The sequence below is a fragment of the Pseudogemmobacter bohemicus genome (assembly GCF_003290025.1).
Classification (GTDB): domain Bacteria; phylum Pseudomonadota; class Alphaproteobacteria; order Rhodobacterales; family Rhodobacteraceae; genus Pseudogemmobacter; species Pseudogemmobacter bohemicus.
On record NZ_QNHG01000002.1, the window covers coordinates 1,026,566 to 1,123,560 of the forward strand.

Annotated in this window: 80 protein-coding genes; 29 read left to right on the forward strand and 51 right to left on the reverse strand. The window is 63.7% G+C overall.

The window, feature by feature from the left end; all coding sequences use genetic code 11:
• The 5 genes from DRF71_RS12815 to cysQ form a co-directional block, all read right to left on the reverse strand.
• On the reverse strand, positions 1 to 846 hold an 846-nt coding region (locus tag DRF71_RS12815; RefSeq protein WP_232831486.1), incomplete at its 3' end, for a beta-1,6-N-acetylglucosaminyltransferase.
• Complete coding sequence (locus tag DRF71_RS12820) at positions 843 to 1,853, reverse strand: glycosyltransferase family 2 protein (RefSeq protein ID WP_112310893.1); 1,011 nt, start codon at positions 1,851 to 1,853, stop codon at positions 843 to 845. The genes DRF71_RS12820 and DRF71_RS12815, both read right to left, overlap by 4 nt.
• A 229-nt stretch (positions 1,854 to 2,082) precedes the next feature.
• Positions 2,083 to 3,138 (reverse strand): glycosyltransferase family 2 protein, encoded by a 1,056-nt coding sequence (locus DRF71_RS12825; RefSeq protein ID WP_112311306.1) that lies wholly within the window; start codon positions 3,136 to 3,138, stop codon positions 2,083 to 2,085.
• A gap of 31 nt (positions 3,139 to 3,169) precedes the next feature.
• The gene (galU, locus tag DRF71_RS12830) at positions 3,170 to 4,069 is read right to left on the reverse strand and encodes a UTP--glucose-1-phosphate uridylyltransferase GalU (protein ID WP_112311307.1); all 900 of its coding nucleotides are present in this window, start codon (positions 4,067 to 4,069) and stop codon (positions 3,170 to 3,172) included.
• 203 nt (positions 4,070 to 4,272) lie between these two features.
• Entirely contained in the window at positions 4,273 to 5,076 is an 804-nt protein-coding gene (gene cysQ, locus DRF71_RS12835; RefSeq protein ID WP_112310894.1) for a 3'(2'),5'-bisphosphate nucleotidase CysQ, read from the reverse strand.
• A 239-nt stretch (positions 5,077 to 5,315) separates the two neighbouring features.
• On the opposite strand from cysQ, the gene DRF71_RS12840 reads away from it, so the two are divergent.
• From DRF71_RS12840 to radC, 5 genes are all read left to right on the forward strand, one after another.
• Positions 5,316 to 6,140 carry an ABC transporter permease gene (locus DRF71_RS12840; RefSeq protein WP_112310895.1) on the forward strand — a complete coding sequence of 275 codons (825 nt, stop codon included), beginning with the start codon at positions 5,316 to 5,318 and terminating at the stop codon, positions 6,138 to 6,140.
• Positions 6,137 to 6,751: a COG3650 family protein gene (locus DRF71_RS12845; RefSeq protein ID WP_157971064.1), complete on the forward strand. Its 615-nt coding sequence runs from the start codon at positions 6,137 to 6,139 to the stop codon at positions 6,749 to 6,751. Before DRF71_RS12840 ends, DRF71_RS12845 begins: the two co-directional genes overlap by 4 nt.
• A 252-nt stretch (positions 6,752 to 7,003) precedes the next feature.
• The gene (gene dnaK / locus DRF71_RS12850) at positions 7,004 to 8,914 is read left to right on the forward strand and encodes a molecular chaperone DnaK (protein WP_112310897.1); all 1,911 of its coding nucleotides are present in this window, start codon (positions 7,004 to 7,006) and stop codon (positions 8,912 to 8,914) included.
• A 69-nt stretch (positions 8,915 to 8,983) separates the two neighbouring features.
• Positions 8,984 to 10,135 (forward strand): molecular chaperone DnaJ, encoded by a 1,152-nt coding sequence (dnaJ, locus tag DRF71_RS12855; protein WP_112310898.1) that lies wholly within the window; start codon positions 8,984 to 8,986, stop codon positions 10,133 to 10,135.
• Between the two features lie 140 nt (positions 10,136 to 10,275).
• Complete coding sequence (radC, locus tag DRF71_RS12860) at positions 10,276 to 11,052, forward strand: RadC family protein (RefSeq protein WP_112310899.1); 777 nt, start codon at positions 10,276 to 10,278, stop codon at positions 11,050 to 11,052.
• Positions 11,053 to 11,446: 394 nt separating this feature from the next.
• On the opposite strand, the gene DRF71_RS12865 is transcribed toward radC, so the two are convergent.
• The 3 genes from DRF71_RS12865 to secA all read right to left on the reverse strand — a co-directional run bounded on the left by DRF71_RS12865 (position 11,447) and on the right by secA (position 16,321).
• Complete coding sequence (locus tag DRF71_RS12865) at positions 11,447 to 12,979, reverse strand: phosphate ABC transporter substrate-binding/OmpA family protein (protein ID WP_112310900.1); 1,533 nt, start codon at positions 12,977 to 12,979, stop codon at positions 11,447 to 11,449.
• Positions 12,980 to 13,082: 103 nt separating this feature from the next.
• Complete coding sequence (locus DRF71_RS12870; protein WP_157971065.1) at positions 13,083 to 13,463, reverse strand: hypothetical protein; 381 nt, start codon at positions 13,461 to 13,463, stop codon at positions 13,083 to 13,085.
• Between the two features lie 146 nt (positions 13,464 to 13,609).
• Entirely contained in the window at positions 13,610 to 16,321 is a 2,712-nt protein-coding gene (gene secA / locus DRF71_RS12875; RefSeq protein WP_112310902.1) for a preprotein translocase subunit SecA, read from the reverse strand.
• Positions 16,322 to 16,505: 184 nt separating this feature from the next.
• Between secA and DRF71_RS12880 the strand changes: the two genes are divergently transcribed.
• The 4 genes from DRF71_RS12880 to DRF71_RS28080 all read left to right on the forward strand — a co-directional run bounded on the left by DRF71_RS12880 (position 16,506) and on the right by DRF71_RS28080 (position 19,499).
• Positions 16,506 to 17,351: a peptidylprolyl isomerase gene (locus DRF71_RS12880; protein WP_112310903.1), complete on the forward strand. Its 846-nt coding sequence runs from the start codon at positions 16,506 to 16,508 to the stop codon at positions 17,349 to 17,351.
• A gap of 15 nt (positions 17,352 to 17,366) precedes the next feature.
• Positions 17,367 to 18,758, forward strand: coding sequence for a bifunctional glutamate N-acetyltransferase/amino-acid acetyltransferase ArgJ (argJ, locus tag DRF71_RS12885; RefSeq protein WP_112310904.1), 1,392 nt, complete (start codon positions 17,367 to 17,369; stop codon positions 18,756 to 18,758).
• A 70-nt stretch (positions 18,759 to 18,828) separates the two neighbouring features.
• Positions 18,829 to 19,227, forward strand: coding sequence for a (deoxy)nucleoside triphosphate pyrophosphohydrolase (locus DRF71_RS12890; protein ID WP_112310905.1), 399 nt, complete (start codon positions 18,829 to 18,831; stop codon positions 19,225 to 19,227).
• Between the two features lie 122 nt (positions 19,228 to 19,349).
• Entirely contained in the window at positions 19,350 to 19,499 is a 150-nt protein-coding gene (locus DRF71_RS28080) for a hypothetical protein (protein WP_198672191.1), read from the forward strand.
• 104 nt (positions 19,500 to 19,603) lie between these two features.
• Here the strand turns inward: DRF71_RS28080 and glyA are convergent, their stop codons facing one another.
• A complete protein-coding gene (glyA, locus tag DRF71_RS12895) occupies positions 19,604 to 20,899 on the reverse strand; it encodes a serine hydroxymethyltransferase (protein WP_112310906.1) in 1,296 nt (431 codons plus the stop codon).
• Positions 20,900 to 21,156: 257 nt separating this feature from the next.
• On the opposite strand from glyA, the gene DRF71_RS12900 reads away from it, so the two are divergent.
• The gene (locus tag DRF71_RS12900; RefSeq protein WP_112310907.1) at positions 21,157 to 21,921 is read left to right on the forward strand and encodes an NAD kinase; all 765 of its coding nucleotides are present in this window, start codon (positions 21,157 to 21,159) and stop codon (positions 21,919 to 21,921) included.
• 21 nt (positions 21,922 to 21,942) lie between these two features.
• Here the strand turns inward: DRF71_RS12900 and DRF71_RS12905 are convergent, their stop codons facing one another.
• The 12 genes from DRF71_RS12905 to tolQ form a co-directional block, all read right to left on the reverse strand.
• Complete coding sequence (locus DRF71_RS12905; RefSeq protein ID WP_112310908.1) at positions 21,943 to 23,388, reverse strand: sigma-54-dependent transcriptional regulator; 1,446 nt, start codon at positions 23,386 to 23,388, stop codon at positions 21,943 to 21,945.
• 265 nt (positions 23,389 to 23,653) lie between these two features.
• The gene (locus DRF71_RS12910) at positions 23,654 to 25,543 is read right to left on the reverse strand and encodes a propionyl-CoA synthetase (protein WP_112310909.1); all 1,890 of its coding nucleotides are present in this window, start codon (positions 25,541 to 25,543) and stop codon (positions 23,654 to 23,656) included.
• A 245-nt stretch (positions 25,544 to 25,788) separates the two neighbouring features.
• Complete coding sequence (locus DRF71_RS12915) at positions 25,789 to 28,080, reverse strand: NADP-dependent malic enzyme (protein ID WP_112310910.1); 2,292 nt, start codon at positions 28,078 to 28,080, stop codon at positions 25,789 to 25,791.
• A gap of 160 nt (positions 28,081 to 28,240) precedes the next feature.
• Positions 28,241 to 30,145 (reverse strand): ATP-dependent zinc metalloprotease FtsH, encoded by a 1,905-nt coding sequence (ftsH, locus tag DRF71_RS12920; protein ID WP_112310911.1) that lies wholly within the window; start codon positions 30,143 to 30,145, stop codon positions 28,241 to 28,243.
• An 84-nt stretch (positions 30,146 to 30,229) separates the two neighbouring features.
• Positions 30,230 to 31,534, reverse strand: coding sequence for a tRNA lysidine(34) synthetase TilS (gene tilS / locus DRF71_RS12925; protein ID WP_112310912.1), 1,305 nt, complete (start codon positions 31,532 to 31,534; stop codon positions 30,230 to 30,232).
• Positions 31,525 to 32,373: a tol-pal system protein YbgF gene (gene ybgF, locus DRF71_RS12930; RefSeq protein ID WP_112310913.1), complete on the reverse strand. Its 849-nt coding sequence runs from the start codon at positions 32,371 to 32,373 to the stop codon at positions 31,525 to 31,527. Before ybgF ends, tilS begins: the two co-directional genes overlap by 10 nt.
• A 1-nt stretch (position 32,374) precedes the next feature.
• Positions 32,375 to 32,908: a peptidoglycan-associated lipoprotein Pal gene (pal, locus tag DRF71_RS12935; protein WP_112310914.1), complete on the reverse strand. Its 534-nt coding sequence runs from the start codon at positions 32,906 to 32,908 to the stop codon at positions 32,375 to 32,377.
• A gap of 131 nt (positions 32,909 to 33,039) precedes the next feature.
• Positions 33,040 to 34,374 carry a Tol-Pal system beta propeller repeat protein TolB gene (tolB, locus tag DRF71_RS12940; RefSeq protein ID WP_112310915.1) on the reverse strand — a complete coding sequence of 445 codons (1,335 nt, stop codon included), beginning with the start codon at positions 34,372 to 34,374 and terminating at the stop codon, positions 33,040 to 33,042.
• 115 nt (positions 34,375 to 34,489) lie between these two features.
• Positions 34,490 to 34,993 (reverse strand): hypothetical protein, encoded by a 504-nt coding sequence (locus DRF71_RS12945; protein ID WP_112310916.1) that lies wholly within the window; start codon positions 34,991 to 34,993, stop codon positions 34,490 to 34,492.
• Positions 34,993 to 36,237, reverse strand: a complete 1,245-nt coding sequence (locus tag DRF71_RS27425) for a cell envelope biogenesis protein TolA (RefSeq protein ID WP_157971066.1) — start codon at positions 36,235 to 36,237, stop codon at positions 34,993 to 34,995. The genes DRF71_RS12945 and DRF71_RS27425 overlap by 1 nt, the downstream gene beginning before the upstream one ends.
• A 13-nt stretch (positions 36,238 to 36,250) precedes the next feature.
• The gene (locus DRF71_RS12965) at positions 36,251 to 36,736 is read right to left on the reverse strand and encodes an ExbD/TolR family protein (RefSeq protein WP_112310920.1); all 486 of its coding nucleotides are present in this window, start codon (positions 36,734 to 36,736) and stop codon (positions 36,251 to 36,253) included.
• Between the two features lie 3 nt (positions 36,737 to 36,739).
• A complete protein-coding gene (gene tolQ / locus DRF71_RS12970; RefSeq protein ID WP_112310921.1) occupies positions 36,740 to 37,432 on the reverse strand; it encodes a protein TolQ in 693 nt (230 codons plus the stop codon).
• A 490-nt stretch (positions 37,433 to 37,922) separates the two neighbouring features.
• Here tolQ and DRF71_RS12975 point away from each other — a divergent pair, with 490 nt between their 5' ends.
• On the forward strand, positions 37,923 to 38,366 hold the full coding sequence (locus tag DRF71_RS12975; protein WP_232831487.1) for a YbgC/FadM family acyl-CoA thioesterase: 444 nt from the start codon (positions 37,923 to 37,925) through the stop codon (positions 38,364 to 38,366).
• A 166-nt stretch (positions 38,367 to 38,532) separates the two neighbouring features.
• On the opposite strand, the gene DRF71_RS12980 is transcribed toward DRF71_RS12975, so the two are convergent.
• On the reverse strand, positions 38,533 to 39,171 hold the full coding sequence (locus tag DRF71_RS12980) for a hypothetical protein (protein ID WP_112310922.1): 639 nt from the start codon (positions 39,169 to 39,171) through the stop codon (positions 38,533 to 38,535).
• 136 nt (positions 39,172 to 39,307) lie between these two features.
• On the opposite strand from DRF71_RS12980, the gene DRF71_RS12985 reads away from it, so the two are divergent.
• The 4 genes from DRF71_RS12985 (at position 39,308) to DRF71_RS13000 (ending at position 43,977) form a co-directional block, all read left to right on the forward strand.
• Positions 39,308 to 40,120: a TIGR00282 family metallophosphoesterase gene (locus tag DRF71_RS12985; RefSeq protein WP_112310923.1), complete on the forward strand. Its 813-nt coding sequence runs from the start codon at positions 39,308 to 39,310 to the stop codon at positions 40,118 to 40,120.
• A 139-nt stretch (positions 40,121 to 40,259) separates the two neighbouring features.
• Entirely contained in the window at positions 40,260 to 42,038 is a 1,779-nt protein-coding gene (locus tag DRF71_RS12990; protein ID WP_112310924.1) for an SLC13 family permease, read from the forward strand.
• A gap of 130 nt (positions 42,039 to 42,168) precedes the next feature.
• A complete protein-coding gene (locus DRF71_RS12995; protein ID WP_112310925.1) occupies positions 42,169 to 42,909 on the forward strand; it encodes a YebC/PmpR family DNA-binding transcriptional regulator in 741 nt (246 codons plus the stop codon).
• 162 nt (positions 42,910 to 43,071) lie between these two features.
• Positions 43,072 to 43,977 (forward strand): lysophospholipid acyltransferase family protein, encoded by a 906-nt coding sequence (locus DRF71_RS13000; protein ID WP_112310926.1) that lies wholly within the window; start codon positions 43,072 to 43,074, stop codon positions 43,975 to 43,977.
• Here DRF71_RS13000 and DRF71_RS13005 read toward each other — a convergent pair.
• A complete protein-coding gene (locus tag DRF71_RS13005) occupies positions 43,967 to 44,941 on the reverse strand; it encodes a LysR family transcriptional regulator ArgP (protein ID WP_112310927.1) in 975 nt (324 codons plus the stop codon). The genes DRF71_RS13000 and DRF71_RS13005 overlap by 11 nt on opposite strands.
• Positions 44,942 to 45,034: 93 nt before the next feature.
• Between DRF71_RS13005 and DRF71_RS13010 the strand changes: the two genes are divergently transcribed.
• From DRF71_RS13010 to DRF71_RS13020, 3 genes are all read left to right on the forward strand, one after another.
• Positions 45,035 to 45,637, forward strand: coding sequence for a LysE/ArgO family amino acid transporter (locus DRF71_RS13010; protein ID WP_112310928.1), 603 nt, complete (start codon positions 45,035 to 45,037; stop codon positions 45,635 to 45,637).
• A 21-nt stretch (positions 45,638 to 45,658) separates the two neighbouring features.
• Positions 45,659 to 46,573 carry a DMT family transporter gene (locus tag DRF71_RS13015; protein ID WP_232831488.1) on the forward strand — a complete coding sequence of 305 codons (915 nt, stop codon included), beginning with the start codon at positions 45,659 to 45,661 and terminating at the stop codon, positions 46,571 to 46,573.
• A gap of 172 nt (positions 46,574 to 46,745) precedes the next feature.
• The gene (locus DRF71_RS13020; RefSeq protein WP_112311310.1) at positions 46,746 to 47,795 is read left to right on the forward strand and encodes a DUF2793 domain-containing protein; all 1,050 of its coding nucleotides are present in this window, start codon (positions 46,746 to 46,748) and stop codon (positions 47,793 to 47,795) included.
• Here DRF71_RS13020 and DRF71_RS13025 read toward each other — a convergent pair.
• The gene (locus DRF71_RS13025; protein WP_157971067.1) at positions 47,792 to 48,739 is read right to left on the reverse strand and encodes a glycosyltransferase; all 948 of its coding nucleotides are present in this window, start codon (positions 48,737 to 48,739) and stop codon (positions 47,792 to 47,794) included. The two genes, DRF71_RS13020 and DRF71_RS13025, sit on opposite strands and share 4 nt — an antisense overlap.
• Positions 48,740 to 49,028: 289 nt before the next feature.
• Between DRF71_RS13025 and DRF71_RS13030 the strand changes: the two genes are divergently transcribed.
• Complete coding sequence (locus tag DRF71_RS13030; RefSeq protein WP_112310929.1) at positions 49,029 to 52,346, forward strand: calcium-binding protein; 3,318 nt, start codon at positions 49,029 to 49,031, stop codon at positions 52,344 to 52,346.
• Between the two features lie 31 nt (positions 52,347 to 52,377).
• Here DRF71_RS13030 and DRF71_RS13035 read toward each other — a convergent pair whose 3' ends face one another.
• Positions 52,378 to 53,037: an ABC transporter ATP-binding protein gene (locus DRF71_RS13035; RefSeq protein WP_112310930.1), complete on the reverse strand. Its 660-nt coding sequence runs from the start codon at positions 53,035 to 53,037 to the stop codon at positions 52,378 to 52,380.
• Positions 53,038 to 53,058: 21 nt separating this feature from the next.
• Positions 53,059 to 54,231, reverse strand: a complete 1,173-nt coding sequence (locus DRF71_RS27430; RefSeq protein ID WP_157971068.1) for a capsule biosynthesis protein — start codon at positions 54,229 to 54,231, stop codon at positions 53,059 to 53,061.
• Positions 54,232 to 54,446: 215 nt separating this feature from the next.
• Here DRF71_RS27430 and DRF71_RS27435 point away from each other — a divergent pair, with 215 nt between their 5' ends.
• Entirely contained in the window at positions 54,447 to 54,848 is a 402-nt protein-coding gene (locus DRF71_RS27435; RefSeq protein ID WP_157971069.1) for a hypothetical protein, read from the forward strand.
• A 773-nt stretch (positions 54,849 to 55,621) separates the two neighbouring features.
• Complete coding sequence (locus DRF71_RS13045; protein WP_112310931.1) at positions 55,622 to 56,443, forward strand: ABC transporter permease; 822 nt, start codon at positions 55,622 to 55,624, stop codon at positions 56,441 to 56,443.
• Between the two features lie 29 nt (positions 56,444 to 56,472).
• On the opposite strand, the gene DRF71_RS13050 is transcribed toward DRF71_RS13045, so the two are convergent.
• From DRF71_RS13050 to DRF71_RS13070, 5 genes are all read right to left on the reverse strand, one after another.
• Positions 56,473 to 61,425, reverse strand: coding sequence for a glycosyltransferase (locus DRF71_RS13050; RefSeq protein WP_112310932.1), 4,953 nt, complete (start codon positions 61,423 to 61,425; stop codon positions 56,473 to 56,475).
• A 38-nt stretch (positions 61,426 to 61,463) separates the two neighbouring features.
• Positions 61,464 to 62,729: an HAD-IIIA family hydrolase gene (locus tag DRF71_RS13055; RefSeq protein ID WP_198672192.1), complete on the reverse strand. Its 1,266-nt coding sequence runs from the start codon at positions 62,727 to 62,729 to the stop codon at positions 61,464 to 61,466.
• Positions 62,726 to 63,322 (reverse strand): D-sedoheptulose 7-phosphate isomerase, encoded by a 597-nt coding sequence (gene gmhA / locus DRF71_RS13060; protein WP_112310934.1) that lies wholly within the window; start codon positions 63,320 to 63,322, stop codon positions 62,726 to 62,728. Before gmhA ends, DRF71_RS13055 begins: the two co-directional genes overlap by 4 nt.
• On the reverse strand, positions 63,307 to 64,338 hold the full coding sequence (locus DRF71_RS13065; protein WP_198672193.1) for a GHMP family kinase ATP-binding protein: 1,032 nt from the start codon (positions 64,336 to 64,338) through the stop codon (positions 63,307 to 63,309). Before DRF71_RS13065 ends, gmhA begins: the two co-directional genes overlap by 16 nt.
• A gap of 72 nt (positions 64,339 to 64,410) precedes the next feature.
• Complete coding sequence (locus DRF71_RS13070; protein ID WP_112310935.1) at positions 64,411 to 65,145, reverse strand: class I SAM-dependent methyltransferase; 735 nt, start codon at positions 65,143 to 65,145, stop codon at positions 64,411 to 64,413.
• Positions 65,146 to 65,408: 263 nt separating this feature from the next.
• Between DRF71_RS13070 and DRF71_RS13075 the strand changes: the two genes are divergently transcribed.
• A complete protein-coding gene (locus DRF71_RS13075; protein ID WP_112310936.1) occupies positions 65,409 to 66,158 on the forward strand; it encodes a TylF/MycF/NovP-related O-methyltransferase in 750 nt (249 codons plus the stop codon).
• 82 nt (positions 66,159 to 66,240) lie between these two features.
• The gene (locus DRF71_RS13080; protein WP_112310937.1) at positions 66,241 to 67,248 is read left to right on the forward strand and encodes an SAM-dependent methyltransferase; all 1,008 of its coding nucleotides are present in this window, start codon (positions 66,241 to 66,243) and stop codon (positions 67,246 to 67,248) included.
• Positions 67,249 to 67,278: 30 nt separating this feature from the next.
• Here DRF71_RS13080 and DRF71_RS13085 read toward each other — a convergent pair whose 3' ends face one another.
• A complete protein-coding gene (locus tag DRF71_RS13085) occupies positions 67,279 to 68,043 on the reverse strand; it encodes a TylF/MycF family methyltransferase (protein ID WP_112310938.1) in 765 nt (254 codons plus the stop codon).
• A 197-nt stretch (positions 68,044 to 68,240) separates the two neighbouring features.
• Between DRF71_RS13085 and DRF71_RS13090 the strand changes: the two genes are divergently transcribed.
• Complete coding sequence (locus tag DRF71_RS13090) at positions 68,241 to 69,560, forward strand: hypothetical protein (protein WP_157971070.1); 1,320 nt, start codon at positions 68,241 to 68,243, stop codon at positions 69,558 to 69,560.
• A gap of 6 nt (positions 69,561 to 69,566) precedes the next feature.
• Here DRF71_RS13090 and DRF71_RS13095 read toward each other — a convergent pair whose 3' ends face one another.
• From DRF71_RS13095 to DRF71_RS13150, 12 genes are all read right to left on the reverse strand, one after another.
• Positions 69,567 to 70,484 (reverse strand): glycosyltransferase, encoded by a 918-nt coding sequence (locus DRF71_RS13095; RefSeq protein WP_112310940.1) that lies wholly within the window; start codon positions 70,482 to 70,484, stop codon positions 69,567 to 69,569.
• 57 nt (positions 70,485 to 70,541) lie between these two features.
• A complete protein-coding gene (locus tag DRF71_RS29050; protein WP_198672194.1) occupies positions 70,542 to 73,241 on the reverse strand; it encodes a M10 family metallopeptidase C-terminal domain-containing protein in 2,700 nt (899 codons plus the stop codon).
• Between the two features lie 26 nt (positions 73,242 to 73,267).
• Entirely contained in the window at positions 73,268 to 73,873 is a 606-nt protein-coding gene (locus tag DRF71_RS13105) for a hypothetical protein (RefSeq protein ID WP_157971071.1), read from the reverse strand.
• A 52-nt stretch (positions 73,874 to 73,925) separates the two neighbouring features.
• Positions 73,926 to 74,399, reverse strand: coding sequence for a hypothetical protein (locus tag DRF71_RS13110; protein ID WP_157971072.1), 474 nt, complete (start codon positions 74,397 to 74,399; stop codon positions 73,926 to 73,928).
• A gap of 212 nt (positions 74,400 to 74,611) precedes the next feature.
• Positions 74,612 to 75,679 (reverse strand): endonuclease/exonuclease/phosphatase family protein, encoded by a 1,068-nt coding sequence (locus tag DRF71_RS13115; protein WP_112310944.1) that lies wholly within the window; start codon positions 75,677 to 75,679, stop codon positions 74,612 to 74,614.
• A gap of 5 nt (positions 75,680 to 75,684) precedes the next feature.
• Positions 75,685 to 76,398: a TerB family tellurite resistance protein gene (locus DRF71_RS13120; protein ID WP_112310945.1), complete on the reverse strand. Its 714-nt coding sequence runs from the start codon at positions 76,396 to 76,398 to the stop codon at positions 75,685 to 75,687.
• Positions 76,399 to 76,484: 86 nt separating this feature from the next.
• Positions 76,485 to 77,006 (reverse strand): GNAT family N-acetyltransferase, encoded by a 522-nt coding sequence (locus DRF71_RS13125; protein ID WP_232831489.1) that lies wholly within the window; start codon positions 77,004 to 77,006, stop codon positions 76,485 to 76,487.
• 21 nt (positions 77,007 to 77,027) lie between these two features.
• Positions 77,028 to 78,596: a Ppx/GppA family phosphatase gene (locus DRF71_RS13130; RefSeq protein WP_112310946.1), complete on the reverse strand. Its 1,569-nt coding sequence runs from the start codon at positions 78,594 to 78,596 to the stop codon at positions 77,028 to 77,030.
• 74 nt (positions 78,597 to 78,670) lie between these two features.
• Positions 78,671 to 80,893: an RNA degradosome polyphosphate kinase gene (locus tag DRF71_RS13135; RefSeq protein ID WP_112310947.1), complete on the reverse strand. Its 2,223-nt coding sequence runs from the start codon at positions 80,891 to 80,893 to the stop codon at positions 78,671 to 78,673.
• 80 nt (positions 80,894 to 80,973) lie between these two features.
• The gene (locus tag DRF71_RS13140) at positions 80,974 to 81,666 is read right to left on the reverse strand and encodes a P-loop NTPase family protein (RefSeq protein ID WP_112310948.1); all 693 of its coding nucleotides are present in this window, start codon (positions 81,664 to 81,666) and stop codon (positions 80,974 to 80,976) included.
• Positions 81,663 to 82,796 carry an AI-2E family transporter gene (locus tag DRF71_RS13145; RefSeq protein ID WP_112310949.1) on the reverse strand — a complete coding sequence of 378 codons (1,134 nt, stop codon included), beginning with the start codon at positions 82,794 to 82,796 and terminating at the stop codon, positions 81,663 to 81,665. Before DRF71_RS13145 ends, DRF71_RS13140 begins: the two co-directional genes overlap by 4 nt.
• Positions 82,797 to 82,877: 81 nt before the next feature.
• The gene (locus DRF71_RS13150; RefSeq protein WP_112310950.1) at positions 82,878 to 84,203 is read right to left on the reverse strand and encodes a pentapeptide repeat-containing protein; all 1,326 of its coding nucleotides are present in this window, start codon (positions 84,201 to 84,203) and stop codon (positions 82,878 to 82,880) included.
• 134 nt (positions 84,204 to 84,337) lie between these two features.
• Between DRF71_RS13150 and proS the strand changes: the two genes are divergently transcribed.
• The 5 genes from proS to DRF71_RS13175 all read left to right on the forward strand — a co-directional run bounded on the left by proS (position 84,338) and on the right by DRF71_RS13175 (position 90,248).
• Positions 84,338 to 85,678, forward strand: coding sequence for a proline--tRNA ligase (gene proS, locus DRF71_RS13155; RefSeq protein ID WP_112310951.1), 1,341 nt, complete (start codon positions 84,338 to 84,340; stop codon positions 85,676 to 85,678).
• A 61-nt stretch (positions 85,679 to 85,739) separates the two neighbouring features.
• Positions 85,740 to 87,014, forward strand: a complete 1,275-nt coding sequence (locus DRF71_RS13160; protein ID WP_112310952.1) for a glycosyltransferase — start codon at positions 85,740 to 85,742, stop codon at positions 87,012 to 87,014.
• A 99-nt stretch (positions 87,015 to 87,113) separates the two neighbouring features.
• Positions 87,114 to 88,400: a lipoprotein-releasing ABC transporter permease subunit gene (locus DRF71_RS13165; RefSeq protein WP_112311314.1), complete on the forward strand. Its 1,287-nt coding sequence runs from the start codon at positions 87,114 to 87,116 to the stop codon at positions 88,398 to 88,400.
• Positions 88,393 to 89,067, forward strand: a complete 675-nt coding sequence (locus tag DRF71_RS13170; RefSeq protein ID WP_112310953.1) for an ABC transporter ATP-binding protein — start codon at positions 88,393 to 88,395, stop codon at positions 89,065 to 89,067. The genes DRF71_RS13165 and DRF71_RS13170 overlap by 8 nt, the downstream gene beginning before the upstream one ends.
• Positions 89,068 to 89,279: 212 nt before the next feature.
• The gene (locus tag DRF71_RS13175) at positions 89,280 to 90,248 is read left to right on the forward strand and encodes a lysylphosphatidylglycerol synthase domain-containing protein (protein WP_198672195.1); all 969 of its coding nucleotides are present in this window, start codon (positions 89,280 to 89,282) and stop codon (positions 90,246 to 90,248) included.
• Positions 90,249 to 90,265: 17 nt separating this feature from the next.
• Here DRF71_RS13175 and DRF71_RS13180 read toward each other — a convergent pair whose 3' ends face one another.
• From DRF71_RS13180 to DRF71_RS13210, 7 genes are all read right to left on the reverse strand, one after another.
• Positions 90,266 to 91,243 (reverse strand): CobW family GTP-binding protein, encoded by a 978-nt coding sequence (locus tag DRF71_RS13180; protein ID WP_232831490.1) that lies wholly within the window; start codon positions 91,241 to 91,243, stop codon positions 90,266 to 90,268.
• Positions 91,244 to 91,454: 211 nt separating this feature from the next.
• On the reverse strand, positions 91,455 to 91,748 hold the full coding sequence (locus tag DRF71_RS13185; RefSeq protein WP_112310956.1) for a hypothetical protein: 294 nt from the start codon (positions 91,746 to 91,748) through the stop codon (positions 91,455 to 91,457).
• 13 nt (positions 91,749 to 91,761) lie between these two features.
• Positions 91,762 to 92,664 (reverse strand): polysaccharide deacetylase family protein, encoded by a 903-nt coding sequence (locus DRF71_RS13190; protein WP_112310957.1) that lies wholly within the window; start codon positions 92,662 to 92,664, stop codon positions 91,762 to 91,764.
• A gap of 26 nt (positions 92,665 to 92,690) precedes the next feature.
• Positions 92,691 to 93,806 (reverse strand): ABC transporter ATP-binding protein, encoded by a 1,116-nt coding sequence (locus DRF71_RS13195; RefSeq protein WP_112310958.1) that lies wholly within the window; start codon positions 93,804 to 93,806, stop codon positions 92,691 to 92,693.
• 2 nt (positions 93,807 to 93,808) lie between these two features.
• A complete protein-coding gene (locus DRF71_RS13200; RefSeq protein WP_112310959.1) occupies positions 93,809 to 94,645 on the reverse strand; it encodes an ABC transporter permease in 837 nt (278 codons plus the stop codon).
• A gap of 6 nt (positions 94,646 to 94,651) precedes the next feature.
• Positions 94,652 to 95,524, reverse strand: a complete 873-nt coding sequence (locus tag DRF71_RS13205; RefSeq protein WP_112310960.1) for an ABC transporter permease — start codon at positions 95,522 to 95,524, stop codon at positions 94,652 to 94,654.
• 62 nt (positions 95,525 to 95,586) lie between these two features.
• Positions 95,587 to 96,876 carry an ABC transporter substrate-binding protein gene (locus DRF71_RS13210; protein ID WP_112310961.1) on the reverse strand — a complete coding sequence of 430 codons (1,290 nt, stop codon included), beginning with the start codon at positions 96,874 to 96,876 and terminating at the stop codon, positions 95,587 to 95,589.
• Between the last annotated feature and the right edge of the window lie 119 nt (positions 96,877 to 96,995).

A 96,995-nucleotide genomic window follows, 5' to 3' on the forward strand; every position in this document is an offset into this window, starting at 1 on the left:
AGGGTAAAGCCGGTTCGCCTGTGGCCAGATCTTGCGCGCGATAAAGCAATCCGAGCGGCGCAAAAGCTGCAGGTGATCGTCGTAGAAGATATGCGGCTTGCCCTGGAAATCGAATTTCGACAGCGTCAGCGAGCGGCTTTCCACGCTTGACGAAAACAGCCGCACCAGCGACTGGAAATAGCTTTCATCGGGGATCCAGACGCGGCGGAAATAGCTGTCATAGGCGGCGCGGTCGGGGCTTTCCAGGATCGCCGAAAGCGTCTGGCGGGTCAGGCACCACCATTGGCTGCCCAGATGCGGCACAAGGCTCAGGGGCATCTTGCGCCGCACTTTCAGCCGGCGCTGGATCTCGACATAGATGTCGAAAAGCCAGCGGTTCTTGCGCCAGGAAAACGGGAAGCGCAGCGTGAAGCGTTCGGCATTCAGCCCGCCCACCGTCCAGCCGACATCCGCCGTGGTGACGCTTTCGATGAAATCGGTGCGCGGGCGGGCGTCGAGATAGTCGCGCAATTCCTCGACCGGGCGCAGCGGCAGGCAGGACCCCGAGACCAGACAGACATGGCGCACATCGGGGAAGTCTTTCAGCATCAGCTCGCTGGCTTCCTGGGTGGCGGCGACGATGCCCCAGGTGCCCCATTCGCAGATATGGCGCGGCGAAAAGCGGATATTTCCCAGATCCTTCAGTGCATCGCGCAGGAATTCGAATTTGGCATCCGGGGTCGAGCGGTCAACATGGATCACCACCGGGCAGCCGCGTTCCGCCCAGTAGCGTGCCACCTGCGCCGCGCGGTGCAGCGCGGTATGGCACAGCATGACGAAGCCCAGGCTGCCCTGCTCGGAACTCATGCCCAGTTCCCCTTGGACATGAGGCCCAGAATCTCCAGCTGACGCCAGTTGATGTATTTCTCGCTCCATTTGCACCAGAAATCGGGCTGCTCCTTCAGCCCCTCCAGATAGGCCTTGTATTCACGACTGTCGGCGTAATGTTCGCCCCGCGCCATTTCTTCCTGCGCCTTGACGGCAAATGTATCCAGGAACTTGGCATGAAGAAGGCAGCCGGAGGCTTTTTCGCCGCCCCATTCGTCAAAGGCAAGGTTCAGCCCGCGCGGCAGCAGCATATGGGTCGAGCTGATATAGGCATAGCTTTTGTGCCAGCGCACCAGCGGCACCTTGTTCAGCGCCGGCGCCGCGCGCGGGTTCGAGGCAAAGAAGGTCCGTGCGCGCGGACCGCCCTGGATCCAGAGATTGCCGTAACCCCAGTTGCGGCTGATCGTGTAATTGCCGGAATCGAACCATTCCGCGATCTCGAACGGGTTCTGACCCTCGCGGTAAGGCTGATCCTGCACCGGGCCTTTGGGATACATATCCAGCAGCATTGCCGAAAACGCCCTGATCCCGCTGGTATCCAGCCAGTCGGTCAGCGCGCGCAGCGGCCGGGTCTCGCAAAACGGGTAGATCAGGAATTCATCGACATCGACCGTCAGGCACCAATGGCCATGGCCGTAACGGCGCTGGAGTGCGGTAAGCCAGTCCATGCCGAAACGGCTGTTCTTATAGCTGGCTTTCGTGGTCCAGAGCGAGACATCCGGCTGGCTTTCCAGATATTCGCGGCTGCCATCATCGCTGTCATTGTCCACGAACAGGAAATGACCAATGCCGAGATCGCGGTAGTAATGCAGGAACCAGGGCAGGCGGATGCGCTCATTCCTGAGCGTGCAGAAAAGCAGCACCGAGCCGCTGCGGATGGCGTCGGTCCGCAGTGCTACAGGGCGCAGCTCGCGGCTGCGCAGATAGGACAGGGCCAGCAACCGCTTGCGTCGCAGCCGCAGCCGATAGGATCCGGTCAGGCTCATCCTCGCCCCCCTTTACAGGGGCCGGGGCTGCCCTGCCGCAACCGGCGCGGGGCCTGCCCGCATCCGGCGGGCAGGCGGCCTGAGCTGACTTTTACACGAACCGGCACAATACCCCTTCTTTTCCCCTCTGGCATTGTTTCCATTATGGAAATCACCATGCTGATTGCTAGAGAAATGCCTTCAGAAAGTAAATATTTTGCCAGGGTGAAAGTTGCCGCCGCTGCGCGTCTCATATCCATCCACCCCGCGACAGGAGGCCAAGCGCCTCCAGCTGCCGCCAGCCGGTATAGCGGCGCGATTGCGGGGTTTTCAGCTTTGGCGCAGCGATCAGACCGTCATAATAGGCGCCAAACCGGGCGGGGTCGGCGAAATGCTGGCGGCGTTCCTTTTCCTCGCCGGATTTCGCAATGATTTCAGGCAGGAACTTGGTGTGGAGCAGCACGCCCGAGGTCAGCTCGCCGCCGGTTTCGTCGAAAACATGGTTCAGCCGCGCCGGCAAAAGGGAATGGGTCGAGTTCATCCAGGCATAGCGCCAGGACCATTTCACCAGCGGGATCTTGTTCAGCGTCGGCGCGCGGCGGGGATCATCGGGAAAGAAGGCGCGGGCGCGCGGGCCGCCCTGGATCCAGAGATTGCGCAAAGGCTGTTGCACCTGCAGGCTGTAATTGCCGGAATCGAACCATTCCAGCAGCGCAAGCGGGTCGGTGCCAGGGATATAGGCGCGCTCTCCCAGCCGGTCTTCCGGGTAGAGATCCAGCATCATTGCCGGCATCGAGCTGCGGCCCTGACCCTCCAGCCAGGAGATCAGCGCCGGCAGTGGCCGGGTCTCGTGCCAGGGATAGACCAGCAGCTCATCTGCATCGAGCACAAGGCACCAATGGCCATGCCCGTGCCGCATCAGCACCCAGTTGATCCAGTCCAGCCCGAAACGCGATTTGCGATAGGAACCGGCGGTGGACCAGAGCGAGACATCCGGCTGGTCGCGCAACAGCGCCTCGCTGCCATCGTCGCTGGCATTGTCCACGATCAGGAAATGATCTACCCCCAGCCGACGGTGATGCGCCAGAAACCAGGGCAGGCGCGCCGCCTCGTTCCGGACCACCATCGCGCAGAGGATGGCGCCCTTGCGGATCGCGCCGGTGCGGTCGGTCAGCCGGGACAGCTCGCGCCGTTTTCGCAGCGCCCGCGCCAGCAGGATGCGGCGGCGGTTGCGCAGCCGCCAGGCCTGCAAGAGGCCCTGGCGGCTGTCTTCAGCGGCCGGCAACTCACCGATCGCATAAGGCATCCTGCGGGAGCCCTGGCCCGCCGCCATACGCTTACTCAGCCGCCCGCAGCTGCGCCATCATATCGCGAAGATAGGCCGAGAACTCGTCGCGCAGATCGGGGCGCGACAGGCCAAAGGCCACGGTCGCCTGCAGGAAGCCCGCTTTCGAGCCGCAGTCATAGCGCATGCCGCGGAAGCGGAAGCCGAACACGCCCGACCCGTCGGGGCCGGTTTCCTCGGCAATGGCATCGGTCAGCTGGATCTCGCCGCCGGCACCCTGTTTCAGGCGGTTGAGGTTGTTCAGCACTTTCGGCGACAGGATATAGCGCCCGATCACCGCAAGGTTCGACGGCGCTTCATCGGCTTTGGGCTTTTCGACCATGCCTTTGGCGCGCACAATGGCGCCCATATCCTCGCCGATATCCAGAACACCGTAGGAAGAGGCCTTTTCCGGCGCGACTTCCATCGCGGCGACCATATTGCCGCCGGTTTCCTCATAGGCCTCGACCATCTGCGCAAGGCAGGGCTTTTCAGCCGCGATCACGTCATCGGGCAGGAGCACCGCGAAAGGTTCGTCGCCGATCAGCTTGCGGGCGCACCAGACCGCATGGCCCAGACCCAGCGGGCGGTTTTGCCGCAGATAGGCGATGGCGCCGGAATCCATATTGGTGGATTTCAGGATCTCCAGCAGCTGCTCCTTGCCGGATTTCTTCAGCGCGTTTTCCAGCTCGGGTGCGGTGTCGAAATAATCCTCCAGCGCAGATTTGCCGCGCGAGGTGACGAAGATGAAGTCCTTGATGCCGGCCGAGCGGGCCTCGTCAATCGCATATTGGATGAGCGGGCGGTCCACCAGGGTCATAATCTCTTTCGGGATCGACTTGGTGGCCGGCAGGAAACGCGTACCGAGGCCAGCAACAGGGAAGACGGCCTTAGTGACTTTTTTGGGCTTCATGATCGCACTCGTGTTTTTCCGGTGCAGCATTTGCACCTTGATTTGACGTCTTCCCAGAACAATTTGTCCTGATTTTGGCGCCAAAATGTTTCTAGACGAGTTTCCGCTAAAATGCAGGGGGAAATTCGTCGCGCCAACACCAATCGGCCCTTACCAGCGTGGCGAGGGACGGGTCGGTTCCGGCACGGCGTCGGATAGCGGGGTCAGCCGGTCGTTTTCAGCACGACGCCGGGGGCGCGGGCGATGAAAAACGGGTTGTCCCAGCCGGATTTGCCATAGGTCAGGGGCGCGAGGCTGTCAAAATGCAGCACCTCGCCGCCGGCGCCGCGCAGCACCGCATCGCCGGCGGCAGTGTCCCATTCCATAGTGCGGCCAAGGCGCGGATAGAGATCGGCCTCGCCGGTGGCGACAAGGCAGAATTTCAGGCTCGATCCGGCGCTTTTCGAATCCCTGACCTGGTAGAGGCTGATGTAAGCATCGGTCGCCGCATCGCGATGCGATTTCGAGGCCACGACCATCAGCGCAGCGTTATCCGGCGCGGCATTGACGTTGAGCGGCGTCAGCGCGCCGGGCGCGTTTTTGTCAAAGGGGCCGGTCTCCTCAACCGCACTGCCATCGGCCAGAGTGTAGAAAAGCCGTTCTTTCGCGGGGGCATAGACCACACCGCGCAGGGGGACACCGTTTTCCACATAAGCTATATTGACGGTGAAATCGCCCCGGCGCTGCACGAATTCCTTGGTGCCATCCAGCGGGTCGACGATCAGGAAGGTGGAAGCGGTCAGCGCATGGCTTGCGGCCTGTTCCTCGGTGATCAGCACCAGATCCGGGAAGGCGGCGCGCAACCCTGCCGAGATCAGCGCATCTGCGGCCTCATCGGCCTCGGTTACCGGGCTCGAATCACCCTTGGCCTTCACCTCGAAATCGGGGCCGTTATAGACCTCCATGATCCGGTCCCCGGCCTCCAGCGCGAGTCGGCGGATAATGGTGACGAGGCGGTCGAAGTCCATGAAATGCTCCGGTCTGGTCTGATTGGGCGCGAAAAGGGCAGAGTTGCCACAGGGTTTGCGGCCCTTTATCCTCGCGCGGAAAGGGATCGGCAAGCAATCGCTGCCAGAATTCCCGGGATTGCCCCGGATTCGGCACTTTTCCAGGAGAGTGTCAGCGGGACAGTCGGCCGGCCGCAGAGCGCTCATGCGGTTCGGGGTTGAGGCGCGGCGCGGCGACCAGAGGCAGCAAGGACATCACTATGTTCCGACCAGAGGCGAAACGGATCTCGCATATGCGAACCGGTTTCGAACTTATCGAGGTTATCTACCACGCCACCGTGCGCCAGTTGCGCGGCTCGCATTCCAATGCGGTGGTGGCGCTGGTGATGAATGTGCTCCAGGCGGTGCTGGTGCTGGTGCTGTTCGTGGTGATGTTCGATCTGTTGGGGATGCGGCGGCTCGCGCTGCGGGGCGATTTCATCCTTTATGTGATGTCGGGCGTGTTCATGTTCCTGACCCATGTGAAGGCGCTTGGCGCGGTGGCGGGGGCGGACAGCCCGGCCTCGGCGATGATGATGCATGCGCCGATGAACCCGATCATCGCGGTGGTCTCGGCGGCGCTGGCGGCGCTTTATAAACAGACCTTTGCGGCGGGGATCATCCTCTTCGTCTATCATGCGGTGATGCAGCCGATCACCATTTACGACCCGGTCGGCACGCTGGGGATGTTCATCCTGTCCTGGGCTTCGGGCGCGGCAATCGGGCTGATCTTCTATGCGGCCAGGCCCTGGCAGCCGGATTTCGTCGGCATCCTCTCGACCGTCTATCAGCGCGCCAATATGATCGCTTCGGGCAAGATGTTCGTCGCCAACCAGGCCTCGTCCTGGCTGCGAAGCAAATTCGACTGGAACCCTCTTTACCATACGATCGACCAGGCGCGGGGCGATATTTTCCTGAATTATCAGCCGCGTTACACCAATATCGAATATCCGGTCTGGGCGGTGATGATCTGCCTGATGATCGGGCTGATGGGCCAGTTCTTTACCCGCAAATATGCTTCGGCAAGCTGGGGGAAGCGGCGGTGATCCGGCTGCTTTTCTGTATTCTGGCGCTGGCCTCGCTGCCCCTTGGCCCGGGCCTGCGGGCCGAGACATTGCCCTCCGCCTGGCGGGTCGAGGGCGTTTCTGCCGGTGATGTGCTGAATATCCGCGCCGGACCGACGGCCTCATCCGGGATCCTCGGCACCATCCCGCGCGATTCCTCGCGCGTTGAGGTGCTGATGCTGAGCGAGGACGGCAAATGGGGCCTTGTCGGCTTTCCCGAAGGCAATGGCTGGGTCGCGATGCGCTATCTGGCGCCGGTGCCGCCGCCCCCTGCCGGAGAGATGCCGCGCCCGATGCGCTGCCTTGGGACCGAGCCCTTCTGGTCGCTGAGCCGCGAGGCGCAGGGCGGCACCTGGTCGGTGCCCGAAGAACCGGGCCAGAAGATCGCTTTCCTGCAGGCCTATGCGGCCCCGGGCGGCTATTATGCCCAGGCCGAGGACCGGGATGGAAGAATGCTGCATCTGATCGTCACGCGCGAAGTCTGCACCGATGGCATGTCCGACCGGATTTACGGCTTTTCGGCCCGGCTTTTCGCGCAGCACCGCGACGGAAACCGGCTTTATTCCGGCTGCTGCACGCTGGACGGGCGTTGAGGACGGGCGCTGAAAATATGCCCGCCCCGGCCGTCCCCCACCGGGTCTTCGCAGATTGCGTGCAGATCGGGCACAGGATCGTGAAAAATCGCCGGAGTCTCAGCCGCTCTCCCGTTGCAGGCGGAATAGCCCCTGCCTATATACGCCCCATCAAAGGGTGGTTCTCCACCCGGTCCATTCCATAACCCCGCTTCTGTGCCGAAGTTTCCGGGCAGGGTGACGGGGAGATCGCCTGAAGAAAGGGATACAAATATGGCCAAAGTCATCGGTATCGACCTCGGCACGACCAACTCCTGCGTCGCCATCATGGATGGCTCGCAACCGCGCGTCATCGAAAATTCTGAGGGCGCCCGCACCACCCCCTCGATCGTCGGCTTCACCGAAACCGAGCGTCTGGTCGGCCAGGCCGCCAAGCGCCAGGCTGTGACCAATGCCTCGAACACCGTTTTCGCGGTAAAGCGCCTGATCGGCCGCCGCATCGGCGATGCGGAAGTCGAGAAAGACAAAAAGCTGGTCTCCTATGATATTGTCGACAGCGGCAATGGCGATGCCTGGGTCGAAGTGCGCGGCGAGAAATATTCGCCCTCGCAAATCTCCGCCTTCATCCTGCAAAAAATGAAGGAAACCGCAGAATCCTATCTGGGTGAAACCGTCACCCAGGCCGTGATCACGGTTCCCGCCTATTTCAACGACGCTCAGCGTCAGGCCACCAAAGACGCCGGCAAGATTGCGGGCCTTGAGGTGCTGCGCATCATCAACGAGCCGACCGCTGCGGCGCTGGCTTATGGTCTCGACAAGAAAGAGACCAAGACCATTGCGGTCTATGATCTTGGCGGCGGTACTTTCGACATCACCATTCTCGAAATCGACGATGGCCTGTTCGAAGTGAAATCGACCAATGGCGACACCTTCCTTGGTGGCGAAGATTTCGACATGCGCATCGTCCAGTATCTGGCCGATGAGTTCAAGAAAGAGCATGGCGTCGATCTGACCCTCGACAAGATGGCGCTGCAGCGTCTGAAAGAGGCGGCTGAGAAGGCCAAGATCGAGCTGAGCTCTTCGAGCCAGACCGAGATCAACCAGCCCTTCATCTCGATGGACAAGAATACCGGCCAACCGCTCCACCTCGTTGTGAAGCTGACCCGTGCGAAACTGGAAAGCCTGGTTGGCGACCTGATCGTCAAGTCGATGAAGCCCTGTGCGGCCGCGCTGAAAGATGCCGGCCTGTCGAAGGACGACATCGACGAGGTGGTTCTGGTCGGCGGTATGACCCGGATGCCGCGCGTGATCGAAGAGGTCACCAAGTTCTTCGGCAAAGAGCCCCATAAAGGCGTGAACCCGGACGAAGTCGTTGCCATGGGCGCAGCCGTCCAGGCTGGTGTGCTGCAAGGCGACGTCAAGGATGTGGTTCTGCTCGACGTGACGCCCCTGTCACTGGGGATCGAGACGCTCGGCGGTGTCTTCACCCGCCTGATCGACCGCAACACCACGATCCCGACCAAGAAATCGCAGGTATTCTCTACCGCCGAGGACAACCAGTCGGCCGTGACGATCCGCGTCTTCCAGGGCGAACGTGAAATGGCGGCGGACAACAAGATCCTCGGCCAGTTCAACCTGGAACAGATCCCTCCCGCGCCGCGCGGCGTGCCGCAGATCGAGGTGACCTTCGACATCGATGCCAACGGCATCGTGTCGGTTTCCGCGAAAGACAAGGGCACCAACCGCGAGCATAAGATCACCATCCAGGCCTCGGGCGGTCTCTCGGATGAGGATATCGAGAAAATGGTCCGCGACGCCGAAGCCAATGCCGATGCCGACAAGGCACGGCGTGAGCTGGTAGAGGCCCGCAACCAGGGTGAAAGCCTGCTCGACTCGACGAAAAAGTCGCTGAAAGAGCATGGCGAAAAGGTCGATCCGTCGACGGTTGAGGCGATTGAATTCGCGATGGTCCCGCTGGAAGAGGCGCTGAAAGGCGAGGATGCCGGCAAGATCAAATCGGGGATCCAGAACCTGACCGAAGCCGCGATGCGTCTTGGCGAGGCGATCTACAAAGCCCAGGCCGGTGAGGCCGAAGGCGATGATGAAGATGCCGCGCGTCCGGTCGATGATGACACCATCGTCGATGCCGACTTCGAGGATCTGGGCGACAACAAGCGGAAGTAATTCCGATTTGACCGGAAAAAGGGGCGGTCCGATGGGCCGCCCTTCGCCGGTCAGGAGAGGGCTTTTGCTATGGCAAAACGCGACTACTACGAGGTTCTCGGTGTATCCCGCGGCGCCAGCGCCGATGAGCTGAAGAAGGCCTATCGCCAGAAGGCGAAAGAGCTGCACCCCGACCGCAACTCCGACAATCCCGATGCCGAGGCCCAGTTCAAAGAGGTGAACGAGGCCTATGATGTGCTGAAGGATGCCGAGAAAAAGGCGGCCTATGACCGTTTCGGCCATGCGGCTTTCGAGGGTGGCATGGGCGGCGGCGGCCAGCGCGGCGGCTTCAACCAGCAGGGCGATTTCGCGAGCGCCTTCTCGGACGTGTTCGAGGATCTGTTCGGCGATTTCATGGGCGGGCGCGGTCAGGGGGGCGGTGGCCGGCAGCGGGCTCAGCGTGGCTCTGACCTGCGTTATAACCTGCGGGTGACGCTGGAGGAGGCCTGGAAGGGTGTCCACAAGACCATCTCGGTGCCGGGTTCGGTACAATGCGATATCTGCCACGGGTCGGGCGCCGAAGGGGGCGCCGAGCCTCAGACCTGTCCCACCTGTTCGGGCATGGGTAAGGTGCGGGCACAGCAGGGGTTTTTCACGGTCGAGCGCACCTGTCCGACCTGTTCTGGCACCGGCCAGATCATCAAGAACCCCTGCAAGAACTGCCACGGCGCAGGCCGGATCGAGAAAGACCGCCAGCTTTCGGTGAATATCCCGGCAGGCGTCGAGACCGGCACCCGCATCCGGCTGGCCGGTGAGGGCGAGGCAGGGCTGCGTGGCGGCCCTTCGGGCGATCTCTACATCTTTATCGAGGTGAAAGAGCACGCGCTCTTCCAGCGTGACAATGTGCATCTCTTCTTCCCGGTGCCGATTTCCATGGCCCGTGCGGCCCTGGGCGGCGAGGTCGAGGTGCCGACCATCGACGGCGGCCGGAGCCGTGTGAAGGTCCCGGCCGGGGCGCAATCTGGTAAACAGATGCGACTGCGCGGCAAGGGCATGCCGGCGCTGCGCGGCGGCGGTGTCGGGGATATGGTGATCGAGCTGCGGGTCGAAACGCCGGTCAACCTGACCTCGCGGCAGAAGGAATTGCTGACTGAATTCGAGAAGCTCTCGGAAGAGAATAATCCGGAAGGGTCAAATTTCTTCTCGAAAGTCAAAGGCTTCTGGGATGGGATGAAGGGCTGATCCAGTCTTCTCGGGCAATGATACAGGCCAGTTCCGCAGGCGGGACCGGCCTTTTTGCTGCAATGCTGCGACCTGGGGATATTTCTGTGTTTAACTGTGTTGTTAAGTCTTTCTAAACCAGAGGCCCGCAATCTGATGCCATGGCACAGCATCATTCCTTCGCAGAATCACCCATGCCGCCCTTCCTCCCCTTCGGGGATGAGGCCCTTGCAACACCTGTGAAAACCGCGCCGGGCGGGCGGCTTCCCAGCTATATCCAGGATCACCGGCGAAGGCTGCGGACCCGTTTTCTTGAAGGCGGTGCGGCGGCGATGCCGGATTATGAATTGCTGGAGCTGCTTTTGTTCCGCGCGATCCCCCGCCAGGATGTGAAACCGCTGGCGCGGCTGCTGATCGAGACGTTCGGTGATTTCAACCGGGTGGTGACGGCGCCACTGGTGCGGCTGATGCAGGTGAAGGGGGTTGGCGAGGCGGTGGCGCTGGAGTTGCATATCGTCGGCGCGGCGGCGCAAAGGATGATGCGGGCGCGGGTGATCAACCAGCCGGTGCTCTCGTCCTGGGATGCGCTGCTTGATTATTGCCATACCGTGATGGCACATCGCGAGACCGAGCAGTTCCGCATCCTGTTCCTCGACCGCAAAAATGTGCTGATCGCTGATGAAGAACAGGCGCGCGGCACCGTTGATCATGTACCGGTCTATCCGCGCGAAGTGGTGAAGCGCGCGCTGGAACTGAACGCATCGGCGTTGATCCTGGTGCACAACCATCCTTCCGGCGACCCGACCCCGTCCGACTCCGATATCGCCATGACGTTGCAGGTGCTGGATGCCTGCCGCGCGCTGAACATCGTGCTTCACGACCACCTGGTCATCGGTAAAGGGAGGGAAATGAGCTTCCGCTCGCTCGGCTATCTGTAAACTCGTGCTGACGGGGCAGGTGCAGTTGGCGCTTGAACGTCCAGTTCTTATGGGGTGGATCTGCAGAGCAAAGGCAACGGCGCGCGTGAGTGGGCGCGGAAGCGGAGAATTGATACAGCAGACTCTGAAGCCGGGTGTGCGACCAGCGGCGCGGGCGCAGGAGCAAGAGCCGTACGCGCATTGTTGGGGTTGGTCGCGATCAGAATCGCAGTCTTGGCCGGTGCTGCAGTCACTGTGGCGATGCGACCGCAGCGCATGGTTTACCCTTTGGCGTGGTGGCAGATTGCGCTGTCTGCCGAATCATCCAGGCGATGGAACGCAGGGCGGCGGCCCTCGGTCCCCGCCCGATATTTCAGACCTGTCTGTAACCGCCACCTCTTCCTGAAGCGGGTGGTTATAGCGGCTCCGGCGTGAAATTCGGCACGATCCACAATTCGACCCGACGGTTCAGCCGGCGACCGATCACCGTCTCGTCGCAGGCCATTGGCAGGGCCTCGCCGAAGCCCTCGGTGATCGGGATCTGATCGGCGCGCAGATCCGGCGCCAGATCGGCCAGGTCCTGCGCCACCCGCTCGGCGCGTTCGGCCGACAGCGCCTTATTGGCGCTGGCCTCGCCCTTGCCATCCGAGAAACCGGCAAGGATCAGCGTCTTGGAGGGGAAGCTTTCCGAGGCAATCATCCGCGCCAGCTGGGCCAGGTTCTCCTGGCTGGTCGCGTCCAGAATGGAGGTGTTTTCTTCAAAGCGGAAGGTCAGCGACAGGCGGTCGGCGCCGTTCATCACCTCGGCCAGCCGCTTCAGATCGCTCAGCGTCACATCATCGCCGGCGCCCAGGATGGCATTGATCAGGCGCAACCCGTCCTGGGTCATCGGCGCGGATTCGACCGATCGGTCGATAAAGCCGGCGGCCGCCACCACATGGCCTGCGCGGGGCGTGGCGGTGAATTCCAGAAATTCGCGCGCGAAAACGGGAATACGCCGGGGCGCCGGGATCAGGAATTGCGGCAAAGCCAGCGGGTAATCCTCGGCCTTGACCGCAATCGGCAACGGCAGCAGCGGAAATCCGCAGCTGTCGACCAGCGGCGCGGGCACGGCGGGCTCCATCTCGGCGCGACCAGTGATCGCCAGCGCCCAGGGGTCCTTTGCCACGGCCTCGGCAAGGCTTTGCATATCGGGATGCAGCACCTCGGCCCGGATCGGGGCGCCCAGCCGTTCGGACAGCGCGCGGGTCATATCGGTATCGGCGGCCAGCGCATGCAGCACGATGGGCATATCCGGCCCGCCAAGATCGCGCCAGTTCTTCAGCTGACCGGAGAGAACCCCGGCCAGCTTCACCGTCGAGATCTGCGGCGTCGGATTGCCCGGCGCCATCACCGGCACCAGCGCATCCAGCGCGATGGGCCTGGCGCCGGAGGCGCGGGAGGGCGAGGCGGACAATTCCATCTCGGCGGCGCCACCGGCCAGCGCAGCCTGGGCCTGATCGGGGGGCAGCGGCGTGAAGGAGACATCGGCCAGCACCGTGTCATCCTGTGCCTTGTAGATCTGCGCCGCCCAGGAGGCACCCTCCTGCGGCGTCACCTCGCGAAAGGCGAGACCGCGTACGGCGGCAAAGCTGCGAAAGAGGTTCGGCAGCAGCCGCGCCCCGGCATCGGGGGCGCCAACCACGCGGATATCGGCATGGGGCGTGGTCAGATCGGGGCAGGCCGGTCCTTCGCAGATCACCCCCTGACCGTCGACGGTCAGCAGGCCCCAGGCGGTTTCTATCCGGTAGAATTCGCCATCATAGCCCTGAAGATTGCCCGGCAGTACGATATTTCCCTCACGCGAGATCAGCGTGATATCCTGCGCGCGGGCCGGCAACAGGGCCTGCGGCAGAAACAGGAAAATGAGCACAGCGAGAAAAACCGCTGCGCCTGACCGTGATACCATCTGTCCGCACCGGGATTAATTCACTGCTGCCAGTTTCTGCTGCGTTACCGGATTCTTCAACACCATAATAGCGCGATGCGGCCGCAACCGGTGGGTGGAGGCGTCAGATCACGGGGCGCGTTCCGGTCCGGGGCGACTGGCTCCCCGAGGCCGCACTGGCAAAGGCTGCGGTGGCGGGAACCGGGTTCAGCGCCGACTGGTCATCTGCGGCGCCGCGCGGTGCCGGGATGTCATCGGGTGGGAGGCTGGTTTGCGGCGGATGAAGGATCACGTTTCCATCGGTGCGGGCACGGCTGGCGGGCTGAGGCAGGATCCGCTGCTTGGAGCCAGCCACCACCTGTTCGATACCGCCAAGCGCATCGGTATGGGCCGCTCGTCCAGGCTGGTTCTTTTGCATGTTCTGCACCAGATGGCCCGCGCCCAGAGCCAGCAGGAGAACCACTGTGACGCGTATTATGGTGCGTTTCGTATCCATTATCACCATACCCGGAATCTCCCGTATTGATGCGAACATCGCGTGAGATCGCGGCAATCCCGTGGCGCAGCTGTGGAATGTTTCCCACCAGAGAACCACAGAATCGAAAAGGGGCGGTTAATTCCGCCCCTTTTCTGCCATTATTGTCGCGCTGATCAGGCCAGTCGGCCGTGGCAATGCTTGAACTTCTCGCCTGAACCGCAGGGGCAGACATCGTTGCGGCCAGGATTGCCCCAGGTCGAGGGGTCCGATTCGTCAAAGCCGGCAATCGCGCCGGGCAGAGCCGGCTGCGGCGCGGGCGGGGTGGAGGGTTCGACCTCGATCCCGGCGGCGGCCTGCTGCTGGGCCAGCAGTTGCGCCATCATCGTCTCTTGCTCTTCTTTCGAGAGCGGGCGGATGCGCGACAGCTGCTCGGTCACCTGCTGGCGCAGGCTGCCCAGCATGGTTTCAAACAGCTGGAAGGCCTCGGTTTTATATTCGTTCAGCGGGTCGCGCTGCGCATATTGGCGGAAATGGATGACCGAGCGCAGGTGTTCCAGCCGCAGAAGATGATCGCGCCATTTGGCGTCGATGGCCTGCAAAAGCACCTGTTTCTCGATCTGGACCATGGTGGTCGCGCCGAAAGCCTCGGCTTTTTCAGTCATATAGCGGTCGGAATGCTCGATGATCCGCTCGGCCATGGCAGCCTGGTCGACGCCTTCCTCGGCGGCCCATTTCTCGATGGGCATATCCATGTTCAGCCGCTGACGGCCGGCATCGCGCAGCCCCTCCAGATCCCAGGCGTCGGGATAGGTTTTCGGCGGCATGAAGTCATCGACCATATCGTCGATGACGTGGTGGCGCATATCCTCGGCGATTTCCGAGACATGCTCGGCCCGGAGAATATCCTGGCGCTGGCTGAACACTGCCTTGCGCTGATCATTCATCACATCATCGAAGCGCAAAAGCGACTTCCGCACGTCAAAGTTGCGGCCTTCCACTTTTGCCTGGGCTTTTTCCAGCGACTTATTCACCCAGGGGTGAACAATCGCCTCGCCCTCTTTCATCCCCAAAGTCGAGAGGATCTTGTCCAGGCGCTCGGAGCCGAAGATCCGCATCAGGTCATCTTCCAGCGAGAGGAAGAAGGCGGATTTGCCCGGGTCGCCCTGGCGGCCAGAACGGCCGCGCAGCTGGTTGTCGATGCGGCGCGACTCGTGGCGCTCGGTCGCCAGCACGAAGAGGCCGCCGGCATCCAGCACCTGGGCCTTTTCATCGGCATGTTCCGCCTCGATCCGCGCCCGCAAAGCGGCGGGGTCGGCATCCGGATTGGCGTCCAGCTCTTCGATCACCTTCATCTCGACATTGCCGCCAAGCTGAATATCGGTGCCGCGACCGGCCATATTGGTGGCAATGGTCACAGCGCCCAGGCGGCCGGCATCGGCGACGATCTTCGCCTCCTGCTCATGCTGGCGGGCGTTCAGCACGTTATGCGCGATGCCTTCGGCTTTCAGCATCGCCGCCAGCTCTTCGGATTTCTCGATCGAGGTGGTGCCGACCAGCAGCGGCTGGCCTTTCTCATGCGCCTCGCGGATCGTCTCGACGATGCCCTGGAATTTCTCGCGTGCGGTGCGATACACCTTGTCATGGTCGTCGATCCGCGCCACCGGGCGGTTGGTCGGAACCTCGACCACACCCAGACCGTAGATCTGCATGAATTCCTCGGCCTCGGTCGCAGCGGTGCCGGTCATGCCGGCCAGCTTGTTATAGAGGCGGAAGTAGTTCTGGAACGTCACCGAGGCGAGGGTCACGTTTTCGGGCTGGATCTGCACGCCCTCTTTCGCCTCGATGGCCTGGTGCAGGCCGTCCGAGAGGCGGCGGCCCTTCATCATCCGGCCGGTGAATTCGTCGATCAGCACGATCTCTCCATCGCGGACGATATATTGCTGGTCGCGGTGGAACATCTTATGGGCGCGCAGCGCCTGGTTCATATGGTGAACGATCGAGGTCGATTCCGGCGCGAAGAGGTGCTGGCCTTCCGGCAGCACACCCGCCTCTCGCAAAAGGTCCTCGATATGGTCGTTGCCCGCCTCGGTATAGGTGATGTTGCGGGCCTTTTCGTCCAGCGTGAAATCCTCATCGACCAGATTCGGAATCAGCCGGTCAACCGAGATATAGAGGTCGCTGCGGTCCTGGCTTGGCCCCGAGATGATCAGCGGCGTGCGCGCCTCGTCGATCAGGATCGAGTCAACCTCGTCCACAATCGCGAAATTATGGCCGCGCTGCATCATCTCTTCGATAGAGCCCTTCATATTGTCGCGAAGGTAGTCGAAGCCCAGCTCGTTATTGGTCGCATAGGTGACATCGGCGGCATAGGCGGCACGTTTTTCCTGATCCGGCTGCCAGGGGTAGATCACGCCAGTGGTCAGACCGAGTTTCGCATGCACCTTGCCGATGGTGTCGGCATCGCGTTTCGCGAGATAGTCGTTGACGGTGACGACATGCACGCCCTTGCCGGTCAGGGCATTGAGATAGGCCGGAAAAGCCGCCACCAGCGTCTTGCCCTCGCCGGTGCGCATCTCGGCGATATTGCCCTGATGCAGGAAGATGCCGCCCATCAGCTGCACATCAAAAGCGCGCAGCCCCAGCGAGCGCTTCGCCCCTTCACGACAATTTGCGAAAGCCTCGGGCAGGATGTCGTCGAGGCTCTCGCCGCCTTCCTGCACGCGCTTTTGAAATTCGCGGGTCTTTGCGACAAGGCCCTCATCGCTCAGCGCGGTAAATTCCGGCTCAAGCGCGTTGATTTTGGCGACCATGGACTTTGTAGCCCTGACCTTGCGGTCATTGGCCGAGCCAAAGACCTTTTTCGCGAGCGTTCCCAGACCCAGCATGATCTCTCCGTGCGGTCGTTCCTGCGTGATGTCATCAGGCTGTGACTTGCCCGCCCTTAACGCCTTCCATAGAAAGCCGGAGTAGGTCCTGAAAAGCCCGGTATCACGCGACTGTCGCGATGTAAGGGCTGCAAGGATCATAGTCAACGTTCGCAGGCCCTGCGGCATAACGGGAGAAAGTGATATGGCACTGGAAAAACGCATGGGGGCAGCCGTCTTCTGGCTGGCCACCGCCCTCACGGCCCCGGCATGGGCCGAGGGGGAGACGGCTTCGACCGTGGTTGCCACGGTGAACGGCGCCGAAATCACCCTTGGCCAGATGATTGCGCTGCGCGAAACCCTGCCGCCGCAATATCTGACGCTTGAGGATGAGACGCTGTTCAACGGCATTCTCGACCAGCTGGTCCAGCAGGAGGCGCTGGCGCAATCGGTCACCACGCAGACGGTGCGCGACGCGGCGAATATCGCCAACTCGACCCGCGGCTATCTCTCGGGTGAGGTGTTGGGCAAGGTTGCCAGTGCGGCCGTGACCGATGCGGCGCTGCAAAAGGCCTGGGATGAGCGTTATGCCAATGCCGCGCCTATGAAAGAATACCGCGCGGCCCATATTCTGGTCGAGACCGAGGCCGAGGCGAAAGAGCTGAAGGCCGAACTCGACGCCGGGGCGAATTTCGCCGATCTCGCGAAAGAGGCCTCCAAGGATCCCGGTTCGGGTGCCGAAGGCGGCGAGCTGGGCTGGTTCACCACGGATCGCATGGTAAAGCCCTTTGGCGACGCGGTGGCGGCGGCGACCCCCGGCAAAGTGACCGACCCGGTGAAAAGTGATTTCGGCTGGCACCTGATCCTTGTGCATGAAAGCCGCGAAAAACCGGCGCCGCAGCTTGATGAGGTGCGCGAGGAACTCGCTGCCGAGGTCGAGGAGAGCGCGGTCAAGGCAAAGATCGACGACGTGACCAAAGCGGCCAGGATCGAAAAGCCGGGCGCAGGGCTGGATCCGGCGCTTCTGAAAAACAGCGCTCTGATCGACTGAGCGGCGGGGGGTAACATGGCAAAGACCGACTGGAAAGCCGAGGCGAAGAACCTGAAGAAAAAGGTTCGCAAGCTGAAAGAACGTGTCAGTGACGTGGTCGCGCCGGTGGCGGACCGTGTCACGGATGCGGTCTCGGGCGCACTGAGCGAGGTGGCGGCGGCGGTCCATAAGGCCGCGCATCCGGTCTCGCCGCTGGCCCCGAAAAGCTTCCCGACCCTGCCGGTGATCAAAGGCGCGGAATTCGCCTCGGTCGGGGCCGGGATCAAATATAAGAACCGTAAGGATGTGATGCTGGTGCGTCTGGCGCCGGGCACCGTGATGGCGGGCGCCTTCACGCGCTCGACGACGCGCTCGGGCTGTGTGAGGGATTGCGAGGCCAAACTCGCGCTGAAAGCGGCGCCCGATACGGGCGCCGCGATTATCGTGAATTCCGGCAATTCCAACGCCTTCACCGGCAAGATCGGCGACAAGGCCGTGGCCGAGGTCACCGGCGGCGTGGCGGCGGCACTTGGCATTCCGGCGGGGCGGGTGTTCTCCTCCTCGACCGGCGTGATCGGCGAGCCGCTGCCCGGCGAGAAGATCACCGCCGTGATCGGTGACCTGACCGCCAGCCTGACCGAGGCCGCGATTGAAGGCGCCGCCCAGGCCATTATGACCACCGACACCTTCCCCAAAGGCGCCACCGCGACGATCGAGGGCGATGGCGGCCCGATCCATATTGCCGGCATCGCCAAAGGCTCGGGCATGATCGCGCCGGACATGGCGACGATGCTGGTCTATATCTTCACCGATGCGAAAATCAGCCAGCTGAGCCTGCAAAAACTGGTCTCGCGCCATGTCGATGACAGTTTCAACTCGATCACCGTCGACAGCGATACCTCCACCTCCGACACGCTGCTGGTCGCGGCAACCGGCCAGTCTGCGGCCGCTGCACTGAAAGGCCCGGCGCTGAAGGCTTTCGAGGCCGCTCTGGCCCAGGTGATGCAGGATCTCGCGCTGCAGGTGGTGCGCGACGGCGAGGGCGCGACCAAGCTGATCGAGGTGCGGGTCTCCGGCGCCGCGAATGATGCCGATGCCGCGAAGGTGGCTTTCGCCATCGCCAATTCGCCGCTGGTGAAAACCGCCGTCGCGGGCGAGGACCCGAACTGGGGCCGTATCGTGATGGCGGTTGGCAAATCCGGCGCGGCAGCGGAGCGTGACCGTCTCACCATCCGCTTCGGCGATATCCTGGTGGCGGAAAAAGGCTGGAAATCCCCGACCTACAGCGAAGAGGCCGGCGCCAGCTATATGAAGGGCCAGGAGCTGGTGATTGACGTAGGCCTCGGCATGGGCCGGGCAAAGCGGACCGTCTGGACCTGCGACCTGACCGACCGCTATGTCGCGATCAACGCCGACTATCGCTCCTGATCATTTTTGTCCTAAAATATACCGGGGCCCGGGGGCTGCGCCCCCGGCTCCGGACTTACCCGGGAACCGCATGAAAACTCTGCTCGTCTCCGCCGTGGCTCTGATCGACGCCGATGGCCGCATCCTCCTCGCGCAGCGTCCACCAGGCAAAAGCCTCGCTGGCCTCTGGGAGTTCCCTGGTGGGAAGGTGGAGCCGGGCGAAACCCCCGAAGCCTGCCTGATCCGCGAGCTGAAAGAGGAAATCGGCATCGACACCTGGAAAAGCTGCCTCGCGCCGCTGACCTTCGCCAGCCACAGCTATGATGATTTCCACCTGCTGATGCCGCTTTTCGCATGCCGCAAATGGGAGGGCATCCCCGTGGCGCGCGAGGGCCAGATTCTGGCCTGGGTTGCACCGGACCGGCTGCGCGACTACCCGATGCCCCCGGCCGACCTGCCCCTGATCCCCATCCTGCGCGACTGGCTGTAATTCTGGTGGCGACAGTCGCCATTTTTACGCCATATTTCTTTTCGGGTTCTTAACTTTCCTGTTTCAAAAACGGAGAGATTGACGGAAACTTGATTAAATTCCTGAGGGGGGAGAGAACCAGAATGCTGCGCACAATCTCAATCGGAAGCTGCATTTCTGTGCAGGGTCTGATGGTCAGCCAGAATGCGGATGGTACGGTGGTGATCCGGGTCGATGACCGCACCTATACCGGCCGCCCGGTTCCGCCCAGCCATGCAATTGGCAGCGCCTGAGTTTTTCGATCCTTCGCCCATTCCTTTGCATATGGGCCATCGCATGGGCGGAAATTAAAAGGCGCCGGGCAAGACCCGGCGCTTTCTAATTTTTCAATGACGATTCAGAGCGTTTGGTATAGCGGGAATCGGTCACAGAGTGCCTTGACCTCTGCTTTGACCTTCGCCTCGACGGAGGCGTTTCCGTCCTCGCCATTGGCGGCCAGGCCGTCGACCACCTCGGTGATCCAGCGGGCGATCTGACGGAATTCGGCCTCGCCAAAGCCGCGCGTGGTTCCGGCCGGCGCGCCGAGGCGGATACCGGAGGTCACAAACGGCTTCTCCGGATCGAACGGCACGCCATTCTTGTTGCAGGTGATATGCGCGCGACCCAGAGCCGCCTCGGCCGCCTTGCCGGTCACCTTTTTCGGGCGCAGATCGGCGAGGCAGAGATGGTTGTCGGTGCCGCCCGAGACGATGTCGATGCCGCCCTTCATCAGCTCATCCGCCATCGCGGCCGCATTGGTTTTCACCTGGGCGGCATAGGCCTTGAATTCGGGGCGCAGCGCCTCGCCAAAGGCCACGGCCTTGGCCGCGATCACATGCATCAGCGGGCCGCCCTGCAGGCCGGGGAAGACCGCAGAATTGATTTTCTTAGCGATATCTTCATCATTTGTGAGCACCATCCCCCCACGCGGGCCGCGCAGGCTCTTGTGGGTCGTGGTGGTCACCACATGGGCATGGGGCAGGGGCGAGGCATGCACGCCGCCGGCCACAAGGCCCGCGATATGCGCCATATCAACATGGAGGTAAGCGCCGGCCTCATCAGCAATCGCCCGGAAGGCGGCCCAGTCCCATTCACGGCTATAGGCGGTGCCACCCGCCAGGATCAGCTTCGGCTTATGCTCGAGGGCAAGTTTGCGCACCTCGTCCATATCGAGGCGCTGATCCTGCTGGCGCACCCCGTAAGAGACCACGTTGAACCACTTGCCGGACATATTGACCGGCGAGCCATGGGTCAGGTGGCCGCCCGAATTCAGGTCGAGCCCCATGAAAGTATCGCCCGGCTTCAGCAGCGCAAGGAAGACGGCCTGGTTCATCTGGCTGCCGGAATTCGGCTGCACATTGGCGAATTTGCAGTCGAAAAGCTCTTTGGCGCGCTCGATCGCAAGCGTCTCGGCAATGTCGACAAACTGGCAGCCGCCGTAATAGCGCTTGCCCGGATAGCCCTCGGCATATTTGTTCGTCAGAACCGAGCCCTGAGCCTCCAGCACCGCGAGCGAGACGATGTTCTCGGACGCGATCAGCTCGATCTCATCGCGCTGACGGCTAAGCTCGGACCGGACCGCGCCGAAAAGATCGGGGTCGCGAGAGGAAAGAGATTCGGTGAAAAAGCCGGAATCGCGGGTCTGGGCGGTCATACTCGTCTCCGTTGGGCCATGCGGGATGGTATTTTTGTTGCCGGTTCTTTAGAACACGCGCCCGTCCAGGAAAAGGCCGGAAAGCGACCCGTTGCGCGATGGCGACGAAATCCGCGCTGGCTGTGGCTGCCCCGAAGGCGCCTTCCGGCAGCGGCGGGTCGATGCCCCGGATCGTTCCCCCAACGGATGGCGCAGCGATGCAGGGCTTGAGTTTCCGTCCCGCCGCGGTCAGGGTTGCCGCCTGACGGAGGGGTGGGATGCAGCCAAGGATCAGGTTTATGGCCTCGAAGGCTCCGGCGGCGCAATCGGCGCTGGCGCGGCTGACCGGACGCTATGGTCAGACCGACCTGCGCCGGGCCTCGGTGGTGGTGGCGCTTGGCGGCGATGGTTTCATGCTCCAGACGCTGCATGCACAATCCGGGCGCGACCTGCCGGTCTATGGCATGAATTGCGGCACGATCGGCTTTCTGATGAACGCCTATCTTGACGATGGCCTGCCCGAACGGTTGCAAATGGCCGAGGAGGCGCTGCTGAACCCGCTGTCGATGCGGGCGCAGAATGTGCGGGGCAAGATCACCGACGCGCTGGCGGTGAATGAGGTCTCGCTGCTGCGGCAGGGGCCGCAGGCCGCGCGGCTCCGGGTCTCGATTGACCGGCGCGAGCGCATGGCAGAGCTGGTCTGTGACGGTGCCCTGGTTGCGACGCCGGCGGGGTCGACCGCCTATAACTACTCGGCGCATGGGCCGATCCTGCCCATCGGCGCCGATGTTCTGGCGCTGACGGCAATGTCGGCCTTCCGCCCGCGTCGTTGGCGCGGTGCGCTTTTGCCGAAAACGGCCGAGGTGCGGTTCGATGTGCTGGACCCGGAAAAACGGCCGGTGATGGTCGATGCCGACAGCCGGAATTCGGTTCGCGACGTGATCTCGGTTGTGGTGCGCTCGGATTCCGCGATCAGCTACCGTCTGCTCTTTGACCCGGGACACGGGCTGGAGGAAAGGCTGATCCGCGAACAATTCGTCTGATCTGTCAATGTATTGAGCAGGTCAGCCGAGGTCTGAACGCCAGGCCTCGATCCGGCGATAAAGGGTCGAGACCGAGATATCCAGCTCATGGGCCGCCTTGGGCACCGAGCCGTTATGGCGCGCCAGCGCGGCCTCGATTGCCTGACGCTCAATCTGGGCCAGGGTCCTTCCCGCGAAAGGCGCCGCAACCGAATCCTCCGGTGAAAGACCGGCCCCCGACGGATCGGAAATCGGCAGCATGCCGGCGGCGGGCTTCGCTGCCGGGGAGGGCTGCCCCGGATCATCCCGCAGCATTTCCAGCGGCAACATATCTGGGGTGACCAGCCCGCCCGGCTGCATCACCGCGATATTGCGCACCACATTCAGCAGCTGGCGGACATTCCCCGGCCAGCGCTGGCGCAGGAGGATGCGCTGCGTCTCGGGCGCGAAACCGGCGAAGCTCTTGCCTTCCTCGGCCCCGAAGCGCCGCAGGGCGACATCGGCAATCTCGGCGGCATCACGGCCGCGATCACGCAGCGGCGGCATATGCAGCGGCACTACATGCAGCCGGTAATAGAGATCCTCGCGGAACTGGCCGCGCCGGATGGCCTCCAGCGGGTCCTGGTTGGTGGCGCAAATGATGCGGACATCCACCTTTTGCGGCCGGGTCGCGCCCAGCGGCTGCACCATCGAGGTCTGCAGAAACCGCAGGAGCTTGGTCTGCAGTGCCGGCGCCATTTCGCAGACCTCATCAAGGAACAGCGTGCCGCCATCCGCCGCCATGGCCGCGCCCGGCTTATCGGCAATGGCACCGGTAAAACTGCCTTTCAGATGACCGAATACCTCGGATTCCAGCAGGTTATGCGGGATCGCGCCGCAATTCAGCGCAATGAACGGCCCGCGCGCACGGGAGGACTGTGTGTGCAGCGCGATGGCGGCCAGCTCTTTGCCGGTGCCGCTTTCGCCGGTGATGAAGACGGTGGCGATGGAACCCGCGACCGAGGAAATCACCCGATGCGCCTGCTTCATGGCCTCGGACGAGCCGATGCTGATGGCGGGGTCGCTGCTGGCGGCGGGCTCGGTGCGGCGCCTTGGCGAGGGCGGCAGGCCGGGGTTGCTTTCCTCGGCTGTCTGCACCGCAGCGCGGATCGCCGCAAGAAAACGGTTTTCCTCAAAGGGTTTCAGCAGGAAATCAAACGCCCCGGCGCGCATCGCCGACACCGCGCGGTCAACCGATCCCTGCGCCGACATCACCACGACGCAAAGGTCGGGATTGATCGCCAGCATCTCGGACATCAGCGCCAGCCCGTCACGATCCGGCAGCATGAGGTCAAGCACAACCACACCGGGTTTCACCTGGTGCAACAGCTGAAGCGCCTCTGACCCGGTGCTGGCTGGGTGAACATTCATCCCGGCCGCGGTCAGGACGGAGCGATAAACAAAGAGCAGCGAAGGAGTATCTTCGATCAGCAGAACTGGAATCCGCATCTGACTCACACCGGGACTGTCTGCCGCTCTGGCAGGGAGCACATTAATTCAGCAATTGAAAAGGCTATAGAAATAACCTTCATGGAAAGAAATTTCTTTCTTCCATGAAGGCGCAAGCTGGCACGGCCTGACGCCCAGGTCCAGACCCTGGTGTGCCCCGCAGCAGGTGGACCCGGCGTCATGCTCGAATTTCTGCCTGGTTGCAGGGAAAAGAGCGGCGCCATGCCGGTAAGGGCACAGTGCCGCAGGTCGGGTCAGGCCGGGATCAGCGGGCGAGGCCGATTGATTGCAACGCCTGGGTGATTTCATCGAGGATCGCCGGATCGTCGATCGTCGCGGGCATTTTCCAGTCAGCGCCATCGGCGATCTTCACCATTGTGCCGCGCAGGATCTTGCCCGAGCGGGTCTTCGGCAGGCGGTCGATCACCAAAGCGCGTTTGAAATCAGCGACCGGGCCGATCCGGTCGCGCATCAGTCTGACGCATTCCCTGACCACATCGTCATGCGATTTGGTGCTGCCCTTGTTCAGGCACAGGAAGCCCAGCGGCGACTGGCCTTTCAGCGGGTCCGCCACACCGATCACCGCGCATTCGGCAACATCGGGATGCGAGGCCAGAACCTCCTCCATCGCGCCGGTCGAAAGCCGGTGGCCGGCGACGTTGATCACGTCATCGGTGCGGGCCATGATGTAGAGATAGCCGTCCTCGTCGATATAGCCGGCATCGCCCGTCTCATAAAATCCCGGGAAATGAGAGAGATAGCTCTTGCGGAAACGCTCCTCGGCATTCCACAGCCCGGGCAGGTTGCCGGGCGGCAGCGGCAGCCTGACCGCAATCGCGCCCAGCGTTCCGGGGGCGACCGGATGGCCGCCTTCATCCAGCACCTGAACATCATAGCCCGGCATCGGCACCGAAGGGGAGCCGGGCTTTACCGGCAGGTGTTCGATTCCCATCGGATCGGCAGCAATGGCCCAGCCGGTCTCGGTCTGCCACCAATGGTCGATCACCGGCACATTCAGATGCCGTGCGGCCCAGGCGATGGTATCGGGATCGGCGCGCTCACCGGCGAGGAAGCAGTATTGCAGATGCTTCATGGTGTAGTCTTTGACGAATTCGCCCTGCGGGTCGTCGCGTTTGATCGCGCGCAGCGCTGTCGGCGCGGTGAAGAAGCTCTTCACCTTATTCTCGGCGATCACCCGCCAGAAGGTTCCCGCATCGGGGGTGCCGACGGGTTTGCCCTCGAACACGATGGTGGTGCAGCCTTTGATCAGCGGCGCATAGCAGATATAGCTGTGACCGACGACCCAGCCCACATCCGAGGCGGCCCAGAAGACCTCACCCGGCTCCATGTCGTAGATCGCCTTCATGGTCCAGTTCAGTGCGACGAGATGCCCGCCAGTGGCGCGGATCACGCCTTTCGGAGCGCCGGTGGTGCCGGAAGTGTAGAGAATATAGGCCGGGTGATTGCCCTCGACCGGCACGCATTCGGCCGGCTCGATGCCGTATTGAAAAGTATGCCAGGCCACGTCACGACCTTCGATCAGATTGGCAACCTCTTGTTCGCGCTGAAAAATCACGCAAAATTCGGGTTTGTGGACCGCCTGATCGATGGCCGCATCCAGCAGCGGTTTGTAATGCACGATGCGCGAGGGCTCGATGCCGCAGGAGGCTGCGATGATCGCCTTGGGGGTGCAGTCATTGATCCGCACTGCCAGTTCATTGGCGGCAAAACCGCCAAACACCACCGAATGGATCGCGCCAAGACGGGCGCAGGCCAGCATCGCCTCCAGCGCCTCGGGGATCATCGGCATATAGATTATGACGCGGTCGCCCTTGGTCACACCCTTGGCGCGCAGCGCGCCGGCGAGGCTCGCCACCCGCTTTTGCAGGTCGCGATAGGTGATGCCCTTTTTCAGATGGGTGACCGGGCTGTCATGGATGATCGCCAGCTGATCGCCGCGCCCGGCCTCGACATGGCGGTCGACCGCGTTCCAGCAGGTATTCACCATACCATCGGCGAACCATTCATAGATCGGCGCGCGGTCGGCATTCAGCGCGCGGGAGGGGGGCTGCACCCAGTCGATACCCTGGGCCTGCTCCATCCAGAACCCCTCGGGGTCGGATTTCCATTGCGCGTAAACTTCGCGGTAACCCATCGTCGGCTCTCCTCCTGACTTAAGCGTTTGTTATGCGAGGGTTCGGAAGGGCGCAACTTTGTTACCGGCAACAGCTGTCCCGGAACAGGATTAGTTTGCAGAATTCGCGATATCGGGTTGCAAAATGTTTGCAAATTATGGTTTTCCTGCGAATTTGACGCGAAATCCCCAGGGGTTTGCAAATATTTGCCGCCAGGATGGGTGGGCAGCGGAGAGGTGATTCTCTCGCCGCTGCTGCCTTTGGCTCAGCCGTAATGCGAAACCGGCGTACCAGCGATGGCCGACATGTTGAGAAGACCGCGCGCGGTGATCGCAGATGTCACCACATGCGCCTTATTGCCCATGCCGATCAGGATCGGCCCGACCTCCAGCCCGCCGGCACGCATCTTCAGAATGTTCCGGACCCCCGATGCCGTATCGGCTGAGGCAAAGAGCAGCACATTCGCGGCGCCTTCGAACCGCCCGCCCGGCAGCTGGCGGTCACGCAGCCCCTGGTCGAGGGCGGTATCGACATTCATCTCGCCCTCATAGGCGAAATCGGGCTCGCGCGCGTCCAGCAGTTCCAGCGCCTCGCGCATCACCCGGCCTGAGCGGTTGTCCATATTGCCGAACTGGCTTTGCGAGCAGAAGGCGATTTTCGGCGTGACGCCAAAGCGGCGCAGATGGCGGGCGGCGCCGATCGCGGTCTCCATGATCTGCTGCGCGGTCGGCTCGGCATTGACATGGGTGTCGGCGATGAAAAGTGGGCCGTCTTCGAGGATCATCATCGAAAGCGCGGCCACCGCATGGCGGCCATCTCGGGCGAGCACCTGGCGTATGTAGTTGAGATGCCAGTGATATTGCCCGAAGGTGCCGCAGATCATACTGTCAGCCTCATCGCGGTGCACCATGATTGCGGCGATGGCGGTGGTGTTGGTGCGCATGATGGCGCGGGCAATGTCGGGGCTGACACCGCGCCGCGCCATCAGCTCATGATAGGTGCCCCAATAGTCGCGGTAGCGCGGGTCGTTTTCCGGGTTCACCAGGTGGAAATCGCGACCCGGGCGAATGGCGAGGCCATAGCGTTCACAGCGCGCCTCGATCACCTCGGGGCGGCCGATCAGGATCGGCACATCGGTGGTTTCCTCAAGCATCGCATTCGCCGCGCGCAATACGCGCTCATCCTCGCCTTCGGCAAAGACGATGCGGCGGGTGGCGGTGCGGGCGGCCTCAAACACCGGGCGCATCAGCAATGCCGAGCGGAAGACCGAGCTGTCGAGCTTGCGCTTATAGGCGTCAGGATCGGTCAAAGGGCGCGTTGCCACGCCGGATTCCGTCGCGGCGCAGGCAACGGCCGAGGCGACGACGCCGATCAGGCGCGGGTCAAAGGGTTTCGGGATCAGGTAGTCCGGGCCGAAAGTGAGCTGTTCACCCTGATAGGCGGCGGCCGCTTCGGCAGACGTGGTCTGACGTGCGAGCGCCGCGATTCCCTCGATACAGGCCAGTTCCATCTCGTCATTGATGGTGGTGGCGCCGACATCCAGTGCGCCGCGGAAGATGAAGGGGAAGCAGAGGACGTTATTGACCTGATTGGGGAAATCCGACCGGCCGGTGGCGATGATCGCATCGGGGGCGACGGCGCGGGCCGCCTCGGGGAGGATCTCGGGCGTTGGATTGGCCAGCGCGAAGATCACCGGTTTCGCGGCCATGGTCGCGACCATTTCCGGGGTCAGGACGCCGGGGCCGGAAAGGCCGAGGAACATATCGGCGCCCTTGATCACATCGGCGAGGCTGGCGGGCGTGTTGCCTTGCGCGAAGGCGGCTTTCTGCGGCGTCATCTGCGCCTCGCGGCCCTGGTAGACGAGGCCTTCAAGATCGCAGAGCCAGATATTCTCGCGTTTGACGCCCAGTTTCACCAGCATTTCCAGGCAGGCAATGCCGGCGGCGCCGCCTCCGGTGGAAACCAGCCTGATATCCCCGAATTTCTTGCCGGCGACGATCATCGCATTGGTCGCGGCGGCGCCGACCACGATGGCAGTCCCGTGCTGATCATCATGGAAGACGGGGATATTCATCCGTTCGCGGCAAATTCGTTCAACGATGAAACAATCCGGTGCCTTGATGTCTTCCAGGTTGATGGCGCCGAAGGACGGCTCCAGCGCGCAGACGATTTCGGCAAGCTTCTCAGGGTCGCTTTCGTTCACCTCGATGTCGAAACAGTCGATATTGGCGAATTTCTTGAAGAGGACGGCCTTGCCCTCCATCACCGGTTTCGAGGCCAGTGCGCCGATATTTCCCAGCCCAAGCACGGCGGTGCCGTTGGAAATCACCGCAACCAGGTTGCCGCGCGCGGTATAGCGCGATGCGGTGGCTGGGTCGGCCTTGATCTCAAGGCAGGCTTCGGCCACGCCGGGGGAATAGGCGCGGGAGAGGTCGCGACCCGTCGCCAACGGCTTTGTCGCCCGGATCTCAAGCTTGCCGGGTTTCGGAAATTCGTGATAGTTCAGCGCCGCCTGGCGCGCTGCCTGGGCCGCTTCATCCTGCATCCCGCTCGACATGTCCGTCCTCCCGCCAGAATGGTTCACCCTTAAACGAGTGATATGTCATTTCCAATCACCACTTCGGCACCAGGCCTCCCGCCTTGCGCGAAGGGGATATGCAAAAGCCGGGAGGCGCAGTCAGGCGCTTCCCGGCTGACAGGGTGCCTCGCCGCTGGTTTCAGGTTGGCGAGGGTTCGGCATCCCCGGGTTTCGGCCCGCGCGTGGTGCGGGTTTTCGGGATCGCCAGCACCGAGGGCGCGGCCTCGGCCTCCTGGGCCCCATCATCATCACCGGGTTTCTGGCCAGCCAGCACCTTGCGGATCTCATCGCCGGTCAGGGTCTCATATTCCAGCAGGCCCTGGGCCAGGCGCTCGAACTCTTCCTCATTCTCTTCAAGGATCTGCATGGCGCGGGCATAGCCCTCATCGACGATGGATTTCACCTCATCCTCGATCAGGCGCTTGGTTTCGGCAGAAACCGAAAAGCCGCCGGTATTGCCGTTATAGCCCTCATGTGCCTCGGAATAGTCGATATTTCCGATCTTGTCCGACATGCCCCACCGCATGACCATGGCGCGGGCCACGGCCGATACGTTCTGGATGTCGCCGCTCGCGCCCGAGGAAACGCGGTCTTCGCCCCATTTCTTGATCTCGGCGGCCTTGCCGGCCATGCCCATGGCGATGCGGTCCTTCATCTGGTCTTTATGCCAGGAATTGCGGTCCATCTCGGGCAGGCTCATCACCATGCCAAGCGCACCACCGCGCGGCATGATCGTCGCCTTATAAACCGGGTCGCATTTCGGCAGCTTGATGCCGACAATCGCGTGACCAGCCTCGTGATAGGCCGTCATTTCCTTGTCTTCGGGCGACATGACCATCGAGCGGCGTTCGGGGCCCATCATCACCTTGTCTTTCGCATGCTCGAAATCGGCCATGGTGACGAAACGGCGACCGACGCGGGCTGCGGTCAGCGCGGCCTCGTTGACGAGGTTCGCCAGATCGGCGCCCGAGAAGCCCGGCGAGCCACGCGCGATGGTGCGCAGGTCGACATCGGCGCCCAGCGGGATCTTGCGGGCATGGACGTTGAGGATCTTTTCGCGGCCCTTGATATCGGGGTTCGACACAGTGATCTGGCGATCAAAACGGCCTGGACGCAGCAAAGCGGGGTCCAGAACATCCTTGCGGTTGGTTGCCGCGACGATGATCACGCCCTCATTGGCCTCGAACCCGTCCATCTCGACCAGCAGCTGGTTGAGGGTCTGCTCGCGTTCATCATTGCCGCCCCCCATGCCGACGCCACGGGCGCGGCCAACGGCATCGATCTCGTCGATGAAGACGATACAGGGCGCGTTTTTCTTGGCCTGTTCGAACATGTCACGCACACGCGACGCGCCGACACCGACGAACATCTCAACGAAATCCGAGCCGGAAATTGTGAAGAAGGGCACGCCCGCCTCACCCGCAATGGCGCGGGCGAGCAGCGTCTTACCGGTGCCGGGCGGGCCGACCAGCAGCGCGCCTTTCGGGATCTTGCCGCCGAGGCGCGAGAATTTCTGCGGGTTGCGGAGGAATTCGACGATCTCCTCCAGCTCTTCCTTGGCCTCGTCAATGCCGGCCACATCGTCAAAGGTCACGCGGCCCTGCTTTTCGGTCAGCAGTTTCGCGCGCGACTTGCCAAAGCCCATCGCGCCACCTTTGCCGCCGCCCTGCATCCGGTTCATAAAGAAGATCCAGACGCCGATCAGCAGGATGAAGGGCAGGAAGGTCAGCAGCAGGGATGACAGGAAGCTTTGTTGCTGCGGGCTGCCCTGCACCTCGACCCCTTTGGCGATCAGCTTGTCGGTCACCTTGTCATCGCCCGGGTTGATCGTGCTGAAAGTGCCGCCATCCCTGGTGCGGACGGTGACCCTTTCGCCGTCAAGCGTTACCGAGGTCACCCGACCCTGATCGACCTGGGTGATGAATTCAGACCAGCTCAGCGAGCGGGCGCCCATATTGGACTGGCCGCCGGAAAAGACCTGGAAAAGCGCGAGGACCAGCAAAAGCAGGACCACCCAGAATGCGATGTTGCGCGCGTTGTTCACATGTATCTCCCGAAAGGCAGCCCGGTCGCCCCCATCCGGGGCAGGGCCGTAATCTGACTTAATTTAGCAATCCACGCACAGGGTTCAATGCGATAAGATGAAACTTCCGAAGGATGGGTAAATCGTCGCGCGCCATTCGCCCGCGAAATGGGGAAAAATCGGTGCGGAAATCAGCCGGTCCCCCTGCCAGAGCGCGGGTGAGACCAGGGCGGCGTCGCGCCGGATGCCGGTTTCGCGCCAGTCGTACAATTGTGCAAGGCCTGCGGTGCCCAGTGGTGCAAGGGTCGCGCCAGGCGATTCCGGCCCGGTGATCTGCCAGCGGTGATCCCAGATGGCGCCCGGCCGGTAGGCCTGCGCGCCCGCGACCGCGCGGGGTTCGCGGGTCAGGCGGATGTCGCGCGGGGTGACGCGGATCAGGCAACCGCCAAGCGTGGCGCCGCGCCGGCGCCTGATCTCGCTCAGGCTTTGCGCAACCGAATTGGCCCTTGGCGCGTGGCGATTGCCGGAAATCCAGCGGATAGCGGCGCTGATCAGGCGGCGCTGGACCTCGGTATGGCAGTCGGTGAAGGCCTCACGGCCGAAGAGCAGGGCGCCGGCCTCTTCCTGTCCAAAGCCCCTGAAAGCGGCGGCGGCGGTCTGGCGGGCCAGATCCTGCATCTCGGAGAGGTGGCGGATGGTGCTGTTCAGCGCGTCCGGCGTGATCCCAACCGCGGCCAGCCCGGGCAGCGCCTTGCGGATCCTGACCCTTGTATAGCGGGGGTCGTCATTCGAGGGATCCTCGCGCCAAAGGCAGGCATGGCGTCTCAGATAGTCACGCAGCTCTGTCCGCGAGCAGTCCAGCAAAGGCCGCCAGAAGCTGACGTTATTGTGATCGAAACGGCGGCGCATGCCGGTCAGCCCGTCAAGACCGGCGGCGCGGCTCAGCCCTATCAGGAAGGTCTCCGCCTGATCGTCGGCGGTATGGGCGAGAAAGACATGCGCGATGCCCCTCGCTTTCGCCCAGGCCGCCAGCAAATCAAGCCGCCCCCGCCCGGCCGCCTGCATCAGATTGCCGGCCTCGGGATGGCTGTTCCAGTCGAGTGTCTGATGCGCCAGACCCAGCCCTGCGGCTACGCTGGCAACAAAATCCGCCTCATCAGCGGCTTCTGCGCGCAGGTGGTGGTTGACGGTCGCGGTCTCGACGGTCACGTCCCAATGCGGCGCGACGCGGGCAATCAGATGCAACAGCGCCATGGAATCGCCGCCGCCAGAGACTGCGATGCCGATCTTCGCGGCGGCAGTCTGTGCGACAACCTGGTCGCGGAAGTCAAAGGGCAGACAGGATATGAGCAGGCCGTGATCGGCCTGCTCATAGTGTTCAAGCCAGCGATAGTATGGGCTCAGGGACACCCCAGACCCTGCATGGCGATGGTCGCCTGCGATGCTGCCTGGGTGCCTGCGTAGTTCAGCGGCACCTGTTGCAGGGTGACGCAGGCCTGATCCTTTTCGCCCAGCTGGCCAAAGGACTCGCCGAGTTTCAAAAGCGCATCGGGGGCAATCGGGCCCTCGGGGGCGGAATTATAGGCGGTCAGATAGGCACGGGCGGCCGGCGCGATCTGGCCGGCCTGGCGCAAAGCCTCGCCGCGCAGATAATGCGCCTCGGGGACTAGCGGCCCGCCAGGATAGGATTGGGCATAGGTCTCAAAGAGCGATGCAGCACCATGAAAGTCACCCTGACCGAGCACCCCCTTGGCCCGGTCAAAATCTGCCTGTTCTGCGACGGCAAGCGCTGGTGCGGAGGAGGTGCTGCCCGAACCTGTCCCGGTGGCGGGGGCCGCAGGGGCGGCGGGGATGGCGGCTGCGGTCGAGGCACCGGCGCCGCCGCCGCCAAGAGACGGGGTCGCCCCCATATTCATCGGGTCGCAGGAGGGTTCTGCCTCGCAAAGGCGGAATTCGATATCACCGATCCGGTTGGTGCCATCCTGGATGACCCGGTTCAGTTTCAACTCGATTTCCTCGGTGCGCGAGGTGAGACGCATCAGCTCTGCCTCAAGCGTGTCCATCCTGGCCAGCGCATCGACACCGCCCACCCGCGCCGAAGCGCCGGTGGTGGTGAGTTCGGCCTTGAGCGTGTTGAATTCGGCGGCAAGCTGACCCAGCTCGGCGCGTACATCGGCGAGGCTTTCCGCCGCCGCCGGAGTGGCGAAACCAAGGGCCAGCAGGGGGATGAGAAGCCTCGCCCGCGTCATGTTACGACCCGGCGCCGACCGACAGCACCGTCACGGCGCGGCGGTTCTTGGAATAGCAGGATTCGGTCGAGCAGACCTCGATCGGGCGTTCCTTGCCGTAGGAAATCGTGCGCATCCGCGAGCCGGCAACGCCTTGCGACAGCAGATATTGCTGCACCGAGGCCGCCCGGCGCGCGCCAAGCGCGAGGTTGTATTCGCGGGTGCCCTGCTCGTCGGCATGGCCTTCGATGATGATCGCATAGCCCGGATTCTGGTTCAGCCAGTTGGCCTGGCCATTCAGCACCTGGCGGCCGGTATCCGAGACGGTCGACTGGTCGACAAGGAACAGCACGCGGTCGCCAACCGTCTGGTTGAAATAGGCGATGGAGCGCGGATCACTCGGATCGCCAAGCCCGTTGGTGTCGATATAACCGCTGCCACCCGTGCCGCCGGCCCCGCCGCCGGCTCCGTTACCGGCGCCATAGCGGTCAGGGTTCTGACAGGCGGCAAGGCCGAGCACGGCCACGAAAAGAAGGGCTTTGGGGGTAAAGCTCATCGGTTTTTCCTTATAAGTCAGTTCGCGGGCCGGTTGCGGATCCTGTGCGGATCACTGTTTCGCGGCCCAGGTTAGCAGGTTCCGGGCGGCTGGGGAATCCGGCAGGATTGCCCATACCCGAAAATGGCGATTTACGGCAACAAAGGCGACCAGGCCGGGTCGGAAGCCGGCCCGTCGGTCGGGATTTGTTTCAGGTTCCGACCGGTGATATCGACCGACCACAGCGAGGCCTGACCGCCGCCGCCCTCGGTTTCGCGGGTGAACATGATCACCCGGCCATTCGGCGCCCAGGTCGGGCCTTCATCAAGGAAGGACGAGGTCAGGAGCCGCTCTTCCGAGCCATCGGTGCGCATGACGCCGATATGAAAGCGGCCCTGATACTGTTTGGTAAAGGCGATCAGGTCGCCGCGCGGGCTCCAGACCGGGGTGCCATAGCGCCCCTCTCCGCCCGAGATCCGGCCGCCTTCGCCGCCGGCGGCACCCATGATATAGACCTGGCTGCCGCCGGTGCGGTCGCTCTCGAACACGATCTTGCTGCCATCGGGCGAGAAACAGGGCGCGGTCTCGATCGAGGGCGCATTGGTCAGCTGCTGCGCCTGGCCCGAAGAGAGGCTCATCTTGTAGATGTCGGTATTGCCGCCGCGCTCAAGACTGAACACGACCGAGCCGCCATCGGGCGAGAACCTGGGTGCAAAGGTCATGGTGCCGGGCTGTTCGGCCAGGGTCTGGCGTTTCAGATTGGACAGGTTCAGCAGCGTGATGCGCGGGAAGCCGGTCTCATAGCTGGTGTAAAGCAGCCGGTCGCCATTCGGCGAAAACCGCGGCGCCAGCACGATAGAGGCGCTGTCGGTCAGGTATTGCACATTGGCGCCGTCGTAATCCATCACGGCAAGGCGCTTGAGGCGGGCGTTTTTCGGCCCCGACTCTGCGACATAGACCACGCGGCTGTCGAAATAGCCGCCCTCACCGGTGATCTTGGAATAAACCACATCGGCCACTTTATGGGCCATGCGGCGCCAGCCCGCTTTGGTGCCGGCGAATTGCATCGCGGCGCCGTCGAGTTGCTGGCCGTTCGAGACGTCATAGGCGCGGAATTTGACGGTGATGCGGTCCCCGGCGGCGGAAACCGCACCGACGATCAGCACGCGGGAATTGATCGCGCGCCAGTCTTCGTAACTGATGGCGCCGTCAAAGCCCTGGATGCGGCCGATATAGGCCTCCTGGCCGATGGTACGGAAAAAACCCGTCCCATCGAGGTCGGAGGTTACCACCCGCGACAGATCGCTGGCGAGATTGCCGGCGCCGCCCTCGTCGACAAACATCGGCACCGCAATCGGCATTGGCTCGATCACGCCCTGACCGATCACGATCCGGGGCGGCTGGCCGTCCTGTGCGCGCGCCATTGCAGGGATCATCGCGGCCCCTGCAAGCAGGGTGGTCGCAAAGCTTCTTCTGGTGAAGGTCATCTGCCTCTCGCTCCGATCTCGTCCGGTCTGCTGCCGGTTTTGCGGGTCCTGGTTAAAACATCCGCCGTAAACGTATCACGGGGGAAATGGGTTCCGGTGTCATCTGACATCTGTGTCATTGCGCTGGATCCGCGGCGGGGCGCTCTTCGGGGGCACCGAAAACCAGATCGACAACGGCGCGGTGCGGCTCGCCATCCGCGAGATACCGCAGGGGCACGGTCAGCAAGCCGGCATCAAGCGCCCTCCTCACGCTGCGCTTCGCGAATTTCTGCGTGGCAGTCGCGATATCACCGGGCGGTCCGGAATAGGCTATGACGTCGATTACAGGCTGGTCGATGCTCTGGTTAAAGCAAAGCCGCAGGACCACTCGCGCCCCTGCAGCGCCCTCAGGCCGGTCGTCTGCATCGGTAAGCGAGAGGATGCTTCGGCCAATCCATCTTACCGCAGTTGGGTCGAGGGCGTTTTGCGGCCTGAGATTGGCGCAGGTGAAGGTCTCGACCACTGCATTTATCCGGCGCTCGGTATTGGCAAGGCCAGGGCCTGCGGCCAGCAGGCCGCCAGTCACCAGCGCTGCGCGTAGTATGGTGTGTCCGAGCGGTAAGGCGGCGGTCGCAGCCATCAGCGCAGCCTCATCCCATTGGCGTCAAACACCAGATCGAGCACCTTCCAGGTCTCGTATTTATCCGCCGGCAGCGGAATGCCGCCTTCGGTATAGGCGCGGGTGATGGCCGAGCGCGCATTGCGGAAGGCCACATCAATCGCTTGCTGGCTCGGCCCGGTGGATTCGCCTGCCAGAAGGTTCATGCCGGTCGGCTTACCGGCCTGGTCAAAGGTCACGCGCACGACGATGACAGTCGACATCGCCTCGGTCCCCATGGTGCCGACATTCCATTTCGAACCGATGGCCGAAGAGATATTCCCCATCTCGCTGCCGCTGAGCGGCGGGCCGCTGGCGGCCTGACCCTGGCCACCCGAACCGGCGCTGGCGGCAGCCGCTGCTGCGGCAGCCGCGGCGGCCTCTTCCTCGGCGCGGGCCTGGGCTTCGCGGCGGGCGCGGGCCTCGGCTTCCTGGGTGGCGCGGTCTTCGGCGGCAACCTCGGCAGCGATGCGGGCATCGCGCTCTTCCTGAGTTTCCGCCGCAGGCTCCGGCGTTGGCGCCGGGCGGTTGGGGCGCGGTTTCGGACGCGGCGAGGTCTGCATCCCCAGCGATTCCTCGGGGCGGTCCTGAGCGTTCTCTTCGGTCAGCAGCACATCGCCGGTATCCTGCGGCGCGGTCGCGGTCTGTTCTTCGCGCGGCGGCTCGGGCGTCGGCTCTTCGGCTGGCGTCACCGCTTCCTGCGGGGCGTCAGAAGTGGGCGTGTCCTCGGGAACCGGGGCCGGATTGGGAGCCACGATATTTGCGGGCCGGGGTTTCGGCCTGATCGACGAACTCATCGTCGGAATCGCCTGTTCCTCGGGCGCGAAAACGGCCTCGGGCGGCGCGGGATTTTCGATCACCGGCTCGGGCGTGGGTTCGGGTTCCGGCGTGGGCGGCGGCGGAGTGGGCTCGGGTTCGGGCTGGGGTTCCTGAACCGGTTCCGGTTCAGGCTCGGGGGCCGGTTCCGGTATTGGCGCATCGACCGAGGGTTCGACCGGATCGGGGGCCGAGATGGTTTCCGCCGGGTCGGGCGACGGCTCGGTCGCGTTTGCCGCAGCGGCCTCCATCGCGGCGAACTCTGCCGAGCTCACCGTTGAAACCGTCATCGACATCTGTTCAGGCGGCTTTGACGGCGAGAACAGCCAGTCGCCAAGCATCACCCAGAGGATCAGGCCGGCATGGCCTGCTCCGGAGAGGATGGTGCCTGTTTTGAAGCGCCCTTCCATCTGCTGATCCGCCTTAATTGGTCGCGCCGGCGGCATTGGCGCCGAAGCTTGGACCCTGGCTTTCGGTCACGAGGCCGATATCGTTGAAGCCGCCCGCATTCAGCGCCCCCATGATCTGGGCGACGCGTTCATAGGTCAGATTGCCATCGGCGCGCAGATAGACCTTGTTCGACGTGCGCTCGGCCGCGATGGCCTTGAGGCGGGGGATCAGCTCGTTCGGGTCAACCTCGGTGGTCATAATCATCACCAGACCATCGGCGGTCAGGGTGATCGAAAGCGGCTCTTCCTGCTGATCGGGCATCGCCGAAGCGGCGGTTTCCGGCAGTTTGATCGGCACGCCCACCGTCATCAGGGGCGCGGCCACCATGAAGATGATCAGCAGCACCAGCATGACGTCGACGAAGGGCGTGACGTTGATCTCGCTCATTGCGGCGGAAGATCCGCGACGGCGGCCGCGCCGGCCACCGCCCCCGGATTTTTTTATAACCCCGGCGCCCATGGATCAGGAATCCAGCTGGCGCGACAGGATGGTCGCGAATTCATCGGCGAAGCTTTCCCAGTTGCCCTGGATATGTTCGCTGTCGGCATTCAGTTTGTTGTAGAAGACCACGGCCGGGATAGCGGCGATCAGGCCGATACCGGTCGCCAGCAGCGCCTCGGCAATACCGGGTGCCACAACGGCGAGCGAGGTGTTTTGCGAGATCGCGATTTCCTCGAAGGAGTTTTTGATCCCCCAGATCGTGCCGAACAGCCCGATAAAGGGCGCGGTCGAGCCGGTGGTTGCGAGGAAGGAAAGGCCGGAATTCAGCTTTTCGCTTTCGCGTGCGATGGCGACATCCATGGCGCGGTCGATCCGGGCCTGGGCGCCGGCGATCAGCGCGCCATCCTGTTTATGGCTGCGGCGCCATTCCAGCATGCCGGCGGCGAAGACGCGTTCCGAGGCGCCCTGAGGCTCGGGCCCGATCCGCTCATAAAGCTCGTCCAGCGGCTCGCCCGACCAGAAGGCCTGGTCGAAGGCCTGGGCCTCGGCGCGGGATTTGCGGAAGAGGATATGTTTCTGGATGATGATCGCCCATGACCAGAAGGACATGACGATCAAAATGATCATCACCAGCTTGACCGTGAGGGTCGCACGGGCGAAGAGGGCCAGCAGCGAGAAGTCAATCTCCTGCGCCATCGCGATGGTTTCGTTCATTGCGCCTGCTCGTTCTTAAGGTCGCCGGTCAGTGTTCGCCGGTCGTTAGACCTGATTCTAGCAGTGTTACAAGGGGAATGCCAACACATCTTGGCGAATATGGCGTGAGCGTGGCGGCAGATGCTGCTTTGCGGCGACTCAGTGCTGAGCCGGAGAGGGCAGCGCGCGGGTTTTCGCCGGGATCAGGGTGGCGGCGCTGTGTCGGTGCGGGCGGGTGTCTGGCCCTCACTGGCCATGTGTGTCCTGAAGAGCCTGGTCGACAGCAGGGTGTTGTGTTTTGCCGCCGGGTGGCCGGTTCCTTCGTCACGGATCACGCCGCGCTCTCGTGGACCGGATGCGGGCAGATCGCCCATTGCCTGCCAGGCGCAACAAGGCCAGGTTCACCGGGAATTCAGGTTCACCGAATTCAGCTTCACCGGGAGTTCGGGCAGGGCTTTCGGCATTCCGCCACAGGGCCGGGATCCCGTGACGGCTTTGACGACGATAACTGATGGAGGCGACGCGTCTGATGACGGATCAGGAGCGGTATTTTATCCATAAAATCAGAGTATACTATGCGGATACCGATGCCGGGGGCATCGTCTATCATGCCAGATATCTCGAATTCGCCGAGCGCTGTCGGTCAGAGCTTCTGCGTCACATCTCACATCCTTTGATTTCCGATGGCGGAAATCAGTTTGTGGTGCGGAAGTCTCAGATTGAATGGCGCGCGCCCGCGCGGCTTGATGATCTGCTTGTCTGCAGAACAGGCATTGAGGACATCAGGGGCGCAAGGGTGACGATGCGGCATGAGATGCTGCTGGGGGATAGCGCGGTGACGGTGATGGTGGTGGAGCTGGCCTATGTGACCGCCAGCCATAAACCGGTCAGGCTGCCTGAAGCGCTGATATCCGCGATGCGGCAATTTGCGGTCTGTGACGCTGGCAAGCGCTGATTATCGCGGTTGCGATAAGGGATATGGCGCGCGGCCAGTCCGGGCTCTGAGCCCGGTCACGGCGAAAGAAACAGCACGAAAGCGCTGCCGGCTTTCAATTCCGCGCCTGAGGCCCAGGGCATGGAATTCAGGGCTGCGCCCCAAGACATGGGACCGGGCATTCGCGTTACCCTGCTGCGTCATCGGGGGGCAGCATGCGTGCCATCAGCCGCAGCGCATGGCCGGGATCGGCGGCGACTGCCGGCAGCACCGGATCATAGGCGGCGCGGATCACCAATGCGAGGTCGGGATGCAGGATCACGCCGCCGCTTTCGGTGCGGGCCAGCGGTGAGATCTGGCTGAAGGCACCATCTGCAAAAGACAGCATCGCCTCGGCGCCCTGGGCCAGAGCGAGGTCCTGGGCCGGCATCTGCGCGAGATGGTCATCCATGCGCAGGAACAGGAAGACGGCTTTGATCGCGCCGGCCTCGTCAAAGCGGAAGGTGCGGTAGCGGTTGGCGCCCTGCGCCTCAAGCCGGGTGCAGAGATCGGCGAGGCCGGGGATCATCCGATCGAGTTTCGGCACCTGCGGCAGCTCGGCCCAGTCGCGGAAGAAGAAGACCATCAGATTGGCGCCAAGCTCGGGGTCGGTTTCCGCCATGCGGTGGCCGGCGAGCAGGACAACCGCCTCGATGGCGCCCTTGACGGTGGAGAGCGTCGCGTCATCGGTGCCGAAGATCACCGGCACGATGGGACGGCCCCAGCGGGCGCAAAGGAAGCTGCCATCGGGTCGGGTGAAGAGGGTCTGAATCTGATCTGGCGTCATGGTCACTGGTTAGCGGGTTCTGTGCATGGGCTCAACCTGGCGCATCTGGACGGGCCTGGACGCCTCCGGCGGGAGTATTTAAGTCAAGAGGAAGGGGGCTTGCAGGGAAGGGGGAGGAGGCATAAGCGGGAATGCCATGAAACTGCTTTTTCTTGGCGATGTGATGGGGCGCAGCGGGCGGTCGGCAATTGCGGCTGGCCTTCCGAAGATGCGCGCGGATTGGGGTCTCGATTTTGTCGTGGTCAATGGCGAGAACGCGACCGGCGGCATGGGGCTTTCTGCCGAACATGCGAAGGGGATCCTGGCGGCGGGGGCTGATGTGGTCACGCTGGGGGATCATGCCTTTGACCAGAAGGACATGGCGCAGTTTCTGGAGGTGGAGCCGCGGGTGATCCGGCCGCTGAACTATTCCAGAATCGCACCGGGGCGGGGCGGGCGGATCTTTGACGCTCCGGGCGGGCGCAAGGTGCTTGTGGCGCAGGTTCTGGGCCGGGTCTTTATGAAACAGCCCTTTGATGACCCTTTCTCGGCGATTGATCCGCTGCTGAAGGCGCATCGGCTGGGGGTTGGGGTTCAGGCCTCAATCATTGATATTCATGCCGAGGCAACCTCGGAGAAGATGGGGCTGGGCCATTGGTGCGACGGCCAGGCGAGCCTTGTCGTCGGCACCCATACGCATGTGCCCACCGGAGATGCGCAGATCCTCAAGGGCGGCACCGCCTATCTGTCTGACGCCGGCATGTGCGGCGATTATGATTCGGTGATCGGTATGGAGAAGCTGGAGCCGATGCGCCGTTTCGTCACCGGCATGTCGAAAACCCGGTTCGAGCCGGCGGCGGGCGAGGCGACGCTTTCGGGCGTCTATGTCGAGACCGATGACCGCAGCGGGCTGGCCAGGCGGGTGGTGATGGTGCGTCAGGGCGGCAGGCTGCAGCAATCTGGCCCGTGAGCGCCCCCGCGAAGGTGAGTTTTGCTGCCTGTAGCATGCTGGCAGCAATGCTTTCCGTTAAGACGACCTTGTTTGTAGAATTTTCTTCCCCGGCATGGGCGCGCCGCCTATAAGGCCCTCAGTCCAGCTGAAGGTCATAATGCTCTGGTTTGAAATCTCCGCCGCTGCGCAGCCCTGGGTCGCACTGACCGTTCTTGTCGTGATGTTCGGCCTTTTCGTCTCCGAGATCATCCCGGTCGAGGTGACGGCGATTGCGGCGGCTGCGGTGATGATGGTGCTGGGGTTCCTGCCCCTGGCGGAAGCGCAATCCGTGCTGTCGAACCCGGCGCCCTGGACGATTGCGCTGATGTTTCTGGTGATGGGCGGGCTGGTCAGAACCGGCGCCATCGAGCAGGTGATCCATACCGCCGAGAAATCGGTCGAGGGGCGCCCGCGCGTCACCATCGTCGCGCTGTTTTCCTTTATCGCGGTGGCTTCGGCCTTTATGAACAACACGCCGCTGGTGGCAGTGATGATTCCGGTGGTCATGCAACTGGCGCTGAAAATGGGGGCGGCACCGTCCAAGCTGCTGATCCCGCTGTCTTATATGACAGTGATGGCGGGAATGATGACGCTGATCGGCACCTCGACCAACCTGCTGGTGGATGGGGTGGCGGTAAAGGCCGGGATGCCGCATTTCTCGCTTTTCGAGATCTTCCCGCTCGGTCTCGCGGTCACCATTGCCGGCGCGATCTTTCTGGGCCTCTTCGCCAACCGCCTGCTGCCGGTGCGCCAGTCGATGGGGATGCTGCTGACCGACCGGCGCAAGATGAAATATTTCACCGAAGTGGCGATCCCCGAGGACAGCCCGCTTGTCGGCCAGGCACCGCTGGAGGTTGATCTGTTCCGCAGGAACGGTGTGCGGCTGATCGACGTCTTGCGCGGTGACGCCTCGCTGCGCCGCGACCTCGCGCCGGTGCGACTGGAGCCCGGCGACCGCGTGGTTTTGCGCGCCGAAATGGCCGATCTGATGGAATTCGACCGCCGCCGCGAGGTGCATCTGGTCGACAAGCTCTCCTCGGTGAAGACCGAGACGGTCGAGGTCCTGATCGGCCCCGGCTGCAGGATGGAGGGGCAGCGCCTCGGCGATCTGCGGCTCCGCCGCCGCTACGGCGTCTATGTGCTGGCCGCGCATCGCCGCAACCAGAATATCGGTCGCCAGCTGGATGACCTGATCGTCCGCGTCGGCGATACGCTGCTGCTCGAAGGCGCCATCGAGGATATCCAGCGCCTCGCCGCCGATATGGATCTCGTCGACATCACCCGCCCGCGCGAGAAGCCCTATCGCCGCGCCAAAGCCCCCATCGCCGTCGGCGCGCTGGCCTTCATCGTCCTGCTCTCGGCGCTCAATGTGGCCCCGATCCAGCTCCTCGCCTTCCTCGCCGTTGCGGTGATCCTCGTCACCCGCTGCGTCGACAGCGACGAGGCCTTCAGCTTTGTCGATGGCCGCCTGCTGGCGATGATCTTCGCGATGCTGGCGGTGGGCGAGGGGCTCGACCGCTCCGGCGCCGTCGAGATGATCGTGAATGCCGCCGCCCCCTGGCTCAAGGGCCTCTCACCCTTTTTCCTGATCCTCGCGGTCTATTTCCTCGGTCTCGTGCTGACCGAATTCCTCTCGAACAATGCGGTCGCAGTGATCTACACCCCCGTCGCCATCGAGTTGGCCAACAACCTCGGCTACGACCCGCGCCCGCTGGTGGTCGCGGTGATGTTCTCGGCCACGCTCGCCTTCGCCACCCCGGTCGGCTACCAGACCAATATGATGGTCTACGGCCCCGGCGGCTACCGCTTCTCGGATTACATGCGCGTCGGCCTGCCGCTCAACATCATCCTGATGTTCCTTTGCTCGGCCCTGATCCCCCTCTTCTGGCCGCTCTGACCCGCTTTTATCCCTTCATCTGTCCAAAAATATCCCAGGGGGTCCGGGGGACTGGTCCCCCGGCTCTTGCCGCCCAGGCCCCGCGCGTTGTATGGAGGCCCACCACCGAAATCGAAGGAATGAGGCCCCTATGGCAGGCCATTCGAAATGGGCAAACATCCAGCACCGCAAGGGCAAGCAGGATGGCATCCGCTCCAAAATGTTCTCCAAACTCTCGAAAGAGATCACCGTCGCCGCAAAGATGGGTGACCCGGATCCCGACAAGAACCCGCGTCTGCGTCTCGCCGTGAAAGCCGCCAAAGCGGTCTCGATGCCGAAGGACGTGATCGACCGCGCCATCAAAAAATCCCAGATGGGTGATGCGGCCGATTACACCGAGATCCGCTATGAGGGCTACGGCGCCGGTGGTATCGCCATCATCGTCGAGGCGATGACCGACAATCTCAACCGTACCGCCTCGAATGTGCGCAGCTATTTCACCAAAGCGGGCGGCAATATGGGCCAGACCGGCTCGGTATCGCATGGCTTTGACCGGCTGGGCGAAATCTCTTATCCGATCACCGCCGGCGATGCCGATTCGGTGATGATGGCCGCCATCGAGGCCGGCGCTGATGATGTCGAGTCGGATGAGGAGGGGCACTGGATCTATTGCAAGATCGAAGATCTCCCGGCCGTTTCCGATGCGCTTGAGGCCACGCTGGGCGAGTCGACCGAGGCCAGGCTGGTCTGGCGGCCGCAATCCAGGACCGAGGTTGATCTCGAGACCGCGCAAAAGCTGATGAAACTTGTGGATCTTCTCGAAGAAGATGACGACGTGCAGACCGTCACCCATAATTTCGATGTCCCCGAGGATGTCGCGGCGCAGCTCTGAAACCCGGCTTTACCGAAGAAACACCCCGGCCGTGAGGCCGGGGTTTTTTCTTGCCCTGGCTCTCTGACCGTTCGGTCACGTCACCCTGCTGTGATCTGGCAGTTCTACTCTGCACTGCCAGAGAGGCGCCGTTTCGCGCCGGGTAAAGGACGGGAATCGCGCATGGGTCAGATGATGCATGGGGATGACAGCTTTGCGCCTGCCGGCCTGCCGGAAGGTCCGGTTTTCACCTATTCTCATCCCGATCAAAGCCCCCTGCGCCGCCGGCTGATCCGGGTGGTTGAACGCATCTCGGGTCAGAGCCGTATCGAGCGGCTCTACCGTGACTGGCGCGCCGATCCGGCCAAAGACCGCTCTGCCCCGGTCTTTGCCGAGGCGATGCGGGTCCTTGGCCTGCGCATCGAATATACCGCCGGCGATGAGGGGATGATCCCGAAGACCGGCGGGCTGCTGGTGATCGCGAACCATCCTTTCGGCATCGCCGACGGGCTGGCGATCGGCGATCTGCTCACCCGGGTGCGCCCCGATGTGAAGCTGATGGTCAATGCCGCGCTTTGCCAGGCGCCCGAGGCAAAGGATGTGCTGCTGCCGGTCGATTTCAGCCATGGCCCCGAGGCGCGACGTACCTCTGCCGAGACGCGGCGCGCGGCGACGGAATGGCTTGAGGCGGGGCATGTGCTGGTGATTTTTCCGGCCGGCGGCGTGGCCACCGCGCCAAAGCCGCTGTCGCGCCGGGCTGCCGATCCGGCCTGGCATCCTTTCGTGGCGCGGCTGGCCACGCGCCCGGGCGTCCGGGTGCTGCCGATCTGGTTCCATGGCCAGAATTCCCGCCTCTTCCAGATCGCCAGCCACTATTCCTACCCGCTCCGCGTCGCGCTGATCTTCCGCGAGACCCTGAAGCGCGCGAAGAAACCGCTCCGCATCGCCATTGGCAGCCCGGTCGCGCTTGACCCAGGGCTGAAATCGGCGGCCACGGGCGAATTGCGGCGCCTGACCTATGAGCTTGCCGGCGCGAAAGGGCCAAAACCCGGGGTGGAATTCACCTTCCCGGCAAGAATCAGGTGGTAGGGGCGGGTCCGGAGGCCGGGGGCGGCACCAGAACAGCCGCCGCCGCAAGCCGGATCTCGCGGGTCAGCGGCGCCAGCGCCGGAGCCACTAAACGCGGAAACTGCCAGTAAAGCGTCACATCCAGCGCGCTGTCGGGCCGGATCTCGACCAGCCGGCCGGCATCCAGATGCGGGCGGGCCAGCGCTTCGGGGTTCATCGCCCAGCCGAGACCCAGCAAAGCCGCATCGACAAAGGCCTGGCTTGCACCGATCCGGTGGCAGGGCAGGGTGAGCGGCGCAGAACCCGCGCCCGAATCGAGGCCCGAAACCAAACCCGAATCCAAACCCGAAACCGGCCCCGGATATGATCCTGCAACCCGCTCGGCCCAGTCCTGTTGCAGCCTGTCCTTGCCGGAATAGATCAGCGAGGGCGCCCGGGCGAGTGCCCCGGCAGAAACACCGTCAGGAAACCAGCGCGCCATATAGCCGGGGCTGGCCGTCGCCAGGTAGCGCAGCGCGCCAAGCGCAATCGTGTCACAGCCCTGCAAAGGCCCCGGATGTGCGGTGATCGCCGCCATCACCTCTCCACGCCTGAGCCAGTCCTGGCTGACATCCTGATCGTCGATCACCAGGTCGAACAGAAACCCTTCGCAGGAGGCGAGCGCCGGCAGCACCCAGGTCGCGAGGCTGTCGGCATTGACCGCGATCCGCAAAGGCGCGGGCCCGGTGGCAAGCGCGGGCAGATCCTCGGCCAGCTGCCGCTCAAGCAGGCGGATCTCGTCATAATGGCGGATCAGGCGCAGGCCCTCCGGCGTCGCCTCGCAGGGCTGGCCGCGCCGGATCAGCCGCATCCCCACCCGCTCCTCCAGCGCGCGGATCCGCTGCGAGATGGCGGGAGGCGTGACCGACAGCGCGCTTGCGGCGAGGTCAAAGGCGCCGAGGCGGTGAATGGCGGCAAGGGCGGCAAGCCAGGCGGGGTCGAGCATGAGAATAAGCCACTCTTAATCAGGTGAAGAAAGATTAACTGGATTTATCCCCGACGCAACGGATAGCGAGGCCAGGCAACCTGGAGGGCGAAAATGTTTGAGGCGATAATCGCAGGCTATTTCACCGCGCTGAGCCTGATCCTCGCCATCGGGGCGCAGAATGCTTTCGTGCTGCGCCAGGGGCTGAGGCGCGAGTATGTCGGGCTGGTGGTGGCAATCTGCGCCATCTCGGATGCGGTGCTGATCACGCTGGGGGTGGCGGGCTTTGGCGCCATGAGCCGTGCCGCGCCCTGGCTGGTGCCGGTGATGAAATGGGGCGGTGTCGCATTTTTGCTGTTCTACGGCGCGCTGCGGTTCCGGGCCGCGATGCGGGGCGGCGAGGCGCTGGTCCCCTCGGCCAGCGCGCCGGTCTCGCGCCGCTCGGTGGTGGTGACCTGTCTCTTGCTGACCTGGGCCAATCCTCATGTCTGGCTGGATACGGTGGTGCTGCTCGGCTCGGTTTCGGCGCAGCATGAGGGGCAGCGTCTCGCCTTCGGGATCGCGGCGGCGATGGGGTCTTTCAGCTTTTTCTCGGCGCTTGGCTTTGGCGCGCGCTTTCTGGCGCCGGTTTTCGCAAAGCCCCGCGCCTGGGTGGTGCTGGAGATCGGCGTTGGCCTGGTGATGTGGACCATCGCGGCAACCCTTGCCTTTTCCTGAAATCGGGCGCAGGTCGGACCCATGTGGGAAAGACAGGCCGACCGCCCGGTTGCGGGAATTATCTGGATGCTGGTTTCGGGCATTGCCATGGTTGGCGTGAACGGGGCGGTGAAATATGTCGGCACCTCGCTGCCTGCGACGCAATCGGCCTTTCTGCGCTTTGCGGTGGGGCTGTGTTTCTTCCTGCCGATGGTGGCTCCGGTCCTGCGCGCGGGCTATCCGGCGCGGGTCTGGAAACTGTTCGGGCTGCGCGGCGTGCTGCATGTCGGCGCGGTGATCCTGTGGTTTTACGCCATGGCGCGGATCCCGGTGGCCGAGGTCTCTGCCATCGGCTTTCTTAACCCGGTGATCGTGTTGATCGTGGGCGGGCTTTTGCTGGGCGAGGGGCTGAGCTTTCGCCGCATCCTGGTCGCCGTGGTGGCCTTTGCCGGTGCGATGATCGTCTTGCGGCCGGGCCTGCGCGAGGTGGAGCCGGGCCATTGGGCGCAGCTGGGCGCGGCGTTTCTGTTCGCGGGCGGCTATATCGTGGCGAAACGGCTCAGCGCTTCGGTTCCCGCCAGCGTGATCGTGGCGATGATGACCTGGACTTCGGCGATCGGCCTTTTGCCGCTGGCGCTGATCGACTGGCAGCCGGTGGCGGCCTGGCAGATCGGCGCGCTGGCTCTGGGGGCGGTCTTTGCCACGCTGGGCCATTACGCGATGACGCGCGCCTTTGCCGAGGCGCCGCTGGCGGTGACGCAGCCGGTGAGCTTTTTGCAGATCATCTGGTCGGCGCTGATGGGCGCTGTGCTGTTCCATGAGGGGATCGACCCGTTCGTGATCCTGGGCGGTGCGGTGATCATCGGGGCGATCAGCTTCAACATCCGCGCCGAGGCCAATGCGCGCCGGGTGATCCGTGCCGCCGATGGCGCCGGCACCGGCGGCCCTGCAACCTGACCCCCAACACCTTGCCCTGCCATCTGACCCCAACACCCGAGCCGTTGCGCCAGAGCGCCTCCGGGCGCGCGGCGGGCCAGGAGGCGTTAAACCCCTGACACCTAGCCTTTGCCCCGCGGGTGCGCGACTGCCTCGCGGTTAACTGCGGCTTTGACCCCGCATGGAGGCAAACTTGTCCGATTCCACCGATATTCTTGGCCTGCCGCTGATCCTGCCCGCTCAGGCGCAGAAACATGTGACCCATAACGAGGCCCTGCTGGCGCTGGATGCCGTGGTGCAGCTGGCGGTGCTGGACCGCAACCGCACCGCGCCGCCGGTGACGGCGGTGCCCGGCGACCGGCATCTGGTGGCGGTCAGCGCGACCGGGCTCTGGGTCGGGCAGGAGGGGCGGATTGCGGTGATGACCGGCACCGGCTGGCAGTTCCACGCGCCGGTGCCGGGCTGGCGCGCCTGGGTGCTGGCCGAGCAGCGTGAGGCGGTGTTTGACGGCCTGACCTGGAAGACCCCGGATGAGGGCGAGGGCGGCTTCGCGCGGCTGGGTGTCGGCACCTCGCCCGATGCGGTGAACCGGCTGGCGGTGGCGTCTGAGGCGGTGCTGATGACCCATCAGGGCGCCGGCATGCAGCTGAAGCTGAACAAGGCGGCCGCGGCGCATACCGCAAGCCTGCTGTTCCAGACCGCCTGGTCGGGGCGGGCCGAGATGGGCACTGCCGGCGGCAGCGATTTCTCGGTCAAGGTCAGCGGTGATGGCTCGGCCTGGTTCACCGGGCTGCAGGTGGCGGCGGCAACCGGCGTGGTGGATTTCCCGCAGGGTCTGACCCGCGCCGGCTCGCAGGTCTTTGCGAGGAGCAATATTCTCGGCCCCGTCTCCCAGGCGGCCGGGGTGCCGGCCGGCGCGGTGATCGAGCGCGGCTCGAACGCGAATGGCGAGTATATCCGCTATGCCGATGGCACCCAGATCTGCTGGAGGAACACTCTTTCAGTCGCCAGTGCCTCGACCGCGCTTGGCTCCGGGTTCACCTCGGCGGCGCTGACCTGGACCTATCCGGTGGCCTTCGTGACCGGCTCGACGCCGGTGGTTTCGGGCATGGCGGATGCGGTGGATTGCTGGCTTTCCCACGCAGCGCCGGTGGCGGCTTCGGTGTCGCTCAGGGTGCTGGCGCTGGTGACGAAGGCCGGGACGGTCGGCGTCAGGGCCATGGCCGTCGGGCGCTGGTTCTAAAGCCGCCCGAACACCGCCGCCGCCGCCATGGCCGCATCGCCGATGCGCGAGCTGCGATGGATGCCAAGGCGGCGGAATGCCAGAATGCGCGCCGGGCCATATCCCGGCGCGTCCAGGAACCCGTCCAGTGTGACCCGCGCCGCCTTGGTCAGCATCGCCTCGCGCGCCTTCAGCGCCTGGGCCTGGCCCTGCATCATCCGCCCCCATTCGCCGCTGAGCAGCATGGCGAGCCGCCGTTTTCCCGCTGCGGTGCCCCGCGCGCCCCCAAGCGCATTGCCGTCATGCTGGCGGTAGATCACCACCGGCGTCGGGTCGAGCGCCAGCCCGCCGCCGCAACCGGCGATCAGTTGATAAAGCCACCAGTCATGCCAGCTGACGCCTTCGGGTATGCCCGCGCGGCGCACCAGTGCCAGCGCCGCCGGGTTGAGCATGATCGAATGGCCGGCAAACAGGTTCTGCGCCAGCGAGGGTGCGAAACCCGGTCGCGTCCGCCCCGATTTCGACTGGCTGAGCGTGTTCAGCGCCCCATCGGCCAGCATGCTTTCACCGGCATAGATCACCGGCACCGCAATGTCGGGCTGTGCGCCGCCCATCATGCGTTCGGCGGCGGCAATGCGGCGCAGCCCGCGCGCAAGCTTGCCCTTCAGCCAGACATCATCCTGATCGGCCAGCGCGACGATGCCCTGCGGCAGATCCGGGTGGCACAGCGCCGAGAGGAAATTCGCCGCCGCCCCGCGCCGGGGGCCATCGACCAGGGTGACGGGGTGGGTCTTGCCGAATTCCGCAAGGATCTCGCGGCTGCGGTCGGTCGAGCCGTCATCCGACACAAAGAGCGACCAGGAGGGATGGCTCTGCGCTGCGATGCTGGCGAGCTGCTCGGGCAGATGGGCCTCCCCGTTGCGGGTGGCCATCACGATTGTCACATGCTGATCGTTCTGGCGCATATCCACCCTGCCGGCGGGGCGTGGGCGCGTCTGTTGCCGGCGCGGCCCATCCCATCGGGTCATCCTTCGCCGAAACCGGGGCGGGACGCAATCCGCGACACGGTCCGTGTCAGAGTCCGTGTTAGAGTCTGGGTCAGGGGGCCGGGCGCCGATGCGGCGCAAATCTCCATCACCGATACAGGTTTTCCTAAAACCCTTTACGAATGCCGCTATCCTGCCCGAATGCGGCAAGAAGCCTGAAAGCACGCCTCTGCCATGATCGCAGCCGGGGAATGACGGGTGTGGGTCCATGTTCCGGGTTGATGTACTGGAAACTTTTACCGATGCGCCACTGAATATGGTGTCGGGCATCGGGGATATGCTGCTGACGACAATCGGCGAGCGGCTGATGCTGTATACGACGACGCGGGCCGGGGGCGGGATCCTTGGCTTCGAGATCGGCGCGGGAGGCATGCAGCTGATCAGCCAGAGCGCGCTGGCGGCGCGCTCGCGGCTTTCGGCGCCGCCGACGCTGGATTTCTATCAGCTGGGATCGACCCGACATCTGATCTATTCAGGGATCGAGGAAAGCACGCTGGTTTCATTCCGGCTGAATGCCGATGGCACGCTGCGCAATACATCGCGCCCGGATGGCGGGCCGACGGGGATCATCTCGGCCCAGGTGTTGATGAGCTTCGGCGACCAGACCTGGCTTTATGCCGCAACGGCCGATAGCGGGCTGGTTTCGGTCTATTCGGTCGCTCCGTCCAATGGGGCGATGGCGCTGACCGGCACGCTGCGGCTTGGGCCGGACCTGCCGGGGATCACCCTTTCGACCATGACCGGGTTCAGCATCGGCGCCGCGCAATTTGTGGCGGTGGCGTCGCTGCAGGGCGACCGGATCGACGTTTTGCGGCTGACGGCAACCGGGCAGCCTTTTGTGGCCAGCAGCATCGGCGCGGCCGAGGGGCTGGGCATCAATGACCCCTCGGCGCTGCGCTATGTCGAAATCCACGGCGCATCCTATCTGGTAGTCGCCTCGGGCAGCAGTTCCTCGATCACCCTGCTGGCGCTTTCTGCCAGCGGCGCGATGACGGTTGCCGATCATCTGGTCGATACGCTGGATACCCGGTTTCAGGGTGTTCTGACGCTGGAAGTGATCACCATGAACGGGCGCGGCTTTGTGGTCGCTGGCGGCGGCGATGGCGGGTTGCAGGTGTTCGAGATCCTGCCCGGCGGGCGGTTTGTCACCGCCGCGACCATCCTGCAGCAGCCTGGAATGGTGCTGGACAATATCACCGCGCTCGCGCTGCAGCCCGGCACCGACGGGTTCTGGATCTATGTCGCAGGCGAGGGGACCGGCATCACCCGGCTTTTCGTCGCGACCGGAGTGCTGCCCGCCGCGATCAGCGGCAGCGATGGCGCCGATGCCCTGAGCGGCGGCAGCGGGCATGACCTGATCCAGGGCGGGGCGGGGAATGATACGCTTTATGGCGGTGCAGGCGATGATATCCTGATGGATGGCACCGGCAGCGACCGGCTTTACGGTGGCGCCGGGGCGGATCTTTTCGTGCTCTCGTCGGATGGGGTGGTGGATTACATCCATGACTACCAGCCGGGCATTGACCGCATCGACCTCAGCGCCTGGGGGCGGTTCTACAGCCTTGGCGATCTGACGATCATCCCTACCGCAAATGGGGCGATCATCCGCTATGCCACCGAAGAGCTGGTGGTCTATTCCGCCAATGGCCTGCCTCTGAATGCCTCCGGCTTTGCCTCGGCCGGGATTTTCGATCTCTGGCATGCCGATTACAGTCTCTGGCGTCCGGGCAGCTCGATCCCCGGCACGCTGCGCGCCGATTACCTGCTGGGGACGGCAGGGGATGATGTCTTTCTGGCCAGCGAGGGCCAGGACACGCTGCTGGGCGGTGATGGTTTTGACCGGGTTGATTTCTCGGCGATTTCCGGCGCCGTCAGGGTCGATCTGTTGCTGCAACGCGGGATCGGCGGTGCGGTCACCGGCCAGTTCTACGGCACGATCGAGGCCCTTACCGGCACCGTCAATGGCGACTACCTCGCCGGCTCGAACGTCGCCAATATGCTGGAGGGTGGCGCCGGCAATGACACGCTGCTGGGGCGGGGTGGCGATGACACGCTTTACGGCGGCGATGGCGACGACCTGCTCAGCGGTGGTGCCGGGGCGGATAGTTTTATCGGCGGTCCGGGGTTTGACACGGTTTATTACTGGGATCTGACCAGCGGGTTGCGCATCGACCTCGCCAATCCGATGAACAGCACCGGCGAGGCGCGCGGCGATACCTATGAAGAGATCGAGCTGATCGCGGGCACCCTGGGCCATGACCTGATCCTGGGCGATGGCGGCAATAACGCGCTTGGCGGCATGGCCGGCAATGATACGCTGATGGGCCGCGAAGGCGATGATACGCTGAATGGCGGCGATGGCGATGACATGCTGAATGGCGGGCCGGGGGCGGATTACCTGATCGGCGGCGCCGGTATCGATCTGGTCTATTACTGGGATTCCCCCATCGGGCTGACCATCGACATGCTGCTGCCGCAGGCCGGCACCGGCGATGCCGCCGGAGACCGGTTCAACGGGGTCGAGGCGGTGGCCGGCACCCTGTTCTCCGACCAGATCTCGGGCGATAATTTCGGCAATTCGATCTCGGGCATGGCCGGCAATGACACGCTGTTCGGGCGCGGCGGCAATGACACGCTGAACGGCGGCGATGGCGATGACATGCTGCATGGCGGGCCCGGCGCCGACAGTTTCATCGGCGGCGCCGGCTATGATCTGGTGTTTTACTGGGACTCCCCCGTCGGGCTCAGCATCGACATGGTGCTGTGGATGCTGAGCACCGGTGACGCGGCCGGTGATATCTTTACCGGCATCGAGGGCCTTGCCGGCACGCTGTTCGACGACCGGATCACCGGCAATATGCAGGCCAATTCCCTGATGGGTCTTGGCGGCAATGACACGCTGATCGGGCGCAGCGGCAATGACACGCTGAATGGCGGCGATGGCAATGATACGCTGAGTGGTGGTCTGGGGGCCGATCTGCTGGTCGGCGGCGATGGTATCGACCTCGCCGTCTACTGGAACTCGGCCACGGCGGTGAATGTCGATATGATGAGCCCCGGCGCCAGCACCGGCGAGGCGGCGGGCGATGTCTTCCAGGGCGTCGAGAACCTTGCCGGCAGCCTGTTTTCAGACCGGCTCTGGGGTGACAATCTGAACAACAATATCAATGGCATGTCCGGGAATGACACGATTTATGGCCGGGATGGTGATGACACGCTGCTGGGCGGGGACGGCAATGATTTTCTCTATGGTGGCGCCGGCAATGACATTCTTTACGGCGGTGCCGGGATCGACACCTTCGTCTTCGATGCCGGGCGCGATCTCATCATGGATTTCACTTATGGAGAGGACAGGTTGCAGATCCAGTCCCAGATCGGCGGCACCACCCTGACCGCCACCAGCCTGCGTGCCGCCATGCAGGCCGAGGCCAATGCGGTCAGGATCAGTTTTGCTGGTGGTCATCAGCTGATCGTTTTCGGCATCACCGATCCCGACCTGCTGATGCAATCGGTGCAGCTGATCTGAGCCCCAGCCCCGGAAGATCAGACCCGGAAGATCAGCCCGCGCCCATATTCTGGTTATGGGTGGCAATCGCCTCTTCGATATCCTCGAAATAGCTCAGCACCCCGTCTTCCAGCACGATGGCGGCGTTGCAAAGCTGGCGGATCACCGCGACCGAGTGATTGACCACGATCGAGCCGGAATTGCGCATCCGTTCGAGGAAAAGATCATTGGATTTCTTGCGGAACGAGGCATCCCCCACCGCTGTGACCTCATCCACCAGATAGGTATCGAAAGCGATCCCCATCGAGACACCAAAGGCCAGCCGCGCCACCATCCCCGAGGAATAGGTGCGGATCGGCAGGTTGAAATGCTTGCCCAACTCGGCGAAATCGGCGGTGAAGGCCACCAGCTCGTCGCTGTCCACCCCGTAAAGCCGCGCCACATAGCGGGTATTCTGCGCGCCCGACAGATCGGGGTGGAAACTGCCGGCAAACCCCACCGGCCAGGACACCGATCCGGTGATGCGGATCTCTCCCGAGGTCGGGGACTGTGTGCCGGCGATCATCTTCAGCAGCGTTGATTTCCCGGCCCCGTTCCGGCCCAGCAGCGCAACCGAAGTGCGCGACGGGATCGTCAGGCTGACATTATTCGCCACCGTCTTGCTCACCCCTTCCAGGGTGAATGTCTTGGTCAGGTTGATGAACTGGATCATCGCTTGCCCGCCCGGCCGGCCCTACCTTCGGTCACGCAGCGAGTAGAATACCAGCACCAGCACACCCCAGAGCATGATCAGGAAGACCGCCACCGTCGCCAGTTTCTTTTCCCGCTCGGGGAAGCGCGAGGTCTCGGCCCGGGTCGGCAGCACATGCGCCGCCAGATAGCGGGTTTGCCGGGTTGCCTGAGCGCGGGCGGCCTCATAGGCGGCGCGGGCGGCGGTATGGCTGGCTTCGGCGAATTCGCGGTCCACCGTCAGCCGCTCATATTCCGCCACCACATCGGCCATGCTTTGCTCGTCGCCGCCCAGCGTGCCGATCTTCGAGCGTTCGGCCGCGATCCGGTCGCGGATCACCGTGATGCGGCGGTCAAGCACCTTGACGCGGGGGTCATCCGGCGGCGCGGTGCCGGCCAGCAGGTCGTAGTCAATCAGCGACTGGGCCAGTTCCTGCTCCAGCGCGCTGAGAATGGTCGACTGGCTTTGCAGATCCAGCGTCGGGTCGACGATCTGGTATTTGTTGCGGAAAGCGGTCAGATCCTGGCGCGCAATGATCAGCTTTTCGCGCGTCTCCTCCATCTCCTTGCGGGAAAAGGCGACGGCATCCTCATTGGCGATTTCGTTCAGCTTGTTGATCATCACCCCGGATTTTTCATAAATCGCCTGGGCAATGCGCTGCGCGTCATCGGGGTCGAAGGCCAGAACCCTGACCTCCATCAGCCGGGTCGAGCTGTCGTAATAGACGCTGACCATGTCCTTCCAGTATTCGATAAGGTCCTCAATGCTGCCGGTGGTATCATAGGTATACCAGGGATCGCCCGAGGGTTTCGACCAGATGGAGGCGAGGTCAAGCTCGCCCTGGATCTCGGACACGACCTGCTGGCTGAAGATGTAATTATAGATGATGTCGGTGTCGGGGGTCGATCCGGTGCTGGTAAAGCTGGAGATCCCGGCCAGCAGGCCCAGCGTCGAGGCGCCGTCCTCGCGGTGGACGGAAAAGCCCAGCATCGAGGAATACTGGTCAGCGGCGCGGGCCCAGAGATACCAGGCGGCGACCAGGACCGGCAGCAGCACCAGAATGAAAAATGAGCCGATCAGCGCGATATGGCGTCGGCGCAACCGGCTGCGCGATGCGGTCGGAAGCGCATTGATCACCGGCCCGGCGGGACGGATCGGCTGCGCAGGAGCGACCATCGGCGCCCTGGGCGGCAGGACCGCCGGAGCAGGAGCCACCCGGGCCGGCACCACCGCTCCCGCAGCGGCAGCGGCGGGCGCCGAGGGCAGCGGCCTGACCACGGCAAGCTGGGGCTGGCCCGCTGCGGGCCTGGCTGGTGGTGCGGCAGCAGGGGCAGGGGCTGCCGCTGGGGCGCTGGCCGCAGCCGCCGTATTTGCGGGCCTGGCCGCACCCATTGCGGCGGGTTGCGCAGCGGCCGGCGCAGCCGGGCGAGGCGGGGCTGCCGGAGGCGCTGCCGCCGCAGGAGCTGCCGGGGCAGGGGCCGCCGCAGGAGCCGCATTGGGCTGTGCCGGTGCCACTGCGGCCGCCGGTGCAGCGGGGCGCGGGGGCGAGGCGGGGGCTGCCGCCTGGGGCGGAACCGCTGCCGGGCGTGGCGCAGCGGCTGCAACCGGTGCTGCAACCGGTGCTGCAACCGGTGCTGCGGCTGGTGCAGGCGCGGCAGGTGCGGGGGCCGGTGCGGCAACTGCTGGCGCTGGTGCAGCGGGTCTTGCCGGGGGAACCGGCGCGGCTGCTCCGGGATTATGGGCGGCGGGTGGAACCGCCGGTGCCGCAGGGGCAGGTGCGGGCGGCGCTGTAGCGGGGGTGGTATTGGCCGGCGCCGCTGCCATCGCGGCTGGCGGGGGAACGGCTGCCGGAGGCCTGGCTGCTGCCGGAGGGCTTGCCTGAGGTGCTTGCGGCGCGGCCGCCGGTGGTGGTGGTGGTGGTGCGGCCTGCGGTGCAGCTGGCGTGGCTGCGGGGCCTGCCACCGGTCTGATTTGCGGCGCTGGCACAGCGTTCGTCTGAGGTGCCCTTACCGGCGGCGCGGCGCCGGGATGTATCGAAGGCGCTGCAACCGGAGGGGCTGCCACGCGCGGGGCAGGTATCGCGGGCGGGGCAGGGACCGGATTTGCACCAGGCGCCGCAGGGGGCACCGCCGCAACCGAAGCCGTTGCCGCAGGGGGCTGACCCGTCGCGGCGGCTGGCAGAGCGTTTGCGGGATTATTTGCCGAAGCGGTCGCGGCGCCATTGGCTGCCGGTGTCGAACTTGCCGCCGCTGCGGGTGCGGGAGCGGCGGGAGCCGGTCTGTCGGATGGAGTCAATTTACCCTGACCTGCGCCTGAGTTTGCGGGTGCCTGTCGTGCGACTATAGCCAGGTCGCGGATGGATTACCAGAATATGTGCCCAGGCTCTGCCGCGAATGCGCTTGCCGCCGCCGCTGGCCCGGTGCTATTTTCCGGGAAGACGGCTGCGCCCCGGCCCGGGCTCTGCCCTTTCTCCGCCGGCAGAACCCTTCAGCAGGACAGGCTGGGCACCCTGAGGCCACCTTGGGGCTACCCTGCGGCCAGCCTGCCCGAGACGAGACCAATCCGAATGACGGTGCGCTTTTCCCAGCCCCAGAAACCTGCCTCCCCCACCACAAAGCCGCGCAGCTTTGCCAGTTTCCGCGCCATTGCCGCGCTGATGCTGCGGGAAATGTCGACCACCTATGGCCGCACGCCCGGCGGCTATATCTGGGCGATTCTGGAACCCGTGGCCGGGATCGCGATCCTGACCTTCACATTCTCGTTCCTGTTCCACAGCCCCGCCATCGGCACCAGTTTCGAGCTTTTCTACGCCACCGGCCTCTTGCCCTTCCTGATGGCGACCACGCTGACGAACAAGATCGGCAATTCGCTTTTGTTCTCGAAGCCACTGCTGGCCTATCCGGCGGTGACCTTCGTGGATGCCATTGTCGCGCGGTTTCTGGTGAATTTCGCGACCGAGCTGCTGGTTTTCTACATCGTTATGACCGGGATCATCGTGTTTTACGACACCCGCGCCATGCTCGATATTGCCAAAGTGGCCGAGGCGATTGCGCTGGCGGCGCTGTTTGGCCTGTCGCTTGGCACGCTGAACGCTTTTCTCTTCATGCGCTTCCACCTCTGGCATGTGGCCTGGGCGCTGATTTCGCGGCCTTTGTTTATGATCTCGGGCGTGTTCTTCATCTTCAATTCGCTGCCGCCGATGTTGCGCGACTATCTCTGGTTCAACCCCTATATCCATATCGTCGGCATCATGCGCAGCGGGTTCTACCCGACCTATGACGCGACCTATGCCTCGCCGCTTTATGTCGTGCTGGTCTCGCTGGCGCTTGGGGTCAGCGGGCTGCTTTTGCTGCGCAAGGATGTGAAACGGCTGTTGTTCGAGCGCTGAGCCGGGGCACTGCTGCACCCCGGCCCCGCTCAGCCCAGAACTGCCAGGGTCAGACCCGGGAAGCCCGTCAGGCTGGCATCCGCCTGCCAGCGCGGCCGGAGGCTAAGACCGGCAAGCAGCCCGGCATGGCGGATATGGGCCGGCGCGCGGGCGCCCGCCTCGTCGACCGGCAGACCCGAGAGGCTGTGATGCAACTGCCAGACCTGGTTGCGGATCGCCAGCACCGGCGGCAGGAAGAGGATCACTGCGCCGGCCTCCAGCGCGCCCTGGGCTTTCGCCCGGGTCAGGGCCTCGGCGGTGCCGTGATCGTCGAAAGCGTCCACAAGCAGGCAGGACACACCGGCGAAAAGCTTCGGCGCATGGCCCTCATGCTGGCCAAGCTGGATCATGCGCGGGCCGGGGCCCGGCTGTGCAGTCAGGCTGGTGCCATGCGGCAGCCACAGAAGGCAGTCTGCGACCGTCCCCGCTGCGCCCGAGGCCTGCAGCGCGGCCCGGGCCAGCCCGGCCGGATCGCGCAGCGAGGCCGGCGTGCCGGCGGGCATGTGATGGGCGGGCACGCCGTCCCGGGCATCGGCGCTGGCCGGCAAAAGCGGCAGCTGCGCCAGTTCGGCGGCGTCGAGGATCTCGGCCACGATGCGGTAGCCTGCCGCCCGCGAGGTGGTTTTCGCGACAAAGCGAAGCCCGTTCAGCGCCAGCCGCTGCCAGAGCGCCGCATCGGTGTAAAGCCGCTGCACCGCTGCGGCCATTTCCTCGGGGCTGTCGGCGATCAGCACATTCTCGCCATCGGTCAGCGCCATGCCCTCGGCGCCGACCGAAGTAGTCACCACCGGCAGGCCATGCGCCATTGCCGTAACGATCTTGCCTTTCAGCCCCGCGCCATAGCGCAAAGGCACCAGCATCACCCGCGCCGCGCCCAGCACCGGGTCGAGATCCTCGACAAAGCCCTCGATCTTCAGATTGTCCGAGGCCAGCGCCTTCATCTCGTCGGTCGGGTTGGAGCCGATGGCGCGGAATTTCACCCCCGCCATCTTCGCCCCCATCAGGGGCGCGACATCCTTCGCGTAATGCAGCACGGCGTCGACATTGGGGTAATGGCGGTAGCCGCCGAGGAAGACGATATCCTGCCGTTTCGCGAATGGCTTGCCAGCGCCCCTTGGCTCGTAAACCCAGGGGAAGACCACGACCTTCGCCGCAGGGATCAGCCCGGCCAGCAGTTCTTTCTCGAAATGCGAATGGACGATATTCACATCCGCCGCCTCGATGATCGACAATTCCACCCGTTTGGTGCTTTCCGGGGAAAGCCTGCTCTCGGCTACATTCGGGTTGTCGACATGTTTCGCGCGTTCCTCGCGCAGGAAATGCAGGTCGGAATTGTGGAAGATCACCCTGGCCGAAGGGGCCAGCCGTTGCACCGTCGCCAGATTGTCGCTGGCCGTGTTCACCCGGAACAGCACCACCGCATCATAGGTGTCGCCGGTCTGGGTCAGGTGATCCTCGACCGATTTCGCATAGGGATACAGTACGGATTCAATGCCATGCGCGCCCAGAAGTTCCGAATAATCCGGGATGAAGGTGAAGTTGGAACAGGGGATGAAGCTGATCTTATAGCCCAGATCGCGCAGGCCGAGCATCAGTTCAAGCGCGGTGATGGAACCCGCATCCTTGTCGGTTTCCGGGGTGATCTGGTCGATCACCAGCACGCGACCGATGCGGCCCCGGTCGGCGGCGCGGTCGGGATCGACGCCGTTCGGCCCCTGATGCGGCAGCACATGCGACCAGCGGTGTTTCAGCTTTTCAGCATTGATGACCTGGTAGGCCTTGACACCTTTCGTGGTGTCGGTCCCCGAGGTCACGCCCTCATAATGCACCACGCGCGACAGCGGCTGATACATGACGCTCAGCCCCATCGCCCGCAGACGGAAGGCCATATCGCTGTCTTCGCCATAAGCCGGGGTGAATTCCGGATCAAAGCCGCCGATCGCATGCGCCAGTGCGCGCGGCAGCAGGATCGCGGCGCCCGAACAGTAATCCGCCTGGCGGGCATATTGGAATTTCGGCGCCTCGGGGTCTTGCAGCCGGCCCCAGTTCCAGCCGGAGAAATCATCCCAGATGATGCCGCCCGCCTCTTGCAGCCGCCCGTCCGGATAGATCAGCTGCGAGCCCACCATGCCGGTGCCGGGATGCATCTCGAACGTATCGACCAGCGCCGAAAGCCAGCGCGGCGTCACTTCGGTGTCGTTGTTCAGATAGCAGATATAGGTTTTCGTGGCCTTTGTCAGACCGGCATTGCAGGATCCGATGAAACCGCGGTTTTCCGGGTTGCGGATATAGGTGATGTTGTCCCTCGCCGAGAGCATGATCTCGGTCATATCGGACGAGCAGTCATCGACCACGATCACCTCATAGTCGATATCCTGGGTGTTCAGCCGGATCGAATCGAGGCAGCGCAGGGTATATTCGATCTGGTTATAGACCGGGATGATCACCGAGACCGAGCGTTTCGGCAGATCCACCGGCGCGCCGGTCGAGGCCCGCGCCAGCGCCAGCGTGCGCGGCGAGATCTGGCGCAGCAAGAGCTGCGTCTGCGTCGTCAGCGCCGGCGATTTCGGCGGCACCAGCTGCAATTGCTGGCCGTAGCGGTTGATGATCGACAACCGCAGCCGGTTTTTCATCTTCTTCGGCAAGGGCAGCGCGCGGAACAGCGGGAAGGCCACCCGTTTGAACCGCCGCACCAGCCGGCTTTTCAGCCGCGCATTGTGCAAAGCGCCCTGATATTCGCGGTGCAGCCCGGCGATCTCTCGGTTCAGCCGGTCGATCTCGGCGCCACCTGCGGCGCGGTCCTCGCCGATCAGCTGGTTGAGCCGGGCCTCTTCGGCCGAGAAAGCCTCGCGGTCGAGGCGGCGCTGCATCTCGGTCTCGTCAAGCAGGGCGCTGCGTTCCGACAGCGCCGCCTGGTCCTGGGTCTTGTCCTGAGACAGCGCGGCCATCTGTTCCAGCAGCGCGGCCCTTTCTCCGGCCAGCCGGTCGTGATCCTCTTGCAGCCCGGCAAGGCGGGCGGTGCTGGCCGCATCGGTCTCGATAAATCCGGCGCGCTCGGTGTTCAGCCGGGCGATTTCCGCCTCAAACGCGGCACTGGCTGCGGCCTGCTGCCCGGCTTCGGCCTTCAGCCGGTCGATCTCTTCCCGCAGCGACGCACTGGCTGCAGCCTGATGTTCGACCCCGGTCCCGGCCTCGGTGTTGAGCCGGGCGATTTCCGCCTGGAGCGCGGCAACCGTCGCGGCCTCATCCTCGGCCTGGGCGCGCAGCTGGGCGATCTGGCTGTCGCGGCCCGCCAGCTGGTCGGCGGCTTCCTGTTGCAGACGGGCATACTCCTCGCTGGCCTGCTGCCGTTCCTCGGTCAGCAGCGATTCCAGCATCGCGGCCTCGGACCCGGCCCGGGCAAAGCCTGCCGCCTCGCGCCGGTCGCCCTCTTCCTGCAAACGGGCAAATTCCGCCCCGGCCTTCGCCCTTTCATCGGCGATCAGCGTTTCAAGCCTTGCGATCTCGCCTGACGAGCGGGCCAGAGCCTCGGCCTCGCGCCGCTCGGCCTCTTGCTCCAGCCGCTGGAATTCCGCCGCCGCGCGCTCCCGTTCCGAGCCGATCAGCTGTTCCAGACGCGCCTGTTCAGACCCCGCGACGCGGCGCTCATCCTCCAGCCGGTTTTGCAGGCTGGCCACCACGAGGCGCGAGGCCTCGCGTGCGGAAGTCTCGCGCGTATCGGCCTCTTCGCGCAGCCGGGTGAATTCGGCACCGGCCTGGGCGCGCTCTTCTTCGATCAGCTGGTTCAGCCGGTCGATCTCGGCAGCGGCGCGGCTGCGGTCTTCCAGCAGGGCGGCATTCTGTGCCTCGGCCTGGGATTGCAGCGCCAGCCGCAGCGACCCCGCCTCATGGGCCAGCCCGACCGCCTCGAACATGCGGGCGATGTTGCGCCCGGCGCGGTCCTCGCCCCGGTCGATACTGTCAAGAAGCTGCGCCACTTCCGGCGCCACATCCTTGCCCGGCGCCAGCACACCAAGGCCATTGCCAAAGGGGAAATTGCAGGATGGGCCCAGCCCGCGGATCTCTTCCCACAGCTGCCAGACCCCGAAATCGTCGCTGGTCACGGCAGTGTCGTGGAAAAGCACCACCCCTCTGGACGAGAGCTTGGGCCGCCAGGCGGTGAAATCGGCGCGCACCGCCTCGTAAGTGTGCAGCCCGTCAATATGCAGAAGGTCGATGCTGCCATCGGCAAAGCCCGCCAGCGCCTCGGCAAAGGTCGCGCGCAGCAGCGTGAGCGAGGGCCCGAACTGCGCGGCACGGCGCATCAGATCGGGCAGGATCGCATCGCCGTCATAATGGCCGGCATGGTCGTCGCCGCCCCAGGTGTCGATGCCGATCACCCGGCCGGTCTGGCCCAGATCACGGATCGAGCTGGCCATGGAGAGGAGAGAATCGCCCTTATGCACGCCCAGCTCGACCACGAGGCGCGGCTCCAGCAGCGAGATCAGCGCGCGGGCAAAGGGGAAATGTGCGTGCCAGCTGAGAACTTCGGTCGCATGGTCGCGTCCGGCCCGCATCGCCTCGCCCAGAAGGTGATCGACAAGCCCGGCGGCAACCGGCTGCGTGGTCGCGCGCCGGGCAGGCGCTGCGGTGACGGGTTTTGCAAGGGCGCTGGTCGCCGGTTTTCCGGCGGGCAGCGGTGCGGGTTTGCGCCGTGTGGGGATATGCGGCGCTGTCGCCTGGCTGGCCGCAGCTTTGGCCGTTTTCTGCGTGTCGGCTTTGGTTTTGCCTGGCCCCGTTTTCCCGGCCCCCGTCTTTTCAGCTCTGGCTTTTCCCGGACCGGCACCCAGCGTCGCAGAGGCGGCGGCAAAGGCTGCAACCTTTTCGCTCTGCACCCCGTCGGCCTGCGCTTTCCTGGCCGCTTTGCGGTCGGATTTCTTCCTGGTCTCGGCGGGTTTCGTCATCTGGCTATCGCTTCTGATTGGCGCTTCCGGTTCTCGCCTCAGGGCGAGCCCAGCGGGTGAGCGGTCTTCAACAAATCCTGCAGCACATCATCCAGCCGTCCATCCTGGAAAAGGCCGGACCGGATCCCCGCCGTGCGGGCGGCCTGCAGATCGCTTTCGCGGTCTCCTATCAGGAAGGAGCGGGTGAGGTCGATATCCATGTCCCGGGCCGCGCGCAGGATCATGCCTGGATTGGGCTTGCGGTCGGGATGGTCAGGGTGGCGCAGCGCCCCGATCTGCGCTTCGGGGTGAAAGGGGCAGTGGTAAAAGGCGTCGATCCAGCCGCCGTGACGGCGCAGGGCCGCGTTCAGCGCCTGGTGGAACAGATCCATTTCGGCTTCGCTGTAAAGCCCGCGCCCGATCCCGGCCTGGTTGGTGACAACCACGGTCTGAAAGCCCTGCGCCCGGGCGAGGGCGACGGCCTCGGCGGCGCCGGGGATCAGCTCAAGATCGCTGATGCGATGCGTATAACCGGAATCGCGGTTCAGCACGCCGTCACGGTCAAAGAACACCGCCGGGCGGCGGGTGGCGGCGGGCAGCGCTGTCTGCGCCTCAGCATAGGTTTCGGGCAGGCCGATATCTATGAAGAACCCCTCTTGCGGCACGGCATGCAGCAGACCCGCAGCCGCCAGCGCGGGATAGATCTCCTGCTCGATGGAGCAGGGCAGGGCGGTGATGCGGTCCAGCACTTCGGCCGGCAGCACGGTCAGCCCGGCATTGATCTGGCCCGGACCCGCAACGCCCTTTTCGCGAAAACCGGTCACCAGACCGGCGGCATCGGCCTCGACCCGGCCGAAACGGGCGGTGTCGGGAACGGCGCGGGTGGTCATCACGGCATGGCCCCGGGGCAGGGTCTCGGCCAGGGCGGCGACCTGGACCGGATCGCAGCCAAAGAAACTGTCGCCATTCACCAGGAAGAACCGGGCGTCCAGCTGACCCTTCAGCAAGGTCAGCGCGCCGCCGGTTCCCAGCGGTTCCTCCTCGCGGCTTTCGCGCAGGGTGACGGGGCGTCCGGTCGGTCCATGCCAGCGACCCGAGGTCTCTCCCTCGCGGATGAACCCCTCGAAACTGCCGGCGAGATAGCCGGTCGAGAGGATGATCTCCTCGACCCCCGCGCGGGCGAGCCAGGTCACCAGCGTATCCAGAAACGGCCTGCCGGCGACCGGCAGCAGCGGCTTGGGCGTGGTTTTCGTCAGCACCCCCAGCCTGGTGCCGAGGCCGCCCACGAGCAGCACCGCCTGCCTGACCGCCGGGTTTGCCGTCATGCGAGCTTGCCGAACATCCGCGCCTCGACCAGGGCGCAAAGCAGGTGATAGGTCACCAGATGGCATTCCTGGATGCGCGGCGTCACCGGCGAGGGCGCGATCAGGATATGGTCGCACAGCCCCGCCATTTTGCCGCCGGTGCCGCCGGTCATGCCGACGACGGTGATGCCGCGTTCTTTCGCCGCTTCGATGGCTTTCAGGATGTTCGGCGAATTTCCCGAGGTCGACAGTACCGTCAACACATCGCCCTTCTGGCCAAGCGCTTCGACCTGGCGGGAGAACACGCGCTCATAGCCGTAATCATTGCCGATCGCGGTCATAATCGAGGTATCGGTCGAGAGCGCGATCGCTGCCAGACCCGGACGGTCGAAATGAAAGCGCGACACGAATTCACCCGCGATATGCTGCGCATCGCCGGCGGAACCGCCATTGCCGGCAAACAAGAGCTTGTTCCCTGCCTTGAGCCTGACTGTGTAAAGATCCGCCACCGCCGCCGCCGCCTCGCGGTAGGCGCGGTCCTCATAGAGGGCGGCGATGGTCTGGCGCGAGGCGTGGAATTCGGCCTCGATGAAATCCTCTATCGCACGGTCCATGCCTGGGCCCCCTCACTGGTAAATGTGCAATTGAACACGGTGCCATCATGGGCTTTCAGCGCCCGCAGCACGGTGGGTTTGCGCTCGGGCGGGACCGAGATCATTATGAAGCCGCCGCCACCTGCGCCCGAGATCTTGCCGCCATGCGCGCCGGCAGCCATCGCGGAGTCCAGGACCGCCTCGATCCCGTCATTCGAGATCGTCGAGGCCATGTCGCGCTTGGCGCTCCAGCCCTGGCGCATAACCTCGCCAAAGGCGGGGAAATCGCCCAGAAGCAGCGCCTCTTTCATCTGCCGCGCCTGATCCTTCAGCCGGTGCATCGCCTCGATGGATTTGGTGGCGCCCGATTTCACATTGCGGACCTGTTCGTCGATGATCTGCGCCGAGGCCCGCGAACGGCCCGAGAAATACAGGATCAGCCCCGCCTCCAGCTCGGACACAATCGAGCGGCGCAGGCGCAGCGGGTTGATGATCACCCGGTCATCGCCGTAGAATTCCATCAGGTTGAAGCCGCCAAAGGTGGCCGCATACTGATCCTGCTTGCCGCCGGCAAGGCCAAGGTCCTGGCGCTCGATCACGAAAGCCAGATGGGCGATTTCATATTCCCCCAAAGGCAGCCGCAGGAATTCCGCCATCGCGGTGATTACCGCGACCACCATGGTCGAGGAAGAGCCAAGGCCCGAGCCCGGCGGCACATCGGCATGGGTCTGGATGGTGCAGGCAAAGGGCTGGCCCTTGCAGTAATCCGCCACGATCCGGTTATAGCATTGCGCGATCAGCGCCAGTTCGTGATCGACCGGCAGTACCGGCACCGCCGGATGGGTGAATACGGCCTCGATATCCAGCGCCTCGAACGAGACCTGGCCGTCATCGCGGCTTTGCACCGTGCAATAGGCATGCAGCGAGATGGTGGCATTCAGCACCATGCCGCCGAAATCATCGGAATAGGGCGCCACATCGGTGCCCCCACCGGCCAGCCCCAGCCGCAGCGGCGCTTTCGCGCGGACCTTGATCATCTGTCTCTCCCTCACGATCAGACAGCGGAACGCGCGGCCCGTCACCACGGGACCGGCCGCGCCGGCCTTATGTCAGATTTCGCTGTCGTTGAGGAAGGGCGGATTCGTCGGATTGGCGGCTCTGAGCGTCTTCTGGTCGTCGCGATACTGGTTCAGATGCAATCGCACCTCGGGCAAGGGCTGTGCGGCGTCGCGAATCCGTGCCGCAGCCTCCAGCTCGGCGGGCGCGCGTTTGCGGATCACCACTTCGATGCCGCTTTCACCAACAGGGGTCATGGTCTGGTCATAGCGCGGCAGGGCGTAGCGATAGGTCTCGTCCAGCAGCTCGACCTTTTCGACCGCCGCATCGGGGCCCAGCCTGCACAGCATCTCAAGCATATTGATCGAGCGCGGCGACCAGGAGCGGTCCTTCTTCATGGTGAAGGTGTTCTTGTGGTCGCGGTTGAAGGTCGAGGGGAAAATCCCCTGCTCATAGAGATCTTCCTCGGGCAGGGCGAAAATCACATAGCCGCCGGGTTTGGTCACGCGGACCCAGTTCTGCAACCCTTCCAGCGGATCGTTCAGATGTTCGAGGCAATGGCTGGAGAACACGAAGTCGAAGGTATTGTCCCCGACACCGGCCATGAACTGCGCATCGCCGTCATTCAGGTCCCAGGTCCGTACCGAGGTCATCAGCGGGAAGAACTCGGCATAGAGTGCCAGCGGATCGGGAGCCCCCCCGATATCGACGCCGCTGCCCTTGAAATACTTCCGGACAAACCTCGAATCCGAGAGCCTGCGGGCTACCGACTTGCTGCATTCTTTCATGATCAACCTGGGTCTGGGGACAACAACCCCCGATCCACCTGCCGGCCCGGGGCAGGGGGACCATAGACCAGGCGAATCGCGGACTGCAAGGTGAGTGGTGGCCGGGCAGGGCAATCCATACCGGATTTGCCTGTTTTAGGGCGGAGATCTGCCTGGTGGCCTGTGCCGGGGTAAGGAGTTCCCTGCACCTGTTGCGCGGAGAAGCCCTTTCTATTAACCGATGTGCAAATGGCATATCCCATGTGAATGAAAGGTGCGGCGAGATGATTAAACTCCCGGAGCTGACCGACGCCCCGCGGCGACATAAGGGTCGCGATGTGCGCGCCGCCTATCAGCGGGGTTGGGGTCTCCAGTTCAGCGACCTCGCCGATCAGGTGCGCAAGGATCCGCTTTACCGGGCCGCGATTGCCTCGGGCGGTGATCGTTCGGTGGTCTCGGAACACAACCGGATGAACATTTTCCTGCTGCTGCGCTTTTTCCTGCCGCAACTGGCGCCGGGCCATATCGTCGAATTCGGCGCCTATCGCGGCGGCTCGTCGTTGTTCATGGCCAAGGTCTGCAAGGAAATCATGCCGGAAACAAAGGTTTACGCCTTTGACACCTTCGAGGGCATGCCGGAAACCGACGCCAATCGCGATGCCCATCGCAAGGGCGATTTCGCCGATACCAATTATGACGAGATCCTCAAGCTGCGCGACAAATACGGGCTCCAGGACAATCTGGTGCTGGTGAAGGGCCTCTTCGACGAGACCGCGCCGAAGATCCTGCCGGAAATCGGCCCGATCCGGCTGAACCATATCGACTGCGATATCTATACGGCGGTCAAATACAGCTATAGCTGCTCGATCCCGCATATGGTCGAGGGTGGCTACTGGGTCTATGACGATGCGCTGTACTCCAGCTGCATCGGTGCGATGGAAGCGGTCGAGGAACAGCAGATCCAGGAGGCCGGCCGCTTTGCCGAGCAGGTCTACCCGCATCTGGTCTACCGCAACTGGGACCCGAAAATCTGATACCTTTCTGCTGAACCACGCTATCCTGCCGCCGGGGTGACCGCCCCGGCGGCAGTCTGATTCCCGGAAAAGGATAAGCCAGATGGAAAACGCGGCGGAAAACGCGCAATCCGAGCATCAGCGGCGCATCGGGGAACAGATCGCCCAATATGCCAAAACCGAGAATATGCATGCCCAGCTGCCGGATATGTTCAGCTACTGGCAGACGAAATATTTCGGCCCGCGCTACCGGGCGCTGACCGGCACGAAGAACTTCCTTGAGCTTTACGTCTCGGTCTTTGTCGACCGCATCCGCCGCACCGGCAATAAACGGGTGGCGAGCCTTGGCTCGGGCGATGGCGCGGTTGAGGTGCAGATCGCGGCCCGGATGCGCGAGGAAGGGGTGGAGGATTTCGAATTCCACCTGATCGAATTGTCGCCGATCCAGAATGACCGCGCAAAGGCCAAAGCGGCCGAGCTGGGGCTTGAGGCACATTTCATCCCGGTCGAATGCGATTTCAACACCTGGCGTGCGGGCCAGCCCTTTGCCGCTGTGATGGCGCATCACGCATTGCATCATGTGCTTGATCTGGAACATCTTTTCCAGGCGATCCATGATGGGCTGGAAGACGAGGGTGCCTTTGTCACCTTCGACGTGATCGGCCGCAACGGTCATATGCGCTGGCCCGAGGCCTATAAGCTGATCAACCTGATGTGGCATTTCCTGCCCCCCGAAAAGCGCAGGCATCATCTGCTGAACCGGCTGGACGAGGATTTCTTCAATCACGATTGCTCGACACAGGGCTTTGAGGGGATTCGCGCCCAGGACATCCTGCCCTTGCTGGTCAGGACCTTTGAGTTCGAGGTCTTCTACGCCTTTGGCAACCTGATCGATGTCTTCACCAGTCGAGGCTATGGGCAGAATTTCAGCACCAAAGACCCGCGCGACCTGGCCTTTATCGACTTTGTCGAAGAGCTGAACGAGCTGCTGCTGGAACAGGGCTACCTGAAACCCACGCGCCTTTGCGCCGTGATGGGCAAGCATAAGATCGCCAATCCGCGTTTCTATCGCGGCTGGACGCCGGAACAGATGGTCCGCCAGCCAGACTGAATTCAGTCTGGCTGAGTCAGGTGGACCGAGTCAGGCAGGTGGCGGCAGGGTCTTGCGCCACCACACGCCTGTCCAGTCGACCTGGCTCATCGGGTCGGTGATGCCCCGCGCATGGCGGAAATCCAGCACCGCCTCGCGGCAGGCAGGGATGGCGCCGAAATCGTCGATGATGCAGAACCCGCCGGGACTGAGGCTGTCGTAAAGATTGACCAGCCCGTCCATGGTCGATTCGTACATATCGCCATCCAGCCGCATCAGCGCCAGTTTGCGCCCTTTCAGCCCTGGCAATGTGTCGCGAAACCAGCCCTTATGGAACTCCACCTGGTCGTCCAGCAGGTCGTAAGCCCGGAAATTGGCCTGAACCTGTTCGAGCGGAATCGCCAGCTGCTCATAGGTGTAATGTGTGTCGCCGGAATCGGCGGGGTAGTCGCCTTCATTCGGTGGCGGCAGGCCCTCGAAACTGTCGCAGACAATGACCTTGCGGCCGGTTTCTCCATGCGCTTTCAGGATGCCGCGCATCAGGATACAGGCGCCGCCGCGCCAGACGCCGGTTTCAATGAAATCGCCCGGCACATGGTCGGCCAGGGCGCGCTCGGTCAGGCTGCGCAGATTGGTCAGCCGCGCCATCCCGATCATGCTATGTGCGACCGAGGGCCAGTCCTGCCCCTTTTCGCGCAGGCCCGCGTGATAGGCACCGCCTGACCAGGGGTCCTGGGGATTGTCGCCATAGATCGTATTCGCAATCGCCCGGGTCAACAGATCGGCGTAAAGCGCTGCCGCATCGGCATTGGCCATGAATTCCCGCTCCTGTCTGCGTCCGGTTGTGGCGAATCTAGCAGTGCCACAGGGGCGAGACAACGCGGATCGGCGCCCCATCCGCCCTCGCGCTTGCCGGGGAGGGCGCGGTTTGATAGCGGGGAACGGGTATTCGCCCGGGTGCGGGATAGTGGGTTACGGAGCAGATGCAGGGGCTGGACTATATTATCGGAGGTATGCCGCGCGGTGGGACCACGGCGGTCGGCAATATCTTCAACGCGCCCCGGACCAGCTATTGCTACGCCGCCGAAAGCCACTGGCTGCCTTTGATGAGCGAATTCGCCGGCCGTGCCGCGATGCCGGATTTTTCTGCCCCGATCGTCCGCCGTATACTCGAAGATCAGAACCACAGCGTTTTGTATGAGATGCCGCGCTTCTCGGTCACGCGCGGCGCGCATCCGAGAGCCCTGATCTTCGATGAGGCCGATCTGGGGCCGCTGGCCGATCAGCTGATGGAGGCGCTTGGACAGGGCCAGTCCGGTGAGAAGCTGCATCTGACCGCACTCGCGATCCTGCGGGCGCATATTTTCCGCAAGACCGGGCGGCGCTATCTGGGCGAGAAAACACCCAGCAATATCTTTGCCTTCCGCGATCTCGGCACGCTGGGCGCCAGGGCGGCGATCTCGGTCACGCGGGAGCCTTTCGCGGTGCTGCGTTCGATGCGCAAGCGGGCGGCGGATGCGGGCGATGCCAATAACGGCCCCTTCCGCTGGGATTTCTACCGGCTCCTGGGGATATGGCTGGAATATGCCGGCTGTATGCAGGCGCTGAAGGGGCGGCCAGTCCAGATCCTTTTGCGCTACGAGGATATCCTGCAGGCGCCGGGCCGGGTGACGGCCGATCTCTTCCGCGCCACCGGCGTCTCCTCGGGCTGGCTGGAGCGGCGGCGGGCGCGGATCCGGTTGCGCGAACGCTCTCCCCGCCAGGCCTGGAGCGGGTTTTCCGGGCATGAACGCGCGCTTTTGCTGGCGCTGACCCGTGACCTGCGGCTGGCCCAGGGTTACGGCGATGATTTCTATGCCGCCGACGGCATGCCGCTGGCCCCGGCAGCGCCGCAGTTGCCATCTGACGGGGTGATGCCGGTCTGGGGCGTCAATCCGCGCGCCGAGAGCGAGCCGGTCTGGTGGCTGATGCGCGAGGGCTGCCTTGCGCTGCATTCGACGCCGGATGCGGGCAGTCTCGCGCTGCATTTCTGGTGCAATTTCCCGTTGAGCGTGGTCGGTACGGGCGAGGTGGCGGTGATCTCGCTGACCGATCCGGCCAGTGGCGCGGAAATCGCCCGGGCCGAGGTGGCGGGCGGCTTTGCCGGCTCGGTGCCGGTGATGATCGACCTGACGCGGCTGGCGCCCTTGCTGGAAGGCGGCGGTGGCGCGGTGCGGCTGGTGAATTTCCGCGCGAGCCACGCCTTTCGCGGCTATCTGACCGAGGCGCCCGACCGCCCCGGCGAGGTGCTGAGCCACGACCGGCGCGAGGTCTCTTTCGCGCTGGTGACCTGACGCGGTTCAGATCCGGCCGGTTGCGACCAGCAACCAGAAGGCAGTCTGCGCGATGCGCGACTGGTAGCAGACGCCCGAACGGCGCATCAGCGCGATGCTTTGCGGCCAGGGCGCATCCAGCGCCCGGGCGAAAAGCTCCAGCGCGGCGCGGTTTTCCGGCGTCAGCAGGTCCCGTGCCGCATTCAGCGCCGCAAGGTTCTTCCGCGCGAGATCGGTATAGTCGCGGCCGAGATAGCGCCGCAGCCGGGGCAGCAGCGAGCCGATTCCCCGGTTCGCCCCGACCAGATTGGCGCTGTGCTGGCGGTAAAGAACATTCGGCTCGGGGTCGTAAAGCGCAGCCCCACCGGCGCCGGTCACGATCTGGTAAGCCCACCAGTCATGCAGCGGGAATGCGGGTGCGCCGGCCTCTGCCTCTTGCAAAAGACGGGCGGCGGCGGGGTTGATCAGCATCGTATTGCCACTGAGCACATTCTGGACCAGGGCATTGCGGAAGGTCAGCGGGCGGCGCGGCAAAGGCGACAGGCCGAGCGGCGCGAGCCGGGCATCGACATAACGCATCCGGTTGCCGCAGATCGACGGCCCGTCGCCTGCCGCCGCCAGCATCGCCATACCGCGCGCCAGCCGGTCGGGCAGCCAGACATCATCCTGATCGGCAAAGGCAAGAAATCCGCTTTCCCCTCCCTCGCGCAACAGATGGCGGAAATTCGGGGTGGCGCCGCGCCCCGGCCCCCGGATCAGGCGAACCTGGCCCTCGGGCCGCGTGGCGGCGAAACGCCCGGTGATCACAGCTGTCTGATCGGTGGAGCCGTCATCCGACAGAATCAGCCGCCAGGCCGGGTGGCTCTGCGCGGCGATGCTGTCCAGCTGTGCCTGGAGGTGGGAGGCGCCGTTATAGCTGGCGAGCAGGATCGTGATCTCGCGCAACGGTGGCTCTTTTCAACAGGGGGGGCAGACCGGGGATGCCCGCTCCGCCCGGTCAGATCAGATCACGACAAAATCGGCCGCAGTCAGCGCCGGGGTGTTGTTCAGCGTTGCGAAATGCACCGAAGCTGCCCCGCCAACGCCATCGGCATCATAATAGAGCCGCCCGGTCGTGTTGTCATAGATGATCCGCTGCGCCGCCGTCGCCGCTGCGGTGCCGCCGATCCGCAGCGCGGTGGCTGCAAGCGTGCCGGTTGCGGTCAATGCGGTGAAGACCGCATTTTCCAGCAGGATCGTGTCGTCAACCGCCGAGAAATCCATGATCACATCAACATTGGTCGGGCCAAGGGTGGTGTTGAACACAAAGACATCGGCGCCGACACCACCATAAAGGGTGTCATTGCCAAGCCCGCCATGCAGCGTGTCGACCCCCGCTCCGCCAAGCAGGATGTCATTGCCGCCACGGCCGTTCAGCAGATCATTGCCGTTCAGACCCTCCAGCCGGTTGGCAAGGTTGTCGCCGCCCAGCACGTCATGGTTGTTCGAGCCGATGAGGTTCTCGATCAGAACATAGGTATCGCCGGCCGCGATACCGGTATTGCTGTAGGCCAGCAGCATATCGGCGCGGATACCAAGGATGGTGTCAACGCTATAGGCCACCGTATCGATACCAGCACCGCCATGGAACAGATCGGCTCCGGCACCGCCATACATCGTGTCATTGCCATCGCCGCCGTAAAGCGAGTCATTGCCGGCGCGGGCATTCAGCACATCATTGCCGCCCATGCCGGTCAGGATATTGTTCTGGCCGTCGCCGCCCAGCACGTCATTGCCGATCGAGCCGGTCAGATCCTCGATGCCGCTATAGGTGTCCCCTGCCGCAATCCCGGTATTGGTGCCCGGATTGGTCAGGTCGGCCCGGACCCCCTGAACGGTATCGACGTAATAGCCCGCGACATCGCGCCCGGCACCGCCGAACAGTGCATCCGCTCCGGCGCCGCCCAGCAATGTGTCATTGCCGTCACCGCCATACAGCGTGTCATTGCCGCCCCGCGCATTCAGCAGGTCGTTACCGGCAAGCCCGGAGAGGTGGTTGGCGGCGGCATCGCCCCCAAGCACATCGGCAAAGGTGGTGCCTTCCAGCCCTTCGATACTGACGAAGATATCGCCTGCCGCATGGCCGGTATTGCTGCCCATGGCGGTGAAGTCGACCCGCACACCCGCAGTCGCGCCGAGCGCATAGCTGGCAATGTCGAGCCCGGCGCCGCCATCCAGCGAATCCGCTCCCAGCCCGCCGATCAGCGTGTCATTGCCATTGCCACCGAACAGCGAGTCATTGCCGCCATTGCCGGCCAGCCGGTTGGCGACAGCATTGCCGGTGATGCGATCTGCGCCGCTGCCGCCGGTTGCATTCTCGATCACCGTGCCGCGCGCGATCACCACATTGCCGATGCCTGCGCCGACATTGGAATAGACCAGTTCGACCAGCGAGATGACCTGGTTCTGGCTGAAGACCGAGAAATCCAGCGTGTCATTGCCGGCGGTGTCATAGACGGTGAAAGCAAAGGAGTTATTGGCGTAGATGCTGGGATTGGCGGGCGTGATCCCCCCCCACATGTTCAGCAATTGCTGGAAGGCGCCGCCGAGATTGCCTCCCGGGCCCCAGACCGAGTTGCCGGTCTGATAGCCCGCACTCCCGGCGCCATAAAGGTTCTGGATGGCAATGACATCGGCCGGCATGATGGTGGCCAGATAGCCGAAACCATTCGGGTCGAAGGTATTCTCGTCCTGATTGAAATAGGACATGATCGTCGCCGACCAGCTGTCATTGTCGTAAAGGTTGTGGGTGCCCCAGGTCGCCGCACCATTATAGGGGCCGGCATGGCCCAGACCAAGCGCATGGCCGACCTCGTGGATATAGGTCTGAAGCATATATCCGTTGAGGTTCAGGGTGTCCCAGCTGTCGTTAACGTTGACAAAGGATCTGGTGATCGAGTTGCCCGTGTAATCGGACCAGGCATAGGCTCCGGTTGGATCGGCATCGTTGAAGGTCAGTTGGGCTGCGGTCTGAACGGTCAGCTCATAGGCGCCGGTGCGGTTGGCATAATCCTGGGCCTGCAGATAATAGGTGCCCGTCGTCGTTGCGGTGAAGGTGATATATTCACCGGCGCCGGCATTGCTCGGGTCATCCGCCGTGGTGATCACGGTGCCGGAGCTGTTGAGCAGTCGCAGCACCGGATCAAAGGTGGACGAGCCGGCCCGCGCAAGCGAGAACATATAGGTCTGTCCTGCAACCAGCGTAATCTGGTAAACGTCGTTATCGCCCGCCACCCCGATTGAGCCCTGGACGACGGTGTTGGTGCTGATGGCCGCGGCGGTGGAGGTGGTGCCTCCCACATCCATGCTTTCAGTGAATGCAGCGGGGGTTGCTCCGACATTGACGAAATTGATGCCGGTGGCTGCGGACCAGACCGAAAGCGAATACTCGACAATTGCCGAAGCCCCCGGTGAGAGCATCGCGGTTGAATAGGTGATGGTGCGGCTGGCCCCGAGATCGAAGGCGCGCCAGGAGCCGCCATTGAAGCCCCAGTAGCCATCGGTCAGATAGCCGGCGATCTGGTCGATCGTGTAGGGGGCGGAAGTGCGGTTTTCGTTCATCATCCCGGCCAGGGGCGTGCCGGTCGTGCCTGTGATATGGCTGTCATAGACCGCAAAAGGGTCCGTGTTGGTAAGGGATTGGGTTGCGCAGAGAATACACATCATTGGCTCCGAAAAAATGAAACGCGTCAGCCCGCCAGCGGAATTTCAGCAATAGCACGGTGGTAAAGACTGTTTCTCGATTGTGGCGTAAGTTTGCGATCCATCGCAGAAACCGAGAAATTTTCTGTTTCCAGTTTCCTGCCTTCCGCACCCGTCAGGCCAAGTACCAGGCTGAGATTGTTGTCGGTTGCCAGCAGGATGCGGATCTCAAGCGAGGGGCGTGCATCGGTTGCATCGGTCAGCACGAAGGGCTGACCCGGATGGGCCACCTCAAGGGCGGACAGCATTTCGGAACAGACGATGCGGCCATTATCACCATCCACACGCCCGGCGATTGTGCAGAAGACAGGGATGGTCTGGCTCATCTTCTTCGCTCCGCCGGCTTGCGACCCACCGTCTTGTTTCACGGCCCCGGTCTCGGCTGCAACTGGAAAACCATGAAAAACGAACAGCATTGTGACACAGAAGACGACCCGTGCGGTCACCTGCAGGATGCGGCGCCAGTGATTGTTCCGGCAAGGGAACGGGCTGGCATATGCGGGTTCTGGCGACGACATACGACGACTTCCCTGCCAGCAGGCTGCCGGTGATTGAGACAAACGAATAATTAACTTTTGCCCCGATTCGATCAACAGGGGAATTCTGACCTGTCCTGCGGCCTCCTTCCGGGGCAAGCCGCCCGGATTACAGCTCGATCTCGCCATTCGGCCCGGGGGCCGGCGGCGGGCCGCGCGGCGCGGGTCTTTCAGGCGCGGTCTCGCCGTCTCGCCCGCCCTCGCGGCCTTCCGGCGGCAGCGGCAGCTTGCGCCGGATCAGGATATCGCCATTTTCCAGCATGACCGGCATGTCGTAATTCTTCACATCCTGCATCAGCTTCGCCAGCTCGCTCAGCTGCGGCCCGAGCGCGTCGATATGGGCCTCGATCTCGGGGGCGATCTCACGAAGGGCGCCCTCCAGCTCGGCGATGGAGGGTTCCATCTCATTCATCAGCCCGCGCAGAAGCAGCTTTGCCCCTTCCTCGATCAGCGAGAAGCCCTTTTCGGTCTCTGCCTCCCTTTCGGAGCTATCCGGGGCGGATTGGGCATGGAGCGGGTACAGATGCGGCAGAGGCAGCGGCGCCAGAGCCAGAAGGCACAGCGCCAGCCCGATCTCGGTCAATCCAATCCTGGGCAACCCAATCCCTGTGGACCCGAACCGGCGCCGCCGGATGCTGCGAAACAGAGGGCCGGGGCGCATGAAATCAAAACGCATGGGCTGTCCTTTCCTGCGGGCATCGCAACCGGGGCCGGGGCAGTATCACCCGCCCCGGCCGGGTTTCGCAATTCACAACAGATTGCGGCGGCGGGCCCCCGCCACCTTGCCCCGCCACCTTACACGGCCAGATCGACCGTGACGGGAAAATGATCCGAGGCCTGTAAAAGCGCCTCGCGCAGGTCCGGCAGCGCCATGATGCGCGGGTCCTGGAACGGATGCCAGATCCGCCATTCGGGCAGCGGCGTCATCAGCCCGGGCGAGACCATGACGAAATCCAGCAGCGCCTCGAACCAGCGCTTTTGCGGCGCAAGCCAGAAGCGTGCCGTGGTCGGGCAAAAGCCAAAGCGCGAACAGAGCGCCATATCGGCATTCGGATCGAACAGGCGCTGCGCCGGCTCGCGGTCCTGACCCAGCACGATTTCAACCCCGCTGCGGCCGAAGAGTTTCTCGAACTCATCCAGCCCCGGCCCGTCATTGAAATCGCCCAGCACGATCAGATCCTCGCCGCGCGCCAGATGTTCGGTGACGCGGGCGCGGATCCAGATACATTGCGCCAGTTGCTTGCGGCGGTTCTCGATCGAGATGCGGATGCGCGAGGGCTCGTCAGTGGCGCCATGCGGGTTTTTCGATTTCGCATGGACGCCGATCAGCCGCAGGCTCCGGCCCGAGGGCATGGTCAGCGCCAGCTCAAGCGGCGGTTTGGAAAAGCGGATCGTGTCGGGCGTCTGATCGGTGTCGAGGTCGTAGCGGAAGGTGCCGTCAAAGCGTGGCGCCTCGTCAGCATCCACCGCCGGGCCGCGTTTGCCGGTCGGATCGCCGATCGGGGCATGGCGCACCTGCAACCGGTCGGGATCATAGAGAAAGGCGATTTCCTGTTCGGTTTCCGAAGAAAACCCATGCACCACCCGGCGTGCGCGCAGCCCGTATTTCTGGGCGAACCATTCCAGCGCCCGCACGGTCGAACGGCGGGAGGTGGTGTCCGGCCCCTCGATGATCATAATCCCGTCGGCATCCATCGCGGTGAAGACGATGCCAAGCGCCCCCAGCTGCGCGCCGCGGCTGATGCCGTAGCGGGCCGAGGGGCGATCATCCTCATAGCCATGGCCGAGATCGTCGAACAGCTTGTCGAACCATTCGATATTCCAGGTGGCGATGCGCAGGTTGGGGCGGTCTGATGTGGTCATGGCAGTCAGGCCGCCAGCCGGCCCGAGAGTTCCTCCCAGGCGGCATTGATGGCGATCAGCCGGCGTTCGGCCAGATGCACCGCCTCGGGCGGAACGCCGCGCGCGGTCATCACATCGGGATGGGTGTCGCGCACGAGGCGCTTCCAGGCGGTGCGCGCGACGTCGATACTGGCGCCATAGGGGATTCCCAGGACGTCATGCGGATCGCGCGGCGCCCCTTCGACCAGCCTTGCGCGGACCGCGTTGAAACAGCCGTCATCCAGCCCGAAAATCCCCGCCACATGGCGCAGGAACTCATCCTCGCCGGGGTGGTAGCTGCCATCGGCCAGCGCGATCTGGAACAGGGCCTCCAGCACATCCAGCAGCACATGATGGTCATCGGCGCAAAGCCGGCGACCTTCGGGGTTGAACAGCCGGGCGATCTTGCGGGCATAGGAATCAAAGCCCGCAATATCCTCACGCGCCAGGTTGAAGACGCGGGCGGCATGGGCCTCTTCGCCATCCGGGACGGTGAAGATGCGGCGAAAGGCGGTGACCTCCTCGCGCGAGACCTCGCCATCCGCTTTGGCCATTTTCGCGCCAAGCGCGATCACCGCGATGGTGAAGCCGATGGAGTTCTCGGGGCTGGTGCCGCCGCGCAGCCGGTCGAAGACAACAGAGAGCGGCTCGCCCCGGACAAGGGCGGCGAGGGCCTCGGAGATGCGGGTCCAGATCGACATGGCGAAAGGATATAATGGGAATAGAGGAATGTCCGGTGAGAATATTCTGCTTTCACGACATTCTCATATCGGCCCCTCTTCCCGCGTCACAACTCTTTGGAAAAGAGCAAAAGATCGAGATAGCGGCCGAATTTGAACCCGGCGCCCGGGATCGTGCCCGCAAGCGTGTAGCCAAGCGTTTCGTGAAAGGCCCGCGCCCCGGGATTCTCGCCGGAAACCGCAGCCACCATGATATGGGCACCCGCGCTGCGGGCATGGGATTCCACTGCCTGCATCAGGGCACGACCGACGCCCAGGCCCCGCGCTTCGGGGGCGAGGATTACCGTATGTTCCATCGAACGGGCATAGCCGGCGCCGGCGCGGAACTGGCTGTAGGTGGCGAAACCCAGCAGACCGCCTGCAGGCGCGCGGGCGACAAAGAAACCCTGACCCGCCGCCTGGCGGTCGCGGATCAGGGCTGCGACCTCGGCGGCGCTGCGCGGTTCGGGCGCGAAAGTGATCGCGGTGTCGCGCACCCAGGGCGCCCAGAGCGCGGCGATATCGGCACCGTCCGCGAGTTCTGCCGGCAGAATGCGCGCGGGTTCGGGCACGGTTTCAGGCTCTGGCACGGGCTCTGGCTCTGGCACCGCTCAGGCTTCGCCTGGCTGTGTGACTTTGGCCTTTGCCTTCAGCGCGGTGGTCAGCGAGGCAAAGCGCGCCTGGGCGACCTCGCCGTAAAGGTCCTGGCCGTCTTTGGTCAGCTCCAGCCCGAGAAGGCGCTTTTTCGGCGCCCAGGTCAGATGTCCGGCCTGGGCCGGATCGCCGGCGGCAAACATCGCGCCAAAGCGCAAAGCCTTGCCCAGCACCTCGGCCAGGCGCAGCTCGTCATCATTCAGCAGCCGGAACAGCGGCTCCATCCGGTTGCCCGCGCGGCTGTTCTTATAGCGATGCAGCAAGGCGAGGCCCAGGAAAACCCGGCCCGGATGGTCCAGCCCGCCCAGATTGGCGCGGGTCGCATTGTCGAAACAGGCCTCGGCGCGGTAATCGGGATGCGCGCGCCAGGTGGTGTCGTGCAAAAGGCAGGCGGCCTTGATCAGCCGCATCTGCCCCTCGCTTTCGCCTTTGAACAGCGGCAGCAGGAATTCGAACAGCTTCTTCCCGAGCCCAGGGATGCGGGCCTGGCTGCGTTCGGTCATCCGCGCCGCCTCGATCAGCGGGTCGCGTTCACGCAGGCGTTCGGGCATCTGCTCATAAAGCAGCCCCTCGCGGATACCATAGGCGGAAATGTCGATCTCGCGCGGTTTCAGCACCTTGATCAGCTCGCGCAGCACTTCGCAGGCGATGGGGACCAGTTCCATCCGCTCGGCCGAAGTGCCGGTGCGGGCGCGCAGCACCGCCAGATCCGAGGCGGCGATCCAGTCCAGCGTGTCCAGCAGGCTTTCCGGTGTCATGCGGTATTCATGCAGCACCAGCAGCGGATAGTTCCGCCGCTCCATATCCAGCCGCGCGATCACCCGCCAGGAGCCGCCGACGAGATAGATCCGCTCGCCCTCGGATTTCAGCTGCGATTGCACGTCTTTCAGCACGCGGTCGATATGGGACTGGCGCTTTTTCACGCCACCCTCCAGCTGCAAAAGCCGGAAAGGGCCAAGCCGGGTCGAGACCCGTTTGCCGACCTTGCCATCGCCGATGCGGGCAAGCTCCATCGAATTGCCGCCGATATCGCAGACAAGCCCTTTCGCATCGGGCCAGCCCAGCAGCACGCCCTGGGCCGAAAGCCGCGCCTCTTCCGGCCCGTCCACCACATGGAGTTTCAGCCCGGTCGCGCGCAGAATCTCGGCCTGGAAATCGGGGCCGTCGCTGGCCTCGCGGGTGGCGGCAGTGGCCACCACCGTCAGCGGGCCGATATCCATGCCCCTGGCCAGCAGCGCAAAGCGTTTCAGCGCGGCAAGGGCGCGGACGCGCCCCTCGGGATTCAGATGGCCGGTCGTCACCAGATCCTTGCCCAGGCCGCACATGATCTTTTCATTGTAGAAATAGGCCGGGCTGCGGGCTGCGCCGTCAAACACCACCATCCGGACCGAGTTCGATCCGACATCGACCACCCCCACCCTGGACAGCGCCCGCGCCCCATCGTCCTGGAACAATGGCCGCCCGAAGGGCGCCCATTCTTCCTCATGCTTTGCGGCTGCGGGGGGGGGCTGGGTGTCAGGGCTCATCGCATCTCACGGGTCATCTGGTCTTCTTTTTGCGCCTGGCTGGCGACAGGTCAACCACCATGCTCTGCCGTGTTTCAGCCGGCGGTCGGATTTGCGGCCGGTTTCGCAGCATGGCCGGGCTCTTCGTCACGCGCGGTCAGGATGCGCGGCGCATCCTTGGCCCCGGCGGTGCCCCGGCCCGAAAGTGACGGGTTCTCCATGAAAAAGCGGTGGCAGTTGAAAGGCACACCGTCAGCCGGTGCCAGATCGCGGCGGTAGCGGCCATCGGCGGAAAGCACCCAGCTTTGCGCCTCATCGGCAAGGTTTGCCGCCATGATCTGCGACAGGATCTGGCTTTTCACCGTTGGGTTGATGGCCTCGACCAGGGTTTCGACGCGGCGGGTGAGATTGCGGCCCATCCAGTCAGCGGAAGAAAAGAAGACCCGCGATTTTTGCGACGGCAGGCCGTAGCCACTGCCGAAACAGACGATGCGGGAATGTTCGAGGAAACGCCCGACGATGGATTTGACGCGGATGTTTTCCGACAGTCCCTTTACGCCTGGCCGGAGGCCGCAGATGCCCCGGATCACCAGGTTGATCTTCACGCCCGCCTGCGAGGCGGCATAAAGCGCGTCGATCACATCGGCATCAATCACCGAATTCATCTTGGCCCAGATCTCGCCCGGACGTCCGGCGCGGGCATGCCCGGCCTCGGCCGCGATCAGTTCGATGAGGCGCGGCTTCAGGCTGATCGGCGAGATTGACAGGTTCTCCAGCCCCTGGGGCTGCACATAGCCGGAAAGGTAATTGAACACCTTGGTCGCGTCGCGGCCAAGCGCGGCGTCGCAGGTGAAAAGCGAGAGGTCAGTATAGATCCTGGCGGTGATCGGGTGGTAATTGCCGGTGCCGTAATGGGTATAGGTCACCAGGCTGTCGCCCTCGCGCCGCACCACGGTTGAAATTTTCGCATGGGTTTTCAGGTTCATAAAGCCGTAAACCACATGGGCGCCCGACCGCTCCAGCCGCCGCGACTGGCGGATATTCGCGGCCTCGTCAAAGCGCGCCTTCAGTTCGACCAGCGCGGTGACCGACTTGCCGGCCTCGGCCGCCTCGCAAAGCGCCGAGACGATCGGGCTGTCCCAGGAGGTGCGGTACAGCGTCTGTTTGATCGCCACCACATTGGGGTCGCGCGCCGCCTGTTCCAGAAAGCGGATCACCGTGTCAAAGGTCTCGTAAGGATGATGCAGCAGCATATCCTTTTGCTTGATCGCGGCGAAGATATTGCCCTCATGGTCGCGTACCCGCTCCGGCACACGGGGCGTAAAGGGCGGCCAGAGCAGATCCGGGCGCGAATTCAGCACCAGGGCTTTCAGATCGGCGACGCCGATCATGCCGCGCACCTCGATCACCTCATCCTCGTCGGCGTCGATCTCTTCCATGATCAGTGCCCGCAGTTCCGGCGGCGCCCCGGCGGACATTTTCAGCCGGATCACCTCGCCCCGGCGGCGGCGTTTCAGCGCGGTCTCGAATTCGCGCACGAGGTCTTCGGCCTCTTCCTCGACCTCAAGATCGCTGTCCCTGAGGACCCGGAAGGTGCAGTGTCCGCGATCCGAGAAGCCGGGGAACAGCATGTCGAGATGCAGCAGGAGCAGCTCTTCCAGCGGCAGGAAACGGTCCTGGCCCGGATTGCCCGGCAGCTGGATAAAGCGCGCCACCTGCTGCGGGATCGGCAAAAGCGCGTTCAGCCGGCGGCGGTCAGAGGTGCGTTCCAGCTCCAGCGCCAGCGAGAAGCCGGTGTTCGGGATAAAGGGAAATGGATGCGCCGGGTCGATGGCCAGCGGCGAAAGCACCGGGAAAACATTGGAAAGAAAGTATTCTTCCAGGAATTTCAGATCGCGCACATTCAGTTTCGACCGGGTCAGCAGGATGATCCCGACCTCTTCCATCTCGGCGCGCAGCTTTTTGAACGTGGTCTGCTGCACCTGCATCAGGCGCCGCGCCTCGGCATTGATCAGCTCCAGCTGCTCGGCAGGGGTGCGGCCATCTTCCGAGATCACGCTGTTGCCGGTGCGTTTCAGCGCCCGCAGCCCCGCCACCCGGACGGTGTAGAACTCATCCAGGTTGGTTGCCGAGATCGACAGAAAGCGCAGCCGCTCCAGCAGGGGCACCGCAGGGTTCGCCGCCTCTTCCAGCACGCGCCAGTTGAAGGCGAGCCAGGAGAGCTCGCGGTTGAAGAAGCGTTTCGGCCCCAGGATCTCATCCTCGGGCAGAGAGACGGTCGTGGGGGCTGCGGTTTTGAGAAAATCTGCCTGTGTCATTTCGCGGCTTATATGTCGGCGATTCAGGGAAGGGTTGTGAAGTTTATGTAACTCTTGTGTAACCAAATGGTGTCATCTGGCTATTCCGGCAACGTATCGCCCAGAATTTCGGCGGCAAGTCGCAGACCGGGGGCGCAGCCACGTTCCAGCGCCAGCTCGTCCATCCGTGCCACCAGCGCGCGCGCCGCCCGGATCGAGCGCGGCATGCGGGCAATCGCCCAGGGGATCAGGCTTGGCGGCGGTTGCAGCTGGCGGTCGGCAAAGAGCTTGACCAGAACCCCGTTCAGCAGCGCATCGTCCGGCGCCTCCAGCCGGGTCAGCGCGGCTGCCTGCAGGCGCGACATCAGATCGGGCAGCGCAAGGCCCCAGTCACGCGGCGGCGCCTTGGCGGTGACCAGCAGGCGGCCCGCTGGCAGAAGCATGTTGTGGAGGTGGAACAGCGCGGTCTCTGCCGCGCGGTCTCCGGCGATCCGATCGGCATCCTCGATGGCGACGGCGCCCGTCGCTGCCAGCGCCGGCAGATCCAGCCCTACAATATCAGTGGCAGCAAGATCGGTGGCAGCAAGGCGCGGCGCACCGGTCGCGCTGGCCCAGATCGCCGCGAGATGGCTTTTGCCGGCGCCCTCGGGCCCGACCAGCAGCATCTTGCCGCCCGGCCAGTCGCGCCAGCGATCCATCGCGCAAAGCGCCAGCGCGGTCGAGGGTGTCACGATGTAATCTTCGCGCCCAAGATTCTCGCGCGGCGGCAGATGAAAGGCCAGCTGTCTCTTCACGCCGGGCCTCCGGGCTCCTGGCCTGGCGTTTTCGCTGCCCGTTTGCGGGCCGGTGCCGGGGGCGGGGGCGCGGTATCTGCATGGGCTCCGGTGAAAAGCGGACTGTTCTGGTATTGCGAGACGCCAAAGCGCACCAATACCCCGATCACCGCTGCCACCGGCACCGCGACCAGCATCCCCACAAAGCCGAACAGCGATCCGAAGGCCGACAGCGCCAGCAACAGCCAGACCGGATGCAGCCCGACCGATTGCCCGACCAGCTTGGGCGAGAGGATATTCCCCTCGACGAATTGTCCCACTGCAAAGATCGCCACCACGATCCCGATGGAAAACCACTCGCCCCAGAACTGGAACAGCGCAAGACCGATGGCCAGCACGCCACCAAACAGCGCACCGATATAGGGGATGAAGGTGATCGCCCCGGCAAGGGCCCCGACGATCAGCCCATATTGCAGCCCCGCCATCATCAGCGTGATCGAGTAAAAGGCGCCGAGGATCAGGCAGACCATCACCTGGCCGCGCAGGAACCCCGCCAGCGTCACGTCGATCTCGGAGGCGATTTCGCGCACCGTTGCCGCGTGCTGGCGCGGCAGCAGCGCGTCGATGCGGGCGATCATCCGGTCCCAGTCCAGCAGCAGGTAAAAGGCCACGACCGGCGCCACCAGCAGCACCAGCACGATGGAGACCGCCCCGAATGCGGTCTGGAGCAGCCCGCCGACCACCTTGCCGCCCTGGGCTCTCACGGTGTCACCGATCTCGGCCATGGTCTGGCGCAGGGTCGAGGTGCGGTCGGCAAGCTCGGGGAAGCGATCCACCAGAAAGCCTTGCAGCTTTTTGGAAATCTCGGGCGCGGATTCGATCAGCGCGGTCAGCTGCTGGATCAAAGTCGGGATGATCGACAGCATCAATGTGACAAAAATCAGCCCCGCGACCAGCGCGATCACCGAGGTTGCGGCAACCCGGCTGAACCCCGCGCGCTCCAGCCGGTCGGCGACGGGGTCAAGGAAATAGGCCAAAGCCGCACCAAGAACAAAGGGCAACAGCACATCGCCGAGCAGCCACAGGAGCAAGACCAGAACAAGCCCCGCGATCCCCCAGTATTTCGCCTGCGCCTGGATCGGCAGTGACATGACAGTCCTCTCGCTCGTTACACGAGTGATATTGCCGGGGATTGCTGCGGGCGCAAGGGGAAGGGGAGGAATGGGCGGAGGTCAGTCCTCATGGGGCCAGCCGGTCAGGTTGTGGTAAGCGCGCCAGCGGATCAGGCGCGGACTTCCAGAATCCAACGATATGAAAGGTTCCCAATGCAGGAACGTAAGGTGCTCGTGCGGAACGCGTTCTGGGTGCGGAACGTACATCCCCTCCTTTTTTAGAAGCGCCCCGAGCTTGCCAGCTTCCCATGCCGTCCACAAAGCGGCGCGGAGCATCTTTCCGTCATTGTCCTCGCCCAGACGCGTTGCCGGAGATCCGAAGAATGCCAAAGCCTCTTCCAGCTCGATCACGAGCGAGGGCATTATTGCGCCAGATATCATAACCGCGACGCGGTCCGAAAGGTCAGCGCCCAGGAACCCGTCGGACGCCATTGTCGTGCCATTCAGATTAGTGCCAAGCAGGAGCGCTTCTCCAAGCCATACATTACTGAGCAGGCTGCCAGACATGTTGGTGGCAGTTAGGTTCGCATTGCGCAGATCAGTATCTTCAAATCTGCAGCCCATCATCAGAGCGCCTGCAAAATCTCCCTTGGAAAGCAGCATTCCGTCGAAGTCCACTTCACGCAGGTCGAGGCGATATTTCTGTCTTGCCTCCACCTCAACTTGTGCGGGTTTCCGGCGGCACAGAACATCCGTTGCGATTTGCAAATCCAGCCGAGGCGTTCTGGATTTGAAAGGGGGGTGGGTTGGCTCAAGGTTGGTTGCACGAGAATTTTGCCGAAGATAGGCGCAGATGATCTGCATGACGCGGATATGATCGCGGCCATGATCAAAGCGCATCGAATCTTCGGCGATGCGTTCCAGCGACAGGAGGCCTCCGATCCGGACTTCGATATTCGGCTCGGTTCGCTCAGTGACTTTGTCATCCTCACCGGTGCCGGCCTTCACCGTCTTCTCCGCACCCAGCTGCTCGACTGCTTTGCTGATGCGGTCGGTCATATGGCCCTCTTTCTGGAAAGCGACCGTCCGGTGTTTCAGCCAGGTGCCCCAGATCACCCAGGGCGCGCCCAGCAGGGCCACCACCAGAGCGCCCGCCCCGAGCGGCATTGAGCCGGAAGCTTCCGGGAGGGTCTCTTTCCAGGGCCAGAGCAGATTATAGGCAGCCATAATCGACAGCAAAAGCAGGCCGGTCCAGGCAAAACCCAGGATGAGCCAGCCGGTCAGGGCGGCATTTGACAGATGGTCCCAGGGGGTTTTCTGAACCTTGCGCCCGACCTGGCGGAGGACGGCCAGCGTCAGGAGGCTCAGGGCGAGCAGGCAGGTCAGAAAGACGATCAGCCAGAAATGGCGCGGGGCGATGTGGAGGGTGGTAACGGCGTCGGTCATGCAATCTCCGGCTTCAATCGCGCCACTCTGCGGGAAATCGGCGGGGGTGCAAGGTCTGCGCTCTCTTGCCCGGGCGGGGGCTTGCCGCTAGGAACGGGGGCAAATACCGCCCATATCCCGCCAGTGAGGCCGCCATGCGTCTGTCGCGCTACTTTCTGCCCGTCCTGAAAGATGACCCCAAAGAAGCCCAGATCGTCTCGCATCGCTATATGCTGCGCGCCGGCATGATCAAGCAGCAGGCCGCCGGCATTTATTCCTGGCTGCCGCTGGGCTTCCGGGTTCTGAAACGCATTGAGCAGATCGTGCATGAAGAGCAGATCCGCGCCGGGCATATTCCCCTGCTGATGCCGACGCTGCAACCCGCCGATCTGTGGCGGGAGTCTGGTCGTTACGACGATTACGGCCAGGAGATGCTGCGGATCAAGGACCGGCATGAGCGCGATATGCTTTACGGGCCGACCAATGAAGAGATGATCACCGACATCTTCCGCTCCCATGTGAACAGCTACAAAGACCTGCCGCTGACGCTTTACCACATCCAGTGGAAGTTCCGCGACGAGGTCCGCCCGCGTTTCGGCGTCATGCGGGGCCGCGAATTCTACATGAAGGACGGCTATAATTTCGACGTCGACCGCGACGCCGCTTTGCATGCCTATAACCGCCATATGGTCAGCTATCTGCGCACCTATGAACGGATGGGCCTGACCGCGATCCCGATGCGGGCGGCCTCGGGCCCGATCGGCGGCGACAACACGCATGAATTCCTCGTGCTGGCGCAGACGGGCGAGAGCGAGGTCTTCTATGACGACCGCGTGACCGCGCTGAAACTGGGTCAACGCGAGGTCGATTACGACAATCGCGACGAGGTGTCGGGCGTCTGCAAAGAGTTCACCACGCTTTATGCCCGCACCGACGAGACCCATGATGCGGCTCTGTTCGATCAGATCCCCGAGGAACATCGCAAGGTGGGGCGCGGCATCGAGGTCGGCCAGATCTTCTATTTCGGCACCAAATACTCCGAGGCGATGGGCGCAACCGTCGTGACCAAAGACGGGACGAAAGTGCCGGTCGAAATGGGCTCGCACGGGATCGGCGTCTCGCGCCTCCTGGGCGCGATCATCGAGGCCAGCCATGACGATAAGGGCATCATCTGGCCCGAAGGTGTCACGCCTTTCCCGGTCGGGATCGTGAACCTGAAACAGGGCGATGCGGCGGCGGATGCGGCCTGCGCCAGCCTGGAGAAGGCGCTGCTCGCGAAGGGGCTGGAGCCGCTTTACGATGACCGCGACGAACGCGCGGGCGCCAAATTCGCCACGATGGATATGATTGGCCTGCCCTGGCGGATCACCGTCGGGCCGCGCGGGCTGGCCAATGGCGTGGTCGAACTGACCTCGCGCCGCACGGGCGAGAGCGAAGAGCTGACGCCCGAGGCCGCCGTGGCGCGGATCGAAGAAATCTACGCCCCCCATCGCTGAGGGGAGAGAGGCCCGGGTCACCGCCCGGGCCGTTTCGCATTTGAGGACCGGGGGTAAGATCATGGCTGCGCCTACGCCCGATCCTGCCGCGCTGCCGCTGATCCGGCAGCCCTATCTGCTGTCGGTGCTGATCCCCTTTTACCGCGACAAGCAGGGCGCGGTCTGGCTGGGCCGGCTCTGGGCGCATGACCTGCGGGCGCATCTCGATTATATCGCCGACCTGACCGTGCTGGCGCCGGAGGTACAGATCACCGTGCCCGGGCCGGATATGGTGCGGGTCCCGGTGCCCGCTGGCCGCCGGCTGCGGTTTCGCCCTTTCGGGCGGGCCGAGGGGGGCGCGCTGCGCGCGGTTCTGGCCCTGCCGGGCCTGGTGCTGGCGGCATGGCGCGCGGTGGGAAAGGCCGGGATCGTGCATTCCGGTGTCGCGGGCTGGCCGATACCGCCGGGGCTGGTGATCAACCCGGTGGCGGTGCTGCGCCGCCGTCCGCTGGTGATGGTGACTGAAAGCGCCTTCTGGCGGCTGCCGGACCGGGATCATGCCAGCCGCAAGGCGCGGCTCAGGGCGCGGCTGACCGAGGGTTTCGCGCGCTGGTCGATGCGCCGCGCCCGGCTGGGGGTCTATACCAGCGAGGCTTACCGTGACAGCCTGCCGGTCGGGCCGGGGGGAGAGGCGCTGGTGCTGCCGGCCAGCTGGATTTCCGACGATATGATCCTGATCGAAGATGTCGCCCGGGCCGCCTGGGCCGGGAAGGGCGCTCCGCGTTTTCTGATGGCCTCGCGGCTGGTGGCGGAAAAGGGGATCGGGCTTTTCCTGGCCGCGCTGGAGCGGCTGGAAGCGCAGGGCATCGCGCTGGCCGTCGATGTGATCGGTGAGGGGCCGATGCGCGAGGGGCTTGCGGCTTTCGCGGCGCAGGCCCGGCATGTGCGGCTGGGGCTCGTGCAGCCGGTGGAGTATGGCGCGCCCTTTATGGCGCTGCTCGGGCAGTATCATGCGGTGGTGGTGCCGACGACCGGCGACGAACAGCCGCGCATCCTGTTTGACGCCTTTTCGCAGGCGGTGCCGGTGGTCGCGACCGGAACGACGGGCAATCTGGAAGTGGTGCAGGACGGCGTGAATGGCCGCATCACGGCGCCCGGATCGGCGGAGGATCTGGCGCGGGTGCTGACGGAGGTGGCGGCCGGATCGGGGATGGCGGCACAGATGGGCCTTCATGCGCTGGAAACCGCGCGCGGCTATACCCATGCCATCATGCATCGCAAGCGGGCCGAGGCGCTGGCGCGGATTTTTGGCGCCGGCCCTGCCGATCCCGCCGCCGATCACGAGAGGCTTTCTTGACCTTTCGCGCCCCAGAGGCCACTTTCCGCGTCAAAATTGGGCATTCCAAACACCGGGTGCCCGGCAATAATCATAAAGATTGGCATGAGGACCGCGCAGATGGCCGAGAAAACCGCCCCTTTCGCCGCTTTCGAATGGATGATCGCCTGGCGTTATCTGCGCGCGCGCCGGGCCGAAGGCGGCGTCTCGGTGATGACCTGGATTTCGCTGATCGGCATCACGCTGGCGGTGGCGGCCCTGATCGTGACGCTGGCGGTGCGCGCCGGCTTTCGCGAGGAATTCGTCGATACGATCCTTGGCGTCAATGCGCATGTGACGCTCTGGGCGTCAGACAGCACCGATGCGAGCGGGCAAAAGATCCGCGGTTTCGCTGATTATGACGCGCTGGCCGCCCGTGTGGCCGAAGTGCCGGGGGTGGAACGCGCGGCTCCGCTGATCCGGGGGCAGGTGATGGTCTCGGATGGTGAACGCAGCGTCGGTGCGGATCTTTACGGCATCTCGCCCGAGGAACTGGCAAAGATCCCCCGGATCGGTGTCGGCTCGGATTCCATCGGTGATATTGAGATGTTTCCCAACGGTATCGCGCTCGGCTCGGTGCTGGCGCGCGATCTGGGGGTGATCGTGGGTGACAAGGTGCGGGTCATCACGCTGAACGGCCCCCGAACGCCGATGGGGGTCAGCCCGCGTACCAAAGCCTATGAGGTCGTCTATATCTTCACCGCCGGGCGCTACGATATCGACAAGGTGCGGATGTATATGCCCTTTACCGAGGCGCAGAGCTTTCTGAACCGCGAGGGATATGCCGATGAAATCGAGGTCATCGTGCGCGAGCCGGAAAAGGTGGATGACTACGTTCTGCCGATCCTGAACGCAGCCGGGCCGGCAGCCAATCCCTGGACCTGGCGCGATTCTGCGGGGTCGTTCCTGCGCGCGCTGGATATCGAGGACAATGTGATGTTCCTGATCCTCTCGATCCTCGTGCTGATCGCGTCGCTGAACATCGTTTCGGGGCTGATCATGCTGGTGAAAAACAAGGGGCGCGATATCGGTATCCTGCGGACGATGGGGCTGAGCCAGGGGTCGGTCCTGCGGGTGTTCTTCATCTGTGGCGCGGTCACCGGGGTGATCGGCACCATTGCGGGTCTGGCGCTTGGCTGTCTGGTGGCGCTGAATGTCGATCAGGTCATGGCGGGGATCGCCTGGCTCAATGGCAGCCCGGTCTGGGATGCCTCGGTCCGGGGGATCTATTCGCTGCCGGCAAAGCTGCAGACGGGCGATGTGATCTCGGCGGTGGCGCTGGCGCTTGGCCTGTCCTTTATCGTGACCATTTTCCCGGCGCGCCGCGCCGCCCGTATGAACCCGGTGGAGGCGCTGCGTTATGAGTGAGGCACTGGTTCTGGACGGCGTCACCAAGGGCTATAACCGGGGCAAACCCTCGCAAGTCGAGGTGCTGCGCGGCGTCAGCCTGTCGATTGCCAAAGGCGAGGTGGTGGCGCTGGTGGCGCCCTCGGGTGCGGGGAAATCGACGCTTTTGCATATTGCCGGGTTGCTGGATACGCCGGATGCGGGGCGGGTGGTGATGGGCGGGCGCGAGATGGGCGGGCTTTCCGACCGGATGCGCACCGAGGCGCGGCGGCGCGATGTCGGCTTCATCTACCAGTTCCACCATCTGCTGCCGGAATTCACCGCGCTGGAAAACATCGTGATCCCGCAGCTGGCGAATGGTGTGGCAAAGCGCGAGGCCGGGGCAAAGGCGCGTGATCTGCTTGATCTGGTCGGTGTCGGCACGCGCGCCAGCCACCGGCCGGCGGCCCTGTCAGGGGGCGAGCAGCAGCGCGTCGCCTTTTGTCGGGCGCTGGCCAATGGGCCGGGGCTTTTGCTGGCCGATGAACCGACCGGCAATCTCGATCCGGGCACCTCGGATCAGGTTTTCGGCGCGCTGATGGACCTGGTGCGCTCGACCGGGATGGCGGCGCTGATCGCGACCCATAACCTGGACCTTGCCGCGCGGATGGACCGGACCCTGCGGCTGGATCAGGGCCAGCTGGCCTGAGCCTGCGCCAGCCGGTCAACGGCGGCGCACCCCTGGGGCAGCAAATCCCGGCCCGGACTGCCCGCCTGTGACCCGGAAACAGATTTTCGTGATTTTCTGCGTTTTTCCGGGCAGCCGGAATTGCCCTTGTCATGGAATGGGTTTCCAATGGGGCAGCCTGCCGGCGGGTATTTTGCTGCCGGCGGGGCCAAAAAACAGCAGGACAATGGCACGTGGCAGGAACGACGACAGGCGGCGCGAAGTGGAAGAAGTTCATCTGGCCGGTGATCGGCCTGCTGGCTATCGGGATTTCCTTCTGGTTTCTGGCCCATGAATTGAAAGACATGTCATGGGAGGCGCTCTGGGCCGGGTTCGGGGCGATCAGCAGATGGCACTGGTTCCTGATCGTCCTGTGCACGCTGGCCTGCTATATCAATCTCGCGCTTTACGACGTGATTGCGCTGCAGCATCTGAACAAGAAGGTCAGTTTTCCCTTTGTCGCCGGCTGCGCCCTGACCACTTATTCACTGGCTCATACCATTGGCGCATCAGCTTTTTCCGGCGCGGTGATCCGCTACCGCGCCTATACGACCAAAGGGCTTTCGGGGCCCGAGGTCGGTGTGCTGGTCACCTTCTGCTCGCTCACATTCAGCCTTGCCGTGATGATCGTGCTGGGTTTTGCCTTCCTGCTGACGCCGGATCTCGGCGACCGCGTTTCTGCCTATATATCGCCTTATGTGGTCCGCTGGGCCGCGCTGGTGACACTGGTGATCGTGCTGGTCTATCTGGCCTCATCGGCACTTGGCCTGCCGGATCTGAAAATCCGCAATTTCCGCATTTCCTACCCGCGGTTCTCGATCGCGCTGAAGCAGGTGACCATAGCCCCGGTGGAGCTTTTATTTGCCGCTGGCATCCTCTATTTCGCGCTGCCCGAGGCTAATAACCCTGGATATATGGTTGTGATGGGGGTGTTTGTGGTCGGTTTCTCGCTGGCGCTGTTGTCGCATGCGCCGGGCGGGATCGGGGTTTTTGAGCTGGCGGTGATCACCGGTCTGCCGGAATTCCCGCCCGAGACCGTGTTGGCGGCGCTGCTCGTGTTCCGGTTGTTCTATCTGATGTTGCCGCTGGTGCTGGGCCTTGTGCTGGTGGCGCTGTTCGAATCCAGGCAGCTGAAGGCGAAACGCGGGCAGGGGGAGGCCTGATCCGGTTGCCCGCCACGCTAACCGCCAAAGCGCGCCCAGGACCGCTCCAGCATCTCCGCATCGAAATTGCGCCCGATCAACACAATCACCCCTTCTTCCGGTGCCGGTCCGGCAAGGGTCTCGGGCAGGATTTCGGGCGGCTGCATCACATGACGCACCGATTGCAGCAGCAGGCGCCCTGCCGGCGTGCGCACCACGCCCTTGACCCGCACCACATCGCCGCCCCGGGCGAAGAGCAGCGCGGATAGCCAGGTCGAGAGTGCCACCCATCCCTCCGTCTCCCCTGTTATAAGACGAAACGGCCTGATCGGTGTGGACTCGCGGGCCGGGGCCAGGTCAAAGGGCTGCCCGGGTTCGGGCAGGTCGCAAGGCATCCCGAGCTCTGCGCCGGTGATCCGCGCCGCCGGATTCAGCATCTGCAAACTGGCCAGCAAGCGCGCGGTTTGTTCCGGCGGGGCCGCGGCCGTTTTGGTGATGATGATGCGGTCTGCCGTTTCGGCCTGGGCGCGGGCGAGCGGCTCTTCCATCAGCTGAGACTGTCCGTGCAGCGCATCGGCCAGTACAAGGGTTTCGCTCAGCCGCAATCGGCGCGCGAGGATCGGGTCACCGGCAACCGCCGTGGCAATAGCGCCAGGATCGGCAAGCCCGCTGGTCTCCAGCAAGATGCCCGCGATCTGCCCGAAATCGCGACCACTGGCCTCGTCGCAGATCCCGCGCATGGCCCTGATCAGCGCGGCAGCCCCCTCGCAACAGGCGCAGCCTCCGGCAAGAACCGTCAATCTGGATGCTGCGCCAAGCAGCAGATTGTCCACCGGCGTACCCGCCGCCTCATTGACGATGATATGGTGGTGCGCAAAATGTCCGGCATAGAGATGATGCCGCAGCCAGCTGCTTTTGCCGGCGCCCAAAAAGCCTCCCAATATGGTCAGCGGCAGCCTGCCGTCGCCTTGCGCCCGCGAGGGCGCGGTTTCCGCTGCAGCCGTTTCTTTATGCACCGCTCCGGCGCTTTCGCCGCTGTCGGATGCTGATTCCAGACCTGTACCGCCTGACTGCGTGATGCCTGGTCCCGTCTGGCCTGACGGTGATATCCTTGGGCCGATGGCGCATGATCCGGCACTGACTGCTCCGCCTTCAGCTCTCGCATCGCCAGCTCTCTCGTCGCGTAGTCTGGCGCAGCCTGACCGGGGGCGCCTCTGCGCAACACCTTCAGCCATGGTCCAGCGCGCGCGGCGACAGCGGATCCAGCGGCGTCCCGACCAGCCTGGCGGCGGCAGACCAGAGCCCGTCCAGATCCGCCACCAGTTCCCAGGCCCCACCCGGGGCAAAGAGCTGTAACCCGGGTGTCACGCCGTCATCATGGGCCTTGAGCCCCCAAGGGGCGAGCAGCCGGTTGATTGCCACCAGCCGGATGAACCGCACCCGCACCCTGTCGCCAGGTGTGACAGCTCCGGCATCGGTCCAATGGCCCGGGCGGCTGGGATAGCCACAGGCGGAACACATGATGCGCCCGGTCTCAGATCACGTCCGGGCGTTTGCCGCCTTCAAACGGATAACGCTTGCGGAAATCGTCGGTAATCTGCTCAAATGTCGCCCATTCGACCCCTTCATGGCCGTTGATATATTCGATCAGCCGTTCGAGCATCAAAAGCACCTGCGGCCGCCCCGCGACATCCGGATGGATGGTGAAGGCAAAGACCGCATAATCCATCTCACGATAGACCCAGTCGAACTGGTCACGCCAAAGCTCCTCGATATCGCGCGGGTTCACGAAACCATGCGAATTCGGTGATTTTTTCATAAACATCATTGGCGGCAGATCATCTACATACCAGTTCGCGGCGATATCAACGAGGTCGATCTCTTTCCCGTGTTTCAGCGGGTGCATCCAGTCTTTGGCTTGTTTCGTATAGTCGATGACATTCCATTCATCGCCCACACGCGCATAGAATGGCTGGAAATCCCGGTAGCCCTGGCTGTGATCATAGCTGAAATTGTACTTTTGCAGCAAAGCCGCCGTCGAGTTCGACATTTCCCACCAGGGAGCCACATAGCCGCGCGGCGGGCGGCCAGTCAGCCTGTCGATCAGCTCGATGGATTTGACGAGAACATCCTCCTCTTGTTGCGGAGTCATCGCGATGGGGTTTTCGTGCAGATAGCCATGAGCGCCCACCTCATGGCCTGCATCCACGATCATCCGCATTTCTTTCGGAAAGGTTTCCAGCGAATGGCCGGGGATGAAAAAACTGGTCTGCAGATCGTATTTTTTGAACAAACGCAGCAAGCGGGGGATGCCCACCTCGGTTGCGAATATCCCGCGCTGGATGTCAGACGGGCTGTCGCCGCCGCCATAAGAACCGATCCAGCCCGCGACCGAATCGATATCGGTGCCGAAGGCGCAGTAGATTTTCTTGGCCATGTTAGCCTCCTGTTAACGTGTCGGTGTCAGTCTTCCAGAGGTGTTCCGGCGGAATTGTTTGTGCCTTTCAGATGGTGGCTTGCGGCGGGCTCCCATGTGGCATGGATGGTCTCGCCGACGCTGATCGGGCGGGCGAACCAGGCCTCGTCAGGCATGTAGATGATGAATTCCTCGCGTGTGCCGGTGTCGAGGGCGACTTTGACGAAAGTGCCCTGGTACTCGGTATTGATGACCTTGCCGGTCAGCCCGTTGCGGGCGGGGGCCTCGGGCAGGATATGAATGCGGTCGCGGCGGACCGAGAAACGAATCTCTGCGCCCGGCGTGACACCGGGCGCGGATGGCAGGTCATGGCGGTGCCCGTCTGCGGTGGTGACGGTCGCGGCATCGCCCGAGATGCTTTCTACTTTGCCCGCCAGCACATTCTGGCCGCCCATGAAGCGGGCGACATAGGGGCTGTGCGGGTGGTTATAGATCTCACGCGGGCTGGCAGCCTGTTCGATCAGCCCGTGATCCATCACCACGACCTGATCGGCCAGCGCGATGGCCTCGGGCTGGGTATGGGTGACGTGGATAAAGGTGATGCCAAGTTCGTTTTGCAGCCGTTTCAGCTCTACCCGCATCCGGAGCCGCAGGAATTCGTCCAGCGCGGAAAGCGGCTCATCCAGCAGGAGGACTTTGGGATTGGTGATCAGAGCACGCGCCAGCGCTACCCGCTGCTGCTGGCCGCCGGAAAGCTCGGATGGCAGGCGGTCGGCGAGGTGGCTTAACTGCACGCGATCAAGCATCTCGCGGGCTTTGGCGCGGCGCGGCTCCGTGGCCTCGCCCTTCACACGCAGCGAAAACGCCACATTGTCGGTCAGGGAAAGGTGAGGAAACAGCGCATAGTTCTGGAACATCAGCGCCGTGCCACGGCTGCCGGTTCTGGAATGGGTCACGTCCTGGCCACCGATGGCAATCCGCCCCGAGGAGGGCGCTTCATGCCCGGCAATCATCCTGAGCAGCGTGGTCTTGCCACAGCCCGAGGGGCCGATCATGCAGCAATAAGACCCGCCCTCGATCACCAGGTCGACATTATTCACTGCCTTCACCGGACCATAAAGCTTGGTGACACCACTGATATCAATACGGCTGGCGTCAGACATGGTCAGGCTCCTCGCTTTGCACGGGCACGGCGTTTCTGGATCAGGGCGATGCAGGCGAAAGCCGCCGCGATGACCGCGAAGCTGATCACCGAGGTTACGGTGCCGATCGCATAAAGCGCGGGTGTCGTCACATTGGTTGTCATATTGGAAATCTCGATAGGCAGGGTGTTCTTGCCGCCAACAGTCAGGAGCGAGCGCGGCATTTCATCGTAAGACAGGGTGAAGCCAAACAGCGCCACCGCGATCAGGCCCGGGAAGAGGATCGGCACGGTAACGTAGCGCAGAGTCTGCGAGGGGGTGGCGCCGGCGTCGCGGGCGGCCTCTTCCCAGGATGAATCAAACCGGTTCAGCACGGCGAACATGATCAAAAGGCCGAAGGGCAGCGTCCAGCTCAGATGCGCGCCGAGGCCCGAGAGCCACCAGTTCAGCCGGAAGCCAAGCAGCTGGAACAGCTGCGAAATTCCGAGGCCGAGCAGGATCCCCGGCACCACGAGGCTGGTGATTGCCAGATAGAACAGCGGCCCCGCACCGATAAACCGCTTGCGGAAGGCGAGGCCCGCGAACAGACAGACCACCGCAGTGATCAACAGCGACATGGCGCCGAGTATCATCGAGCGGCGGAAGGCGCCGCCGAGATCGCCGTAGCGGGTCGATGTCCACAAATCGCCGAACCAATGGGTCGAGACTCCACGCAGCGGGAAGGTCAGCCCGCCCGTTGGCCCCTGGAAGCTGAGGATGAAAATCACCAGCATCGGGCCGTACAGGAAGATCACGAACAGCGCGAAGAAACCCGCCAGCAGGTAGAAACCGAGGCCGCGTCTATGGGTTGCCTGTGCCATGACCCCTCACTTCGCCAGTTCGGAACGGATATCGACAATCCGAAGGATCGCCGAGACCATCAGGAGAACCACGACGATCAGCAGCACCGCCATGGCCGCGGCTTCGGGGTAGAAAAGCTGGTCGATCTGGTTCTTCATCGCCGAGACGACCGAGGCGCTTTGCCCACCGCTCATCACCCGTACGACAAAGAAATCGCCCATCACCAGCGTCACGACGAAGATCGCGCCAAGCGCGATGCCGGTGCGCGACAAGGGGACGATCACCGTCCAGAGGATCTGCCAGCCGGAGGCGCCGGCATCTCGGGCGGCCTCTATCAGGTTCGGGTTGATCTTGGCCATCGAATTGAAGATCGGCACGATCATAAACAGCGTGAAGAGATGGATATAGGTCAGCACCACTGCGAAATCGGAATAAAGCAGGATATCAAGTGGTTGGTCGATCACTCCGGCCGAGATCAGTGCCTGGTTGAAGACGCCTTCGCGGCCCAGAAACGGGATCCAGGACACCATACGGATGACATTCGAGGTCCAGAACGGGATCGTGCACAGCAGGAACAACCCGATCTGCCATTTCAGGTTCCGCACATGGAAGACGAGGAAATAGGAACAGGTAAACCCGATCAAGAGCGTCGCGATCAGCGTCAGCCCGGCATATTTCAGCGTGTTCAGAAACAGGGTCAGCGTCACCGGCGATGTCAGCACCTGCTGGTAATTCGCCCAGGTGAATTCGGGGTAGATCGAGATTCCGTCCGATTGCCAGAAGCTCAGAAGCAGCACGGTGATCAGCGGAATGCCCACCATGGCCAGCATGATCAGCGCCAGCGGCGCGACCTGGAGATAGGGCGTCAGCGGCGAAGACCGCCCGGAAGAACGCGACATCGGTTACCCTCGTGAGGAACCCGGCGGGGTCAGAACCCCGCCGGAAGAAATCAGGCCCAAAATCAGGCCGAAACGAATTCGTTCCAGCGCTGTACCATGTAGCGCTCTTCGTCCATCACGGTGTTCCAGCAGGCGACATTGCCCATGCGCGATTCAAACGAACCGCCATCGCGCACCGCGCCGGCCTTGTCCATCACCGCGCCGTAAGGGTCGAGGATGTCTTCGGTCGCGGCTTTGCCCTCATACCAGTAGCCCCATTCATTGGCGGTGAGCTGTTCTTTCGCCGTCGTCGGCACCGAGGAATAGTAACCCTGTCGCGCAATGAACGCGCCCTGCCAGCCCGAGAGATACCAGTTCAGATATTCATAGGCCGCTTCCAGCTTGATGCCTTCCAGGTGGCTCATCAGCCCCATGCCAAGGCCCCAGCCGCGATAGCCCTCTTTCAGCCCCTGATAGACGCAAGGAGTGCCGCGCGATTTCACCGCCGTAACAGCGGGAGACCACATCGACTGGATCACCACTTCGCCGCCGGCCATCAGGTTCACCGACTCATCGAAGGTCGACCAGAAGGCGCGGAACTGACCGGCTTTCTTCAGCTCGATCAAGCGGTTGATCGTGGTGTCGATCTCTTCCTTCGTCATATTGCCCTTGTCGCCATAGGTCAGCTCGCCCAGAGCTTCCATCGCCATGGCGGCATCCATGATCCCGATCTGGGGGATGTTCACCAGCGCGGTCTTGCCCTTGAATTCCGGGTTGAAGAGCTCGCCCCAGCTTTCCACCGGGCGGCCGATCAGGTCGGGGCGGATGCCGACGGTATCGGCGTTGTAGATCGTGGGCATGGTGGTCGCGAAATCGGTCGGGCTGGCCGAGAATGCGGTATCGCCCGGGCCGCCGGTATACATCACCTTGACCGGCGTGGTGCCCTGCATTGACTGGGGCGAGCCGTCGAAATTCTTGCCATCCTTCATCACCGGGGTGATGTCGCCCCATTTGGCGATCTTTGCCACCTCAACCGGCTGCAGCTGACCCGAGCGCCAGACCTTCTGCATCGCCCAGAATTCGAGATCGGCGATGTCGATGGTCTCGGGCTGGTTCACCACCTTGGCCATCAGCGCGGTGCTGTCGGCGGTTTGCGGCACGATCTTGAAGCCGAGATCGACCGAGGCCTTTTCGCAGATATCGGCGATCACCGAATAGGACGGCCCCACCTGGTTCAGCGTGACATCCTTGATCGTCTGCGCCCAGATCATCGGCGCGCCGATGATCCCCGACCCCACCGCCGCGCCGGCGCCGGCTGCGGAGGCCTTGATAAAGCCCCGGCGGCTGAGGCCGGTCTTCTTGCTGTCCGTCATGGTCAATCTCCCTGTTGCTGGAGGTGGCCTGCCGGCTCTTGGGGCCGGTCGGGCGCTGATGAGAACTATCCGGAGCGGATGTCATTCTGACAAGCACGCTAGCAAAGTGTTCTTAGCCC

Coding starts and splice junctions, on each gene's coding strand:
- DRF71_RS12820 (WP_112310893.1), bottom strand. CDS start 1,853: ATGAGCCTGACCGGATCCTATCGGCTGCGGCTGCGACGCAAGCGGTTG.
- DRF71_RS12825 (WP_112311306.1), bottom strand. CDS start 3,138: ATGCCTTATGCGATCGGTGAGTTGCCGGCCGCTGAAGACAGCCGCCAG.
- galU (WP_112311307.1), bottom strand. CDS start 4,069: ATGAAGCCCAAAAAAGTCACTAAGGCCGTCTTCCCTGTTGCTGGCCTC.
- cysQ (WP_112310894.1), bottom strand. CDS start 5,076: ATGGACTTCGACCGCCTCGTCACCATTATCCGCCGACTCGCGCTGGAG.
- DRF71_RS12840 (WP_112310895.1), top strand. CDS start 5,316: ATGTTCCGACCAGAGGCGAAACGGATCTCGCATATGCGAACCGGTTTC.
- dnaK (WP_112310897.1), top strand. CDS start 7,004: ATGGCCAAAGTCATCGGTATCGACCTCGGCACGACCAACTCCTGCGTC.
- dnaJ (WP_112310898.1), top strand. CDS start 8,984: ATGGCAAAACGCGACTACTACGAGGTTCTCGGTGTATCCCGCGGCGCC.
- radC (WP_112310899.1), top strand. CDS start 10,276: ATGGCACAGCATCATTCCTTCGCAGAATCACCCATGCCGCCCTTCCTC.
- DRF71_RS12865 (WP_112310900.1), bottom strand. CDS start 12,979: ATGGTATCACGGTCAGGCGCAGCGGTTTTTCTCGCTGTGCTCATTTTC.
- DRF71_RS12870 (WP_157971065.1), bottom strand. CDS start 13,463: ATGGTGATAATGGATACGAAACGCACCATAATACGCGTCACAGTGGTT.
- secA (WP_112310902.1), bottom strand. CDS start 16,321: ATGCTGGGTCTGGGAACGCTCGCGAAAAAGGTCTTTGGCTCGGCCAAT.
- DRF71_RS12880 (WP_112310903.1), top strand. CDS start 16,506: ATGGCACTGGAAAAACGCATGGGGGCAGCCGTCTTCTGGCTGGCCACC.
- argJ (WP_112310904.1), top strand. CDS start 17,367: ATGGCAAAGACCGACTGGAAAGCCGAGGCGAAGAACCTGAAGAAAAAG.
- DRF71_RS12890 (WP_112310905.1), top strand. CDS start 18,829: ATGAAAACTCTGCTCGTCTCCGCCGTGGCTCTGATCGACGCCGATGGC.
- DRF71_RS28080 (WP_198672191.1), top strand. CDS start 19,350: ATGCTGCGCACAATCTCAATCGGAAGCTGCATTTCTGTGCAGGGTCTG.
- glyA (WP_112310906.1), bottom strand. CDS start 20,899: ATGACCGCCCAGACCCGCGATTCCGGCTTTTTCACCGAATCTCTTTCC.
- DRF71_RS12900 (WP_112310907.1), top strand. CDS start 21,157: ATGCAGCCAAGGATCAGGTTTATGGCCTCGAAGGCTCCGGCGGCGCAA.
- DRF71_RS12905 (WP_112310908.1), bottom strand. CDS start 23,388: ATGCGGATTCCAGTTCTGCTGATCGAAGATACTCCTTCGCTGCTCTTT.
- DRF71_RS12910 (WP_112310909.1), bottom strand. CDS start 25,543: ATGGGTTACCGCGAAGTTTACGCGCAATGGAAATCCGACCCCGAGGGG.
- DRF71_RS12915 (WP_112310910.1), bottom strand. CDS start 28,080: ATGTCGAGCGGGATGCAGGATGAAGCGGCCCAGGCAGCGCGCCAGGCG.
- ybgF (WP_112310913.1), bottom strand. CDS start 32,373: ATGACGCGGGCGAGGCTTCTCATCCCCCTGCTGGCCCTTGGTTTCGCC.
- pal (WP_112310914.1), bottom strand. CDS start 32,908: ATGAGCTTTACCCCCAAAGCCCTTCTTTTCGTGGCCGTGCTCGGCCTT.
- tolB (WP_112310915.1), bottom strand. CDS start 34,374: ATGACCTTCACCAGAAGAAGCTTTGCGACCACCCTGCTTGCAGGGGCC.
- DRF71_RS12945 (WP_112310916.1), bottom strand. CDS start 34,993: ATGGCTGCGACCGCCGCCTTACCGCTCGGACACACCATACTACGCGCA.
- DRF71_RS27425 (WP_157971066.1), bottom strand. CDS start 36,237: ATGGAAGGGCGCTTCAAAACAGGCACCATCCTCTCCGGAGCAGGCCAT.
- DRF71_RS12965 (WP_112310920.1), bottom strand. CDS start 36,736: ATGGGCGCCGGGGTTATAAAAAAATCCGGGGGCGGTGGCCGGCGCGGC.
- tolQ (WP_112310921.1), bottom strand. CDS start 37,432: ATGAACGAAACCATCGCGATGGCGCAGGAGATTGACTTCTCGCTGCTG.
- DRF71_RS12975 (WP_232831487.1), top strand. CDS start 37,923: ATGGAGGCGACGCGTCTGATGACGGATCAGGAGCGGTATTTTATCCAT.
- DRF71_RS12980 (WP_112310922.1), bottom strand. CDS start 39,171: ATGACGCCAGATCAGATTCAGACCCTCTTCACCCGACCCGATGGCAGC.
- DRF71_RS12985 (WP_112310923.1), top strand. CDS start 39,308: ATGAAACTGCTTTTTCTTGGCGATGTGATGGGGCGCAGCGGGCGGTCG.
- DRF71_RS12990 (WP_112310924.1), top strand. CDS start 40,260: ATGCTCTGGTTTGAAATCTCCGCCGCTGCGCAGCCCTGGGTCGCACTG.
- DRF71_RS12995 (WP_112310925.1), top strand. CDS start 42,169: ATGGCAGGCCATTCGAAATGGGCAAACATCCAGCACCGCAAGGGCAAG.
- DRF71_RS13000 (WP_112310926.1), top strand. CDS start 43,072: ATGGGTCAGATGATGCATGGGGATGACAGCTTTGCGCCTGCCGGCCTG.
- DRF71_RS13005 (WP_112310927.1), bottom strand. CDS start 44,941: ATGCTCGACCCCGCCTGGCTTGCCGCCCTTGCCGCCATTCACCGCCTC.
- DRF71_RS13010 (WP_112310928.1), top strand. CDS start 45,035: ATGTTTGAGGCGATAATCGCAGGCTATTTCACCGCGCTGAGCCTGATC.
- DRF71_RS13015 (WP_232831488.1), top strand. CDS start 45,659: ATGTGGGAAAGACAGGCCGACCGCCCGGTTGCGGGAATTATCTGGATG.
- DRF71_RS13025 (WP_157971067.1), bottom strand. CDS start 48,739: ATGCGCCAGAACGATCAGCATGTGACAATCGTGATGGCCACCCGCAAC.
- DRF71_RS13030 (WP_112310929.1), top strand. CDS start 49,029: ATGTTCCGGGTTGATGTACTGGAAACTTTTACCGATGCGCCACTGAAT.
- DRF71_RS13035 (WP_112310930.1), bottom strand. CDS start 53,037: ATGATCCAGTTCATCAACCTGACCAAGACATTCACCCTGGAAGGGGTG.
- DRF71_RS27430 (WP_157971068.1), bottom strand. CDS start 54,231: ATGGTCGCTCCTGCGCAGCCGATCCGTCCCGCCGGGCCGGTGATCAAT.
- DRF71_RS13045 (WP_112310931.1), top strand. CDS start 55,622: ATGACGGTGCGCTTTTCCCAGCCCCAGAAACCTGCCTCCCCCACCACA.
- DRF71_RS13050 (WP_112310932.1), bottom strand. CDS start 61,425: ATGACGAAACCCGCCGAGACCAGGAAGAAATCCGACCGCAAAGCGGCC.
- DRF71_RS13055 (WP_198672192.1), bottom strand. CDS start 62,729: ATGACGGCAAACCCGGCGGTCAGGCAGGCGGTGCTGCTCGTGGGCGGC.
- gmhA (WP_112310934.1), bottom strand. CDS start 63,322: ATGGACCGTGCGATAGAGGATTTCATCGAGGCCGAATTCCACGCCTCG.
- DRF71_RS13065 (WP_198672193.1), bottom strand. CDS start 64,338: ATGATCAAGGTCCGCGCGAAAGCGCCGCTGCGGCTGGGGCTGGCCGGT.
- DRF71_RS13070 (WP_112310935.1), bottom strand. CDS start 65,145: ATGAAAGAATGCAGCAAGTCGGTAGCCCGCAGGCTCTCGGATTCGAGG.
- DRF71_RS13075 (WP_112310936.1), top strand. CDS start 65,409: ATGATTAAACTCCCGGAGCTGACCGACGCCCCGCGGCGACATAAGGGT.
- DRF71_RS13080 (WP_112310937.1), top strand. CDS start 66,241: ATGGAAAACGCGGCGGAAAACGCGCAATCCGAGCATCAGCGGCGCATC.
- DRF71_RS13085 (WP_112310938.1), bottom strand. CDS start 68,043: ATGGCCAATGCCGATGCGGCAGCGCTTTACGCCGATCTGTTGACCCGG.
- DRF71_RS13090 (WP_157971070.1), top strand. CDS start 68,241: ATGCCGCGCGGTGGGACCACGGCGGTCGGCAATATCTTCAACGCGCCC.
- DRF71_RS29050 (WP_198672194.1), bottom strand. CDS start 73,241: ATGTGTATTCTCTGCGCAACCCAATCCCTTACCAACACGGACCCTTTT.
- DRF71_RS13115 (WP_112310944.1), bottom strand. CDS start 75,679: ATGACCACATCAGACCGCCCCAACCTGCGCATCGCCACCTGGAATATC.
- DRF71_RS13120 (WP_112310945.1), bottom strand. CDS start 76,398: ATGTCGATCTGGACCCGCATCTCCGAGGCCCTCGCCGCCCTTGTCCGG.
- DRF71_RS13130 (WP_112310946.1), bottom strand. CDS start 78,596: ATGAGCCCTGACACCCAGCCCCCCCCCGCAGCCGCAAAGCATGAGGAA.
- DRF71_RS13135 (WP_112310947.1), bottom strand. CDS start 80,893: ATGACACAGGCAGATTTTCTCAAAACCGCAGCCCCCACGACCGTCTCT.
- DRF71_RS13145 (WP_112310949.1), bottom strand. CDS start 82,796: ATGTCACTGCCGATCCAGGCGCAGGCGAAATACTGGGGGATCGCGGGG.
- DRF71_RS13150 (WP_112310950.1), bottom strand. CDS start 84,203: ATGACCGACGCCGTTACCACCCTCCACATCGCCCCGCGCCATTTCTGG.
- proS (WP_112310951.1), top strand. CDS start 84,338: ATGCGTCTGTCGCGCTACTTTCTGCCCGTCCTGAAAGATGACCCCAAA.
- DRF71_RS13160 (WP_112310952.1), top strand. CDS start 85,740: ATGGCTGCGCCTACGCCCGATCCTGCCGCGCTGCCGCTGATCCGGCAG.
- DRF71_RS13165 (WP_112311314.1), top strand. CDS start 87,114: ATGGCCGAGAAAACCGCCCCTTTCGCCGCTTTCGAATGGATGATCGCC.
- DRF71_RS13170 (WP_112310953.1), top strand. CDS start 88,393: ATGAGTGAGGCACTGGTTCTGGACGGCGTCACCAAGGGCTATAACCGG.
- DRF71_RS13185 (WP_112310956.1), bottom strand. CDS start 91,748: ATGTGTTCCGCCTGTGGCTATCCCAGCCGCCCGGGCCATTGGACCGAT.
- DRF71_RS13190 (WP_112310957.1), bottom strand. CDS start 92,664: ATGGCCAAGAAAATCTACTGCGCCTTCGGCACCGATATCGATTCGGTC.
- DRF71_RS13195 (WP_112310958.1), bottom strand. CDS start 93,806: ATGTCTGACGCCAGCCGTATTGATATCAGTGGTGTCACCAAGCTTTAT.
- DRF71_RS13200 (WP_112310959.1), bottom strand. CDS start 94,645: ATGGCACAGGCAACCCATAGACGCGGCCTCGGTTTCTACCTGCTGGCG.
- DRF71_RS13205 (WP_112310960.1), bottom strand. CDS start 95,524: ATGTCGCGTTCTTCCGGGCGGTCTTCGCCGCTGACGCCCTATCTCCAG.
- DRF71_RS13210 (WP_112310961.1), bottom strand. CDS start 96,876: ATGACGGACAGCAAGAAGACCGGCCTCAGCCGCCGGGGCTTTATCAAG.